Source organism: Streptomyces sp. NPDC079141, from assembly GCF_040686775.1.
In the GTDB taxonomy this organism is placed as follows: domain Bacteria; phylum Actinomycetota; class Actinomycetes; order Streptomycetales; family Streptomycetaceae; genus Streptomyces.
Map to the genome: position 1 here is coordinate 1 of NZ_JBFBLP010000015.1, position 115,343 is coordinate 115,343.

90 protein-coding genes, 1 rRNA gene, 1 other RNA gene and 3 pseudogenes (1 of these 95 running past the window's edge) are annotated in these 115,343 nt (G+C 70.5%); 52 read left to right on the top strand and 43 right to left on the bottom strand.

Features of this window, described 5'->3' with window-relative positions; translation table 11 throughout:
- Positions 1–87 (top strand): 5S ribosomal RNA (gene rrf, locus AB0Q90_RS31515); the annotation flags it as partial.
- A gap of 89 nt (positions 88–176) precedes the next feature.
- On the opposite strand, the gene AB0Q90_RS31520 is transcribed toward rrf, so the two are convergent.
- Genes AB0Q90_RS31520 through AB0Q90_RS31540 form a run of 5 tightly spaced genes read right to left on the bottom strand, consistent with a single transcriptional unit; the run spans position 177 to position 5,787 of the window.
- Positions 177–1,487, bottom strand: a complete 1,311-nt coding sequence (locus tag AB0Q90_RS31520) for a DUF58 domain-containing protein (RefSeq protein ID WP_363165657.1) — start codon at positions 1,485–1,487, stop codon at positions 177–179.
- The gene (locus AB0Q90_RS31525; RefSeq protein WP_363165658.1) at positions 1,487–2,479 is read right to left on the bottom strand and encodes a MoxR family ATPase; all 993 of its coding nucleotides are present in this window, start codon (positions 2,477–2,479) and stop codon (positions 1,487–1,489) included. The genes AB0Q90_RS31520 and AB0Q90_RS31525 overlap by 1 nt, the downstream gene beginning before the upstream one ends.
- A complete protein-coding gene (locus AB0Q90_RS31530) occupies positions 2,476–3,672 on the bottom strand; it encodes a DUF4350 domain-containing protein (protein WP_363165659.1) in 1,197 nt (398 codons plus the stop codon). The genes AB0Q90_RS31525 and AB0Q90_RS31530 overlap by 4 nt, the downstream gene beginning before the upstream one ends.
- Positions 3,669–4,433, bottom strand: coding sequence for a DUF4129 domain-containing protein (locus AB0Q90_RS31535; protein WP_363165660.1), 765 nt, complete (start codon positions 4,431–4,433; stop codon positions 3,669–3,671). The genes AB0Q90_RS31530 and AB0Q90_RS31535 overlap by 4 nt, the downstream gene beginning before the upstream one ends.
- Before the next feature lie 4 nt (positions 4,434–4,437).
- A complete protein-coding gene (locus AB0Q90_RS31540; protein ID WP_363165661.1) occupies positions 4,438–5,787 on the bottom strand; it encodes a glycerophosphoryl diester phosphodiesterase membrane domain-containing protein in 1,350 nt (449 codons plus the stop codon).
- Between the two features lie 140 nt (positions 5,788–5,927).
- Between AB0Q90_RS31540 and mtnA the strand changes: the two genes are divergently transcribed.
- The 8 genes from mtnA to AB0Q90_RS31580 all read left to right on the top strand — a co-directional run bounded on the left by mtnA (position 5,928) and on the right by AB0Q90_RS31580 (position 15,192).
- Positions 5,928–7,070: an S-methyl-5-thioribose-1-phosphate isomerase gene (mtnA, locus tag AB0Q90_RS31545; RefSeq protein WP_363165662.1), complete on the top strand. Its 1,143-nt coding sequence runs from the start codon at positions 5,928–5,930 to the stop codon at positions 7,068–7,070.
- Positions 7,071–7,176: 106 nt separating this feature from the next.
- Positions 7,177–7,350, top strand: a complete 174-nt coding sequence (locus AB0Q90_RS31550) for a hypothetical protein (RefSeq protein ID WP_363165663.1) — start codon at positions 7,177–7,179, stop codon at positions 7,348–7,350.
- Positions 7,351–7,468: 118 nt separating this feature from the next.
- Complete coding sequence (gene mtrA, locus AB0Q90_RS31555; RefSeq protein ID WP_015659998.1) at positions 7,469–8,158, top strand: two-component system response regulator MtrA; 690 nt, start codon at positions 7,469–7,471, stop codon at positions 8,156–8,158.
- 1 nt (position 8,159) lies between these two features.
- Positions 8,160–10,160 carry an MtrAB system histidine kinase MtrB gene (gene mtrB, locus AB0Q90_RS31560; RefSeq protein WP_363165664.1) on the top strand — a complete coding sequence of 667 codons (2,001 nt, stop codon included), beginning with the start codon at positions 8,160–8,162 and terminating at the stop codon, positions 10,158–10,160.
- A 47-nt stretch (positions 10,161–10,207) separates the two neighbouring features.
- On the top strand, positions 10,208–12,040 hold the full coding sequence (locus AB0Q90_RS31565) for an LpqB family beta-propeller domain-containing protein (protein WP_363165665.1): 1,833 nt from the start codon (positions 10,208–10,210) through the stop codon (positions 12,038–12,040).
- A 217-nt stretch (positions 12,041–12,257) separates the two neighbouring features.
- Entirely contained in the window at positions 12,258–13,235 is a 978-nt protein-coding gene (locus AB0Q90_RS31570) for a ComF family protein (RefSeq protein ID WP_363165666.1), read from the top strand.
- Positions 13,236–13,517: 282 nt separating this feature from the next.
- Positions 13,518–14,243, top strand: coding sequence for a ribosome-associated translation inhibitor RaiA (raiA, locus tag AB0Q90_RS31575; protein ID WP_363165689.1), 726 nt, complete (start codon positions 13,518–13,520; stop codon positions 14,241–14,243).
- 202 nt (positions 14,244–14,445) lie between these two features.
- Positions 14,446–15,192, top strand: coding sequence for a response regulator transcription factor (locus AB0Q90_RS31580; protein WP_363165667.1), 747 nt, complete (start codon positions 14,446–14,448; stop codon positions 15,190–15,192).
- Positions 15,193–15,195: 3 nt separating this feature from the next.
- On the opposite strand, the gene AB0Q90_RS31585 is transcribed toward AB0Q90_RS31580, so the two are convergent.
- Positions 15,196–16,395, bottom strand: coding sequence for a crosslink repair DNA glycosylase YcaQ family protein (locus tag AB0Q90_RS31585; protein ID WP_363165668.1), 1,200 nt, complete (start codon positions 16,393–16,395; stop codon positions 15,196–15,198).
- Between the two features lie 248 nt (positions 16,396–16,643).
- Positions 16,644–17,225, bottom strand: coding sequence for a GNAT family N-acetyltransferase (locus AB0Q90_RS31590; protein WP_363165669.1), 582 nt, complete (start codon positions 17,223–17,225; stop codon positions 16,644–16,646).
- A gap of 270 nt (positions 17,226–17,495) precedes the next feature.
- Between AB0Q90_RS31590 and secA the strand changes: the two genes are divergently transcribed.
- The gene (secA, locus tag AB0Q90_RS31595; protein WP_363165670.1) at positions 17,496–20,336 is read left to right on the top strand and encodes a preprotein translocase subunit SecA; all 2,841 of its coding nucleotides are present in this window, start codon (positions 17,496–17,498) and stop codon (positions 20,334–20,336) included.
- 123 nt (positions 20,337–20,459) lie between these two features.
- On the opposite strand, the gene AB0Q90_RS31600 is transcribed toward secA, so the two are convergent.
- Complete coding sequence (locus tag AB0Q90_RS31600) at positions 20,460–21,224, bottom strand: Rv3235 family protein (RefSeq protein ID WP_363165671.1); 765 nt, start codon at positions 21,222–21,224, stop codon at positions 20,460–20,462.
- 333 nt (positions 21,225–21,557) lie between these two features.
- On the opposite strand from AB0Q90_RS31600, the gene AB0Q90_RS31605 reads away from it, so the two are divergent.
- Both AB0Q90_RS31605 and AB0Q90_RS31610 read left to right on the top strand, forming a co-directional pair.
- Positions 21,558–22,073 (top strand): hypothetical protein, encoded by a 516-nt coding sequence (locus AB0Q90_RS31605; RefSeq protein WP_363165672.1) that lies wholly within the window; start codon positions 21,558–21,560, stop codon positions 22,071–22,073.
- Positions 22,074–22,165: 92 nt separating this feature from the next.
- Positions 22,166–22,831: an HAD family hydrolase gene (locus AB0Q90_RS31610; protein WP_363165674.1), complete on the top strand. Its 666-nt coding sequence runs from the start codon at positions 22,166–22,168 to the stop codon at positions 22,829–22,831.
- Between the two features lie 96 nt (positions 22,832–22,927).
- Here AB0Q90_RS31610 and AB0Q90_RS31615 read toward each other — a convergent pair whose 3' ends face one another.
- Entirely contained in the window at positions 22,928–23,494 is a 567-nt protein-coding gene (locus tag AB0Q90_RS31615; RefSeq protein WP_363165675.1) for a DJ-1/PfpI family protein, read from the bottom strand.
- A gap of 804 nt (positions 23,495–24,298) precedes the next feature.
- Here AB0Q90_RS31615 and AB0Q90_RS31620 point away from each other — a divergent pair.
- On the top strand, positions 24,299–29,227 hold the full coding sequence (locus tag AB0Q90_RS31620) for an NAD-glutamate dehydrogenase (RefSeq protein WP_363165676.1): 4,929 nt from the start codon (positions 24,299–24,301) through the stop codon (positions 29,225–29,227).
- Between the two features lie 64 nt (positions 29,228–29,291).
- Here AB0Q90_RS31620 and AB0Q90_RS31625 read toward each other — a convergent pair whose 3' ends face one another.
- Positions 29,292–30,122, bottom strand: coding sequence for an ABC transporter ATP-binding protein (locus AB0Q90_RS31625; protein ID WP_363165677.1), 831 nt, complete (start codon positions 30,120–30,122; stop codon positions 29,292–29,294).
- Entirely contained in the window at positions 30,115–31,035 is a 921-nt protein-coding gene (locus AB0Q90_RS31630; RefSeq protein WP_363165678.1) for an ABC transporter permease, read from the bottom strand. The genes AB0Q90_RS31625 and AB0Q90_RS31630 overlap by 8 nt, the downstream gene beginning before the upstream one ends.
- A gap of 173 nt (positions 31,036–31,208) precedes the next feature.
- On the opposite strand from AB0Q90_RS31630, the gene AB0Q90_RS31635 reads away from it, so the two are divergent.
- Positions 31,209–31,835, top strand: a complete 627-nt coding sequence (locus AB0Q90_RS31635; protein ID WP_363165679.1) for a TetR/AcrR family transcriptional regulator — start codon at positions 31,209–31,211, stop codon at positions 31,833–31,835.
- Between the two features lie 18 nt (positions 31,836–31,853).
- On the opposite strand, the gene galE is transcribed toward AB0Q90_RS31635, so the two are convergent.
- Positions 31,854–32,834 carry a UDP-glucose 4-epimerase GalE gene (gene galE, locus AB0Q90_RS31640; RefSeq protein WP_363165680.1) on the bottom strand — a complete coding sequence of 327 codons (981 nt, stop codon included), beginning with the start codon at positions 32,832–32,834 and terminating at the stop codon, positions 31,854–31,856.
- A 102-nt stretch (positions 32,835–32,936) separates the two neighbouring features.
- Here galE and AB0Q90_RS31645 point away from each other — a divergent pair, with 102 nt between their 5' ends.
- On the top strand, positions 32,937–34,451 hold the full coding sequence (locus AB0Q90_RS31645) for a glycosyltransferase family 39 protein (protein ID WP_363165681.1): 1,515 nt from the start codon (positions 32,937–32,939) through the stop codon (positions 34,449–34,451).
- Here AB0Q90_RS31645 and AB0Q90_RS31650 read toward each other — a convergent pair.
- Entirely contained in the window at positions 34,396–34,896 is a 501-nt protein-coding gene (locus tag AB0Q90_RS31650; protein ID WP_363165682.1) for a MarR family transcriptional regulator, read from the bottom strand. The two genes, AB0Q90_RS31645 and AB0Q90_RS31650, sit on opposite strands and share 56 nt — an antisense overlap.
- 109 nt (positions 34,897–35,005) lie before the next feature.
- On the opposite strand from AB0Q90_RS31650, the gene AB0Q90_RS31655 reads away from it, so the two are divergent.
- Positions 35,006–35,419 carry an organic hydroperoxide resistance protein gene (locus AB0Q90_RS31655; protein WP_363165683.1) on the top strand — a complete coding sequence of 138 codons (414 nt, stop codon included), beginning with the start codon at positions 35,006–35,008 and terminating at the stop codon, positions 35,417–35,419.
- Here the strand turns inward: AB0Q90_RS31655 and AB0Q90_RS31660 are convergent.
- The 9 genes from AB0Q90_RS31660 to AB0Q90_RS31700 all read right to left on the bottom strand — a co-directional run bounded on the left by AB0Q90_RS31660 (position 35,406) and on the right by AB0Q90_RS31700 (position 52,476).
- Positions 35,406–37,034: a hypothetical protein gene (locus AB0Q90_RS31660; RefSeq protein WP_363165684.1), complete on the bottom strand. Its 1,629-nt coding sequence runs from the start codon at positions 37,032–37,034 to the stop codon at positions 35,406–35,408. The genes AB0Q90_RS31655 and AB0Q90_RS31660 overlap by 14 nt on opposite strands.
- A gap of 41 nt (positions 37,035–37,075) precedes the next feature.
- Positions 37,076–38,344, bottom strand: coding sequence for a hypothetical protein (locus AB0Q90_RS31665; protein WP_363165685.1), 1,269 nt, complete (start codon positions 38,342–38,344; stop codon positions 37,076–37,078).
- A complete protein-coding gene (locus AB0Q90_RS31670; protein ID WP_363165686.1) occupies positions 38,341–40,545 on the bottom strand; it encodes a CDP-glycerol glycerophosphotransferase family protein in 2,205 nt (734 codons plus the stop codon). The genes AB0Q90_RS31665 and AB0Q90_RS31670 overlap by 4 nt, the downstream gene beginning before the upstream one ends.
- Position 40,546: 1 nt before the next feature.
- Positions 40,547–42,730 carry a bifunctional glycosyltransferase family 2 protein/CDP-glycerol:glycerophosphate glycerophosphotransferase gene (locus AB0Q90_RS31675; RefSeq protein ID WP_363165687.1) on the bottom strand — a complete coding sequence of 728 codons (2,184 nt, stop codon included), beginning with the start codon at positions 42,728–42,730 and terminating at the stop codon, positions 40,547–40,549.
- A gap of 147 nt (positions 42,731–42,877) precedes the next feature.
- Positions 42,878–45,145 (bottom strand): bifunctional glycosyltransferase family 2 protein/CDP-glycerol:glycerophosphate glycerophosphotransferase, encoded by a 2,268-nt coding sequence (locus AB0Q90_RS31680; protein WP_363165688.1) that lies wholly within the window; start codon positions 45,143–45,145, stop codon positions 42,878–42,880.
- Between the two features lie 154 nt (positions 45,146–45,299).
- Positions 45,300–46,181 (bottom strand): carbohydrate ABC transporter permease, encoded by an 882-nt coding sequence (locus tag AB0Q90_RS31685; RefSeq protein ID WP_363165918.1) that lies wholly within the window; start codon positions 46,179–46,181, stop codon positions 45,300–45,302.
- Positions 46,178–47,524: a sugar ABC transporter permease gene (locus tag AB0Q90_RS31690; RefSeq protein WP_363165917.1), complete on the bottom strand. Its 1,347-nt coding sequence runs from the start codon at positions 47,522–47,524 to the stop codon at positions 46,178–46,180. The genes AB0Q90_RS31685 and AB0Q90_RS31690 overlap by 4 nt, the downstream gene beginning before the upstream one ends.
- 3 nt (positions 47,525–47,527) lie before the next feature.
- Positions 47,528–48,940: an ABC transporter substrate-binding protein gene (locus AB0Q90_RS31695; RefSeq protein ID WP_363165916.1), complete on the bottom strand. Its 1,413-nt coding sequence runs from the start codon at positions 48,938–48,940 to the stop codon at positions 47,528–47,530.
- Positions 48,941–49,092: 152 nt separating this feature from the next.
- Positions 49,093–52,476 (bottom strand): FtsK/SpoIIIE domain-containing protein, encoded by a 3,384-nt coding sequence (locus AB0Q90_RS31700; protein WP_363165922.1) that lies wholly within the window; start codon positions 52,474–52,476, stop codon positions 49,093–49,095.
- 345 nt (positions 52,477–52,821) lie between these two features.
- Here AB0Q90_RS31700 and AB0Q90_RS31705 point away from each other — a divergent pair, with 345 nt between their 5' ends.
- The 4 genes from AB0Q90_RS31705 (at position 52,822) to AB0Q90_RS31720 (ending at position 58,280) form a co-directional block, all read left to right on the top strand.
- The gene (locus AB0Q90_RS31705; protein WP_363165915.1) at positions 52,822–54,480 is read left to right on the top strand and encodes a serine/threonine-protein kinase; all 1,659 of its coding nucleotides are present in this window, start codon (positions 52,822–52,824) and stop codon (positions 54,478–54,480) included.
- A 111-nt stretch (positions 54,481–54,591) separates the two neighbouring features.
- Entirely contained in the window at positions 54,592–55,827 is a 1,236-nt protein-coding gene (locus AB0Q90_RS31710; protein ID WP_363165914.1) for a serine/threonine-protein kinase, read from the top strand.
- Between the two features lie 455 nt (positions 55,828–56,282).
- The gene (gene prfB / locus AB0Q90_RS31715; RefSeq protein ID WP_363165913.1) at positions 56,283–57,386 is read left to right on the top strand and encodes a peptide chain release factor 2; all 1,104 of its coding nucleotides are present in this window, start codon (positions 56,283–56,285) and stop codon (positions 57,384–57,386) included.
- 297 nt (positions 57,387–57,683) lie between these two features.
- Positions 57,684–58,280 (top strand): LPXTG cell wall anchor domain-containing protein, encoded by a 597-nt coding sequence (locus tag AB0Q90_RS31720; RefSeq protein WP_363165912.1) that lies wholly within the window; start codon positions 57,684–57,686, stop codon positions 58,278–58,280.
- A 75-nt stretch (positions 58,281–58,355) separates the two neighbouring features.
- On the opposite strand, the gene AB0Q90_RS31725 is transcribed toward AB0Q90_RS31720, so the two are convergent.
- Complete coding sequence (locus AB0Q90_RS31725; protein WP_363165911.1) at positions 58,356–58,547, bottom strand: hypothetical protein; 192 nt, start codon at positions 58,545–58,547, stop codon at positions 58,356–58,358.
- 252 nt (positions 58,548–58,799) lie between these two features.
- Here AB0Q90_RS31725 and ftsE point away from each other — a divergent pair, with 252 nt between their 5' ends.
- The 5 genes from ftsE (at position 58,800) to ssrA (ending at position 62,766) form a co-directional block, all read left to right on the top strand.
- Positions 58,800–59,489, top strand: a complete 690-nt coding sequence (ftsE, locus tag AB0Q90_RS31730) for a cell division ATP-binding protein FtsE (RefSeq protein ID WP_126392634.1) — start codon at positions 58,800–58,802, stop codon at positions 59,487–59,489.
- Positions 59,490–59,523: 34 nt separating this feature from the next.
- Positions 59,524–60,441, top strand: coding sequence for a permease-like cell division protein FtsX (gene ftsX / locus AB0Q90_RS31735; RefSeq protein WP_363165910.1), 918 nt, complete (start codon positions 59,524–59,526; stop codon positions 60,439–60,441).
- A 68-nt stretch (positions 60,442–60,509) separates the two neighbouring features.
- The gene (locus AB0Q90_RS31740; RefSeq protein WP_363165909.1) at positions 60,510–61,673 is read left to right on the top strand and encodes a S41 family peptidase; all 1,164 of its coding nucleotides are present in this window, start codon (positions 60,510–60,512) and stop codon (positions 61,671–61,673) included.
- 70 nt (positions 61,674–61,743) lie between these two features.
- On the top strand, positions 61,744–62,283 hold the full coding sequence (gene smpB, locus AB0Q90_RS31745) for an SsrA-binding protein SmpB (protein WP_363165921.1): 540 nt from the start codon (positions 61,744–61,746) through the stop codon (positions 62,281–62,283).
- A 114-nt stretch (positions 62,284–62,397) separates the two neighbouring features.
- Positions 62,398–62,766, top strand: a transfer-messenger RNA (tmRNA) gene (ssrA, locus tag AB0Q90_RS31750).
- An 82-nt stretch (positions 62,767–62,848) separates the two neighbouring features.
- Here ssrA and AB0Q90_RS31755 read toward each other — a convergent pair.
- From AB0Q90_RS31755 to AB0Q90_RS31785, 7 genes are read right to left on the bottom strand one after another with little or no spacing between them, the layout of a single operon-like run.
- Positions 62,849–63,118 (bottom strand): glutaredoxin domain-containing protein, encoded by a 270-nt coding sequence (locus AB0Q90_RS31755; protein ID WP_363165920.1) that lies wholly within the window; start codon positions 63,116–63,118, stop codon positions 62,849–62,851.
- A 22-nt stretch (positions 63,119–63,140) separates the two neighbouring features.
- Positions 63,141–66,041, bottom strand: coding sequence for a glycoside hydrolase family 3 C-terminal domain-containing protein (locus AB0Q90_RS31760; RefSeq protein WP_363165908.1), 2,901 nt, complete (start codon positions 66,039–66,041; stop codon positions 63,141–63,143).
- Between the two features lie 40 nt (positions 66,042–66,081).
- Positions 66,082–67,092, bottom strand: coding sequence for a LacI family DNA-binding transcriptional regulator (locus AB0Q90_RS31765; protein ID WP_363165907.1), 1,011 nt, complete (start codon positions 67,090–67,092; stop codon positions 66,082–66,084).
- Positions 67,092–69,344 carry an alpha-xylosidase gene (gene yicI, locus AB0Q90_RS31770; protein WP_363165906.1) on the bottom strand — a complete coding sequence of 751 codons (2,253 nt, stop codon included), beginning with the start codon at positions 69,342–69,344 and terminating at the stop codon, positions 67,092–67,094. Before yicI ends, AB0Q90_RS31765 begins: the two co-directional genes overlap by 1 nt.
- An 11-nt stretch (positions 69,345–69,355) precedes the next feature.
- The gene (locus AB0Q90_RS31775; RefSeq protein ID WP_363165905.1) at positions 69,356–70,180 is read right to left on the bottom strand and encodes a carbohydrate ABC transporter permease; all 825 of its coding nucleotides are present in this window, start codon (positions 70,178–70,180) and stop codon (positions 69,356–69,358) included.
- The gene (locus tag AB0Q90_RS31780) at positions 70,177–71,130 is read right to left on the bottom strand and encodes a sugar ABC transporter permease (protein ID WP_365733937.1); all 954 of its coding nucleotides are present in this window, start codon (positions 71,128–71,130) and stop codon (positions 70,177–70,179) included. The genes AB0Q90_RS31775 and AB0Q90_RS31780 overlap by 4 nt, the downstream gene beginning before the upstream one ends.
- Complete coding sequence (locus tag AB0Q90_RS31785) at positions 71,127–72,422, bottom strand: extracellular solute-binding protein (RefSeq protein WP_363163761.1); 1,296 nt, start codon at positions 72,420–72,422, stop codon at positions 71,127–71,129. Before AB0Q90_RS31785 ends, AB0Q90_RS31780 begins: the two co-directional genes overlap by 4 nt.
- A 271-nt stretch (positions 72,423–72,693) precedes the next feature.
- On the opposite strand from AB0Q90_RS31785, the gene AB0Q90_RS31790 reads away from it, so the two are divergent.
- Positions 72,694–74,061 carry a cytochrome P450 gene (locus tag AB0Q90_RS31790; protein ID WP_363163760.1) on the top strand — a complete coding sequence of 456 codons (1,368 nt, stop codon included), beginning with the start codon at positions 72,694–72,696 and terminating at the stop codon, positions 74,059–74,061.
- Between the two features lie 229 nt (positions 74,062–74,290).
- Here AB0Q90_RS31790 and AB0Q90_RS31795 read toward each other — a convergent pair whose 3' ends face one another.
- Positions 74,291–75,502 carry an MFS transporter gene (locus AB0Q90_RS31795; protein ID WP_363163759.1) on the bottom strand — a complete coding sequence of 404 codons (1,212 nt, stop codon included), beginning with the start codon at positions 75,500–75,502 and terminating at the stop codon, positions 74,291–74,293.
- An 83-nt stretch (positions 75,503–75,585) separates the two neighbouring features.
- On the opposite strand from AB0Q90_RS31795, the gene AB0Q90_RS31800 reads away from it, so the two are divergent.
- From AB0Q90_RS31800 to AB0Q90_RS31815, 4 genes are all read left to right on the top strand, one after another.
- A complete protein-coding gene (locus AB0Q90_RS31800) occupies positions 75,586–76,551 on the top strand; it encodes a LysR family transcriptional regulator (protein WP_363163758.1) in 966 nt (321 codons plus the stop codon).
- 156 nt (positions 76,552–76,707) lie between these two features.
- Complete coding sequence (locus AB0Q90_RS31805) at positions 76,708–78,126, top strand: hypothetical protein (RefSeq protein ID WP_363163757.1); 1,419 nt, start codon at positions 76,708–76,710, stop codon at positions 78,124–78,126.
- Positions 78,126–80,324 (top strand): glycosyltransferase, encoded by a 2,199-nt coding sequence (locus AB0Q90_RS31810; protein WP_363163756.1) that lies wholly within the window; start codon positions 78,126–78,128, stop codon positions 80,322–80,324. The genes AB0Q90_RS31805 and AB0Q90_RS31810 overlap by 1 nt, the downstream gene beginning before the upstream one ends.
- The gene (locus AB0Q90_RS31815; protein ID WP_363163755.1) at positions 80,321–81,619 is read left to right on the top strand and encodes an acyltransferase; all 1,299 of its coding nucleotides are present in this window, start codon (positions 80,321–80,323) and stop codon (positions 81,617–81,619) included. The genes AB0Q90_RS31810 and AB0Q90_RS31815 overlap by 4 nt, the downstream gene beginning before the upstream one ends.
- Before the next feature lie 268 nt (positions 81,620–81,887).
- Here AB0Q90_RS31815 and AB0Q90_RS31820 read toward each other — a convergent pair whose 3' ends face one another.
- Both AB0Q90_RS31820 and AB0Q90_RS31825 read right to left on the bottom strand, forming a co-directional pair.
- Positions 81,888–83,063, bottom strand: a complete 1,176-nt coding sequence (locus AB0Q90_RS31820) for a methyltransferase domain-containing protein (protein WP_363163754.1) — start codon at positions 83,061–83,063, stop codon at positions 81,888–81,890.
- A gap of 344 nt (positions 83,064–83,407) precedes the next feature.
- Positions 83,408–83,977 (bottom strand): hypothetical protein, encoded by a 570-nt coding sequence (locus AB0Q90_RS31825; protein WP_363163753.1) that lies wholly within the window; start codon positions 83,975–83,977, stop codon positions 83,408–83,410.
- A 152-nt stretch (positions 83,978–84,129) separates the two neighbouring features.
- Here AB0Q90_RS31825 and AB0Q90_RS31830 point away from each other — a divergent pair, with 152 nt between their 5' ends.
- On the top strand, positions 84,130–85,248 hold the full coding sequence (locus tag AB0Q90_RS31830) for a helix-turn-helix transcriptional regulator (protein WP_363163752.1): 1,119 nt from the start codon (positions 84,130–84,132) through the stop codon (positions 85,246–85,248).
- A 12-nt stretch (positions 85,249–85,260) separates the two neighbouring features.
- On the top strand, positions 85,261–85,842 hold the full coding sequence (locus AB0Q90_RS31835; protein WP_363163751.1) for an HD domain-containing protein: 582 nt from the start codon (positions 85,261–85,263) through the stop codon (positions 85,840–85,842).
- A 64-nt stretch (positions 85,843–85,906) separates the two neighbouring features.
- Here AB0Q90_RS31835 and AB0Q90_RS31840 read toward each other — a convergent pair whose 3' ends face one another.
- The gene (locus AB0Q90_RS31840) at positions 85,907–86,194 is read right to left on the bottom strand and encodes a hypothetical protein (protein WP_363163750.1); all 288 of its coding nucleotides are present in this window, start codon (positions 86,192–86,194) and stop codon (positions 85,907–85,909) included.
- Between the two features lie 11 nt (positions 86,195–86,205).
- On the opposite strand from AB0Q90_RS31840, the pseudogene AB0Q90_RS31845 reads away from it, so the two are divergent.
- The 3 genes and pseudogenes from AB0Q90_RS31845 to AB0Q90_RS31855 form a co-directional block, all read left to right on the top strand.
- Positions 86,206–90,963: pseudogene (locus tag AB0Q90_RS31845) on the top strand (polymorphic toxin-type HINT domain-containing protein); the annotation flags it as partial.
- A gap of 33 nt (positions 90,964–90,996) precedes the next feature.
- A pseudogene (locus AB0Q90_RS31850) lies at positions 90,997–91,296 on the top strand (hypothetical protein); the annotation flags it as partial.
- Positions 91,297–91,308: 12 nt separating this feature from the next.
- Complete coding sequence (locus AB0Q90_RS31855) at positions 91,309–91,947, top strand: hypothetical protein (protein ID WP_363163749.1); 639 nt, start codon at positions 91,309–91,311, stop codon at positions 91,945–91,947.
- 283 nt (positions 91,948–92,230) lie between these two features.
- Here the strand turns inward: AB0Q90_RS31855 and AB0Q90_RS31860 are convergent, their stop codons facing one another.
- Positions 92,231–92,434, bottom strand: coding sequence for a DUF397 domain-containing protein (locus tag AB0Q90_RS31860; protein ID WP_363163748.1), 204 nt, complete (start codon positions 92,432–92,434; stop codon positions 92,231–92,233).
- Between the two features lie 10 nt (positions 92,435–92,444).
- Positions 92,445–93,296, bottom strand: coding sequence for a helix-turn-helix transcriptional regulator (locus tag AB0Q90_RS31865; RefSeq protein WP_363163747.1), 852 nt, complete (start codon positions 93,294–93,296; stop codon positions 92,445–92,447).
- A gap of 227 nt (positions 93,297–93,523) precedes the next feature.
- Here AB0Q90_RS31865 and AB0Q90_RS31870 point away from each other — a divergent pair, with 227 nt between their 5' ends.
- Positions 93,524–93,988 (top strand): ATP-binding protein, encoded by a 465-nt coding sequence (locus AB0Q90_RS31870; RefSeq protein ID WP_363163746.1) that lies wholly within the window; start codon positions 93,524–93,526, stop codon positions 93,986–93,988.
- Between the two features lie 38 nt (positions 93,989–94,026).
- On the opposite strand, the gene AB0Q90_RS31875 is transcribed toward AB0Q90_RS31870, so the two are convergent.
- The 3 genes and pseudogenes from AB0Q90_RS31875 to AB0Q90_RS31885 form a co-directional block, all read right to left on the bottom strand.
- The gene (locus AB0Q90_RS31875; protein ID WP_363163745.1) at positions 94,027–94,446 is read right to left on the bottom strand and encodes a PIN domain-containing protein; all 420 of its coding nucleotides are present in this window, start codon (positions 94,444–94,446) and stop codon (positions 94,027–94,029) included.
- A complete protein-coding gene (locus AB0Q90_RS31880) occupies positions 94,443–94,664 on the bottom strand; it encodes a type II toxin-antitoxin system VapB family antitoxin (RefSeq protein WP_363163744.1) in 222 nt (73 codons plus the stop codon). The genes AB0Q90_RS31875 and AB0Q90_RS31880 overlap by 4 nt, the downstream gene beginning before the upstream one ends.
- A gap of 324 nt (positions 94,665–94,988) precedes the next feature.
- Positions 94,989–95,117: pseudogene (locus tag AB0Q90_RS31885) on the bottom strand (IS630 family transposase); the annotation flags it as partial.
- A 285-nt stretch (positions 95,118–95,402) separates the two neighbouring features.
- On the opposite strand from AB0Q90_RS31885, the gene AB0Q90_RS31890 reads away from it, so the two are divergent.
- The 5 genes from AB0Q90_RS31890 to AB0Q90_RS31910 all read left to right on the top strand — a co-directional run bounded on the left by AB0Q90_RS31890 (position 95,403) and on the right by AB0Q90_RS31910 (position 99,882).
- The gene (locus AB0Q90_RS31890) at positions 95,403–96,899 is read left to right on the top strand and encodes an ATP-binding protein (RefSeq protein ID WP_363163743.1); all 1,497 of its coding nucleotides are present in this window, start codon (positions 95,403–95,405) and stop codon (positions 96,897–96,899) included.
- Positions 96,900–97,002: 103 nt separating this feature from the next.
- Positions 97,003–97,602 carry a hypothetical protein gene (locus AB0Q90_RS31895; RefSeq protein WP_363163742.1) on the top strand — a complete coding sequence of 200 codons (600 nt, stop codon included), beginning with the start codon at positions 97,003–97,005 and terminating at the stop codon, positions 97,600–97,602.
- Positions 97,599–97,907 (top strand): hypothetical protein, encoded by a 309-nt coding sequence (locus AB0Q90_RS31900; RefSeq protein WP_363163741.1) that lies wholly within the window; start codon positions 97,599–97,601, stop codon positions 97,905–97,907. The genes AB0Q90_RS31895 and AB0Q90_RS31900 overlap by 4 nt, the downstream gene beginning before the upstream one ends.
- Complete coding sequence (locus AB0Q90_RS31905; RefSeq protein WP_363163740.1) at positions 97,904–99,295, top strand: hypothetical protein; 1,392 nt, start codon at positions 97,904–97,906, stop codon at positions 99,293–99,295. The genes AB0Q90_RS31900 and AB0Q90_RS31905 overlap by 4 nt, the downstream gene beginning before the upstream one ends.
- 8 nt (positions 99,296–99,303) lie before the next feature.
- On the top strand, positions 99,304–99,882 hold the full coding sequence (locus AB0Q90_RS31910; protein WP_363163739.1) for a hypothetical protein: 579 nt from the start codon (positions 99,304–99,306) through the stop codon (positions 99,880–99,882).
- Here AB0Q90_RS31910 and AB0Q90_RS31915 read toward each other — a convergent pair.
- Entirely contained in the window at positions 99,865–100,374 is a 510-nt protein-coding gene (locus tag AB0Q90_RS31915) for a hypothetical protein (RefSeq protein ID WP_363163738.1), read from the bottom strand. The genes AB0Q90_RS31910 and AB0Q90_RS31915 overlap by 18 nt on opposite strands.
- Positions 100,375–100,454: 80 nt before the next feature.
- A complete protein-coding gene (locus AB0Q90_RS31920; RefSeq protein ID WP_363163737.1) occupies positions 100,455–101,105 on the bottom strand; it encodes a hypothetical protein in 651 nt (216 codons plus the stop codon).
- 67 nt (positions 101,106–101,172) lie between these two features.
- On the opposite strand from AB0Q90_RS31920, the gene AB0Q90_RS31925 reads away from it, so the two are divergent.
- The 3 genes from AB0Q90_RS31925 to AB0Q90_RS31935 all read left to right on the top strand — a co-directional run bounded on the left by AB0Q90_RS31925 (position 101,173) and on the right by AB0Q90_RS31935 (position 104,935).
- A complete protein-coding gene (locus tag AB0Q90_RS31925) occupies positions 101,173–102,096 on the top strand; it encodes a hypothetical protein (RefSeq protein ID WP_363163736.1) in 924 nt (307 codons plus the stop codon).
- A 178-nt stretch (positions 102,097–102,274) separates the two neighbouring features.
- Positions 102,275–103,657: a nitrate/nitrite transporter gene (locus AB0Q90_RS31930; protein WP_363163735.1), complete on the top strand. Its 1,383-nt coding sequence runs from the start codon at positions 102,275–102,277 to the stop codon at positions 103,655–103,657.
- A 120-nt stretch (positions 103,658–103,777) separates the two neighbouring features.
- On the top strand, positions 103,778–104,935 hold the full coding sequence (locus AB0Q90_RS31935; protein ID WP_363163734.1) for a uroporphyrinogen-III synthase: 1,158 nt from the start codon (positions 103,778–103,780) through the stop codon (positions 104,933–104,935).
- 34 nt (positions 104,936–104,969) lie between these two features.
- Here the strand turns inward: AB0Q90_RS31935 and AB0Q90_RS31940 are convergent, their stop codons facing one another.
- Positions 104,970–105,491, bottom strand: a complete 522-nt coding sequence (locus tag AB0Q90_RS31940; RefSeq protein ID WP_363163733.1) for an anthrone oxygenase family protein — start codon at positions 105,489–105,491, stop codon at positions 104,970–104,972.
- Positions 105,492–105,662: 171 nt separating this feature from the next.
- Between AB0Q90_RS31940 and AB0Q90_RS31945 the strand changes: the two genes are divergently transcribed.
- From AB0Q90_RS31945 to AB0Q90_RS31970, 6 genes are all read left to right on the top strand, one after another.
- Complete coding sequence (locus AB0Q90_RS31945; protein WP_363163732.1) at positions 105,663–106,289, top strand: CGNR zinc finger domain-containing protein; 627 nt, start codon at positions 105,663–105,665, stop codon at positions 106,287–106,289.
- A 279-nt stretch (positions 106,290–106,568) separates the two neighbouring features.
- Positions 106,569–107,153 carry a sigma-70 family RNA polymerase sigma factor gene (locus tag AB0Q90_RS31950; protein ID WP_186287205.1) on the top strand — a complete coding sequence of 195 codons (585 nt, stop codon included), beginning with the start codon at positions 106,569–106,571 and terminating at the stop codon, positions 107,151–107,153.
- Positions 107,154–107,203: 50 nt separating this feature from the next.
- Positions 107,204–107,977, top strand: coding sequence for a zf-HC2 domain-containing protein (locus AB0Q90_RS31955; RefSeq protein WP_363163731.1), 774 nt, complete (start codon positions 107,204–107,206; stop codon positions 107,975–107,977).
- A 106-nt stretch (positions 107,978–108,083) separates the two neighbouring features.
- The gene (locus tag AB0Q90_RS31960) at positions 108,084–110,381 is read left to right on the top strand and encodes a UvrD-helicase domain-containing protein (RefSeq protein ID WP_363163730.1); all 2,298 of its coding nucleotides are present in this window, start codon (positions 108,084–108,086) and stop codon (positions 110,379–110,381) included.
- Between the two features lie 349 nt (positions 110,382–110,730).
- Positions 110,731–112,146 (top strand): NAD-dependent malic enzyme, encoded by a 1,416-nt coding sequence (locus AB0Q90_RS31965; RefSeq protein WP_363163729.1) that lies wholly within the window; start codon positions 110,731–110,733, stop codon positions 112,144–112,146.
- A 308-nt stretch (positions 112,147–112,454) separates the two neighbouring features.
- Positions 112,455–112,736, top strand: a complete 282-nt coding sequence (locus AB0Q90_RS31970; protein ID WP_004000874.1) for an HU family DNA-binding protein — start codon at positions 112,455–112,457, stop codon at positions 112,734–112,736.
- Between the two features lie 164 nt (positions 112,737–112,900).
- On the opposite strand, the gene murA is transcribed toward AB0Q90_RS31970, so the two are convergent.
- Complete coding sequence (murA, locus tag AB0Q90_RS31975) at positions 112,901–114,241, bottom strand: UDP-N-acetylglucosamine 1-carboxyvinyltransferase (RefSeq protein WP_363163728.1); 1,341 nt, start codon at positions 114,239–114,241, stop codon at positions 112,901–112,903.
- 251 nt (positions 114,242–114,492) lie between these two features.
- Between murA and AB0Q90_RS31980 the strand changes: the two genes are divergently transcribed.
- Together AB0Q90_RS31980 and AB0Q90_RS31985 are read left to right on the top strand one after the other, a co-directional pair.
- Positions 114,493–115,065, top strand: a complete 573-nt coding sequence (locus AB0Q90_RS31980) for a YqgE/AlgH family protein (protein ID WP_363163727.1) — start codon at positions 114,493–114,495, stop codon at positions 115,063–115,065.
- Positions 115,066–115,094: 29 nt separating this feature from the next.
- A protein-coding gene (locus AB0Q90_RS31985; protein WP_053665779.1) for a DUF3039 domain-containing protein crosses the window boundary here: on the top strand, positions 115,095–115,343 show its 5' portion. 39 nt of this gene lie beyond the right edge of the window; the window shows 249 of its 288 coding nt (coding positions 1–249); the start codon lies at positions 115,095–115,097; its stop codon lies beyond the right edge, outside the window.

Consider the following 115,343-nt stretch of genomic DNA (forward strand, 5'->3'; position numbering starts at 1 on the left):
GGTTACATTCCGAACCCGGAAGCTAAGCCTCACAGCGCCGATGGTACTGCAGGGGGGACCCTGTGGGAGAGTAGGACGCCGCCGAACAAATTTTAAGAAAGGCCCACGCCATATGGCGTGGGCCTTTCTGCATTTCAGGGACTTTCAGGGGGCTCTGTGAATGAGCCCCCTGATTTTCAGAGGCGGCCTGCCGTCTTCAGTGCCAAGTAGGCATCCGCCAGAGCAGGTGCCAGTTCGTCCGGGGTCGCATCGACCACAGTGACTCCGTGGCGGCGTAGCTGTTCTGCCGTGCGGTGGCGTTCGCTCTGGGCCTGGGCGGCGGCTGCTGCCTCGTACACGGACTCGGTGTTTCCGCGTGCTTTTGCCATGCGGGCGACTCGAGGGTCGGCCACGGACGCCAGAAGGATTGTGTGGCGCTGGGTGAGCCTGGCGAGGACGGGGAGGAGGCCCTCCTCGATCGGGGCCGCGTCGAGGCTCGTGAAGAGGACGATCAGGGCGTGGCGGGGGGCCGTACGGAGTGCGGTGGCGGTCAGGCCCCGGGCGTCCGTTTCGACGAGTTCGGGTTCCAGTGTGGCCATGGCGTTGACCAGGGCCGGGAGGACGTCGCCGGCTGCGCGGCCCTGGACGAGGGCGCGTACCCGGCGGTCGTAGGCAAGTAGGTCGACGCGGTCGCCGGCTCGGGATGCGAGGGCTGCCAGGAGGAGGGCGGCGTCCATGGAGGCGTCGAGGCGTGGGGCGTCGTCGACACGGCCGGCAGAGGTGCGGCCCGTGTCCAGGACGAGGAGGATGTGGCGGTCGCGTTCGGGGCGCCAGGTGCGTACCGCGACTGTGGACTGTCGGGCTGTGGCGCGCCAGTCGATGGAGCGGGTGTCGTCGCCGGGGACGTACTCGCGCAGGCTGTCGAATTCTGTTCCCTCGCCGCGGGTGAGGACGCTGGTGCGGCCGTCGAGTTCGCGGAGGCGGGCGAGTTTCGACGGGAGGTGCTTGCGGCTGGTGAACGGCGGTAGGACGCGTACCGTCCAGGGGACCTTGTGGGTGCCCTGGCGAGAGAAGAGGCCCAGAGGGCCGTACGAGCGGATTGTCACGCGGTCGGCCTGGCGGTCGCCGCGACGGGTGGGGCGTAGACGGGTGGTGATGCGGCGGCGTTCGCCGGAGGGCACCGTCAGGCGGTGGCGGGAAGCTTCGATCTCCGTGCCGGGCTGCCAACTGCTCGGGGGCCAGGCGTCGCGGAGTTGGGCCCGCAGGGGGCGGCCGGACGGGTTGGTGACCGTGAGGGTGACGTCGGCTGTTTCGCCCAGGCGTGCGGAGGTGTCGCCCGAGCGGGTCAGGCCCAGTCTGCGTACGGGGGCGGCCAGGGCGTAGTCGCAGGCGCAGGCCACCGCGAGGGGGGCGTTGACGGCGAGGATGCCGGTCCAGCTCGGTTCCCAGATGCCGACGGGGAGGGAGCCCAGGGCTGCGAGGAGCGCGGCACGTCCGGTGAGTGCCATCAGCGGGGGACGGGGACGTGGGCGAGGATCGCGTTGATGACGGAGTCGGCCGTCACGCCTTCCATCTCGGCCTCGGGGCGGAGCTGTACGCGGTGTCTGAGGGTGGGCAGGGCCAGGGCTTTCACGTCGTCGGGGATGACGTAGTCGCGGCCCGTAAGCCAGGCCCACGCGCGGGCGGTGGCGAGGAGGGCGGTCGCGCCGCGCGGGGAGACGCCGAGGGTGAGGGACGGTGATTCGCGGGTGGCGCGGCAGATGTCGACGACGTAGGCCGTGATCTCGGGGGAGATCGCTGTTTTGGCCACGGCTGCGCGGGCGGCTTCGAGGTCGGCGGGGCCCGCTACGGGGCGTACGCCGGCGGCGCGCAGGTCGCGCGGGTTGAAACCCTCCGCGTGGCGGGTGAGGACGTTGATCTCGTCCTGGCGGGAGGGGAGGGGGATCGTGAGCTTGAGGAGGAAACGGTCGAGCTGGGCCTCGGGGAGCGGGTAGGTGCCCTCGTACTCGACCGGGTTCTGGGTGGCGGCGACGAGGAACGGCTCGGGGAGCGGGCGGGGGGTGCCGTCCACCGTGACCTGGCGTTCCTCCATGGCTTCGAGGAGGGACGACTGGGTCTTCGGGGGCGTGCGGTTGATCTCGTCCGCGAGGAGGAGGTTGGTGAAGACCGGGCCGGGCTGGAAGGAGAACTGTGCGGTGCGGGTGTCGTAGACCAGGGAGCCCGTCACGTCGCTCGGCATGAGGTCGGGGGTGAACTGGACGCGCTTGGTGTCGAGTTCGAGTGCGGATGCGAGGGCGCGGACGAGCAACGTTTTGGCGACCCCGGGGACTCCTTCTAGTAGAACGTGTCCGCGGCAGAGGAGGGCGACGACTAGGCCGGTCACGGCGGGGTCCTGGCCGACCACGGCTTTGGCGATCTCGGCTCGCAGGGCTTCCAGGGAGGCCCGGGAATTGGCCCGGTCCTCGGTCTGCCCGGCGTTGTCGGTGGTCGGGTCCGTCATGGACGGCGTACCTCACTTTCGAGGGCGTCGAGTTGGTCGGCGAGGGAGATGAGGGTGGCGTCGTCGCCGGGCGGCGGGCCGAAGAGGAGGGTGCGCAGGGACTGTCCGTCGCCGTGGAGGTGGGTGGACAGGGCGGGCAGCAGGGCCTCGGGCGCATGGGCCTGGGCGACGGGGACGCCTACGAGAGGGGCGAGTCGGGTGCGGGTGGTGGAGCGAAGAGCGGCGGCCGCGCGGTCGCGGGCGTCTGCCTTGCGGTAGAGGCGGGCGCGGCCTTCGACGGTTTCGGAGGCGCGGATCGCCACGGGGAGTTTTTCGGGCACGAGGGGGCCGAGTCGGCGTGCCCGCCAGAGGGCGGCCAGGGCGGCGGCGACGAAGAGTTGCAGCGTGCCCCAGAGCCAGCCCGAGGGGACCAGGTCGAAGAAGCCGCGGTCGTCGGAGGTGTCGGTGGCCGTGCCGTCGGAGAGCGAGGGGAGGTACCAGACCAGATGGGGGCGGGAGCCGAGGAGTTGGAGGGCGAGCGAGGCGTTGCCCTGCTCGTCGAGGCGGTCGTTGTAGAGGATGTCGGGCGCGCCGAGTACGACGGTGTCGCCGTCCCCGGATGCGGCCGGGATGCGCAGGAGGGTGGCCAGACGCTCGCTCGGGTAGCAGGAGTCGGCCCTGAGGTGGGTGGTGGTGTAGCGGAGGCCGCCCGTGTCGGCGGTGCCGGCGCGCTGGGCGGCGGGCAGGTCGCAGGCGGGCCGGAGTGTGGAGTTCAGGCTTTTGGCGGGGTCTGCGACGACGCCGGGGGCGAGTCGTTCGACGGACCAACTGCCGGGCGCGACGAGGATGGTGCGTCCCCCGGAGTCGGCGGTCGCGGAGTGCAGCCAGGTTTGCTGCTGCTCCGTCAGCAGGTCGGGGACGGCGACCAAGAGGGTGGTGTCCGGGCCGGCTGCGGCGCGCGCTGCGTCGAGAGTGGTGACCACGCGCGTGGACACGCCTCGATCGTCGAGGAGCTCGGCGACGGCGCGGCTGCCCAGCGGGTCGGGGGAGCGCGGGTCGAGGGTGCCGTGCCGGGCGTCGGAGCGGATGAGGGCGATCGCGACGGCGCCCACGAGGAGGAGTACGAGGGCGAGGGCGATGCCTCGCGCGCGGGTCCAGACCTGGCGTGCCGTGGGCGAGACCGAGGTGGGCGGGAGCGTGGCCTCGGTGGTCATTCGGCGGCTCCCTGGCGGGCGTTGTGGGCCGCGCTGTGGGCACTGGTGGTGGCGAGCTGGGGCTTGGTGCGGTCCAGGTCGCGATCGAGTTCGGAGATGCGGCGGTACGACGCCTCGGTCCCGGGCCGGCCGCCGTACGTCACGTCGTCGAAGTCCCGTGCGGCGGTGCGCAACCGGTCCGTGTGGGCCGGCAGGGCGCGGCCCGCCTCGGCGGCTGCCTCGTCGGCGGTGCGGCCGGGGCGGGGGTCGAGGAGGGCGCGTTCCTCCAGGGAGCGGACGATGGCCCGCATGCGCTCCTGGACGGCTTGGTTCCAGTGGCCCTGGGCGGCCTGCGCCTCGGCGGCCGCGCGGTGTTCGGCGGCGCTTCGGGGGCGGTCGTCGAACAGGGCGGCCGAGGAGGTGGGTTCGCGGCGCGGGTTGCCGAGGCGCCACCAGAGGGCGCCCAGGACGGCGAGTACGGCGAGGGCGACGACGACCAGGCCCAGCGGTCCACCGGGTGTCATGGCCGAGGCGCTGCTGAACAGGTCGTCGACCCAGCCCCAGAAGGCGTCCAGGGCGCGCTGGAACAGGCTGGGGTCGTTCTCGTGGTACATCCGCTTGGACAGCTCGCGTTGCGCGGCTTCCTGCGCGGGGTCGCGCGGGATCGTCACCGGCGGTTCGTCCGCCGACAGCACGGAGGTGCCGTCGGCGCGCAGCAGTGCTCGTACGGCCGCGCGCGGCAGTGTAGGCGTCGCTGTGAGAACTCCCCCCGCCAGGCTCACCGGTTCAGCTCCCCGGGGTGTCGGTTCCGTAGCCCTGGACACCGGCGGCGCGGCCGAGTTCGAGGTCGAGGGCCTCGCGGCGGATGCGCTGGTCGATGTAGAGGAGCACGGTGACGCCCGCCGAGATCGGGAAGGTGATCATGGAGCCGATCACCGCGCCGATGCCGACGACGATGAGGTACGTCCAGCTGTAGTCGCCGCTGCTGTTGATGAGGCCGGTGACGCCGTCGCTGCTCAGTGCGCCGGCCAGGAAGGCGAACGGGATGGCGATGATCGACGCGAGGATGCTCGCGATGATCATGGCCAGCAGCTGGATGCCGAAGACGCGCCACCAGGAGCCGCGGACCAGCTTTGCGGAGCGGCTCATCGACTTCACGATGCCCTGCTTCTCCAGCATCAGCGCGGGCGAGGCCAGGGAGAAGCGGATCACCAGCCACACCGCGACGACGACGGCGCAGAGGCTGCCCAGGGCGGCGAGGGCGGCGCCCGCCTCGCCCGCGCCGGCGGCGGCCACGAGGATGCCCGGCAGGGCGCCCACTGCGACGATGCCGAAGGTGATGAGCAGCAGCAGGAAGATCAGGCCGAACAGCCTTCCCACCTGCGGGCGGGCGGCGGTCCAGGCCTCGCCGATGGTCACCGGCCTGCCGAGCACCGCGCGGCTGGCGACCGTGGTGAGAAGGGCCGTCGCCAGGACCGTGCCGACCAGGGAGACCAGGGAGACAACGCCGTAGCTGAGCATGGCGTCGCCCAGGGCGCGGCCGAGCTCGCTGAGGGTGGCGCTGGGGTCGTTCAGGGCTTCGGTGTCGATGCGGTCGTTCAGGACGAGGCCCTGGAGCAGGACGACGACCACCTCGGTGATCACTGCGACGGTGAGGGAGATGCCCAGGACGGTGCGCCAGTAGGCGCGCATCGTGGAGACGGCGCCGTCGAGGATCTCGCCCACGCCGAGGGGGCGGAGCGGGATCACGCCGGGCTTGGCCGCGGGCGGGGGGCCGCCCCAACCGCCGCCCCAGGCACCGTGTCCGCCGGGGCCTCCGTAGCCACCGGGGCCACCGGGACCACCGGGGCCGCCCCAACCGTTGTTGGCGGGGGGCTGGTTGCCCCAGCCCGGGCCGGGTGGTGGGGGAGGCGGGGTCCGGTCCGGGGCTGCCGGACCGGAGGGCGCGGACCATTGGGCGGGTGGCGGCTGCTCCTTGGACCACTTCGAGCCGGGTTCCTGCGGCTGCGGGCCGGGCTGGTCGGCGGGCTGCTCGGGGCCGGGGCGGTCGGCGGGCTCGGCAGGGCCGGACGCTGCCGGTTCCTGTCCGTCGGACGGGGCGGATCCGGGCGAGGCCCAGCCCGGAGTGTCTTTCATCGTCGCTCCTTCACGGTGCCCGTCCGCGGTCGCGGCGGCAGGTTGGCAGCCATCGTGCCATGGGGTGGTCGTCCAGGGACCGGCCACGGTATGGGCTGCACACCTTCAATTGTCCGCCGGATAAGGGGCAGACTGACCGCATGGCTGATCAGTACGCGCAATCCGGCGAGGACAAACGGCCGACCGAGACACCGGCGATCCGCTGGGAAGAACCACCCGAGGGACCGGTGGTCGTCCTGCTCGACCAGACGAGGCTGCCGGCAGAGGAGGTCGAACTCGTCTGTACGGATGCGCCGGTGCTGGTGGAGGCGATCCGGTCGCTCGCCGTGCGCGGGGCGCCGCTGCTCGGCATCGCGGGGGCGTACGGGGTCGCGTTGGCCGCCGCGCGCGGCTTCGACGTGGACGACGCCGCGGACTCGCTCGCGGCCGCCCGTCCCACCGCGGTGAACCTCGCCGTGGGTGTGCGCAGGGCTCAGGCCGCGTATCGGGCCGAGTTCGCCAGGAGTGGCGAGCCCCAGCAGGCGGCGGGGGCAGCCTTGGCCGCGGCGCGCAGGCTGCACAAGGAGGATGCCGAGGCCAGTGCTCGGATGGCCGAGCGAGGGCTGGCGCTGCTGGACGAGTTGCTGCCCGGCGGCGGGTTCCGTGTCCTCACGCACTGCAACTCCGGCTCGCTGGTGTCCGGCGGGGAGGGCACCGCGTTCGCTGTGGCGCTTGCCGCGCATCGGGTGGGGCAGTTGCGGCGGCTGTGGGTGGACGAGACGCGTCCGCTGCTGCAGGGCGCCCGGCTGACGGCGTACGAGGCGGCCCGCAGTGGGATGGCGTACACCTTGCTCACCGACAACGCGGCGGGGTCGCTGTTCGCGGCCGGGGAGGTGGACGCCGTGCTGATCGGGGCGGACCGCATCGCGGCCGACGGGTCGGTGGCGAACAAGGTGGGGAGCTATCCGCTCGCGGTGCTGGCGCGGTACCACCATGTGCCGTTCATCGTGGTGGCGCCGGTGACGACGGTGGATCCGGACACGCCGGACGGGGCGTCGATCGAGGTCGAACAGCGCGCCGGGTTCGAGGTGACCGAGGTTTCCGCTCCGCAGGTGCCGGTGACGGGGCCGGGCGGGGGGATCCCGGTGGCGCCGCTGGGGACGCAGGCGTACAACCCGGCGTTCGATGTGACGCCTCCCGAGCTGGTGACGGCGATCGTCACCGAGGAGGGGGTGGTCTCGCCGGTCACGGCCGAGGCGCTGGCCGAGCTGTGCGCCAAGGCGCGGCAGGTGACGATCGGCTGATGACGTCGGGGGCGTCCGCGTCGGACACGGCTGGGCGGGCGCCGTTCGCCCCTCGACTCACCCTCAGTGACGTGCGAATGTTCGAGACACCTTCGGGGGAGAAGTTATGGCCGAGTACGCGGTGCACGCGAACCGGGCGCGCGAGCTGATGGAGAAGGTTGAGCAGGCGGCCAAGGGGCGGCTGTCTCAGGATCAGTGCATCAAGATGGCCCAGGTGGAAGCCTTGCTTGCACTTGCCGCCGCGCTCAGGGAGCGCCGGAGTGCCGCGGAGTCGGGCTGACAGCCGTGGCGGACATGAGCAGCGACGGACGAGGGCAGACAGTGACGACCCCATACGACTATCGTCACAGGCCAGTGACCTCGCTCACCAGCGCCCCGGTCACTGTTACGAGAATGGGATGATGTCGTTTATGAAGGGACGAGTCCTTGTCGTCGACGACGACACCGCACTGGCCGAGATGCTCGGCATCGTGCTGCGTGGTGAAGGTTTCGAGCCGTCTTTCGTAGCCGACGGCGACAAGGCGCTGGCCGCTTTTCGTGAGACCAAGCCCGATCTGGTGCTGCTCGACCTGATGCTTCCCGGACGGGACGGCATCGAGGTGTGCCGTCTGATCAGGGCGGAGTCGGGCGTGCCGATCGTGATGCTCACGGCGAAGAGCGACACCGTCGATGTCGTGGTGGGCCTGGAGTCGGGTGCCGACGACTACATCGTGAAGCCGTTCAAGCCGAAGGAGCTCGTCGCCCGTATCCGGGCGCGGCTGCGGAGGTCGGAGGAGCCGGCGCCCGAGCAGCTCGCCATCGGCGACCTGGTCATCGACGTGGCCGGTCACTCCGTGAAGCGGGACGGGCAGTCGATCGCGTTGACGCCGCTGGAGTTCGACCTGCTGGTCGCGCTGGCCCGCAAGCCGTGGCAGGTGTTCACGCGTGAGGTCCTGCTGGAGCAGGTGTGGGGCTACCGCCACGCGGCGGACACGCGGCTGGTCAATGTTCATGTGCAGCGGCTGCGCTCCAAGGTCGAGAAGGACCCTGAGCGGCCGGAGATCGTGGTGACCGTCCGTGGTGTCGGTTACAAGGCGGGACCGAGCTGACATGTCCGGGGACAGTGCCGCTTCGGCACCCGGCCGGTCCGGGGCCCGCGCGGGGCGGCCTGTCGGCCGGGGGACGGCAGGCTCCCGCTGGGGACGGTTTCTGGAGGGCGGGCTGCTGCAGGGCGGAATGCAGGGCAGCCCGGTCCTCCGTCTGATCCTGCGCTGGGTGCGTCGTCCGCTGCTGCCGGTCATGCGGCTGTGGCGGCGCAACATCCAGCTCAAGGTCGTGGTCACGACTCTGCTGATGTCGTTGGGCGTGGTCCTGCTGCTGGGCTTCGTCGTGATCGGGCAGGTGCGCAACGGCCTGCTCGACGCGAAGGTGAAGGCGTCGCAGAGCCAGGCCACGGGCGGGTTCGCGGTGGCCAAGCAGAAGGCCGACGAGGCGGCTGCCGGGACCGGCGACGACGGCAGCACGGTGGACGGCCGGCCCGAGCAGAACGTCATCCAGTGGATGAGTGACCTGGTGGAGTCGCTGTCCAGCGGCGGCCAGGGCGCCTTCGACGTGGTGACGCTCCCGGCGGGCGAGGACAGCGGCAACGGGCGCGGGCCGCGCGCCTCCGGAAACGTGATCGCCGCCAAGAGCGTGCCCGAGGCCCTGCGCGAGCGGGTCGACAGCAGCACGACGGCGGCCCAGAGCTACACCCGCATCATCTACGACGGCGGCAAGGAGTCCCAGCCGGCCCTGGTCATCGGCAAGCAGGTCAACGACCCCAACAGCGACCCCTACCAGCTGTACTACCTCTTCCCGCTCACCCAGGAGGAGAAGTCGCTGAGCCTGGTCAAGGGGACGCTGGCGACCGCCGGGCTCTTCGTGGTCGTACTCCTCGGGGCCATTGCCTGGCTCGTGGTGCGACAGGTGGTCACGCCGGTGCGGATGGCGGCCGGCATTGCCGAGCGGCTGTCCGCCGGGCGCCTTCAGGAACGTATGAAGGTCACCGGCGAGGACGACATCGCGCGTCTGGGCGAGGCGTTCAACAAGATGGCGCAGAGCCTGCAGCTGAAGATCCAGCAGCTGGAGGATCTGTCGCGGATGCAGCGGCGGTTCGTGTCGGACGTGTCGCACGAGTTGCGCACGCCGTTGACGACCGTACGGATGGCCGCGGACGTCATTCACGAGGCGCGGGTGGACTTCGACCCGGTGACCGCGCGGTCGGCGGAGCTGCTGGCCGACCAGCTGGACCGGTTCGAGTCGCTGCTGGCGGACCTGCTGGAGATCAGCCGCTTCGACGCGGGCGCCGCGGCGCTGGAGGCCGAGCCGATCGACCTCAGGGAAGTCGTGCGGCGGGTTGTCAGCGGGGCCGAGCCGCTCGCCGAGCGCAAGGGCACGCGGGTACGCGTCGTGGGCGATCAGCAGCCCGTCGTCGCCGAGGCCGACGCCCGGCGGGTGGAGCGGGTGCTGCGCAATCTCGTCGTCAACGCCGTGGAGCACGGCGAGGGCAAGGACGTCGTGGTCAAGCTCGCCGCTGCCGGCGGGGCGGTCGCGGTCGCGGTGCGCGACTACGGCGTCGGTCTCAAGCCGGGTGAGGCGACCCGGGTCTTCAGCCGTTTCTGGCGGGCCGACCCGGCACGCGCGCGTACCACCGGCGGTACGGGTCTGGGGCTGTCCATCGCCCTGGAGGACGCGCGGCTGCACGGCGGCTGGCTGCAGGCCTGGGGCGAGCCGGGCGGCGGCTCGCAGTTCCGGCTGACGCTGCCGCGGACCGCGGACGAGCCGCTGCGGGGCTCGCCGATACCGCTGGAGCCCAAGGACTCGCGCCGCAACCGTGGCCTCGACGACGCCGGTCTGCCGTGCGGCGAGAAGCGCGCCACCGTGCCGGCGCAGCAGACGGGCAGCCAGGCGCCCTCAAGGCCGTCACGGGACCCGATCGCACCGCGGCTGGCCGGAGTGGTCCCGGTGGCCGATCCGACGGCGCTGCCGGGCAATGGCGCGCGCGTGGTGCCCCGGCCCGCTTCGGGTGCGCGGCGGCAGGACGACGGGCCCGCCGAGGGGGGCACGGAGTGAGGACGTCGGGTCCCGCGAGGGCCCGGGCAGGCAAGGGGAGGCAGGTCGTGGGCGCTGGCCGTGAGGGGGGCGTCCGGCGCAGGCCCGGGCGCGCGGTGGCGTACGTCGTCTGTGGCGCCGTACTGCTGGCGGGGTGTGCCTCGATGCCGGACAGCGGGGATCTGCGCGGGGTGGAGTCCACACCGCGCCAGGACACCCAGGTGCGCGTCTTCGCCATGCCGCCGTCGGAGGACGCGACGCCCACGCAGCTTGTCCAGGGCTTTCTTGAGGCGCTGACCAGCGACGATCCGAATTACAAGACGGCGAGCCAGTATCTGACCAAGGACGCGGCCCGGAGCTGGCAGCCGGAGCTGGGCACGACGGTCCTGGCGGACGGTCCCAGCGCCGTGGAGGTCGCCCGTCCCAGGGGCCGGGAGGACACCGGCGCGACCACGTTCACGCTGAGCGGCACCAAGGTCGCCACGGTGGACGAGCAGCAGTCGTACGTGCCGGCCGGCGGGCTCTACGAACAGCTGCTGCACCTCACACAGGACCCGAAGTCCAAGCAGTGGCGCATCGACGGGCTTCCCAACGGCGTGGTGATGGGCAAGAGCGACTTCGAGCGCAACTACATGTCCGTCAACAAGTACTACTTCGCCTCCAACACGGACGCCAGGACGGGCGGGCAGACGGCGGTCGCCGATCCCGTCTATGTGCGTGAGCGGGTCGATCCCATGACGCAGATGGTGCGTTCCCTGCTCAACGGGCCGACCAGCTGGCTGAGGCACGTGGTCAGGACGAGCTTCCCCACCGGTACGGCGCTGGAGAAGGGGACCTCGCTGACGCCCGACGATCAGAACAAGCTCACCGTGCCGTTGAACGACCGGGCAGCCCGGGTCGGTCTGAGCAAGTGCACCGAGATGGCCGCTCAACTCCTGTTCACCCTGCGCAACCTCACTCCCGCGGTGGACGAGGTCGAGCTGGAGGCGGGCGACAGGCAGCTGTGCAGCCTCACCGAGGAGCAGGCCGCGACCGAGGCCGAGCGGGGCTCGACGGAGCACGTGGAGTACGTGTACTTCCTCGACGAGAAGCACCGGCTCGTACGGATGCCGGCCGACGACAGCGGCACGACACCGGAGCCCGTGCCGGGCGCGCTGGGCGAGGGCGGAACACCGCTGCGGTCCGTGGCGGTGTCGCGGGACGAGCGGACGGCCGCCGGGGTCGGCACGGACGGCCGGGAGCTGTACGTCGGGTCGCTGGCGCCGGGCGGAGTGCTTGAGGATCCGGTGCTGCGCAGTACGGGCAAGACGGAGCACGACCGGCTGACGGCGCCGAGTTGGGACACCCAGGGCGACCTGTGGGTCGCCGACCGGAACCCGGCCGATCCGCGGCTGCTTCTGCTGGAGAGCGGCGCGGGCGAGCCGCTGGTGGTGAAGACACCGCAGCTGGACGGGCGCATCGAGGCCGTGCGGGTCGCCGCTGACGGCGTGCGCATCGCGCTCGTCGTGGCGAAGGAAGGCAAGTCGTCCCTGCTCATGGGGCGGATCGAGCGCGAGACGAAGTCCGGCGACGAGCGGCCGAGCGTCTCGGTGCTCGACCTGCGTTCCGCGACCCCGGAATGGGAAGAGGTCACGGCCATGTCGTGGGCCGGCGACAGTCGGCTCGTGGTGGTCGGGCGCGAGCAGGACGGCGTGCAGACGATGCGGTACGTCGAGGTCGACGGGTCCACACCGGAAGGGCCGGGGCCGGCTGCCCTCACCGGGGTGAAGGAGATCGCGGCCACGGAGGACGAGCGGGTGCCCCTGGTGGCGTACTCGCAGGACGGCATCGTGCGGCTTCAGGCCGGGGCGCAGTGGCAGAAGGTGGTGACCGACGGGACGGGGCCGGTTTATCCGGGGTGAGTCGTGTCGGTTGCCAGGTACTGAAGGCGGCCGCTTCTGTTCGGGGCGAGGCTCCGGGCGGGGGCGGCCGTTTTCTGTTTCGGGGGGCGGTTTCTTGATGGAGGCGGCCGTTTCCTGATTGGGGGGTGGACTGTCCTTCGGCCAGGGCCGCGGAGTTGTCCACAGGGGGTTTTCCACAGGGGTGGCCGGTGGCCGCGGGCCTTGGCACAGTGGGGGCATGCGGGGGTGGTGGCAGGACCTCACCGACCTGGTGCTGCCGGCCGAGTGCGAAGGCTGCGGGAGGCCTCGTACGGTGCTCTGCGCGGAGTGCCGTACGGCCCTGAGCGGCGCCGCACCGGGCCGGGTGCGACCGGTGACGGAGCCGCCCGGGCTGCCGGTCGTGCACGCGGCGGCCCGGTACGCGGACGAGGTGCGGGCCGTGCTGCTGGCCCACAAGGAGCGGGGCGCCCTGGCCCTGGCGGCACCGCTTGGAGCGGCTCTGGCGGGGGCCGTGCGGGCAGGGCTGCGTGTGGGGCTTCCAGAGGGGCTGCAACCGGGCGGCGAGGCGGGGAGGGGGCTGAACGGGGCGTGGCAGGGAGCCGCAACAGGGGCGGCCGGTGGGCGGTCGGCCGGGAGTGCTGGGCCCGTGCTTCTGGTTCCTGTGCCGTCCGCGCGCAGGGCGGTGCGGGCGCGTGGGCATGATCCGGTGCGGCGGATCGCGCTCGCGGCGGCGGGTGAGCTGCGGCGGGCCGGGACGCCGGCGCGGGTGGTCGACGTTCTGAGGCAGCAGCGAGCGGTGGTCGACCAGTCGGTGCTCAACTCCCGGCAGCGGTTGGACAATCTCGCGGGCGCGCTGGCGGTCGCACCGGGTGGTGCAGGCCTCCTCCGCGGGGGTCCGGTCGTGCTCGTCGACGACCTGATGACGACGGGCGCCTCGCTCGCCGAGGCGGCGCGGGCGGTTGGGGCGGCGACGGTCCAGGAGAGGGGGCCGTACGACCGGGCAGCGCGGTCGGGTGCGTACGACGGGGTGACAACAGCCGTGTGCGGGACGGCGGCTCGGGAAGGAACAGGGGAACGGAGGGCAGGAGTCATGGCGGATGCCGGGAGAGGGACGCACGGGCCGCCCGGAATGGCGGGCGCCGTCCATGCAGGTGAGGTCATCTGCGCGGCCGTGGTCGCGGCATCGCCGGGCTCTTTCGAAATAAACCGGAACTGACTGCGAACTTGCATCGTTGCAGGTAATGAGAGCGCCAATTCACCTGAACGGAGGTACGCCGCTGTAGAGGGTGACGACATCCGTCCGGGCGAGATATGTTCGGTTGTGAGAGAAAGGCGCAGGCCATCCCTCTCCTATCCGAATGCCGTGCTGCGGGTTTTAGGCAATCACCCGTGGCGGTGGGGTGGAGATCTTGCCCATGGGGGAGGAGGAGGTGGAAGTCACCGAGTCCGAGGTTCCGGGGTTCGCCGGAGCCTGGTGCAAAAGGGAGATGCTCCGCAGCTGAGGCGGAGCGATCCGGGAACGGAGTTCTGCGTGGACATCGTCGTCAAGGGCCGCAAGACCGAGGTGCCCGAGCGGTTCCGCAAGCACGTGGCCGAGAAGCTGAAGCTGGAGAAGATCCAGAAGCTCGATGGCAAGGTGATCAGCCTCGACGTCGAGGTGTCCAAGGAGCCCAACCCCCGGCAGGCCGACCGTTGCGACCGAGTGGAGATCACGCTCCGCTCCCGCGGTCCGGTGATCCGGGCAGAGGCAGCGGCCAGCGATCCGTACGCGGCGCTCGATCTGGCGGCGGAGAAGCTGGACGCCCGGCTGCGCAAGCAGCACGACAAGCGTTTCTCGCGTCGGGGCGCGCGCCGGCTCACGGCAGCCGAGGTCCCTGACCACGTTCCGGGCGCAGCGACGCTCAACGGGAACGGCCACACCTTCCAGGAGGAAGAGGCGGACGGAGTTCCCACCAAGAAGATCGGCTCGCTGGAAGTGAAGGGTGAAGGCCCCCTCATCGTCCGCGAGAAGACGCACGTAGCCTCCCCGATGACCCTCGACCAGGCCCTCTACGAGATGGAACTGGTCGGGCACGACTTCTACCTGTTCGTCGACTCCGAGACGAAGGAACCGAGTGTCGTCTACCGGCGACACGCCTACGACTACGGCGTCATCCACCTCAACACGGACCCGATGGTCACCCAGGGGCAGACCCCCGCGGCGGGTGGCACGCTGGGCGGCTGAGGCCCCCGGCCGATGGCTGAGCCGGTGCCCCTGGAGCGCGTGTGCGCCCCCAGGGGCACCGGTGTGCGACCACTTCGCGCCCCGCTCTGTCACCGCAGTGTCGGCTGGGCATGAAATCATGGCCGCACCGGCCCAACCGGTGGGCCGCGGCCTTGGGTTGGCGATGGCACATGACCAGCCACAGCCTTCAGGGGGAGGAACGATGGCGGACAGCTTCGGACCGATGCAGGACGAGGATGCCGACGGCGGCGTCGTCGGCCTGGGCCCGGACGTGGGCTCCTCACGCAAGGAGCCGATCAGAGTCCTCGTCGTGGACGACCATGCCCTCTTCCGTCGGGGACTGGAGATCGTGCTCGCGGCCGAGGAGGACATCCAGGTCGTGGGGGAGGCGGGCGACGGCGCCGAGGCCGTCGACAAGGCTGCCGACCTGCTGCCCGACATCGTCCTGATGGATGTGCGGATGCCGAAGCGCGGCGGGATCGAGGCCTGCACCTCCATCAAGGAAGTGGCCCCCAGCGCCAAGATCATCATGCTGACGATCAGCGACGAGGAGGCGGACCTCTACGACGCGATCAAGGCGGGCGCGACCGGCTATCTCCTCAAGGAGATCTCCACGGACGAGGTGGCGACCGCCATTCGCGCGGTGGCCGACGGGCAGTCCCAGATCAGCCCGTCCATGGCCTCGAAGCTGCTCACCGAGTTCAAGTCGATGATCCAGCGGACGGACGAGCGTCGGCTCGTGCCCGCGCCGCGGCTGACGGACCGTGAGCTGGAGGTCCTCAAGCTCGTCGCCACAGGCATGAACAACCGCGATATCGCCAAGGAACTGTTCATCTCCGAGAACACGGTGAAGAACCACGTGCGCAACATCCTGGAGAAGCTTCAGCTGCATTCCAGGATGGAGGCGGTGGTGTACGCGATGCGGGAGAAGATCCTCGAAATCCGGTAGGCGTCAGGCCAGGGCGCGGGCGAGCTCGGCCGTGAGGGGCTCGCGCAGTTCCGGTGCCTCGACCTGCTCCACCCGTACGTTCGTGCAGGCCACCCAGCTCGCCGCCTCTACCAGTGCCTGGGCGATGGCCGGGACCGCCTTCGGGCCGTCCAGGGTGACCTGCTTCGCCACCAGGGTGCGGCCCTCGCGGGCCGGGTCCACCCGGCCGACGAGACGGCCGCCGGCCAGCACCGGCATCGCGAAGTAGCCGTAGATCCTCTTCTGCTTGGGGACGTAGGCCTCCAGGCGGTGGGTGAAGCCGAAGATCCGTTCTGTTCGGGCCCGTTCCCAGATGAGGGAGTCGAAGGGGGACAGAAGGGTGGTGCGGTGGCGGCCGCGCGGGGGCGTCTCCAGGGCCGCCGGGTCGGCCCAGGCCGGCTTGCTCCAGCCCGCCACCGTGACCGGGACCAGGCCGGAGTCGGCGATCACCGCGTCGACCTGCTCGCCCTTGAGGCGGTGGTAGTCGGCGATGTCCGCGCGGGTGCCGACGCCGAGGGACTGACCCGCCAGGCGGACCAGGCGGCGCAGGCATTCGGTGTCGTCCAGTTCGTCGTGCAGCAAGGAGGCCGGGACGGCGCGCTCGGCGAGGTCGTAGACGCGCTTCCAGCCGCGGCGCTCGACGCAGACCACCTCGCCGTACATGAGTGCGCGCTCGACGGCGACCTTCGAGCCGGACCAGTCCCACCAGTCGCTGGTCTTCTTCGCGCCGCCCAATTCGGTGGCCGTGAGCGGGCCTTCGGCCTTCAGCTGCTTGATCACCTGGTCGTAGGAGCCGTCGGGGAGCTGGTGGTTCCAGTGCGGGCGGTTGCGGTAGGCGCGGCGGCGGAAGGCGAAGTGGGGCCACTCCTCGACCGGGAGAATGCAGGCCGCGTGCGACCAGTACTCGAAGGCGTGGGGCTGTGCCGTGGGAGTGCCGACGGAAGCGGTGTTCCAGTAGGCGTGCTCGACGGTGGTGCGGCCCACGGCTCCCAGGCGGGCGTACGGGATGAGTTCGTGGGAGCGGGCGAGGACCGAGATGGTGTCGAGCTGGACCGCGCCGAGGTGACGGAGGATGCCGCGGACGCCGGACCTGCGGTCGGGGGTGCCGAGGAAGCCCTGGGCGCGCAGGGCGATGCGGCGGGCCTCGTCGGCCGAGAGGTCGGTGATGGGGCGCGGGGTCGTCATGGTCGGCACGATAGGGGGTGGCACTGACAGTGGGGGGTGAGCTGGGGGTTCGGGGTCGACGGGGTGGGGCGGGGGTGGGTTTCGATCGCCTGCGCTGGTGGGGTGCCGTCGGCTGGGGCCGGCGTGGGGGTGGGTGCGCTCGCCCGCGCTTGCGGGGTGCCGCTGCGCCCACCCGTGCGCCCCAGCGGCACGACTGCCCGCAGCTGCGGCGGTGAGAAGGTGTTGCCTGACGGCGTGATGGCTCGCAGCTACGCCGGCTGGGCTCTTGCCGGCAGGTACGGGGCCGTCGACGGCAGGCCCAGGTCCGAGGGGAGCAAGGAACCCACCCAGCAGTCCCGGCGTACGCCTTGGTTGAGGAGGGCGGAGCGGAGGGTGCCTTCGAGGGTGAAGCCGGTGTGTTCGGCGACCGCGCGGGAGGGGGCGTTGCCCACCTCCGCGCGCCATTCCACCCGGTCGATCGCGAGGTGGACGAAGGCCCAGCGGGACGCGGTGAGAACGGCCTCGGTGACGTAGCCGTTGCCGCGGTGCTCCTTCGCGGCCCAGAAGCCGATCTCGGCCTCGCTCATGGAACGCATGGTCAGGCCGAGCATGCCCACCAGGTCCTCCCCTTCGGGGAGGAAGAGCCCCCAGGTGAACATCGAACCGTTTCTCCAGCCCTCCGGGACCAGTTGGTCCGTGAAGCTGCGGGCGTGCTCGTGGAGATAGGGCGAGGGCATCGTGGTCCAGCGCTGGATGTCGGGGTCCTGGACGGCCTCGTAAATGGTGTCGGTGTCCTGCGGGCCGACCGTGCGCATGATGAGGCGGCCCGTGGTGAGCGTGACGGGTTCCATCGGCCGATTCTGCTCGGGGGGTCACCGAACGCGCCATCCATTTCGCGTTGAGTGAGCGCCTGGTCGCATTCCGCACAATTCATGAGAGGAACGCGGCACCATCCGCGACCCCCGGCCGTTGTCCCCTTTGACGGAGATTTGAAGCAGCGAAGGGTCGGCGTCCCCGGCAGGCTCCCGGCGTGGTGGGGTCCTCGCATACGATGGCCGTTGCTCAGTCACGTCAAATGGAACCGACCGTCCCAGGCCCGACCGGCAAGGAGACCAACCCCCGTGTCCGTCCTCTCGAAGATCATGCGTGCAGGCGAAGGCAAGATCCTGCGCAAGCTGCACCGCATCGCGGACCAGGTCAACTCCATCGAAGAGGACTTCGTCGACCTCTCCGACGCCGAGCTGCGGGCTCTCACCGAGGAGTACAAGCAGCGCTACGCCGATGGTGAGAGCCTGGACGACCTGCTCCCCGAGGCGTTTGCCACAGTCCGCGAGGCCGCCAAGCGCGTCCTCGGCCAGCGTCACTACGACGTGCAGATCATGGGCGGCGCCGCCCTCCACCTCGGCTACGTGGCCGAGATGAAGACCGGTGAGGGCAAGACCCTCGTGGGCACCCTCCCCGCGTATCTGAACGCGCTGGCCGGCAAGGGCGTCCACCTGATCACGGTCAACGACTACCTGGCCGAGCGCGACTCCGAGATGATGGGCCGCGTCCACAAGTTCCTGGGCCTGAACGTCGGTTGCATTCTCGCCAACATGACGCCGGCCCAGCGCCGCGAGCAGTACGCGTGCGACATCACGTACGGCACGAACAACGAGTTCGGCTTCGACTACCTGCGCGACAACATGGCGTGGTCCAAGGACGAGCTCGTCCAGCGCGGCCACAACTTCGCCATCGTCGACGAGGTCGACTCCATCCTCGTCGACGAGGCCCGTACGCCGCTGATCATCTCCGGCCCGGCCGACCAGGCCACCAAGTGGTACGGCGACTTCGCCAAGCTGGTCATCCGCCTGAAGAAGGGCGAGCCCGGCAACCCCCTCAAGGGCATCGAGGAGACCGGCGACTACGAGGTCGACGAGAAGAAGCGCACGGTCGCCATCCACGAGTCCGGCGTCAGCAAGGTCGAGGACTGGCTGGGCATCGACAACCTCTACGAGTCGGTGAACACGCCTCTGGTGGGCTACCTGAACAACGCCATCAAGGCCAAGGAGCTCTTCAAGAAGGACAAGGACTACGTCGTCATCGACGGCGAAGTCATGATCGTCGACGAGCACACCGGCCGTATCCTCGCCGGCCGCCGCTACAACGAGGGCATGCACCAGGCGATCGAGGCGAAGGAAGGGGTGGCGATCAAGGACGAGAACCAGACGCTCGCCACGATCACCCTGCAGAACTTCTTCCGCCTCTACAAGCGCCACGACCAGGACGGCAAGGAACAGCCCGGCCTGTCCGGCATGACCGGTACGGCGATGACCGAGGCCGCCGAGTTCCACCAGATCTACAAGCTCGGCGTCGTCCCGATCCCGACCAACAAGCCGATGATCCGCAACGACCAGTCGGACCTGATCTACCGCACCGAGGTCGCGAAGTTCGAGGCGGTCGTCGACGACATCGTCGAGAAGCACGAGAAGGGCCAGCCGATCCTCGTCGGTACGACGTCGGTCGAGAAGTCCGAGTACCTGTCGCAGCAGCTGAGCAAGCGCGGCGTCCAGCACGAAGTGCTGAACGCCAAGCAGCACGACCGTGAGGCGATCATCGTCGCCCAGGCCGGCCGCAAGGGCGCCGTGACCGTGGCCACCAACATGGCCGGCCGTGGTACGGACATCAAGCTCGGCGGCAACCCCGAGGACCTCGCCGAGGCGGAGCTGCGCCAGCGCGGCCTCGACCCCGAGGAGCACATCGAGGAGTGGGCGCACGCCCTGCCCGCCGCCCTGGAGAAGGCCGAGCACGCGGTCAAGGCCGAGAAGGACGAGGTCGAGAGCCTCGGCGGTCTCTACGTCCTGGGCACCGAGCGCCACGAGTCGCGGCGTATCGACAACCAGCTGCGCGGTCGTTCCGGCCGTCAGGGCGACCCGGGCGAGTCCCGCTTCTACCTGTCCCTGGGCGACGACCTCATGCGTCTGTTCAAGGCGCAGATGGTCGAGCGCGTGATGTCGATGGCGAACGTCCCGGACGACGTGCCGATCGAGAACAAGATGGTCACGCGCGCGATCGCGTCCGCGCAGTCGCAGGTCGAGCAGCAGAACTTCGAGACGCGCAAGAACGTCCTGAAGTACGACGAGGTCCTCAACCGCCAGCGCGAGGTCATCTACGGCGAGCGTCGCCGCGTCCTGGAGGGCGAGGACCTGCACGAGCAGGTGCAGCACTTCATGGACGACACGATCGACGCGTACATCACGGCGGAGACCGCCGAGGGCTTCGCCGAGGAGTGGGACCTGGACCGGCTGTGGGGCGCCTTCAAGCAGCTCTACCCGGTGGCGGTCACCATCGACGAGCTGGAGGAGACGGCCGGTGACCGTGCGGGTCTGACCGCCGAGTTCGTCTCCGACTCCATCAAGGACGACATCCACTCCCAGTACGAGGCGCGTGAGGCGCAGCTGGGCTCCGAGATCATGCGTGAGCTGGAGCGCCGGGTCGTGCTGTCGGTCCTGGACCGCAAGTGGCGCGAGCACCTCTACGAGATGGACTACCTCCAGGAGGGCATCGGCCTGCGCGCGATGGCGCAGAAGGACCCGCTGGTCGAGTACCAGCGCGAGGGCTTCGACATGTTCACCGCGATGATGGAGGGCATCAAGGAGGAGTCCGTCGGCTACCTGTTCAACCTGGAGGTCCAGGTCGAGCAGCAGGTCGAGGAGGTCCCGGTCGAGGACGCCAAGCCGTCGCTCGACAAGCAGGACGCGGTGCCGGCCCAGGCGGGTGCCCGTCCGGAGATCCGCGCCAAGGGTCTCGACGCCCCGCAGCGGCGGAACCTGCACTTCTCCGCGCCGACGGTCGACGGCGAGGGCGGCACCGTCGAGGGCGACTGGGACGACGACGGCGAGCCGGTGCGTTCGGAGGCCGACGGTCTCACGCGCGCGGAGCGGCGCAAGCAGTCCCGTGGCGGGCGTCGCCGCAAGAAGTAGCCGGGCGCGGTGCCCGAGAGGGCGCCGTACAGGCTGAGAGGGCCGGGTCACCTTGGGGTGCCCGGCCCTTTGGCGTGCGTACAGCGCGTGCGTATGGCGCGTGCGTACGGCGCCGGCGCGGCCTCAGTCGTCGTCCGTGCGCGGCCTGCGTGGGCCGCCCAGTTCGACCGCGGTGCAGCGCCAGCGCAGATCCCGGCCCTGTTCCAGGCGGAACGCCATCGCGCGCAGCCGGTCGCCGGCGCCGATGCGGGCGAAGACCTCGATGGCGCCGGGGGAGGGGACGTAGTAGCCGATGTCCCGGACGACGGGGCGGGTGCCGCGGGTGGTGCGCAGGGGGCCGCGTTCGGCGAGCCAGGCCAGGTCGTCGTAGGCGCGGCCCGCGGTGTGCCGGAGCATGAAGTGGACGGGGCGCTGTCCGCTCAGGACCGCGAGGAGGCGGTCGGCGAAGACGTCGGTGGGGCGGGGCTGCGGGACGGCCGCGGGGACGGCGGAGACGGGGCGGCGAGGCGTCTGGGGCGGTACGGCGGGGGAAGGGGCGGTGAGGCCGCCCTGGAGGGCCGGGAAGGGGGTGCTCCGGGTTGGGGCTGGGGCCGTGTCCGTGAGGGTGGCTGTGGCCGTGGGGGTGGAGCGGTTGTCCGGTGCCGTGCCGCGGCGCTTCGACGTCGTGTCGCTCGGGGCCGGGGTTGGGCGGGTGTCGCGGGGCCTGGTGCGGGTGGAGAGCCTGCCGGAGGGCGGGGAGCCCGGGGGGCGGCCGTCGGGGGTTGCTGTGCGGGTGGCGCCCGAGCCCGGGATGCGGGGTGGGGTGCCGCCGGGGCGGCGCGTGTCGCGGCGGCCCGGCGGGCGGGCGCCCGGGTGGTGGCCCTGTGCCCTCGTCATGACCTTGTTCATGGGTGCCCCTCGCATCGACGGGCCCGGGCGATACCGGGCAGTAACTTCGCGGTTGGGGATCTTGTACGGGGATGGCGAGGGCGACGGCAAGCGTGGGTGGGGGTCGGGTGCAGGGGCCGGAAAGTTCACTTATCCGGGTGAGACGGGGTGGGCGGAGCCCGGGTCGGCGGGGGTGTGGGGGGTGAGTTTCGGGACGGGGGTGGACGGTGTCGGGGGCATGGGTGGGGACTCGAAAGGGGACGCCCGCACGTATCCTGAAGGCCCTTCGGGAAGTGCGGGAACGCCTTCTCCGGAGACCTCTGCGGAGCCCTCCGACCACGAAAGCGGCCAGCCATGCGCGTCTACGTCCCTCTGACCCTTCTCGGTCTCGCCGAGGCGTACGAGACGGGTGAACTGGGGGCCGGGTCGCTCGTCGCCTACGCCGTCACGCCCGGGCTGCGCGAGTGGTACCTCTCCGACGACATCGAGGAGCTGGAGTACGCCGCGCTGAACCGTGCCGCGCTGGCCTCCCTGCGGCTGCTGGCGGCGGAACCGGGGGCGTTGCGGCGTCGGGTCGTGGTCGCCGTCGACGTGCCCGACGGGGCGGCGACGGCCGACCCCGACCGGGGGCTCGACCCGGCGGCGCTCGGTGAGGTGCGCGTGTCGGGGCCCGTACCGCTGGCGAAGGCCGCGTCGGTGCATGTCGATGCCGATGACGCGGAGGCGGACGTGACCGCCGCGGCCGCCGCGCTGGAGGCGGCGGACGGCGGGGACGACGACGCGCAGTTCGTCGTGGACGGGGCCGAGGACCACGAGCTGCTGTGGTACGCGACGCAGGAGATCCCGAACCTGGTGGGGCTCGGCGGCTGAGTGTGCCGGTGGTGCCTGCTGTGCCTGCTACGGCTCTGTGGCTGTGACCTGCGGTTCTCTTGATTGTCAGTGGCGGCGGGTACGTTTTTGGCATGGGGAAGCAGACAGGAGCGCACATTGTCTGGGACTGGAACGGGACGCTGTTCCATGACAATGACGCGATCATCGGGGCGACGAACGCGGCGTTCGCCGAGCTGGGGCTGGCGCCGATCACGATGGAGCAGTACCGGGCGCTGTACTGCGTGCCGGTGCCGAAGTTCTACGAGCGGCTGCTCGGGCGGCTGCCGACGGACGCCGAGTGGGAGGTCATGGATGAGACCTTCCACCGGTACTACGCCGAGCACCGGGTGCGGTGCGGGCTGACCGCGGGTGTGACCGAGCTGCTGGCGGACTGGCGGTCGTCGGGGCGCAGCCAGTCGATTCTCAGCATGTACGTCCATGACGAACTGGTTCCGCTGGTGCGGGGGTTCGGGATCGAGGGGCACTTCATACGGGTCGACGGGCGGACCGGGCCGTCCGGAGGCAGCAAGGCCGAGCACATGGTGCGGCACCTCGGGGCGCTGGCCGGGGTTGATCCCGCGCGGACGGTGGTGATCGGGGACGCTGCCGATGACGCGGTGGCGGCGCGGCATGTGGGGGCGCGGGCCGTGCTGTACACCGGGGGGTCGCACGGGCGGGCCAGCCTTGAGGAAGCGGGGGTGCCGGTGGTGGACACCTTGGACGAGGCGGTTGCGGAGGCGGAGCGGCTGGCGGCGTAGGGGGAGCGGGGGTGGGGCGTGCGGCCGGCCCTCGCAAGGAGCCCGTCGCACGACCCACCTGGGGTCCTTTGAGGTCAGACCCGTCCGGGGTTCCGGTCAGGTCACCGGTGCCTTCGCGCGCAGGACCGTGAGGAACTCTCGCATCCAGGCGGAGTGGTCCGGCCAGGCGCGGGAGGAGACCAGGGTGCCGTCGACGACCGCCTCGGCGTCCTGGAAAGTGGCGCCGGCGGCCTGCATGTCGATTTCCAGGGCGGGGTACGCCGTGACGCGGCGGCCGCGGAGGCCGTCGATCGCGGCGGTGAGCAGGGGGCCGTGGCAGATCTGGGCGATCGGCTTGTCGGCATCGAAGAACGACTTGATGATCTTGCGGAGTTCGGGGTCGTTGCGGAGGTATTCGGGGGCGCGGCCGCCCGGGATGACGACGGCGGCGTACTGACCGGGCTCGACCTCGGAGAAGGCGAGGTCGGCGGGCCAGGTGTAGCCGGGCTTTTCGGTGTAGGTGTCGAAGCCGGGTTCGAAGTCGTGGACGACGAACTGGAGCTTCTTGCGGGTGGGGGCGGCGATGTGGACGTCGTAGCCTTCCTCGCGGAGGCGTTGGTAGGGGTACAGGACCTCCAGTGACTCTGCTGCGTCGCCGGTGACGATGAGGATTTTCGCTGTCATGTCGGTGCGCTCCCCTTGTGCCGGTGGTTGGCGTCGCCGTCGGGCGTCTCTTGGAACCGTGCCTCGGGCTGGTGGGGTTGCCAAGGGGGCCTGCGTGTGGCGTTGGGTGGCGGTTGGGGTGAGTGCACTTGCCCGGCGCCGTCGGTTCTTGCCGGCCGGGGGTGGGTCGCGCGGCCCGGCGCTTACGGGGTGCCGCGGGTTGGGGCCGGCGTGGGGGTGGGTCGCGCAGCCCGGCGCTAACGGGGCGCCGCCTGCGCCCACCCGTGCCGCCCCAGGCGGCACGCATGCCCGCAGGTTGGGCGGCTTCATCGGCACCGTCTGCTCGGGCAGCCGCCACCCCCCTGCCGCGCAGCTACGTCACCCCCACCCCCACCGCCCCTGTGCAGAACGTCAAAGTTCCACCCCTAGTTTTGTACACATACGGCTCATGACGGGCCCCCCGTCAGGAGCGATAGCCTTGTGGCGTGATCAGCGCGATAGCTCGCGGGGGCACCGTCGCCCCTGCCCTGCGCCCGGTGAGTACGGATGACATCCGTGACCGGGCGGCAGTCGCTGGTCTTCGCGGGCGGGGACGGGGCGTGAGAGTTCCCCGGATGTCGCACAACCCCACGGTGCAGATACTGCCGAGAGCAGTGTCACACCCGTCGGGTGCGGCGAAAATGGCTGATATCCCCCCGCTCATCTCACCTCGCGGCATAGCGTCGAAGCAGACCGGACACCCCGCGTCACGACGTAACGCCGGAGGAGACGAGACCGTACTTCCTTCAACGTCACGCAACGGCGCGCGACAGGAGCCAGAGGACAATGCAGACCAAGCTGGACGAAGCCAAGGCCGAGCTGCTCGAACGGGCCGCCCGGGTAGCTGAGAACAGCCCGGTCGGGGGGCACCTACCGACTGGGACACCGGGCGAGAGCACCCCGGACCGGGACACCGTGCTCTCGTTCCTCCAGCGTTACTACCTGCACACCGCCCCGGAGGACCTCAGCGACCGTGACCCGGTCGACGTCTTCGGAGCCGCTTTCTCGCACTACCGGCTGGCCGAGACGCGCCCGCAGGGCACGGCCAACGTGCGGGTCCACACGCCCACGGTGGAAGAGAACGGGTGGACCTGCAGCCACTCCGTGGTCGAGGTCGTCACCGACGACATGCCCTTCCTGGTCGACTCCGTCACCAACGAGCTGACCCGGCAGGGGCGTGGGATTCACGTCGTCATCCATCCCCAGGTCATCGTCCGCCGCGATGTCACCGGCAAGCTCGTCGAGGTGCTCACCGCGCCCCCGGCCGCCGGTGAGCGTCCGCACGACGCGCACACCGAGTCCTGGATCCACGTCGAGATCGACCGCGAGACCGACCGCGCCGATCTGAAGCAGATCACCAACGATCTGCTGCGTGTCCTGTCCGACGCCCGTGAGGCCGTCGAGGACTGGGAGAAGATGCGCGACGCGGCGATGCGCATCGGCGAGAGCCTCGGCGAGGAGGACGTGCCCGGCGACCTGGCCCGGCCCGAGGTCGAGGAGGCCCGCGAGCTGCTGCGCTGGCTGGCCGCCGATCACTTCACCTTCCTGGGCTACCGGGAGTACCAGCTGCGGGACGACGACTCCCTCGCGGCCGTCCCCGGCACCGGGCTCGGCATCCTCCGCTCCGACCCGCACCACGCCGGCGCGGACTCCCACCCCGTCAGCCCCTCCTTCGAGCGGCTGCCCGCGGACGCCCGCGCCAAGGCCCGTGAGCACAAGCTGCTGGTGCTCACCAAGGCCAACAGCCGCGCCACCGTGCACCGGCCGTCGTACCTGGACTACATCGGCGTCAAGAAGTTCGACGCGCAGGGGAACGTCGTCGGTGAGCGGCGCTTCCTCGGACTGTTCTCCTCGGCCGCGTACACCGAGTCCGTCCGCCGTGTGCCCGTCATCCGGCGCAAGGTCGACGAGGTCCTCAAGCGCGCCGGGTTCTCGCCTAACAGCCACGACGGGCGCGACCTGCTCCAGATCCTGGAGACCTACCCGCGCGACGAGCTCTTCCAGACGCCCGTCGACGAGCTCCAGTCGATCGTCACCAGCGTCCTGTACCTCCAGGAGCGCCGGCGCCTGCGGCTCTACCTGCGCCAGGACGAGTACGGGCGCTACTACTCCGCCCTCGTCTACCTGCCCCGCGACCGCTACACCACCGGCGTGCGCCTGCGGATCATCGACATCCTGAAGGAGGAGCTCGGCGGCACCAGCGTCGACTTCACCGCCTGGAACACCGAGTCGATCCTCTCCCGGCTGCACTTCGTGGTCCGTGTCCCGCAGGGCACCGAGCTGCCGGAGCTCAGCGACACCGACAAGGACCGCATCGAGGCACGGCTGGTCGAGGCGGCCCGTTCCTGGGCCGACGGCTTCGCCGAGGCGCTCAACGCCGAGCTCGGCGAGGAGCGGGCGGCGGAGCTGCTGCGCCGCTACAACAACGCCTTCCCCGAGGGCTACAAGGCCGACCACATCCCGCGCGCGGCGGTCGCCGACCTCGTCCACCTCGAACAGCTCACCGAGGAGCACAACTTCGCGCTGAGCCTGTACGAGCCCGTCGGCGCCGCTCCCGAGGAGCGCCGCTTCAAGATCTACCGCAAGGGTGCGGCGATCTCCCTCTCCGCCGTCCTGCCGGTCCTCAACCGGCTCGGCGTCGAGGTCGTCGACGAGCGGCCGTACGAACTGCGCTGCACCGACCGCAGTGTCGCCTGGATCTACGACTTCGGTCTGCGTATGCCGGCCGCGAAGAACGGCGACTACAGCGGCGACGACGCCCGCGAGCGCTTCCAGGAGGCCTTCGCCGCCACCTGGACCGGGCAGGCCGAGAACGACGGCTTCAACGCGCTGGTGCTGAGCGCCGGGCTGAGCTGGCGCCAGGCCATGGTGCTGCGGGCCTATGCGAAGTACCTGCGGCAGGCCGGTTCCACGTTCTCGCAGGACTACATGGAGGACACCCTCCGCAACAACGTCCACACCACGCGGCTGCTCGTCTCCCTGTTCGAGGCGCGGATGTCCCCGGACCGGCAGCGTGCCGGGCACGAGATCGTGGACGCGCTGCTCGAAGAGGTCGACGCGGCCCTGGAGCAGGTGGCCTCGCTCGACGAGGACCGGATCCTCAGGTCCTTCCTCACCGTCATCAAGGCGACCCTGCGGACGAACTTCTTCCAGGAGGCGCTGGGCGGCAAGCCGCACGACTACGTCTCCATGAAGTTCGACCCGCAGGCCATCCCGGACCTGCCGGCGCCGCGCCCCGAGTTCGAGATCTGGGTGTACTCGCCGCGCGTCGAGGGTGTGCACCTGCGCTTCGGCAAGGTCGCGCGCGGTGGTCTGCGCTGGTCCGACCGGCGTGAGGACTTCCGGACCGAGATCCTCGGCCTGGTCAAGGCGCAGATGGTGAAGAACACCGTCATCGTGCCGGTCGGCGCCAAGGGCGGCTTCGTCGCCAAGCAGCTGCCCGACCCGGGCGTGGACCGGGACGCGTGGCTGGCCGAGGGCATCGCCAGCTACAAGACCTTCATCTCGGCGCTGCTCGACATCACCGACAACATGGTGGCCGGAGAGGTCGTCCCGCCCGCCGACGTCGTCCGGCACGACGAGGACGACACCTACCTCGTGGTCGCCGCCGACAAGGGCACCGCGACCTTCTCCGACATCGCCAACGGGGTCGCCGAGAACTACAACTTCTGGCTCGGCGACGCCTTCGCCTCCGGCGGCTCGGCCGGTTACGACCACAAGGGCATGGGCATCACCGCCCGCGGCGCCTGGGAGTCCGTCAAGCGGCACTTCCGGGAGCTGGGCGTGGACACCCAGAGCGAGGACTTCACGGTCGTCGGCATCGGTGACATGTCCGGTGACGTGTTCGGCAACGGCATGCTGCTCAGCGAGCACATCCGGCTGGTGGCCGCCTTCGACCACCGGCACATCTTCATCGACCCGAACCCGGACGCGGCCACCTCCTACGCCGAGCGCCGCCGCGTCTTCGAGCTGCCCCGCTCCAGCTGGGCCGACTACAGCACCGAGCTGATCTCGGCGGGCGGCGGCGTCTTCCCGCGTACCGCCAAGGCGATCCAGGTCAACGCCCACATCCGCGAGGCCCTCGGCATCGAGGGCAAGGTGTCCAAGATGACGCCGGCCGAGCTGATGAAGGCGATCCTGAAGGCGCCGGTGGACCTGCTGTGGAACGGCGGCATCGGTACGTACGTCAAGGCCTCCGTCGAGACCCACGCGGACGTCGGCGACAAGGCCAACGACGCCATCCGGGTCGACGGCGCCGATCTGCGCGTCAAGGTCGTCGGCGAGGGCGGCAACCTGGGCCTGACCCAGCTCGGCCGGATCGAGTTCGCCACGCACGGCGGCCGGGTCAACACCGACGCCATCGACAACAGCGCGGGCGTGGACACCTCCGACCACGAGGTGAACATCAAGATCCTGCTCAACGGCCTGGTGACCGAGGGCGACATGACCGTCAAGCAGCGCAACAAGCTGCTCGCGGAAATGACCGACGAGGTCGGCCGGCTGGTCCTGCGCAACAACTACGCGCAGAACACGGCGATCGCCAACGCCCTGACCCAGTCCAAGGACATGCTCCACGCCCAGCAGCGCTTCATGCGCCACCTGGTGCGCGAGGGCCGGCTGGACCGGGGGCTGGAGTTCCTGCCCACCGACCGCCAGATCCGCGAACGCCTCAACCAGGGCCACGGTCTGACCGGCCCGGAGACGGCCGTCCTGCTGGCGTACACGAAGATCACGGTCGCCGAGGAGCTGCTGCACACCTCGCTGCCGGACGACCCGTATCTGCACCGGCTGCTGCACGCGTACTTCCCGTCCGCGCTGCGCGAGAACTTCTCCGAGCACATCGACAACCACCCGCTGCGCCGTGAGATCACCACGACCGTGCTGGTCAACGACACGGTCAACACGGGCGGTACGACCTACCTGCACCGGCTGCGCGAGGAGACCGGTGCCTCGCTGGAGGAGATCGTCCGGGCGCAGACCGTGGCCCGCGCGATCTTCCGCGCGGCGGCGGTGTGGGACGCGGTGGAGGCCCTGGACAACCAGGCCGAGGCCGACGTGCTCACCCGGATCCGGCTGCACTCGCGCCGGCTGGTGGAGCGCGGCACGCGCTGGCTGCTCAACAACCGGCCGCAGCCGCTCCAGCTCACCGAGACCGTCGAGTTCTTCGGCGAGCGGGTCGAGCAGGTGTGGCAGCAGCTGCCGAAGCTGCTGCGCGGCGCGGACCTGGAGTGGTACCAGCAGATCTTCGACGAGCTGTCCGGCGCCGGCGTCCCGGACGAACTCGCCACGCGCGTGGCCGGGTTCTCCTCCGCCTTCCCGGCGCTCGACATCGTCTCGGTGGCCGACCGCATGGGCAGGGAGCCGCTGGATGTCGCCGAGGTCTACTACGACCTCGCCGACCGGCTGCGGATCACCCAGCTCATGGACCGCATCATCGAGCTGCCCCGCAGCGACCGCTGGCAGTCCATGGCCCGCGCCTCCATCCGCGAGGACCTGTACGCGGCGCACTCCGCGCTGACCTCGGACGTTCTCGCGGTCGGCAACGGCACCTCCACGCCGGAGCAGCGCTTCAAGGCGTGGGAGCAGAAGAACGCGGCGATCCTCGGCCGGGCGCGCACCACCCTGGAGGAGATCCAGGGCTCGGACGCGTTCGACCTCGCCAACCTGTCGGTGGCGATGCGGACGATGCGGTCGCTGCTGCGCACGCATTCGTAGGCGGTACGACGACCAGGGCGCCCCGAGCCTTTCCCGGCTCGGGGCGCCCTGGTCTGCGTAGGGGCTAGGCGGCCACCTTGGGCTTGGGCTTCGGCTTGGCCTTGGGCTTCTTGTCGCCGGTGAAGGCCTCGTACTCCTTCAGGACGTCCTCGGTGGGGCCGTCCATGCGCAGTTCGCCGCGTTCCAGCCACAGCACGCGGTCGCAGGTGTCGCGGATCGACTTGTTGTTGTGGCTGACCAGGAAGACCGTGCCGGCGTGCTGGCGCAGTTCGCGGATGCGGGCCTCGGAGCGCTTCTGGAAGGAGCGGTCGCCGGTGGCGAGGGCCTCGTCGATGAGGAGGACGTCGTGGTCCTTGGCGGCGGCGATGGAGAAGCGGAGGCGGGCGCCCATGCCGGAGGAGTAGGTGCGCATGGGCAGGGTGATGAAGTCGCCCTTCTCGTTGATGCCGGAGAAGTCGACGATCTCCTGGTAGCGCTCCTTGATCTGCTCGCGGAACATGCCCATGGCGAGGCCGCCGAGATAGACGTTGCGCTCGCCGGTCAGGTCGCCCATCAGGGCGGCGTTGACGCCGAGGAGGGAGGGCTGGCCGTCGGTGTAGATGGCGCCGTTCTCCACGGGCAGCAGGCCGGCGACCGCCTTGAGCAGGGTGGACTTGCCGGAGCCGTTGGTGCCGATGAGCCCGATGGCCTCGCCGCGGTACGCGACGAAGGACACGTTCTTCACCGCGTGGACCTTGCGCACGCCGGCCGCCTTCTCGGTCTGCTTGCGGCGCAGGATGCGGTTGAGGGCGGCGGTGGCGGAGCCGCGTCCGGCGCCGGTGCCGTTGACCCGGTAGACGATGTCGACGCGGTCGGCGACGACGGTGGGGGTCTGCTCGTTGGTGTTCTCAGCCACGGCCGTACGTCTCCTCAGCCTTCCAGAAGTAGATGAAGCCGCCGACTCCGGCGAGCAGGGCCCAGCCGGTCGCGAGGGCCCACACATGCGGGGGCAGCTGGCTCGCGTGGAAACTGTCGATCAGCGCGAAGCGCATCAGGTCGATGTAGACGGCGGCCGGGTTCGCCTGGAGGACGGGGCCGACCCAGCCCGGCAGGTCGTTGTGCTTGCTGAGCAGGTGGTCGATGCTCCACATCACGCCGGACACATACATCCAGGTGCGCAGGACGAAGGGCATGAGCTGGGCGATGTCCGGGGTCTTGGCCCCGATCCGCGCCATGATCATCGAGACGCCGGCGTTGAAGGTGAACTGGAGCACCAGGACCGGGACCGCCAGCACCCAGGAGGCGGCGACGGGGACGCCGAAGGCGAGCAGGATGACCACCAGGGCGGCCATCGAGAACAGCAGCTGCTGGAGCTGCTGGAGGCAGAAGGAGACCGGGAGCGCGGCCCGCGGGAAGTGCAGGGCGCGGACGAGGCCGAGGTTGCCGGAGATCGCGCGGGTGCCGGCGAGGATCGAGCTCTGGGAGAAGGTCCAGATGAACACGCCCGTGACCAGGAACGGGACGTAGTCCGGCACGCCCTTCTTGGTGCCCAGCAGCACACCGAAGATCAGGAAGTAGACGGCCGCGTTCAGCAGCGGGTTCATCACCTGCCAGACCTGGCCGAGCTTTGCCTGGCTGTACTGGGCGGTGAGTTTGGCGGTGGAGAACGCGGTGATGAAGTGGCGCCGGTCCCACAGCTGTCGGACGTACTCGGGCAGGGTCGGGCGGGCGCCGCTGACCGCGAGGCCGTGGCGGGCGGCGAGAGCCGCGAGGTCGACGTCGGGTGGGGCCGTCGTCGTCGGGGGCGGTGTGTCGAGGACCTGGCTCACATCCGCTGCTTTCGCTCGGGGGGTGGGATGCGCGGTCCCGTCGCCGGGAGTTTCCTCACCGGACTCCTTACGTTTTCTTACGTCGGGACGGGACCGTATCGTCGCAACGCGAGCGTAGGCCGATCGGACGTCGGAACGCAACCGTTTCGTCGTCACGCCCTATGCTGGTCCGCATGACGACGAACGCCGACGGACCCCAGCAGCGTCCGCGCCGCCGGGCACCCGCGGGGGCGGCCGTGCTGCGGGCGGACGTGACGGAAGCCATCCGCGCGGCCGTCTTCGAGGAGCTCGCGGCCGTCGGCTACGCGCGGATGTCCATCGAGGGGATCGCGCGCCGCGCGGGCGTCGGCAAGACGGCGGTGTACCGGCGCTGGCGCTCCAAGCTGCACCTGGTCCTGGACGTCGTCTCGGCGCTGGCCGTACAGGGCCTTCCCGCACCGGACACGGGATCCCTGGAAACCGACCTTCGACTGCTCTACGAGGTGACCTCCCGCGCCCTGCGCCACCCCGTCGCCTCGCAGATCATCCCCGACCTCCAGGCCGAGGCGGCCCGCAACCCCGAGATCGCCGAGGCCCTGCAGAAGGCGCTGAGGGAAGGCCAGGACGGGGTCGCGAGCGGCATCGTGGCGGCGGCGAAACGACGCGGCGAGATGCGTCCGGACGCCGACGAGGACCTGGCCCTCGACCTGATCTCGGGCCCCCTGTACTGGCGCTCGGTGGTGATCCGCACCCCGAAACTGCCCAAGGGCTACCTGGGGTCGCTGGCCCGGGGGACGGAGGCGGCGCTCAAGGCGCTCTAGCCGGCCGGCCGGAGGCGTTCAGGCGCGTGCCGCCTCCGGGTGCAGGCGTACCCAGCCCTCCCAGGCCGAGGTGATCATGTCCTGGACGTCGTGCTTGGCCTTCCAGCCGAGTTCGGTGGCGATGCGGTCGGCGGAGGCGACCACCCGGGCCGGGTCGCCGGGGCGGCGGGGCGTGGTCGTGGGCGGACGGTCGTAGCCGGTGAGGGCGTTGATCAGGTCGATCATTCCGCGGACCGATACGCCCTCGCCGCGGCCGATGTTGAGGGTGAGGTCGCGGCCCGGGGCCGAGCGCAGGGCGTGGGCCGCGGCGACGTGGGCCTCGGCCAGGTCGACGACGTGGATGTAGTCGCGGATGCAGGTGCCGTCCGGGGTCGGGTAGTCGTCGCCGAAGATGCGCGGGGGCTCGTTCTCGGTGAGCTTCTCGAAGACCATGGGGATGAGGTTGAAGACGCCGGTGTCGGCGAGTTCCGGGGTGGCCGCGCCCGCCACGTTGAAGTAGCGGAGCGACGCCGTGGACAGGCCGGTCGCGCGGCCCGTCGCCCGCACCAGCCACTCGCCCGCCAGCTTCGTCTCGCCGTACGGCGACATCGGCAGGCAGGGCGTCTCCTCCGTCACCAGCTCCACGTCCGGCATGCCGTAGACCGCCGCCGAGGACGAGAACACGAACGAGGGAACGCCGGCCGCCGTCACCTCCTCCAGCAGGACGCGCAGGCCCTCGACGTTCTCCCGGTAGTAGTGCAGGGGCCGGTCGACCGACTCGCCGACCTGCTTCTTGGCCGCGAGATGCACGACGCCGGTGATCTCGTGGTCCGCGAGGGCGCGCGCGATGTGCTCGCCGTCCAGCGTGGAGCCCACGACCAGCGGGACCCCGTCGGGCACGCGCTCGGCGATGCCGGCGGACAGATCGTCGTAGACCACGGTCCGCTCGCCCGCCTCGGTCATCGCGCGGACGACGTGCGCCCCGATGTAGCCGGCGCCGCCGGTGATCAGCCAGGTCATGTGCGGCCGTCCCCTCGTCAGTTGGCCCGTGCGTGGAGCATATCCACTCGGATTGGCCGTCAATGAACGGTAAGTGTCGGCCGGTCGCACAGGATCTGGGCTGTGGTGAGGAGACGCGGCTGGGTGGCGGTGGGCGTGCCCGCGGGCTCGATGTCCGTGGTCGGGCTGTGGGGGATCGACCGCGGGGGCATATGGCGCGACGAGGCGGTCACCTTCCAGGTCGCGCGCCGGTCCGTCCCGCAGATCTGGCGGTTGCTGCACGGCGTGGACGCGGTGCACGGCCTGTACTACCTCCTCATGCACGCCGTCGTCGCCGTCCGCCCCGGCGAGGTGGCCCTGCGGCTCCCGTCGGTCTGCGGGGCGGCCGCGACGGCGGCTCTCGTGGCGGCGCTCGGTGTACGGCTGGGCCGCCCGCGGGTCGGGCTGTGGGCCGGACTGATGTACGCGATGACGCCGCTGGCCGGTCACTACGCCCAGGAGGGACGGTCGTACGCGCTGGTCGCGGCGGGCGTGGCGGGCGCGACGCTGCTGTTGGTGCGCGGGGTGTGGGGGCCGGAGGGCGGCTGGACGTGGTGGGGGTACGGCGGTGTCGTCGCCGTGACCTGTCTGCTGCACGAACTGGCGGTGCTGGTGCTGTGCGCGCATGCGGTGACGTTGGCCGCGGCGCGGGCGGGGCGGAGGGTGTGGACGGCCTGGGCAGGGTCGGCGGCGGGGGTCTGCGCCCTGCTGGTGCCGCTGGTCGTGGTGTCGCGGGAACAGGCGGGGCAGGTCGGGTGGCTGCCGGAGCCGGGGTGGGGGAGCGCGGTGCGGCTGCTGCGGAGCTTTGTGGTGGCGCCGGCGGGGGCGGTGTTCGAGGTGGGGGTGGTGCTGATGCTGGTGGGCGTGGTGGCGGTGGGGGGCCGGGCCGTGGCGGTGGCGCTGCCGCTGATGGTGGTGCCACCGGGGTTGCTGATGCTGGTGTCGCAGGTGCGGCCGATGTACGACGACCGGTACGTGCTGTACGCCATGGCGGGGGCGCCGCTGCTGGTGGCCGTGGGGGCGGATCGGGTGGCGGGGGCCGTGGCCGGCCTGCGGATCGGTGGCCGGGTGCAGGGCGCCGCCGGTGCCCTCGCCCTTCTCCTCGTCTTCCTGCACCACCTCCCCCTCCATCGCGAGGACCGCACCCCCGACCGCCGTCCCGACAATCTCGCGGCCGTCTCCTCCCTGGCCGGCCGGCAGATCGGGCCCGGGGAGCCGGTGCTGTTCGTGCCCTCCATCGGGCGACGGGCGGCGGTGGCGTACCCGGCGGGGTTCCGGGCGGCGTGGGACATCGCGCTGCGGGAGTCCGGGGCATGGTCGGGGACGCTGTACGGGCGGGAGGTCGGGGCCGGGGAGATGCGGCGCAGGCTGGCCGGGGTGGCACGGGTGTGGGTCGTCGCCGAGCCGTACGCGCTGGGCTCACGCTGGTCTCCGCGCAACCCCGGCGAGCGGGCCAAGCTCGCCGTCGTGGGGGAGCAGTTCGTGCCGCGTGCCGAGCACGCCCGGGGCGGTGTGACCCTGCGTCTCTACGAGCGCCGTCCCGCTACTGCGCGCACCCCGGCGTCTCCGACAGCGCCGCCTCGTCCAGGGTCCGGGTGAGCTCGTCCAGGCGGGTCCGCAGCGCACGGATCTCCTCGACGTCGAACCCGGTGGCCGCCGCGATCCGGCGCGGCACCTGAAGCGCCTGCTCGCGCAGGGCCGTGCCCTGCTCGGTCAGCCGCACCTCCACGGACCGCTCGTCGCGCGCGCTGCGCTCCCGGCGGACGAGACCGGCCGCCTCCAGCCGCTTCAGCAGCGGCGAGAGCGTGCCGGAGTCGAGCCGCAGCCGCTCGCCCAGCTTCTTGACCGGCAGATCCCCGTCCTCCCACAGGACCAGCATCGCGAGGTACTGGGGGTAGGTGAGGCCGAGGTCCTTGAGGACCACGCGGTAGACGCCGTTGAAGGCGCGCGAGGCGGCGTGCAGGGAGAAGCAGATCTGGCTGTCCAGGCGGAGCCAGTTCTCCTGGGACGCGGTGGCGGCGGGGGTCTCGGCGGTGCGGGTCATGCTTCCAGGGTAGCCCCTGCGTCCAATTTAGTTGTGCACAACTTAGTTGTGTGCTCTACTTGTCTCCGTAAGCGCCGCACCGACTTCTCGAACAGGGATGGGTCTTTCCATGGACGCGATCTACACCGCAGTCGCCACCGCCACTCACGGCCGCGAGGGCCGCGCTGTCAGCTCCGACGGCAAGCTCGACCTCCAGCTGGCCCCGCCGGTGGAGCTCGGTGGCAACGGCCAGGGCACCAACCCCGAGCAGCTCTTCGCCGCCGGTTACGCCGCCTGCTTCGCCAGCGCCCTCGGCCTGGTCGGCCGCCAGGCCAAGGTGGACGTGAGCGACGCCGCCGTCACCGGTGAGGTCGGCATAGGCAAGCAGGGCGCGGGCTTCGGCCTGGCGGTGACCCTCCGCATCGAGCTGCCGGAGAGCGTCGACGAGGCCACCGGCCGCAAGCTGGTCGAGCAGGCCCACCAGGTCTGCCCCTACTCCAACGCCACCCGCGGCAACATCGAGGTCGACCTCATCGTCGAGTAACCCCCGAGGGCACCCGCGCCAGCACCTCCCCCGTCCGTGGGCTCCACGCCACGACCACCGCCTCCTCGGGCACCGTGCGCCAGCGCGTCAGCAGCAGCCAGCGCACGTGATAGCGGCGGACGACGGCGGAGCGCTCGGCGCGGGTCGAGCCGGGCGACAGATAGGCGCGGACGTCGGCCAGCCGCCGACGCCGCTCGCCCTCGTCCAGTGCCGCGTCCGGCCAGGCGGGCGCGGCGAGGTTCGGGCCGTGGCCCGCGATCGCGTGGACGGCGTGGTAGCCGTCGGCGATCACCACCTCGCCGGGCCCGATGTGCTGCGCGGCCCAGGCGTACGTCGGCCAGCGCGGCGGCTGTTCGAAGCCGACGGGGTCCAGGGTGCGCGGGACCACGGCTCCGGCCTGGACCGTGAGGAAGCCGACGCAGGCCCCGACCGCCGCAACCGTGCCCAGCGCCTTGCGCCACGACGGCCACGGGCGCGGTGCCGCGAGCTCCACGGCCAGCGCGAACTGGAGGGGGACGAGGGTGAGTCCGAGGATCCTGCCGTAGGTGTAGTGGCCGCTGAACCAGCCGTAGGCCAGGGCCAGGCAGTCGAGGGCGAACAGCAGGACCAGGGGGTCGCGCCAGGAGGTTCGGTACGCCCGGAGCCAGAGGGCCGGGAGGCCGAGCAGCGCCAGCCAGAACTGGTCGTCGAGGTTCAGGTAGAGGCGGTGGTGCATGGCGTCCACGCGGGCGTCTCCGACGAGGGTGAAGATGTCGAAGTAGGGCCAGGTCGCGGAGATCAGTAGCGCGGTTGCTGCCAGCAGGGTCCAGCGGGTCAGCATGTATCTGCGGGGCAGTGGGGGCTGGTCGCGCCCACGCGGCGGTAGCCGCATATCCAACACAGCCCCGCGCCCCTTCGGGGGCGCGATGAGTGCCGCCGCTCCCAAAGCCGCCCCCAACGCCGTGATCGGGTGGATCAGCAGGATCAGGCCGTACAGCACGCCCAGCCCCATGTACCCGCCGAGCCCAGGCAGTCCGCTCGGTCCCACGAACCGCACCGCCCCCGCATTCCTTGCCCGCGCCCCCGTCAGCCCCCACGCCCAGAACGTCAGGCCGATCGCGAACGCCGACGGGTAGCCGAGATTGCCCGTCATCGACATCAGGCCCAGATAGCCGCTCCACCAGGCCCGCTCGGTGCCCCACAGCAGGGTCATCGCGGCCAGGGCGAGCACCGGGGCCCACGGCCGGGGTGTCAGCATCCGGGTGAAGCGGCCGATGCCGGTCAGCAGGACGAGCAGGTTCAGGGGGCCGGCGAGCTTCACCACCGCCCAGCCGCCCAGCCCGGTCAGGCGGGCGAACGCGCCCTGGGCGACCGCGTACGGCGAGTAGTAGGGGCTGCCCCGGCCCGGCAGGTCGGCCATGGGGTGGCGGGGGTCGAGCAGGTTCGCCTTCAGGCGTTCGACGACCGCGGCGTGCTGGCCGGCGTCGCAGCACAGCGGCAGCCGCCAGTAGGCCAGTGACATCAGCAGCCAGAACAGGAAGCCGAACACCTGGTACGGGGTGGGGCGCCAGGACCGGCCGCCGCGCAGTGCCGTGGCGCCCTGCGCGGCCCGTTGGGCGACGAGCGTCTGGGACATTTGCCGTATGTTCCCGTCGGGGTCAACGGCTTGACCTCGTCTCACCTCATCGAGTGAGCCCGATCGGTGTGCCCCTGCACCGGCAGCGACACCCGCCCGCGCAGCAGATGCTCCAGCAGCAGCGGCACCCCCACCACCGGCAGCAGCCATGCCAGCACGATCAGCCGGCCGCCCCAGATGGCGATGTCCGGGTGGCCGGCCTGCGTGAGGATCCCGGTGAACGCGGCCGCGACCAGGAAGAGCCCGAACACCGGGCGCCGCAGCGCCCCCCACACCCCGGCGGCCAGCGCCGTCACGAACAGCGGCTCCAGCGCCTGGCGGCGCAGCCACTCCAGCCAGAAGTTCAGCTGGAGGTGCAGGAACTCCGGCCAGGGGCGGGTCCGGTCGGGGCGGGTGAAGTGGTCGGCGAGCAGGTCCTGGACGCTCTCGGACGCCGACGGGTACCCGAGCAGCTTCGACAGCAGCACCGTCCCGAGCGCGGCGGACAGGCCGATGCCCACGATCGCCACGATGCCCCGCCCCGGCGCCCGGCCCCGCCGCCACCGCGCCACGGCGACCACGGCTCCCGCGCCCGCCAGGCACACGCCGAGGAACAGCGCCTGCGAGTGCTTCACGGTGAACAGCGCGGCCAGGCAGCCGCCGATCAGCGCGAGCCCGGCCCGCCGCCCCCGCAGCACCAGCGCACAGCCCCACAGCGCGGCCAGCGTCAGCGCCAGCAGCAGGCCCTCGGCCATCGGCCGCATGGCGGTCGTGCCGCACGGCAGGACGTAGTACAGCGCCTGCCCGGTCAGCGCGAGCGGCACCGGGACGGACAGCGTGCGCAGGATCAGGAAGGCCAGCACCCCGCCCGCCACCGTGATCGCGACGCCCGCCGCCCACAGGCCCCAGGTCGCGCCGAACACCGTGACGAACGGGATGAGGAGGACCGGATATCCGGGCCGGACCGAGAAGATCCGCATGAACCGTTCCGAGGCGAACGGCACGGTGTGCCCGACCGTCCGCCCGCCGCTCAGCCGCGCCTCGACCTCCGGCCACTCCTGGGCCCGGCACTCCGCCATGACCCGCGCGGTGGGGTCCGGCCGGTGGAAGCGGAGCACGTGCACGTCCTGGTTGCGGTGCACGGTCGACGCCCGGGACGCGCAGTAGTGCTCGATCGTCGCGGCCGCCGCCTCCGTCTTCGTGTCACCGCGCAGGGTGAGCGCGGACGACAGGTAGTTCCTGGTGTCGGGGGTGTCCCGGCCGGTGACGTTGGCCAGTTGCAGGACCGCGAAGACGGCGGCCAGGACCAGCACCCAGGTGCGCGGCCTCACGACGACGTGAGGACGTCGGGACCCTGCGCGGGGGCGGGCACCGAGGCCACCGGCCCCGGCATCCGCTCGCCCAGCATCAGCGTCCGTACGACCCGCTCCGCGGCCCGCCCGTCGTCGAACTCGCAGAACCGGTCCCGGAACCCCGCCCGCAGCCGTGCCGCGTCACCGTCCCGCCAGGTGCCGGAGGCCAGCAGCCAGGCCAGCTCCCGGTAGGAGCGCGACACATGGCCGGGCGGATCGGCGGTGATGTCGAAGTAGGTGCCCCGGCTCGCCCGGTACGCGCCCCAGTCGTCGGCGTGGACCACGATCGGCCGGTCGAGGTTGGCGTAGTCGAACATCAGGGCCGAGTAGTCGGTGACCAGCAGGTCGGAGGCGAGCATCACGTCCTCGACGTGCGGCTCGTCCGTCGCGTCGACCAGGACGCCCCGGCGGTGCAGCTCGGCCAGGCCGAGGCCGCGCGCCGGACCGGCGGCCAGGGACGGGTGCAGACGGACGACGAGGGTGTGGCCCGCGCCGAGGTCCTCGGCGAACCGGGCCAGGTCCACGCGGTCGACATGGCCGCCCCGGCGGTAGTCGCGGCGGGTCGGCGCGTAGAGGACGACGGTGTGGTCGGCCGGGATGCCCAGCCGGGCGCGGACCGCGAGGCCGTGTTCGGGACCGGCGTTGACCAGGACGTCGTTGCGGGGACTGCCGGTGCGCAGCGAGGTGAAGTGGCACGGGTAGGCGCGTTCCCACACCAGCTCGGAGTGCCGGTTGGCGACCAGGCTGTAGTCCCAGCGGTCGGCGCGGCGCAGCATCCGTGGCACGTCGAGGCCGTGCCGGGCGCCGGGCCGGTCCAGCAGGTCGGCGGCCATGTACTTGAGCGGGGTGCCCTGGTGGGTGTGGAGATGGACGGTGCCGGAGCGCTTGGCCAGGGCGCCGGGCCAGTTGACGTTGTTGACGAAGTACGTGGCCCGCGCGGCGACCCGGCGGTACTCCGGCGAGTTGAGCAGCACATGCTCGGTGTCCGGCGGCAGCAGCGCGGCCGTCTCCTCGTCGCGGACCACCCACACCCCGCGGATGTGCGGGGCGAGTTCACGGGCCTTGCGGTGGATCGCCGCCGGGTCGCCGAGCACGCCCCGGTGCGAGAACGCCGAGTAGAGGGCGAGGTGCGGGTCCGGTGCGCGGCGGGCGCTCAGCGCCGAGCGCCTGCGGGCGACCGTACGGCCCGCCGAGCGCCGGACCTTCCGCACCCGCCGCTCGACCTCCCGCCCGGCACGCGCCGCGGCCCGCCTTGCCCGGTAGGCGGCGTAACCGCCCTCCAGCGCCTGGATCCCAGTGGCGCCCTCGGGCTTGTACCTGCGGTACATCTCGGCCGTACGGTCGAAGAACTCGCCCTTGTCGGACGGCGGCAGCCGGTCCGGCTTGGCGAGGATGTCCAGGCAGTGCTCGCCCATCTTGGCGTGCAGATACGGCCGCCAACTCGCCAGCGCCGGGCGGGAGTCGAGAAACGCGAAGACACGCTCGTACTGGTCGTGGATGTCGAAGTGCTTGCGGCTGGTGGTGGACAGGATGTTGCCCTGGCGGCGCTGGCGGTAGTTCACGCAGATCCGGTCCAGCGCGGCGATCCGCTCGGCGCCGAGCAGCACCGGGAACGTCCACGGCGTGTCCTCGTAGTAGCCGGGCGGGAAGACGAAGCCCTCCCGCTCGACGAAGTCACGCCGGTACACCTTGTTCCACACCACCATCAACAGGTCGAGGATCTCGGGGTGTTCGGCGACGGTGAAGGTGTCCTCGCCGACCTCGGACAGCACCCGGGCGAGGATGTTGCGGCGCGTGCCGCCCCACCAGTAGGTGCGCACATAGTCGAAGACCAGCACGTCCGGGTCGGAGGTCTCGTCGAGCCGGTCGGCCATCGCGCGCAGCGCGCCCGGGGTGAGGGTGTCGTCGCTGTCGAGGAAGAACAGGAAGTCGCCGGTGGCGTGCGGGAGTCCGGCGTTGCGGGCGCGGCCGAGGCCGACGTTCTCCGGCAGGTGCAGTACGCGCATCCGCTCGTCGCGGGCCGCGTAATCGTCGAGGATCGCGCTGCAGCGGTCCGGCGAGCAGTCGTCGACGGCGATCACCTCGATGTCCCGGTAGGACTGCTCCAGGACCGAGTCGAGGCACTCGCGCAGAAAGCCCTGCACCTTGAAGACGGGCACGATGATGCTGAAGCGGGGCACGTCAGCTCCTTACGAGGGTCGTCGCGGCGGGGGCGGGGGTGCGCTCGGCGAGCGGCACGACCGGCGGCAGCGCTTCCGGCGGCTCGCCCAGGAACACCCGGCGTACGACCCGCTCGGCGGCCCGGCCGTCGTCGAACGGGCAGAACCGCTCCCGGAACCGGGCCCGCAGCGCGGCCGACTCGGCGGACGCGTACGAGCCGTCGCGGAAGACGGCGGCCAGCTCCTCCGGGGTGCGCGTCACCGGGCCCGGCGGTGCCTCCATGAGGTCGAAGCAGACGCCCCGCGTCTCCCGGTAGACATCCCAGTCGTCGGCGTGCACGACGATCGGCCGGTCCAGGTTGGCGTAGTCGAACATGATCGACGAGTAGTCGGTGACCAGCGCGTCGGCGGCCAGGCAGACGTCCTCGGAGGAGCGGTGCGAGGTGACGTCGACGACCCGGCCGGAGGCCCGGGACCCGCCGCGGTCGTAGAAGTAGTGGGCGCGCAGCAGCACGACCACGTTCTTGCCGGCCGCCTCGCAGAAGGCCTCCAGGTCCAGGCCGGTGTCGAAGCCGGAGCGGTGGTCGCGGTGGGTGGGCGCGTACAGGACCGCCGTGCTGCCCTCCGGGACACCGAGCTGCCTGCGGATGCGGGCCACGTCCTGCGCGGTCGCCGTGCAGTACACGTCGTTGCGCGGATAGCCGTACTCCAGCTGCTCGTACGAGCCGGGGAACGCGCGCTCCCACATCTCGGTGGAGTGGGGGTTGGACGAGAGGTTGTGGTCCCAGCGGTCCACCCGGCGCAGCAGCTTGGTGAAGCTGCCGGTCGCCGCGGCCACCACGGGGTACGTCGACTGGTCGACGCCCATCTTCTTCAGCGGTGTGCCGTGCTGCGTCTGGACGTGGACGCTGCCGGGCCGCTTGACGACGCCGTCGGCGAAGTTGGCGTTGTTGACGAGGTACTTGGCGCGGGCCAGCAGCTCCCAGGAGCGGCGGCTGCCGATGACGGCGTGGTCGACGCCCTCCGGCATCGTGTGCGCCTGGCCGGCCTCCACCAGGAACACCGAGCGGATGTGCGGGGCCAGTTCGCGCGCCTTGGCGTGGATCGCGGCCGGGTTGCAGGCGTAGCCGCGGCCCCAATAGGCGCAGTACACCGCCAGGTTGGGGTCCAGGGGGCGGCGCAGATGGAGGCGGTAGAGGAGCCGGGTGCGCAGCCCGCGCGGGCGGGGCAGGCGTGCGGCCGCCCCGGCCGCCGCCCGGTTGGCCGCGCGCAGTGCCCGGAACGCCGTGTACGAGCCGGCCGCCAGCAGCCGGTGCTGTACGCCGAGGCTGCCGCCCGGGGTTTGGAAGCCGGCGGGGCGGTGGCGCCGGTAGAGGCGGCTCGCCCGGCGGAAGAAGGCGCGGCGCCGCCGGGCGGGCAGCCGCCTGGGGTGGGCGGCCGTCTTCAGCACGGCGGCGAAGAGCTGCTCGAACAGCTCGACGGATCCGGCGGATTGCGTGAGCACCAGTTCCGCCTGGTCGAGGAGTTCGAAGTGGTGCTCGCCGGGCCGGGCCGGCCGGCTGCCCTGCCGGCGCACCAGGTGCCGTACGACGACCGCGCGCAGCACGGCGACCCGGGCGGCCTTGAGCGCCACCAGTCCGCCGAAGCCGACATCGGTGAAGTGGCCGTCGGGGAAGGTGAGTTGCCGCTCGACGAGAAAGGCGCGGCGGTAGGCCGCGCTCCAGGCCGGAAGCTGTACGCCGGTCAGGTGCGGGGCCCGGTCGGGGGAGAAGGCACCCTGCGGCGCCCGCGCCAGCAGGGCAGCGGCCGGGTTGCTCGGCGCGCCCTCCCACCAGGGGGTCCGCTCGTGCTCGAAGTGCAGTACGTCGACGTCGCCGGTCTCCGCCAGCCGGGCGTCCAGCGCCGCCAGCGCGCCCGGTACGAGCCGGTCGTCGCCGTCGAGGAACAGCACGTACGTGCCGGTCGCCGCCCGCATCCCGGTGTTGCGCGCCCCCGCCGGGCCGTCCGACGGGGGTGAGTGCACCGGGGACACCCGGGAGTCCCGCTCGGCGTACCCGGCGACGACGTCCGCGGCAGGGGCGTCCGGTGCGTCGCAGACCGGGATCAGCTCGAAGTCGCCGAAGGACTGGGCGAGGACCGAGTCCAGCGCCAGGGACAGCCGCCCCGCGACCCCATGGGACGGGACGATGATGCTGAAGCGGGGCATTCTGCTCTTTCTGTCGGTGTTCCCACGGGGTCCTCAGCCGGCCTGCCGGCCGCCCGGCCGCCCCGCCGGCCGCCAGGTGGACGGCCTGCTCGGAGTGGGCCGCGACGGGCTGGAAGGCATAGGAACTCCCCGGGGCGAGAACGGTGTTCAGAGACTGTCGGTGACCGTCAGCGGCCCGGTGGGCTGCTGCACACTGGCCAGCGGCGAACGCGCCAGGGACGCCGCCGCCGACGGCACCGGATGCCGCTCCTCCAACGGCACGACCGGCGGCACCCGCCGCTCGCCGAGCACGACATGCCGTACGACGCGCTCGGCGGCGCGGCCGTCGTCGTACGGGCAAAAACGCGTCCGGAACGCGGTGCGCAGCTGGGCCGAGCGCGAGCCGCGCCAGTGGCCTGTGGCGAAGATGTCGATGAGCTCGTCCTCGCTGCGCGCCACCGCGCCCGGCGGGCAGTCACGCAGGTCGAAGTAGGTGCCGCGGGACGCCTCGTAGGCCTCGCGGTCCTCGGCGTGGACGACGATCGGGCGGTCCAGGTTGGCGTAGTCGAACATGATCGACGAGTAGTCGGTGACCAGGGCGTCCGAGGCGAGACAGAGGGCCTCCACGCTCGGGTGGTCCGTGACGTCGATGACCCGGGCCGAGGCCGTACCGGCGGCGAGCGGGCCGCCGTGCCGGGCGTGGGCGCGGGCCAGGACGACGAAGCGCGGGCCGAGACGGCCGACGACACGGTCCAGGTCGAGCGCGGAGCGCTGGGTGCGGCGGTGGTCGCGGTGGGTGGGCGCGTACAGGATCGCCACCGTGCCCTCGGGGATGCCGAGCGTCTCGCGCAGCCGGGCCACGTCCGCCGAGGTCGCCTGCTGGAACACGTCGTTGCGCGGATAGCCGTAGGGGAGCGTGGTGTAGTCGCCCGGGTAGACGCGCTCCCAGGTCAGTGTGGTGTGTCGGTTGGCGGACAGGACGTAGTCCCAGGTGTCGACGCCCCTGAGGAGCGCGTCGAAGTCCATGTCCCGGGCGGCCGCCGGGCGTTCGCGCAGGTCCAGGCCCATGTGCTTGAGGGGGGTGCCGTGCTGGGTCTGGACGAGGACCTGGCCGGGGCGCTTGACCAGACGGCGGTCGAAGTTGACGTTGTTGACGAGGTACTTGGAGCGGGCGAGTGCCGTCCAGTAGGCGGCCGTGCCGGGGCTCAGCCTGCGGGTCGCGGCCGGGATCGTGTGGTGGTGCTCCGGGCGCGCGATCCACGCCGTGCGGATGTGCGGGGCGTGCGCGCGGAACGCCTGCTCCAGCGCGCCCGGGTTGCAGCCGTGGCCGCGGCCCCAGTACGCGGCGAACACGGCCCGGTCCGCGCGCAGGGGGAGGCGGAGCTGGACCCGGTAGTGCAGTTGCAGGGCGGCGGAGTGCAGGGCGTCCAGCAGAGCGTTCGTGAGCCCGAGGGCACCGCGGTGCAGGGCGGAGGCCAACTGCAGGGCCCGGTAGGTGCGGTGCAGGCCGAGGCGGACCAGGGTGTGGCGGAGGCGGGCGCGCAGGGGGACGGGGGCGCCCGGGGTGCGGTAGCGGCGGTAGTGGGCGGCGGCGGTGCGCAGGAACTCGGCGCGGGTGCCGCGCGGCAGCCGCTCCGGGCGGGCGAACACCGTCGCCAGGTGGTCGACCATGCGGCGGAACAACACCGGCCGCCACTGGGCGAGTTCGGGGCGCGCCTCGACGAACGCGAAGACCCGGTCGTACTGCTCGAAGACATCGAAGTGGCGGCGGCTGGGCGTGCGCAGGATGCTGCCCCGGCGGCGCTGGCGGTAGTGCACGCACACCCGGTCCAGCGTCGCGATCGAGCCCGCCGTCATCAGGACCGGGTAGGTCCAGGGTGTGTCCTCGTAGTAGCCGGTGGGGAAGGTGAAGCCCGCCTCCTCGACGAACTCCCGCCGGTACGCCTTGTTCCAGGCGACCATCAGCAGCCGCAGCAGACCGGGGCGGTCCTCCAGGCGGAACGGCGCCGGGCCCTGCTCGGTGAGCTGGACGGCGGCCTGGTTGCGGATCGTCTCCCCCGTGCAGTACGTGCGCGCGTAGTCGTGGACGAGGACGTCCGGCTCGCCGGTCTCCTTCAGCCGGTCGGCGATCGCGGCCAGGGCGCCAGGGGTCAGGGTGTCGTCGCCGTCGAGGAACAGCAGGTAGTCGCCGGCCGCCCGCGCCATCCCGGCGTTGCGGGCCGGACCGAGGCCCTGGTTCTGAGGCAGATGCACCGCCTTGACCCGCGGATCGCGGGCCGCGAACTCGTCGCCGATCGCGCCACAGGCATCCGGCGAGCAGTCGTCGACCACGATCAGTTCCAGATCCGGATACGACTGCGAGAGCACCGATTCCAGGCACTCGTGCAGGTACGCCTGAACCTGGTACGCGGGGACAATGACACTGAACCTGGGCAAGGGACATCCATCGGTCGGCGCGGGCGTTCGGCCCGGGAACGTCCGATGGAGTGACTTGGTTACGCTCCGTACGGCATATGGGGGATGCCCAGATGAACGGCAGGGGGCGGGCCGGTGTCCACCGGCCCGCCCCGCAATGCGCTTGTCCTACCAGCTACTTCACCGCGCCGGCCATGACTCCGGACACGAACTGCCGCTGGAACGCGAAGAACACGGCCAGCGGGATCACCATCGAGATGAAGGCGCCGGGCGCCAGGATCTCGATATTGCTGCCGAACTGCCGTACCTGCTGCTGCAGGGCGACCGTCAGCGGCTGCGAGTCGGCGTTGGAGAACACCAGCGCCACCAGCATGTCGTTCCACACCCACAGGAACTGGAAGATCCCCAGCGAGGCGATCGCCGGCGCGCCCAGCGGCAGCACCACCGTCGCGAACAGCCGTGCCTCGCCCGCGCCGTCGAGCCGTGCCGCCTCCAGCAGCTCACGCGGGATCTCCGCGAAGAAGTTGCGCAGCAGGAAGATCGCGAACGGCAGCCCGAACGCCACGTGGAACAGCACCACACCGGTGATGGAGCCGAAGATCCCCAGCTCGCCGAAGAGTTCGGACAGCGGGATCAGCGCCACCTGCACCGGCACCACCAGCAGCGCGATCACCACCATGAACCACCAGTCGCGGCCCTTGAAGTCCATCCACGCGAAGGCGTATCCGGCCATCGCGCCGATGATCACCACGAGCAGGGTCGCCGGGACGGTGATCCACACGGTGTTGAACAGCGCGCTGGTGATGTCGTCGTTCTCCAGCAGCGTGCGGTAGCTCTCGGTGGTGAGCTGGGCGGGCGCGGAGAACACCTTCCACCAGCCCTCGGCGGCGATGTCTGTCGGCTCACGGAACGAGGACACCAGCAGCCCGAAGGTCGGCACCAGCCAGAACAGCGCGACCAGCAGCAGGAAGACGCGCAGTGCCCCGCCCGCCGCCCCGCTCGCCATCCGGGACGCCCAGGACCGCTTGCCGCGCACGGAGGTGTCGAGTGCGCTCACCGCTCACGCTCCTTCCTGAGCCGGCGGATGTTGACGATCATCACCGGCACCACGAGCAGCAGGAGGATGATGCCGATCGCGCTGCCCAGCCCGTAGTTGCCCCCGCCGCCGAAGGAGGACAGGAACAGTTGCAGGGCCAGCACGTTGGCCTCGTCCTGGGTGGGTTGCGGCGCGATGATGTAGACCAGGTCGAAGACCTTCATCACATTGATCATCAGCGTGATCAGGACGACGATCAGGACCGGCGCCAGCATCGGCACCGTGACTCTGCGGAACACCTGCCACTCGTTGGCGCCGTCCACCCGCGCGGCCTCCAGCAGATTGCGGTCCACCCCGGCCAGACCGGCCGCGATGAGCACCATCGCGAAGCCCGCCCACATCCAGACGTACGCCCCGATGATCGACGGGGTCACCAGGGTCGGGCCGAGCCAGTCGATGCCGTTGTAGGGGGCCGAGAAGTTCGAGCCCGGCAACCGCAGTTGGGCCCCGTCGGCGGAATCGGGCAGCGTGAACGTGCCGTCCGCGCCACTGGTCGCCGAGGCCACCACCTTGCCGTCCTTGACCGCCTCGACCTTGATGCCCTCCAGCGCCTTCTCGCCCGCGTCGACCGCGCCCTTCTCGCCGCCCCCGCCCAGCTTGAAGTCCAGCCAGACGGTGCCGGTGACACCGTTGCCGGTGGCCGCCTTCGCGTCCTCGGGGGAGCCCGGCAGCCGGTTCGGCGCGATGCCGACCAGGGGCAGCAGCGCCGGGGTGCCCGCCCGCACCGTGCCCGTCGAGGTGAACGAGCCGCCGCCGGACGCCTTCAGATCACTGACCTGGGCGTTCGGCCGGGCCTTGGGATAGACCGAGGAGTCGGCGAACGTGTCGTGCACGGACGTGACGATCGCGTTCGCCACCCCCTGGTCCGGGTCCGCCTGGTAGACCAGCCGGAAGATGATGCCGGCCGCGAGCATCGAGATCGCCATCGGCATGAAGACGATCAGCTTGAACGCCGTGCCCCAGCGCACCCGTTCGGTGAGCACGGCGAAGATCAGGCCCAGCGCGGTGACCACCGCCGGCGCCACCGCGACCCAGATCGCCGTGTTGCGCACCGCCGTCAGCGTCGAGTCGTCGGTGAAGACGTCGACGTAGTTGTCCAGACCGACGAAGCCGTCACCGCCGGCGTCGTACAGGCTGCGCCAGACCGAGTACCCGATCGGGTAGACCACGAGCGCGCCGAGCAGCACCAGCGCGGGCAGCAGGAACAGCACCGCCACCCACACCCGGGTGCCCGTCACGCTCTTGCGCGACTTGACGGGGGGTGCCGGCAGCGCGCCGGCACCCTCCTTTCCCAGGGCCGACATCCGTCAGCCGGTGCCGTACGCCTTCGCGGCGTCCGCCTCCAGCTTGCGCTGGGCGCCCGCCACGTCGCTCGGGTTCTTCAGGAAGTCCTGGAGGTCCTTCCACTCACCGACACCCTGCGTGCCGCCGAAGGCCGCCGGGGCCTGGTCGGACATGTCGAACCGGAAGTCGTCGCCCGCCTCGATCAGCGCCTTGGCGATGTCCCGGGTGACGTCGTCCTTGTAGGACTCCTGGTCCATCTCCTTGTTCGGGGAGATGATGCCGCCCTGCGCCGCCCAGATCTCGGCCGCGTCGGTCGAGGCCAGGAACGTCATCAGGGCCTGCGCGCCCTCGCCGTCCTTCAGTACGACGGCCACGTCGCCGGCGCTCACCACCGGCGGCTCGTCGCCGACCGCCGGGAACGGGAACACCTTGGCGTCCGTGCCGATCGTCGCGTCGGTGTCGGCGTTGATGTTCGCGGCGACGAAGTCGCCCTCGTAGACCATTGCGGCCGGGGTGTCACCGGAGAACGTCTGGGTGACCGACTTCGGGAACTCCGTCTGCAGCGCGCCCGAACGGCCGCCCGCGATCAGGTCGTCCTTGCCCCACAGCTCGGCCAGCGTGGTCAGGGCCTCCTTGACGGAGGGGTCCGTCCACTTGATCTCGTGCTGGGCCAGCTGGTCGTACTTCTCCGGGCCCGCCTGCGAGAGGTAGATGTTCTCGAACCAGTCGGTCAGGGTCCAGCCGTCCGCACCGCCGATGGAGACCGCCGGGGAACCGGCGTCCGACAGCGTCTGTGCGGTGGTGATGAAGTCGTCCCAGGTCGTCGGCGTCTCGGTGATGCCGGCGGCCTCGAAGGCGGCGCTGTTGTACCAGACGAGGGACTTGTTGGCGGCCTTGCCGTACACGCCGTACTGCTTGCCCTCGTACGCGCCGAGCTCCTTCCAGCCCGCGGAGAAGTTCTTGTCGAGCTGGGCCTGGGCCTCGGTGCCGAGCGGCTTGAGCCAGCCCTTGTCGGCGAATTGGTGCAGCACACCGACCTGCGGCAGGAACGCCACGTCCGGCGGCTGGCCGCCCTGGATCTTGGTACCGAGGAACGTGGAGGTGTTGTTGCCGGTCGGCACGAAGCTCACCTTGGCTCCGGTGCGCTTCTCGAACTCGTCCAGAACCTTGGTGAAGTTCTCCTGCTCGGGGCCCGTCCAGACGGCCGCGACCTCCAGCGACTGTCCGTCGAGCTTGGGGAGTTGGACGGAGGTCCCGGCGCCGGTCTCGGTGCCGCCGCCACCTCCGCCGCCGTTGTCGTCGTCGTCACCGCCGCAGCCGGTGAGCGCCACTGCCAGTGCGCCGGCCACGATGGCGGCCGCGGTCTTCGCGGCCCTGCGGGGGGTTGGGTGCGTGGGTGACCTGTGGATACGGATGGTGCTGCTCGTGCTGCGCATCACTGCCCCGTTCTTCGTGCCTCGTTGCCTCGTCGAACGTTGGAGTGCAGTTCCGTGCGATCTGGTCTACGCCGGGTCGTGGGGGTCGGCAAGAGCGCCTGCGCTGTCAAGCGGACGATCGTGACCCCGTCGTGACTAGTTCTCCACCGCCACTACAGCAGCGAGGGCACCTCGGCGGCCGCGACCTCCTTCGCCGCCCGCTCCAACGCGCTGGCCAGCAGGGCCAGATCCGTCGGTCCGTTGCCCAGCTCACGCACCGGGCGGCGGGCCGGCGGGTCGCCCATGCGGTGCCACTCCAGGGGCACGACCGTGGGGCGCAGGGTCGCGGTGCGCGGGATACGGCCGGTGACCCGGCCGCCCTGGAACGCGGTCGTCCGACCGTCTGCCCAGGTCAACCGGCCCCGCCCGGCCGCCGGTTCGTCCGCGCCGGTCGCGGGCGCGTCGAGCGTGACCCGCAGGGTCGCCAGGCGGGCCGGCTCCGACTGCGCCGTACGGCCGTCCGCGCCCGCCGCGGCCACCAGGTGTACGCCGAGCCGCTCGCCCTCCCGGGCCACCGCCTCCAGCGCGCGTATGACCGAGCCGGCCGCGGGCCGGCCGGGCGAGCCCAACGCGGGGGAGACCAGCGCGTCCAGGTCGTCCACGACCACCACCAGCCGGGGCAGCGGCGGTGCCGCCTCCGTCCGCCGCCGGGCCGCCGCCGGCCGCAGCCGCAGTGTGGAGCTGGGCGGTGCGTCGAGATCCCCGTGCGCACCGGTATCGGTGGCCGTGCGCTGGCTGACCATCCGGCCCGACACCGCGCGCCCCGCGTGCCACTCGGTGAAGTGGGACCGGCCGAGCAGTTCGGCCCGCCGCTTCAGCTCGGCGCTCAGCGACTGGGCGAACTCCCGCATACGGACCGGGTCGTCGGCGGTGAGGTGGGTGGTGACGTGCGGCACGTCCGTGCACACGCGCAGGCCGTCGCCGCCCCCGCCCGTCCGGTCCCGGCCGTCCATCAGGACGATGCTCAGCCGGTCCGGCCGCTCGGCGGCGGCGAGCGAGGCGACCAGCGCCCGCAGCAGTTCCGTACGTCCGCTGCCCGCCGGCCCCTCGATCAGCAGGTGCGGTCCCTCGGCCGAGAGGTCCGCGCACACCGGGCCGCGCGGTCCGGCGCCGAGCACGGCCGAGGCCCGTCCGCCGAGCGCCTCGGTGTCGTCGGCCGCGTCCGCCCAACGGGCCATCAGTGAGGCCGGGGTGGCCCGCGCGAGCCCCAACTCGTCCAGCAGCCGGGCCGCCTGGGGCAGCGGCGCGGACACCCGCGCCTGCCGCCCGGCGCCGGGGGTGTCCGGCCGCAGTGGTGCCAGGGCCCGCGCGAACCGCTCGGCCCAGGCGAGGGAGACGGCGTCCACGGTGGCCACGGTGCCGGGGCCGACCGGGGCGGCCTCCGCGCCCCCGGTGCGGGCGACCCGCATCAGCCGCAGCGCCGTTGCCACGTCACCGCTGAGCAGCGCGACCGCGCCGCAGTCCCGGAACGTCGGTGAGGCCGCGCACGCCGCCTCGTACGTCTCCGACACGGGCGAGGCCGGGGAGGCCGGGGCCGTCTCGGCCAGGCACACCACATGGATCCCGGCCCGCGGCCCGTCCAACGCCAGCCGCGCCACGGCCTCACGCACATCCGCGCCGCCGGGATCACCGTCCACGACGAGCACGGAGTACGGCCCCTGGAAGCCGTCAGTGGGGTCGTCGTCGCGGGCCCAGGAAGGGCGGCGGGGGGTGGGGGTGCGGGGGGTGCCGTCGGGGGTGGGGGCGGTGGAGGCGGCCTGGGTGTGGCGTGCGGCGGCCGGGGGCTCGGGGGCGGGTGAGCCGGGGCGTCCGTGTCCGGTGGGTGCGGGTGAGTCTGGTCGTCCCCGCCCGGCCGGAGCCGTCCGCAGCGCTGCGCCGCCCCGGTGCGGAGTGTGGTCCTCCAGCCGCCGCAGCAGTTCCTCCACGCGTGCCGTCGCCTGCTCGCGGTCGTAGGCCAGCAGCAGGCGGCAGTCCTGGCCGTGGGCGGGGTGCAGGTGCGGGAGCCGGCCCAGCCAGGACCACTCGGCGGTGCGCTCCTGAACGGGGCGCGAGCGGTCCGCGCTGATCAGGACGATCTCCAGGTTGTCCGGGGAGTGCAGCGCCGCGAGCTGGGCGAGCACCGCGCGGGCCAGCCCGGACAGCCGCGCGCGCGGGCCGGCCAGGCCCAGCGCCCCCGCCTCGCGCAGGTCGGCGGTCATCGGCACCGCGGGCAACAGGGCGGAGCCGTCGGACGCCACACGGTCGGCCGTGCCCAGCCGGACGGTGAGCGCCTCCGGGTGCCCCGGCCCGCGCTCCCACAGCCGGGGGCCGGGACCGAGCGCCGTCAGCAGCAGCGCGGCCGGGTCCGGCCAGGTCTCCGGCGCCCGGGGCGCGGCGCCGGCCGGGGGAGCCGCGTCCGCCGCGCCGCCGCCCTCGTCGTACGAGGAGGGCCCGGCCGCCTGCTCGCCGCGCCCGCCCGCCAGCCGCCGGGCCCACGCGGTCAGGCCGCCGCGCCTGCGCGCCGGCTGCGGTACGTCGGTGTCGTGCGGCGGGGAGTCGTGGCGGCCGGCCTCGGTGTCGCGCGGGTGCGCCCCGAAACCGGCGCCGTGGGTGTCGCCCCCGCGCGGTGCCGGGATCGGCCGGGCGGCCGACGGGCCGTGGCTCTCGATCCGGGGGGCGCCGCCCTGGCCCGGTACGACGGGCGGTTCGACGGGGCCGTGCTCCTGGGCGCCCTGGCCGGCCGAGGCGGCGCCCCAGCCTGCCGAGCCGTAGGCGTGCCGGGTCTCCCCGGCGGGTCCGGCGGGGCCGGCGGTGTCCTGTGTCTGTTCCGCCGTCTGCTCTGCTGTCTGTTCCGCGCGCGCGTGGCCGGACAGCCGGAGGTGCCCCTCCCCGTCCGGGACCGTCGGCACACGGCCCCCGGGGCCGCCCGCCGGGGCGAGCCGCAGGGCCGACTCGCCGATCCGCAGCAGCGCGCCGGGCGCGAACCGCACCGGACGGCCGCCCACGCGCGTGCCGTCCAGGGTGGTGCCGTTGGTGGAGCCGAGGTCGGCGACGGAGACGCGGCCGTCGGCGGCGACGGTCACCGCGCAGTGCAGCCGGGAGACATCGGGGTCGTCGAGCGGGACGTCGGCGTCGCCGGAGCGGCCGACGTCGATCCGGCCGCCGTGCAGGAGGTGGACGCCGCCCGCGTCCGGGCCCGCCACCACGTGCAGCCGGGTGGGGGCGTCGTCGACCTCGGGGTGCGCCTCGGGCTCGGCGGGGGCGCCCAGGGACAGCACGGCGCCGTCGACCAGCGGGGGCTCGCCCAGGGTGCAGCGCGCGGCGTCGAGCCGCTCGGCGCCGGCGAACAGGACCACAGGCGTGTCGCCTGCGGAGACCGCCGACGCGAGCTGGGACAGCACCGCGGCAAGAGCCGTGCCGGCGGGGGCCGTGACCAGCACCTCTGAGCTCGCGGCGCGGCCCCGCGCGGCGGCGGGGTGCGGGCCCAGTGGGTCTACGACGGTCAGCCGGATCTGCATCGCCGTCAGCGGTCCCTTCTGCGCGGGCGCGGACGGACTTCCCCCCACCCACCCCACACGAGCACATCGGCCAGTACGAAAGGCATCCTCGCACCTGTCACTGACAACGCGCCCGCCGCCCGGTGACAAGTGATCTTGATTGGTCGGCTCTGCCCGTAAAAATGCCTGATCTCTGTCGCGCCGACGATCACTTGAGATCGGTCACGCACGGCCCGGGCAACCAAAGAGAACGAGGCGAGCGTCTTTTCTTCGAACCTTTGCTTCGATGCGCCCGGCACTACAGTGGGTCGGAACATCGGAACACCTGTAGGCAAGTGATCAGGCAAGTAACAGGGAGCGCGAGACGTGCGGCCAGTCGGCAGCAAGTACCTGCTTGAGGAACCGCTGGGGCGCGGGGCCACAGGCACCGTCTGGCGAGCCCGCCAGCGTGAGACCGCGGGCGCCGAGGCGGCCGTGCCCGGTCAGCCCGGTGAGACGGTCGCGATCAAGGTCCTGAAGGAGGAGCTCGCCAGCGACGCCGACATCGTGATGCGGTTCCTGCGGGAGCGTTCCGTGCTGCTCCGCCTGACCCATCCGAACATCGTCCGGGTCCGCGACCTGGTCGTCGAGGGCGATCTGCTGGCCCTGGTCATGGACCTCGTCGAAGGCCCCGACCTGCACCGCTACCTGCGGGAGAACGGCCCCTTCACGCCCGTCGCCGCCGCCCTGCTCACCGCGCAGATCGCCGACGCGCTCGCCGCGAGCCACGCCGACGGCGTGGTGCACCGCGACCTGAAGCCCGCGAACGTCCTGCTCAGGCAGGACGGCGGCCAGATGCACCCGATGCTCACCGACTTCGGCATCGCCCGCCTCGCCGACTCCCCGGGCCTGACCCGCACGCACGAGTTCGTCGGCACGCCCGCGTACGTCGCGCCGGAGTCCGCCGAGGGCCGCCCGCAGACCTCCGCCGTCGACGTCTACGGCGCCGGCATCCTGCTGTACGAACTGGTCACCGGCCGCCCGCCGTTCGCCGGCGGCTCGGCCCTCGAAGTCCTGCACCAGCACCTGAGCGCGGAGCCGCGCCGCCCCTCCACCGTCCCCGACCCGCTGTGGACGGTCATCGAGCGCTGCCTGAGCAAGAACCCGGACCGGCGGCCCAGCGCCGAGAACCTCGCGCGCGGCCTGCGGGTCGTCGCCGAGGGCATCGGCGTGCACGCCAACTCCGCGCAGATCGCCGCCGCCGAGAACGTAGGCGCCCTGCTCGCGCCCGACCCGGCGCCCGCGGCCGTGCCGGGCTCGGCCGACCCCACGCAGGTGCTGCCGCAGGGCGCCGGTGCCTACGACCCGAACGCCGCGACCAGCGTCATGCCGCACACCGGCGCCGCCGACCCCACCGCCGTACTGCCCAACCGCGGTGCGGCCGACCCGACGGCCGTCATGCCGCCGGTGCCGCAGGGGCAGCCCGGCGGGCCCTCCGGCGGGCCCGAGGAGCCGCACCCCTGGCAGAACCAGCTGCGGGCCGCGCGCGACCGCAACGAACAGACGCAGGTCCAGTACCTCGACCCCAGCCAGGACCCGCTGCGCCGCCGCCCCCAGCGGCAGGTGGCCCGGCCGCAGCAGCAGCCGCGCCCCCAGCAGCGGCCGCAGCAGCAGGGCTACGGCTATCCGCAGCAGGCGCCTCAGCCTCAGCAGCAGCCGCAGCGGTACGCGCCGCCGCCGCAGCCCCAGCCGCAGCCGCAGCGGTACGCACCGCCCCCGCAGCAGCCCCAGCCGCAGCAGCCCCAGCGCGAGCCGCGTCAGCCGCGGCAGCGCGGCGCCAACCCGATGAAGATCCCCGGGCTGGGCTGCCTCAAGGGCTGTCTGTTCACGATCGTCATCCTGTTCGTGGCCGGCTGGCTGGTGTGGGAGCTGAGCCCGCTCCAGGAGTGGATCGGCACGGGCAAGGGCTACTGGGAACAGCTCACGGACATGTTCTCCACGGTGACCGGATGGATCGGTGATCTGGGCGGCGGCTCGTCGAGTTAGCTGCGAGTCTGTGGATTTGTCGACACCTGGCGGGTGATTTCCGTCTCCGCGGTGAAGGTTGGCTCATCGGACGCGTAGTTTTAGCGACAACACGCGTCTGTAGGAGCAGTCTTGGCACGGAAGATCGGCAGCCGGTACACCGCCCACCAGATCCTGGGGCGGGGCAGCGCCGGCACGGTGTGGCTGGGCGAGGGACCCGAGGGGCCCGTCGCCGTCAAGCTGCTGCGCGAGGATCTCGCAGCCGACCAGGAGCTCGTCGGACGCTTCGTGCAGGAGCGCACGGCTCTGCTGGGCCTGGAGCACCCCCACATCGTGTCGGTGCGCGACCTGGTCGTGGACGGCAACGACCTCGCGCTGGTCATGGACCTGGTCCGCGGCACCGACCTGCGGACCCGGCTCGACCGGGACAAGCGGCTCGCGCCGGAGGCGGCGGTGGCCATCGTGGCGGACGTGGCGGACGGGCTGGCGGCCGCGCATGCCGCCGGGGTCGTGCACCGTGACGTCAAGCCGGAGAACGTCCTGCTGGACATGCAGGGCCCGCTGGGGCCCGGGGGTGCGCACCCGGCGCTGCTGACCGACTTCGGAGTCGCCAAGCTCATCGACTCCCCGAAGCGGACCCGCGCCACGAAGATCATCGGTACGCCGGACTATCTGGCGCCGGAGATCGTGGAGGGGCTGCCCCCGCGGGCGGCGGTGGACATCTACGCGCTGGCCACGGTGCTGTACGAGCTGCTGGCGGGCTTCACGCCGTTCGGCGGCGGGCACCCGGGGGCGGTGCTGCGCCGCCATGTCACGGAGACCGTGGCACCGCTGCCCGGCATCCCCGACGAACTGTGGCAGCTGATCGTGCAGTGCCTGGCCAAGGCGCCGGCCTCCCGGCTGCGCGCCTCCGAGCTGGGGGCGCGGCTGCGGGAGCTGCTGCCGATGCTTGCCGGGATGCCGCCGCTGGACGTCGACGAGCCGGACGTGGAGCCCGAGCAGGAGGATCCCGAACCGGAGACGCCGGTGTCCTCCGGGGCGGTACGGCGCGGTGCGGTGCCGCTGGTGCCGGGGGCGAAGCCGGCCGACTCCAACCGTGACACGCATACGTCGATGAGGGTGCCGGGGCCCGACGAGCTGGCCGGGGGTGCCCGGGGCACGGCACGCGTGCCGCGGGCGTCCGGAGCCCCCCGACCCGGCTCCGCCCGCCACCGGGCAGCCACGCGCCGCCGCCGGGTCGCCCTGAGCGCGGCCGCGGTGGCCCTGGTGGCCGCCGCCGGACTGGGCACGTGGCTGGCCACATCCGGAGACGACGCGGACGCGACTCCACGCGACGACCAGAAAAACTCGGCCCCGCCGTCCCCGTGACCCCGCGGGCTGCGCGTGGGACGTTTCCTCGCCCCCGCCGCCCCTACCCGTCCCATCCCCAGGGGCTGCCGCCCCTTCAACCCCACCCAGGGGGCTCCGCCCCCTGAACCCCTGCGGGGCTGCGCCCCTGGACCCCCGCGGGGCTGCGCCCCTGGACCCCCGCGGGGCTGCGCCCCTGAATCCCCGGCGGGGCTGCGGCCCTGCACCCCGGCGGGCTGCCGCTCCTTCGACCCCGTCCAGGGCGGGGCTGCGCCCCTGCACCCCGCCAGTGTGCTGCCCCTCGACCCCGGCGGGGCTGGCTCTATCCGTGGACTCCTGCGGGGCTGCGCCCCTGCACCCCCGCGGGGCTCCGCCCCCGCACCCACCAGGGCTGCCGCCCCCTCGACCCCGCAGGGATTTACCCCCGCCCACCCAGCCCGGCCGAGGTCGCTTGCCGTAGCCGTTACGCTGGAGGCGTGGCAGTCGTCGATGTTTCCGAAGAGCTCAAGTCCCTCTCCTCGACCATGGAGTCGATCGAGGCCGTTCTGGACCTCGACAAGATGAGGGCAGATATCGCCGTGCTTGAGGAGCAGGCGGCCGCGCCGTCCCTGTGGGACAACCCGGACGAGGCGCAGAAGATCACCAGCAAGCTGTCCCACCTCCAGGCGGAGGTGAGGAAGGCCGAGGCCCTGCGCTCGCGGATCGACGATCTCGTCGTGCTCTTCGAGATGGCCGAGGAGGAGGACGACCCGGACACCCGTGCCGAGGCCGAGTCCGAGCTCGTCGCCGTCAAGAAGGCCCTCGACGAGATGGAGGTGCGGACCCTCCTCTCCGGCGAGTACGACTCCCGTGAGGCGCTCGTGAACATCCGCGCCGAGGCCGGCGGTGTCGACGCAGCCGACTTCGCCGAGCAGCTCCAGCGCATGTACTTGCGCTGGGCGGAGCGCCACGGCTACAAGACCGAGCTCATCGAGACCTCGTACGCCGAAGAGGCCGGCATCAAGTCGACCACCTTCTCCGTGCAGGTGCCGTACGCCTACGGGACTCTCTCCGTGGAGCAGGGCACCCACCGGCTCGTCCGGATCTCGCCCTTCGACAACCAGGGGCGCCGCCAGACCTCCTTCGCGGGTGTCGAGGTCCTTCCCGTCGTCGAGCAGTCCGATCACGTCGATATCGACGAGAGCGATCTGCGCATCGACGTCTACCGGTCCTCCGGGCCCGGTGGGCAGGGCGTCAACACCACCGACTCCGCCGTGCGCATCACGCACCTGCCGACCGGCATCGTCGTCTCCTGCCAGAACGAGCGCTCGCAGATCCAGAACAAGGCCACGGCCATGAACGTTCTGCAGGCGAAGCTGCTTGAGCGGCAGCGCCAGGAGGAGCGGGCCAAGATGGACGCCCTCAAGGACGGTGGCAGCTCCTGGGGCAACCAGATGCGTTCGTACGTCCTGCACCCGTACCAGATGGTCAAGGACCTGCGGACGGAATTCGAGGTCGGCAACCCGCAGTCCGTGCTCGACGGCGAGATCGACGGTTTCCTTGAGGCCGGAATTCGCTGGCGCAAGCAGCAGGAGAAGTAACACCCAGAGATTTGTCGACAAGGCAACTGCCGCTCACGGAGCGGCAGTTGCCTTTTCTGTGCCCGATGTCTGGGTTTTACATCACACTCACACGCTTGCGTCCTAGGCAAAGAACCCGTACCAGGACATCGCGTACGCAACGGCCTTGACGTTGCTTTGAAAAATGGGAAGGGTGAAGCGTGGCATGCGTATCTCTGGGGCGCATGTGAACCGGGGGGCTCACGTTCAGCTGTCCCCGTCGATCACTGCCCCCGAGCGCCGCCTCACTGACGATCAGCTACTGGGGGTAGCAACCACATGACCAAGAAGACGCGGATCCGTGTCGCGCGGATCGCGGCCGGTGCCGTGATCGCGGCCGGTGCCACTCTCTCCGCCGCCGGCGTCGCATCCGCCGACGTCTGCGAGGACCTGGGTGTCTGCGTGACGCCCGAGCCGGAGCCCAGCGAGACGGAGCCGGAGCCGGAGCCGACCGAGCCCACCGTCATCCCGACGGATCCCACCGAGGAGCCCACCGAGCCCACGGAGGAGCCGACGGAGCCCACGGAGGAGCCCACCGAGCCCACCGAGGAGCCCTCGGAGGACGACCCGACCACCGCGCCGACCAACCCGGGTGACGGGAACGGCGGCGGCAACGGGAACGGTGGCGGCAACAACACCGACCCCGACGGCGGCTCCGGCGACTCCGCCCAGCAGGAGGGCTCCTCCTCCCTCACCGACACCGGTGAGGAGGCCTCCTCCGACACCTCCGCCCAGGGCAGTGGTGAGGAGCTCGCCGACACCGGTGCCCAGCAGACCACGTTCCTGCTGATCGGCGCCGCCACGATGATCGCCGGCGGCATCGGCTTCCGCGTGCTGCCGCGCCTCGTCGGCGGCCGTGGCGGTGCGGCTGCCTGACGGTAGCCGCCCGTAACCCTCGGTTACAGCGAAGAGCCCGGAGCCTGATGGCTCCGGGCTCTTGTGTGTCTCAGGTCACGCAGTCTGGTGCGCCAGCAGTGCGACGGCGGTGATGAGCACCGCGAGCAGTGCGATCAGCGTCATGGGGTTCAGGCCCGCGAGGGGGTTCCCCTGCTGGAGCCGCTCCCGGTTCGCCCGGCAGACCGGGCAACGGCCCTCGTTCACGGGCGCCGCGCAGTTTGCGCACACCAGCCGGTCGTACGTCATGCGCCTCGCCCTCCTTGCGTGTGGTTCCACCAGGAGAACGCCTCTGGGTCGGAGAACGTTCCCTTCCCTACTGTGCCAGGTTCCTCCGGAGGGTGCGCGGTTCGCTCCGGAGCCGCACATCGATACAGGCCCGAGCCCCTGGAGAGGGACAAAAACGCACATCACTAGCGCAACCCCTATCGGTGCCTGCGCTTGCGCACCCGACTCGCGTATGGTCACGCTCATCTACCCCCGGCGACCCGTGGTGCATCCGTGATCCGATTCGACAACGTATCCAAGGTCTACCCCAAGCAGACCCGCCCCGCACTCAGGGATGTGTCCCTGGAAGTGGAGAAGGGCGAGTTCGTGTTCCTGGTGGGGTCCTCCGGCTCCGGAAAGTCCACCTTCCTGCGGCTGATCCTCCGCGAGGAGCGGTGCAGCCACGGTCAGGTGCACGTTCTGGGCAAGGACCTCGCGCGCCTGTCCAACTGGAAGGTGCCGCAGATGCGGCGCCAGCTGGGGACGGTGTTCCAGGACTTCCGGCTGCTGCCGAACAAGACCGTCGCCGAGAACGTCGCCTTCGCGCAGGAGGTCATCGGCAAGTCGCGCGGCGAGATCCGCAAGTCCGTGCCGCAGGTGCTCGACCTCGTCGGGCTCGGCGGCAAGGAGGACCGGATGCCCGGTGAGCTCTCGGGCGGTGAGCAGCAGCGTGTCGCCATCGCACGGGCCTTCGTCAACCGGCCCAAGCTGCTGATCGCCGACGAGCCCACCGGCAACCTCGACCCGCAGACCTCCGTCGGCATCATGAAGCTGCTGGACCGGATCAACCGGACCGGCACGACCGTGGTGATGGCCACGCACGACCAGAACATCGTGGACCAGATGCGCAAGCGCGTCATCGAGCTGGAGCAGGGCCGCCTCGTCCGCGACCAGGCACGCGGCGTCTACGGCTACCAGCACTGACGACCGGCTCCACGGAAAGGCTTAACCAGACGCCATGCGCGCCCAGTTCGTACTGTCCGAGATCGGTGTCGGTCTCCGCCGCAATCTGACGATGACCTTCGCCGTCATCGTCTCCGTCGCCCTGTCGCTCGCCCTGTTCGGCGGGTCGCTCCTGATGAGCGACCAGGTCAACACGATGAAGGGCTACTGGTACGACAAGGTCAACGTCTCCGTCTTCCTCTGCAACAAGAGCGACGCCGAGTCCGACCCCAACTGCGCCAAGGGCGCGGTGACCGCGGACCAGAAGAAGGAGATCGTCGCCGACCTGAAGAAGATGCCGTCCGTCGACACGGTCACGTACGAGTCGCAGGACCAGGCGTACAAGCACTACAAGGAGCAGTTCGGCGACTCCCCGCTGGCCAGCTCCCTCACGCCGGACCAGATGCAGGAGTCGTACCGGATCAAGCTCACCGACCCGGAGAAGTACCAGGTCATCGCCACCGCCTTCGACGGGCGGGACGGCGTGCAGTCCGTGCAGGACCAGAAGGGGATCCTCGACAACCTCTTCGGACTGCTCAACGGCATGAACTGGGCGGCCCGGGCGATCATGGCGCTGATGCTGGTCGTCGCGCTGATGCTGATCGTCAACACCGTGCGCGTCTCGGCGTTCAGCCGGCGGCGCGAGACCGGGATCATGCGCCTGGTCGGTGCCTCGGGCTTCTACATCCAGGCGCCGTTCATCATGGAGGCGGCGGTCGCCGGACTGATCGGCGGTGGTGTCGCCTGCGGATTCCTGGTGATCGCGCGGTACTTCATCATCGACCACGGCCTGGCCCTGTCCGAGAAGCTGAATCTGATCAACTTCATCGGCTGGGACGCCGTACTGACGAAGCTGCCGCTCATCCTCGCGACGAGCCTGCTGATGCCGGCGTTGGCCGCGTTCTTCGCGCTGCGCAAGTACCTGAAGGTGTGACACTCGCCAAGAGGGGCCGTCCGGTCAACCGGCCGTACGGCCCCTTGCGTTGTCCTAGACTCACCGGCATGTCAGGTCGTGACCTGTTCTGTCAGCCCCGCCGCTTCGGCCGCGGGGCCGCCCTGACATTGGTGTTCGCGAGCGTGCTCGTCGCCGGTGCCGCGACCGGCTCGCTGCCGGGACCCGACCGGAAAGCGGCGCCCGGAGCGCCCCGTTCGACCACCGCCGCCCGCCACGAGCAGGTCGCGGAGGCCGCCGCCGAGGCGATGGCCGACGGCAAGTCCCCCATGGAGGCCGCCGAACGGGCCGTCAGCCGCAGCGGAGACCGCTGGGGAGCCGTCTACTCCGAGGGCGAGTACGAGGAGTTCGAGGAGGCCCTCGACGGCCGTTACACCGGCGTCGGCCTGTGGGCGCGGCGCGAGCGGGACGGCCGGATCCGGGTGACCAAGGTGCGCGCCGGGTCGCCGGCCGCGGACGCCGGGATCCGGGCGGGCGACCGGCTGCGCAGTGTCGACGGCAAGAACGTCGACGGGCGGCCCGTCACCGAGGTCGTCTCCTTACTGCGCGGCGACGCCACGGACGCGCCCGCCGGTACGGCCGTCAGGCTCGGCCTGGAACGCGGCACACGCGCGTGGAGCCGCACCCTGCGCCGGGCCACGCTCTCCACCGACTCCGTCACCGTCCACAAGCTCGCCGGTGATGTCACCGTCATCCGCGTCGACTCCTTCACCAAGGGCTCCGGCGACACGGTCCGCGGCGCCCTGCAGCAGGCCCCGGCCGGCGGCGGGATCATCCTCGACCTGCGCGGCAACTCCGGCGGACTGGTCACCGAGGCCGTCACCGCCGCCTCCGCCTTCCTCGACGGCGGCCTCGTCGCCACCTACGACGTCGACGGCGATCAGCGCGCCCTGCACGCCGAGCCGGGCGGTGACACCGCCAGACCCCTGGTCGCGCTCGTCGACGGCGGGACGATGAGCGCGGCCGAGCTGGTCACCGGCGCACTCCAGGACCGCGGCCGCGCGGTCGTCGTGGGCTCCCGCACCTTCGGCAAGGGCTCGGTCCAGATGCCGAGCCGGCTGCCCGACGGCTCCGTCGCCGAGCTGACCGTCGGCCACTACCGCACCCCCTCCGGCCGCGGTGTCGACGGCCGGGGCATCACTCCCGACCTGGACGCGGACGCGGAGGCGATGGAGCGGGCCGAGACCGTGCTCAGCGGGCTGGGGCAGCAGTAACCCGGTCGTTAATCGGCTTTCCGTCCACCCCCTCCGTAGTGCGAAAATGGACGGCACTATGAGCAAGGGAATGTACGTACCCAAGGAGTCCCAGCCCAAGCAGGGCGGGACGGCCGCCAAGGCCAAGGACGGCGAGAAGGGCGGCAAGCGCAAGATCGTCGCGCAGAACAAGAAGGCCCGGCACGACTACGCGATCATCGACACCTACGAGGCCGGGCTCGTGCTCAGCGGCACCGAGGTGAAGTCGCTGCGCCAGGGGCGTGCCTCGCTGGTCGACGGGTTCGTCCAGATCGACGGCGGCGAGGCGTGGCTGCACAACGCCCACATCCCGGAGTACAGCCAGGGCAGCTGGACCAACCACTCCGCGCGCCGCAAGCGCAAGCTGCTGCTGCACCGCGAGGAGATCGACAAGCTGGCGGCCAAGTCGGGGGAGACGGGTCACACGATCGTGCCCCTCGCCCTGTACTTCAAGGACGGCCGCGCGAAGGCCGAGATCGCGCTCGCGCGAGGCAAGAAGGAGTACGACAAGCGTCAGACCCTGCGGGAGCAGCAGGACCGGCGGGAGTCGGACCGGGCGATCGCGGCGGCGAAGCGGAAGCAGCGGGCGTAACCTCCTGGTCGCCGGGAATACGCTGGCACGTCGGTGCGTTGGTCACGTACGATGGCACTGCACCTCACAGAAGGTGCGCAGTTTGAGCTGTTTCTAAATTAAACACAGCAACATGGGGATGATCGGTTTCGACAGCGGCTGTCGAAGCAGGGGAAGCGTGTCGAGGAAGCGGCAATGATCTCGTTAACCATATGTCGCAACCAATAATCGCCAACACCAAGCGCGATTCCTTCGCCCTCGCTGCCTAAGTAGCGACTTGCGAAGTGTCAGCCCGGGGCTGTTCCCGACCCGGATCCTGGCATCAGCTAGGGAACTAAACCTTGATCCCGGTCACGGGGTGAAGAGGGAAATCTAACAGTGACTGAGCCCGTTCCGGACTTGTCTGGGTGATCCGGAGGGCTGAGAAACTCGTACCAGACTGCACACGGAGAAGCCCTGATTCTGCACCGTTGGACGCGGGTTCGATTCCCGCCATCTCCACGAACCCCTCCGGGGGTACCCCATGTGGGCAAAGGCCCCGTCGCTTGCGAGCGGCGGGGCCTTTGTCTTGTCCTCTCAGGTCCTTTCAGGGCAGCAGATGCGGCGCGTGCGTACGCACCGCATCCATCAGCCGGCCCCGGGACGGGTTCACCATCGCGTGCCCCGCCACCGTCACCGTCGGTACCGTCTCGTTACCGTCCGCCACCGAGCGGACGTAGGCCGCCGCCTCCGGGTCCTGCCAGATGTTCACTTCCGTGTACCGCAGGCGCGAGAAACGCAGTCCGAGGCGCAGCTTCATGCAGTACGGGCATCCCGGCCGCCAGTAGACGACCACGCCCTCCCCATCGCCGGTCATCCGCATGCCCTCATCGTAGGAGCTAACGCAAGTTGAACGTTGACAGGCGCTGGTTCTTGGCTAGGACCAGATACACGTCCGTACGGCCCTTCGCGGCGTCCGACAGCTTCGCCGTCACCGTCTCGTAGGTGTAAGGCGACGAGGTTCCGGCGAAGTGCGCCGTGCCGGCGAGGGGGCCGGTCGGGGAGCCGAGCCGGACCTCGACCGGGCCGGAGGCCCCGGCCAGCCGGGCGGTGAACTCCGCCGCGCCGGAGCCGAGTTGGGTGTCCGCGAACTTCAGCCACGCGCCGTCCTGCGCCGCCGACACCGCCGTACCGCTCGCCTTCGACTCGTCGGCCAGGCGGATGCCGTCGTAGTCGTCGAAGTTCTCGGCGCGGGTCGGGCGGGACAGGTCGCGGGCGGGGATGGTCTCGCCGGTGACCTGCCAGGTCGTCCGGGCGCGGAGATCCGTGGAGGACGCGCCGGCCATGACGTCGTAGGTGCCGCTCTCCACCACCCACTTCGAGCGGGTGACGTCCCAGTGCGCCAGGTCCTTCTTCGCGAGGTTCAGCCGTACCGTCTTCGTCTCGCCCGGCTTCAGCGACACCCGCTCGAAGGCCTTCAGCTGCTTCAGCGGCTGCTTGTCGCGGGAGACGCGCTGGTGTGTGTAGAGCTGGACGACCTCGTCGCCGGCCCGGCTGCCGGTGTTGGTGACCTTCACCTCGTAGCCGCCGCCGACCTGCCGCAGCGGGCCGTAGCGGAACGTCGTGTACGACAGGCCGTGGCCGAAGGGGTAGAGCGGGGTGCCCTTGAAGTACTGGTAGGTGCGGTCGGACTTGATGATGTCGTAGTCGAGGATGGACGGGAGGTCGGACTCGGAGCGGTACCAGGTCTGGGTCAGCCGGCCCGCCGGGTTCACATCGCCGAAGAGGACGTCGGCGAGCGCGTTGCCGGTCTCCTGGCCCGCGTGGGACGTCCACAGCAGGGCCGGCACGTCCTTCTGGAGGGCGCCGAGCGTGGTCGGGTAGCTGTTCTCGACGATCACGACCGTGTGCGGGTTGGCCGCGCGCACCGCCTTGACCAGCGCCTCCTGCGCCGGGGCAAGGCTCATGTCCTCACGGTCGTCGTTCTCGCGGCCGTTGATCGCGGGCATCGAACCGACCACCACCACGGCCGCGTCCTTGCCCTTGACCGCGGCGACCGCCTCCTCGACGCCGCTGCGGACGATTTCCTTGGCGTACGTCGCGGCCTCGGCCTTCGCCACCAGGCCGAGCGTGCCGTCGGCGCCGGTCGGACCCAGGTAGACGGGGTTCGTCCACCAGGGCTCGCGGGTCTCGTAGCCCGCGTACCGCAGCAGATAGGTGCCGTCGTCCTGGAGTTCCGGCACGAACTGCTGCTGGGCGAACCAACCGCCCGGCTGGATCTGGTCGTTGACGAACTTCGTCCAGTCGTAGCCGACGTACTTGCCGTTCGCGGCGGAGCGGAGCGTGACGACGCCCGCGCCCCAGTCGAAGACGTCGAACTGCGTGGCCGCGCCCGAGCCCGCGGTCTCCTTCAGCGGCTCGCCGTCCGCGTCCGTGCCCGCGGTCACGTACTGGCCGGTCTCGGTGTTGCGCAGCGCGATGCGGTCCACGCCCTCGCTGCTCGCCACCTCGGTGCCGAGCTTGGCGGCGATGCCCTCGGCCGGGGTGACCGCGTACGGCAGGGTGCCCGAGTACCAGTCGGTGTACAGGGTGTCGGCGAGCGGGCCGACCACGGCGACGTCCTTCTCCGACTTCTTGAGGGGCAGCGCCCTGTCCTGGTTCCTCAGCAGGACCGCGCCCTCGGCCGCCGCCTCACGCGCCAGTTTCCGGTGGGCGGGGCTGTTGATCACCGACTTGTCGATCGAGCCGTACTTGCCGCCGCCCGGGTCGAACTCACCGAGGCGGACGCGGACGGACAGCACATGGGACGCGGCCTCGTCGACGTCCGACTCCGCCAACAGGCCTTGGTCCAAGGCCGAGTTGATCGCCGCGATCGTCACGCCGGAGTCCGCGTTGTTGTCCGTGAAGCTGTCGATGCCGGCCTTCATGGCCGCCGCGTCGCCCTCGGCGAGGGTGGGGTAGTACTTCTGGTCGCCGGGGAGATTGCCGGGCGCGAAGGCGTCGGTGACGTTCAGCAGGTCGTACGAGGTCCACTTCCGCACGACCTCGTCCAGGTCCGGATTGACCGTCGAGGGGCGGCCGTTGACCAGGTTGTACGAGGTCATCACGCCCGTCGCCGCGTTCGCCTCGATCGCCGGCCGGAAGGCCGCCTCGTCGTACTCCTTCAGCACCCGTGGGCGCAGGTCGGAGGAGGTGGTCGTGCGGTTCGCCTCGTTGTTGTTGGCCAGGTAGTGCTTGATCGTCGGGGCCGTTTTCAGATGGTCCGGGTCGCCGCCGGTCAGGCCCTCGCCGTAGGCCGTGGACAGGGCGCCGGTCAGTTGCGGGTCCTCGCTGTAGCCCTCCTCGTTGCGGCCCCAGCGCGGATCGCGCAGCAGGTTGACCACGGGCGCCCACAGGTTCAGGCCCCAGCCGGCCGGGCGTTCCTGCTGGAAGCCGCGCGCCTCGTCGCCGACGGCCGAGCCGACCCGCTCCATCAGCTCCGGGTCCCAGGTCGAGGCGAGCCCGATCGCCTGCGGGAACACGGTGGCCTCGCCGAGCCAGGCCACACCGTGCAGGGCCTCGGAGCCGGTGCGGAAGGACTGGATGCCGAGCCGCGGGATCGCGGGCTGGTACTGGTGGAGCAGGGAGATCTTCTCGTCGAGGGTGAGCCGGCCGAGGAGGTCCTCGACCCGCTCCGACACGGGCAGGGACGGGTCGCGGAAGGCCGGTTCGGGCTCGGCCGCCGCGGGAACGGCGGCGACCGTGCCGGCGATCAGCGCGAGGGCGACGATCAGCGTGGATCTGTGTCTGAGACCTTTCACTTTTCACGGCTCCTTCAAGTAGGGCCTTGCATACGGGTGTTCAGGGCGCGTGGCGTGGTGCGGTGCTCGCGCGTTCCGTGATCCGGGGCGGCAGCAGCGTGGCCTCCGGAACGGCCTTGCCGCCCAGCTTCCCCATCAGCAGCTCCACCGCCCGCTCGCCCACCTCGGCGGTCGGCAGGGCGACGGAGGTGATCGGGACGCGGACGGCGGCGGCGGTCTCGTCGGGGCAGATCGCGGTGACCGACAGATCGCCGGGGACACGCAGACCGAGCTGTTCGAAGGCGTCGACGAGGGGCTCCAGAAGCGGCTCGTTGTGGACGACGACGCCGGTCAGGGCGGGCTGTTCGCGCAGCAGGCGTTCGGCGACCGCGCGGGCGGCGCCGGGCTGTGCCTCGCACGGGTGCACGGTGGAGGCGAGGCCGCTCCGGTCGGCGGCAGCCGTGAACCCCTCGACCACCCGCTGGGCGAACGCGGTCTGCCGCACGTACACCTCCGGCGGCGACCCGACCAGGGCCACCACCCGGTGCCCGAGCCGCGCCAGATGCTCCACGCACGCCTCGCCGGCCGCCTTGAAGTCCAGGTCGATGCAGGTCACCCCGGTGGGGGCGGCCGGGAACCCGATCATCACGGAGGGCCGGTCCAGGGCCCGCAGCAGCGGCAGCCGGGGGTCGTGCAGCTGGACGTCCATGACGATCAGCGCGTCGACGAGCGCGGTGTCCGCGACCCGGCGCAGCCCCTCCTCACCCTCCTCCTGCGTCAGCAGCAGCACATCGTGGTCGTGGCGCCGTGCCGTCGTCACCACCGACACCGCGAACTGCATCACCACCGGCACATGGATCCCGGTCCGCAGCGGTACGACCAGGGCCAGCACGTTGGACCGGCTGCTGGCCAGGGCGCGGGCGCCGGCGTGCGGCCGGTAGCCCAGCTCGCGGATGGCCGCCTCCACCCGCTGCCGGGTCTCCTCGGAGATCGGCCGCTTGCCGCTGAGCGCGTACGACACGGTGCTGGGGGAGACCCCGGCGTGCCGCGCCACATCAGTGATCTTCACCATCAGCCCAGCTCCACCGTGAGAAACCCGGTCCCGGCCCGCGCCCGCACTTCACGCCCACCGGCCGCGAGCCCCCACGGCGCCGAGGGGTCGGCGCACGACGCCCGCAGCGTGTCCCCCTCCCGTACGACGGTGAAGGCCACGTCCCCGACCCGCACCGCCACCTGCTCGCCCCGCCCCAGGCCGTACGCCCTGAGCGTGACCCCGTCGGCGTGGTCGTAGTCGGGCCGGTCGTCCACCGCGCCCACCGGGATCACCGCGCCCGGCCGCACCAGCAGCGGCACGCTGGAGAAGCCGTGCTGCTCGCGCACCCAGCGCGGCCCGGTCACCGTCTCCCCGGTCACGAAGTGGGTCCAGGTGCCCTCGGGGACGTAGTACGTGACCTCGCCGGAGTCGCTGAACACGGGCGCGACCAGCAGATCCGGGCCGAGCATGTACTGCCGCTCCAGATGCGCGCACCCGGGGTCGTCCGGGAACTCCAGCACCATCGCCCGCATCATCGGCAGGCCCTCGGCGTGGGCGGTGCGCGCGGCCTCGTAGAGGTAGGGCATGAGCCGCAGCTTCAGCCGGGTGAAGTGCCGGGCCACGTCCACGGCTTCGTCGTCGAAGAGCCAGGGGACCCGGTACGAGGACGACCCGTGCAGGCGGCTGTGCGAGGAGAGCAGCCCGAACGCCAGCCACCGTTTGAACAGGGCGGGCGTCGGGGTTCCCTCGAAGCCGCCTATGTCATGGCTCCAGAACCCGAAGCCGGACAGTCCGAGCGACAGCCCGCCCCTGAGCGACTCCGCCATCGACTCGTACGTCGCCTCGCAGTCGCCGCCCCAGTGCACCGGGAACCGCTGGCTGCCCGCCGTCGCCGAGCGGGCGAAGACCACCGCCTCCTCCTCGCCCCGGTGCTTGCGCAGCACGTCGAAGACCGTGCGGTTGTACAGGTACGTGTAGTAGTTGTGCATCCGCTCGGGGTCGGAGCCGTCGGACCACTCCACGTCGAGCGGCACCCGCTCGCCGAAGTCGGTCTTGAAGCAGTCCACGCCCTGCGCGAGCAGCGCCGCCAGCTTCGAGGCGTACCAGTCACGGGCCGCGGGGCTGGTGAAGTCGACCAGGGCCATGCCCGGTTGCCACATGTCCCACTGCCACACACTGCCGTCCGGCCGCTTCAGCAGATGCCCGAGCGCCTTGCCCTCCGCGAACAGCGGCGACCGCTGCGCGATGTACGGGTTGATCCACACGCTGACCCGCAGCCCCCGCGCCTTCAGCCGGGACAGCATCCCCTCGGGGTCCGGGAACACCCGTGGATCCCAGCGGAAGTCGCACCAGTTGAACTCGCGCATCCAGAAGCAGTCGAAGTGGAAGACGGACAACGGCAGTTCACGCTCCCGCATGCCCTCCACGAAGGAGGTGACGGTCTCCTCGTCGTACGAGGTGGTGAACGACGTCGACAGCCACAGCCCGAACGACCACGCGGGCGGCAGCGCCGGACGGCCGGTGAGCGCCGTGTACTTGCGCAGGATGTCCTTCGGGGTCGGGCCGTGAATGACGTAGTACGTCAGCTCCTGTGTCTCCGCGCTGAACTGCACCCGGGACACGACCTCGGAGGCGACCTCGAAGGACACCTTGCCCGGATGGTCGACGAAGACGCCGTAGCCCGCGTCCGTCAGATAGAAGGGCACGTTCTTGTACGCCTGCTCGCTGCAGGTGCCGCCGTCGGCCTGCCAGATGTCGACGACCTGACCGTTGCGGACCAGCGGCCCGAACCGCTCGCCGAGGCCGTAGACGCTCGTCCCCACCCCGAGGTTGAGCTGTTCGCGCAGGTAGTGCGTCCCGTCCGCGTCCCGCATGATGCCCATGCTCTTGTGGCCGCTGGAGGTCAGGACCCGCCCGCCGGCCAGGAACTCCACGTGCCAGGAGCCGCCGCGGGCGACCCGGACCGACAGCTCGCCGGAGGTCAGCGTCGCATGCTCGTCGTCGTACGACACCTGCGCGCCGGCCGCTTCGGACTCGGCGAGCTCGAACTCGGGCCCGCGCGGCTCGTCGCCGGTCAGATGCGTCAGCGTGAGCCCGATGACGCCGGGCAGGGGGGAGTGGGCCTTGATCGTCATGACCGGTCCCGTCATCAGATCGCCGCGCGAGCGGATGGGCCGGGTCGGCGCGTGGATCTCCAGCGCGCCGTCCTGCTCGATGACATCGAGCACTTCGACCGGGTGGGCCGCGGTGACGCCCTCGCGCAGCAGCCAGTAGCCGTCGGTGAACTTCACGTGGGGGGTCCTTACTTGACGGCACCCACGGCGATACCGCGGGTGAGAGTCCGCTGGAAAAGGAGGAAGAAGACGATCGCCGGAAGGACGCCGAGCAGGGCTGCCGCGTTGGTCATCGTGGCGTCCATCAGGCGCTGACCCTGGAGGACGCCGAGGGCCACCGACACCGTCTGGTTGTCGTTGGAGATCAGCATGACCAGGGGGAGCAGGAACTCGTTCCAGGTCCAGATGAAGAAGAAGACCAGCAGGACGCCGAGGGTGGGGCGGCTGACCGGGACGACGATCCGCCACAGCACCTGCCACTTGTTGGCGCCGTCGATCCGGGCCGCCTCGATGATCTCGCGGGGGAACTGGCCGAGCACGGAGGCGAGCAGATACGTGCCGAAGGCCGCCTGGATCACCGTGAAGACGATGATGACGCTCAACCGGGTGTCGTACAGGCCGACTTCCTTGCTCAGGTAGTACACCGGGTAGACCAGCGCCTCCTGCGGCAGCATGTTGGCGAGGACGAAGAAGGCGAGCACCCAGGTGCGGCCCTTGACCCGCCCGACGCCGATCGCATAGGCGTTCAGCACCGACAGCACGACCGCGAGGACCGCCACCGCGCTGCTGATCAGTACGGAGTTGATCAGCTTCTGGGTGTAGTCGACGCGCTCCCAGAAGTCCTTCAGGCCGTCCAGGTAGAGGCCTTCGGGGAGGCTGAGCGGGCCGTTCTGCGAGTACTCGGCCGGTGACTTGACCGCGTTGACCGCCACGATCAGAAACGGGACGATCATGAAGAGGGCGGCGACGCACAGGGCGATCAGCACGGGGTAGCGGCGTAGCGCGTTGCTCACGAGGCCTCTTCTGCGCGCGTCTGGAGCTTCAGCCCGATCAGGGACAGCGCCAGGATGATCACGGTCAGTACGGTGGAGATCGCGGCGCCGTAGCCGACCTGCGTCTTCTCGAAGAACGTGGTGAAGGAGAAGTACGAGGGGACGTTGGTCTCCCCGCCCGGGCCGCCCTTGGTCAGCACGTACACCGCGCCGAACACCTTGAGCGCGGCGATCGAGCACCAGGTCAGCACGACATACGTCTCGGGCCGGATCTGCGGCAGCGTGATGTGCCAGAAGCGGCGCCACCAGCCGGCCCCGTCCAGCTCGGCCGCCTCGTGCAACTGCGGGTCCACGCGCTGGAGTCCGGCCATGAAGACGACCAGCGGGAAGCCGAGCTGCACCCACACCATCACGCCCATGACGCTGTAGAGCGCGAGGTCGGGGTCGCCCAGCCAGTCCTGCTGCCAGCTCGACAGGCCCACGGCCTTCAGGAGTTCGTTGAGGGAGCCGTTGTCGGGGGCGAGGATCCAGCTCCAGACGATCCCCGCGACCGCGATCGGCAGCACCTGCGGGAGATAGAAGCAGGCCCGCAGCACGGCCACGGTCCGGCTGCCGAAGTGCTTGCCGACGTAGTCGAACAGGGCCGCGGCCAGCACCAGCCCGACGGCGGTCGGTACGACGGCCATGGCGACGACCATGAACAGGCTGTGCCGGAAGGACGCCCAGAACTCCGAGTCGTCCATCAGCTCGCGGTAGTTGGCGAGCCCCGACCACTCCGGGCTGCCCACCCCCTGCCAGTCGGTGAAGCTGACGTAGGTGTTCATCCCGAACGGCAGGACGACGATCGCGAGGAAGGCGAGCACCCCGGGCAGCAGGAACAGCGCGTAGGAGTCACGGGGGCGGCGGCGCGGGCGGCCGGCAAGGGGGAGCTTGCCGGCCGCCCGGCCGCGCCGTTCGACGGTGACCGTCATTGTTCCGGTACGCCCTTGTCGTACGCCTCCTGCAAGGCGTCCAGATAGGCGTCCGGCTTCGCGCTGCCGGTGATCAGCTTCTGGGTCTCGGAGACGAGGACGTCGTAGAAGCCGGTGACCGGCCAGTCGGGGTAGAAGGCGAGGCCGTCCCGCTCGGAGAGGGTGTTGAAGTTCTCGATGAGCGTCTTGGACTTGGGGTCGGTGATGGCGCTCGCGTCGGCCGCGACGGGGACGCCGCCGTTGTTGCCGAGCAGGTTCTGGATCTTCTCCGACATGGTGATGTCGATGAAGTCGTAGGCCAGATCCTTGTTCTCGGCGTTCTTGGGGACCACCCACAGGTTTCCGCCGGAGCCCAGGGTCAGGTCCGAGTCGGGCCACAGCATGCTGTCCCAGTCGAACTTCGCCTCCGTCTGGAAGCGGCCGTACCACCAGCTGCCGGAGAACAGGATCGGCGCCTTGCCCTGGATGAAGGAGACACCCGCGTCCTCGGACTTGGTGCTGGTGGAGGTCTTGCTGATGTAGCCCTTCTGCACCCAGTCGGCGAACGTGGTCGCGCCGTACGTCCAGGCCGCGTCGTGCAGATCGGCCTTGCCCTTGTACAGCTCGTAGGAGTCGACCCAGGAGCGGTCGGCCTTGGACAGGGCGAGCTGGTAGAGGTACTGCTGGGCCATGTACTCGGCGCCCGCGTTGGCGAGCGGGGTGACGCCCGCCTCGACGAACTCGTCCATGGCGGCGGTGAGTTCGTCGAACGTCTTCGGCTCGGCGATCTTGTGCTTGGCGAACAGGTCCTTGTTGTAGAAGACCATCGTGTACTCGGCGTAGTTGGGCACGCCGTACCACTTGCCGGAGCCCATGACCCCGTTGGTGTCGTACATGCTGGTCGTGCGGACGCCGGCGCTGAGCTTCTTGTCCCAGCCGCGCTTCGTGGCCTCGGCGGTCAGGTCGGTGAGCAGTCCCTGCTTGGAGAGCTGGCCGGCCGTCGCGTTGCCCTTGTTGTACTCCATGAGATCGGGCGCGTCCGAGGAGTTCAGCACCATCGGCGCGGTCTTCTGGATCTGTTCGAAGCCCTTCTCCTCGTACTCCACCTTCACGCCCGGATGCGTCTTCTCGAACTCCTTGATCGCCGCCTTCCAGGCCACGCCCATCGCGCTGTTGGGGCCCTCGTAGTGCCAGAGCCGCAGGGTCTTGCCGTCGCCGGACCCGCCCTCGTCCGAGTCCCCGCAGGCCGCCAGGAGCAGTGATCCCGCAAGGACCGCGGCGGTGGCCGCCACACGCCTTCGTGCCGTCAACATCCTGTGCCTCCAGGGGAGTCGGATGGTCTCGGAGCGTCACACTGCGTTCATCGAATCGGTTCGATGAGTGACGTCGAAGCGCTTCGACGGGGGAAGGTATGTGTGCGGAGCGGGCGCGTCAATGGATTTAGCGGGAATCGGGACCGAATGCTCGTCGGGTCCGTCCGAGGACGGGGCCGCCGAGGGGCTGCTGGACGGCCAATCTCCGGTTACTGTGCGGTAGTTGTGGGTGACCGGTTCTAGGCCTGGGGGAAGCGGCGGAATGACGGCAATGGCGACTACGACGGCCGAGGCGCCGGTCGTGGCGGCGAGCCCGGTGCTCGGCTCGATGAGGGACCTGCTGACCGATCCGCTCGGCGCGTATCTGCGCGCCCGGCGCGACCACGGCGACGTGGTGCGATTCCGGGCCGGGCCCCCCGGGCTGCGCTCGGAGCTCTACGCGGTGTTCTCGGCCGAGGGCGCCCAGCAGGTGCTGGCGGCGCAGTCCGCCAACTTCCGCAAGGACAACGTCTTCTACGAGGAACTGCGCCTGACGGTCGGCAACGGCCTGCTCACCAGCCAGGACGAGGCCTACCTGCGGCAGCGCCGGCTCATGCAGCCGCTGTTCACCAGGCGCCGGGTGGACGGCTATGCGCGGGAGGTCACCGACGAGGCCGCCGCGCTGACCGACAGGTGGCGGCGGGCGCCCGGCGGGGTCGTCGAACTGGTCGGCGAGATGCACCGGTTGGCGCTGTACACCGTCGGCCGGATCCTGTTCGGGACGGACGTGCACAAGGCGTACGAGGTGGTCGGGCGGACCCTGCCCGCGCTCCAGGAGTACTCCCTCAAGCGCGGCTTCTCCCCGGTCAAGGCGCCGCGCACCTGGCCCACCCCCGCCAACCGCCGTGCCGTGCGCCTTCAGACGGAGCTGTACGCGCTGTGCGACGAGATCATCGACAGCCGCCGGGGCCGGGACGACCGGGAGGACCTGGTCACCCTCCTCGTGCACGCCGAGAACGCCGAGGACGGCAGCCTCGACGCGGCCGAGCTGCGCGAACAGGTGCTGATCTTCCTGCTGGCCGGCCACGAGACCACCGCCACCGCGCTGGCCTTCACACTGCACCTCCTTGCCCGGCACCCGCAGGAGCAGCGCCGGGTCCGCGAGGAGGTGGACGCCGTGCTCGGCGGCCCCGGCGGACGCGTGCCGACGGCGGCCGACATGGAGTCGCTGCGGTATCTGACGATGGTGGTGAAGGAGGCCATGCGGCTGTACCCGTCCGCACCCGCGATCGGCCGCCGCTCGGTGGCCGACGCGGAGATCGACGGCGTACGGATTCCGGCCGGCGCCGATGTCGTGATCTGCCCCTGGGTCACCCATCGCCACCCCGACTACTGGACGGACCCCGAACGCTTCGACCCCACGCGCTTCACGCCTCAGGCGGAGGCCGGGCGCCCGCGCTACGCCTGGTACCCGTTCGGCGGCGGCCCGCGTGCCTGCATCGGGCAGCACCTGTCCATGCTGGAGTCGGTGCTGGGACTGGCCGTGCTGCTGCGGGAGTACGAGTTCGAGGACGCGGAGCCCGGGGAGGTGCCGCTCGGCGCGGGGATCACACTGGTGGCCAAGGGGCCGGCCCGAGTCCGGATCAGGACTCGGGCCTGACGGCTGGGGTGGTGGCTGTGGGCGTCGGGGCTCGGCCTTGATGGCTGGGGTGGTGGCTGTGGGTGTCAGGCCTTGGCCTTGATGGCTGGGGTGGTGGCTGTGGACGTCGGGGCTCGGCCTTGATGGCTGGGGTGGTGGCTGCGGGTGTCGGGCCTTGGCCTTGATGGCTGGGGTGGTGGCTGTGAGCGTCGGGCCTCGGCCTTGACGGCTGGAGTGGCGGTTGTGCCCGTCAGGCCTCGGCTTGGACGGGCGTCGTCCTGGTCGCCGTCGTGAGGGCGGCGAGCAGGGCTACGGCCGCCGCCGTGACCGGTACGCCGTAGCCCGCCGTTGCCGACACGTGCTCCGCGACCCAGCCGCCCACCGCGCTGCCTAGTGCGATACCGCCGAGCAGGCCGGTCACCGCCAGGGTCATGCCCTCGTTGAGACGGCCCTCGGGGGTGCGCTGCTGGACCAGGGTCATGTTGGTGATCATCGTCGGGGCGGTGGCCATGCCGGCCAGCAGCAGCGCGCCCGCCAGCAGGACGAGCGAGCCGGTGGCGGAGGCCGCGAGCAGGGGCAGCGCCAGCAGCGCGGTCATCGCCGCGATGCACCACGCGTAGCGGCCCTCGGCGGGGCCGGCCGGCTTCAGCGCGCCGTACAGCAGCCCGGCCGCGCAGGAGCCGGCCGCCTGGAGACCGAGGATCACACCGGCCGCCGTACCGTGTCCCTGCGCGTCCGCGAACGCGATCGTGACGACCTCCATCGAGCCGAAGACGGCACCCATGGCGAGGCAGACGGCGAGCAGCGGGGGCATGCCGGGGGCGCGGAGCGGGGACTCGGCGGAGGCCGTCGGGGCCTTGGCCGGCGGCTCGGTCGAGCGCTGGGCGGTGAACAGCAGCATGCCGGTGACCAGGAGCAGGACGCCGACGAGCGTGCCCGCCTCGGGGAACAGGGAGCCGCACAGGACGGCCGCGAGGACCGGGCCCAGCATGAAGCACAGCTCGTCCGCGGACTGCTCCAGCGAGTTCGCGGTGTGCAGTGCCGCCTCGTCGCCCTTCAGCAGGTGGGCCCACCTGGCGCGGGCCATGCCGCCGATGTTGGGGGTGGTGGCGGTGGCCGCGTAGGCGGCGAACAGGGTCCAGTCGGGGGCGCCGTAGCGCGTGCAGAGAAGCAGGGCGAGGCTGCCCAGGGCGGCCAGGAGCGTGGAGGGCAGGGCGACCCGCGCCTGCCCGTACCGGTCGACGAGCCGCGCGGTCCAGGGGGCGACCAGGGCGGTCGCGGCCAGCCCGACCGCGACGACGGAGCCGGCGAGGGCGTACGACCCGCGGGTGCCGGCGATCATCACGACCGCGCTCACACTGAACATGCCCATCGGGAGACGGGCCAGGAGGTTGCCGGCCGTGAACGCGCGGGTGCCGGGCAGGGCGAACAGGGAGCGGTAGCGGGAGAGCAGTTGCGGCATGGAGCAACCCTCGCCCGGAGTGGATCAAGGGGTCCAACACCAGTTCGGGCCCGATTGACGCATCCGCGTTGTAAATTCGCCGGATGCCGTCCCCGCTCGACCCCCGCCTCCTGCGCGCCTTCCTCGCCGTCGCCGAGGAACTGCACTTCACCCGCGCCGCCGCCCGCCTCTACGTCGCCCAGCAGGCGCTGAGCCGGGACGTACGGCGGCTGGAGCGGGAGCTGGGCGCCGAACTGTTCGTCCGCACCACCCGGCAGGTGACGCTGACGCCGGACGGCGAGCGGCTCGTGCCCCACGCGCGCCGCGTGCTGACCGCGCACGACGACCTGCTCGCCGCCTTCGGACAGGCCCGCCCGCTGCTGGTCGACCTGAACTCCCCGGGCCTGGTCACCCCGGGCCGGGTCCTGCACCGGGCCCGTGATCTGGCCCCCGACCACGAGCTGATGGCCCGCTACGAGAGCGGCCTGACCGGCGCCGCCGCCGAACTCCTCGCGGGCCGCCTGGACGCCTCGTTCGGCCGCTTCGCCGGACTGGACCCGGCGCTGCGGGCGGGCCTGGACCACCAGCCCGTGCGCTACGAACCGATGGCGGTGATCCTGCCCGAGGACCATCCGCTGGCCGGGCTGGAGGCGGTACCGCTCGGCGCGCTGGCGGGCTCGACCGTATACGCGGGCGCCGGGAACCCGCGCACCCCGGAGTGGACCGACCTCGCGCACCGGCTGTTCGAGGGGCGGGGGATCGAGGTCGCGCCGCCCGCTCCCCTGGCCGTCGGTCACGAGGAGTTCCGGCGGATCATGGCGAAGACACGGACACCGGTGCTGGCCGTGGTGGACTTTCCGGCCATGCCCGCCACGGTGCTGCGGCCCTTGATCGATCCCGTCCCGCTGGCACCGGTGTCACTGGTGTGGCGAAAGGGGCTGGTGCACCCTGCGTTCGACGCCCTTCGGCGGGCCGCGGCCGAACTGGCGGAGGCGGAGGGCTGGCTTCGGCCACCCGCCGGGGGATGGATTCCGGCCAGTGACAATGTCACGATGCGGCCCCACAAGTGACACGCGGCAAACACACAACTCACTCGTGCGCTACATTCATGGCCTGAGCACAGTGTGATAAAGGGGGCGCTCGGACCGGGTGGGGGCTCGGTGCGATCGACGGGTGCTCAGTGTCGTACGCGCACCCGGAACTGTCCCGTGGGGGGATGTGTGCGCGTGAAGAACTGGCGGGAAGACGGCCAACCGGAGTGGCCCGAGGCGGCATCCGGGACCCAGGCCGTTCCGTCTTCGCAGGGTGACACCCAGGCGTTCGCGGCGACCGGCGAGACGGCGATGCCCGACATCGACGGCCCCGCGGAGTCCGAGGTGCCCCAGGAGTCCGGCGAGGCCTCCGAACGGACCGACCTGAACGAGCTCCTCTCGGCGTTCGACAGATTCGACCGGCCCGAGACCCGGAAGCCGAGCCGTACCGAGCCGGTGTTCGACGAGACGGCGGTGCTGCCGAAGTCCGGGGATGCCGGTCGTCCGCAGGCGTCCGCGGCGGCCGAGGGCCGTGGCGCGGTGCCGCGGAAGCCGGGGTGGCCGGAGACCCGGAAGCCGGGCCGTGCCGAGCCGGTGTTCGACGAGACGGCGGTGCTGCCGAAGTCCGGGGATGCCGGTCGTCCGCAGGCGGCTCCGGCGGCCGAGGGCCGTGGCGCGGTGCCGCGGAAGTCGGGCTGGCCCGAGACCCGGAAGCCGAGCCGTGCCGAGGCGTTCCCGGCGACCGCCCCCACCCCGGCCCCGGCCCCGGCCCCGGCCCCGGCCCCGGTCCCGGCCCCGGCCCCCGCCTCCGTCCGCGACCCCTGGCAGGACCCGGAAGCGGAACGGGAGCCCGTCGGGTCCGCCGCCACGCACGACCCGCACGAGGTCACCATCCAGCTCGACGGCATCGGACTTCAGCTCGACGGCGCGATCCGGGCGGCCAAGGGAGGCCCGGGCGGTGGCTCGGACAGCTCCGACGGGCCGGTCTTCGTCGACGAGTCGGGCCGGCGCAGCCGCCGCTTCCGCCGGCTGGGCATCGCCGTCGGCATCGCCTGCGCGGTCTACGCCGTCGTCATCGTCACCACCCTGCTGTCCGGCAACTCCAACGCGCCCTGGCTCCCCGTGAAGAGCCCGAAGGACGAGCAGCCGGCCGGTCAGGTGGACACCCCGCCGCTGCCCGCGGAGTCGGCACCCTCGACCGGCACCGGCGAAGTCAGCCCCGGCGCGAGCCCCTCGGCGAGCGACGGAGTGACCCCGTCGCCCGGCGCCAGCGCCACCGCCCCGGACGCCTCCGGCACCGCCGAGGAGCCGGGGGTCACGACCGATCCGGAGCCGACGGCGACCAAGACGACGACGGACCCGGGGACCGACCCGACCTGGGATCCGGATCCCACGGACGCGCCGACCACGCCCACGACCGACCCCACCCCCACGGACGAGCCCACGACGCCCGATCCGACCGAGACGGAGGGCGAGGGCGGCTCGGGCGGCACCGGCACCGACAACGTCGCCGACGGCCCGTCCGACCCGACGCCGATCACCGACGAGAGGCCGGCCGAGGAGCCGGGCTCCACCGCCAGCCCGTACGACCCGTCCCCGGAGTACATCCTCTGATGGCATCCCGCACCCGCCGTCGGGGCGCCGCGCCCCAAGCCCCCGACGGCCCCCGGCGCCGCCGCCTGCCCATGCGCCTGCTGCTGCCCCTGCTCGTCCTCGCCGCGCTGATGGCGATGCTGATGCTGCGCGGGTATGTGCACAGCGAGATCCTGGCCGACCACCGTGTCCAGCCGGCCGCCGCCTCCGACAAGGTCCCCGAGGAGATCCTCAAGGGCGGCCCGGTCATCGACACCCGCAGCGGCCGCACCGAGAGCCTGGACATGCCGGACCACCGGCTCGTCCTCACCTTCGACGACGGCCCCGACCCCAAGTGGACGCCCAAGGTCCTGGACGTGCTGAAGAAGCACGACGCGCACGCCGTCTTCTTCGTCACCGGCACCATGACCTCGCGCCACCCGGACCTCGTGCGGCGCATGGTCGACGAGGGCCACGAGATCGGGCTGCACACCTTCAACCACCCCGACCTCTCGTACCAGACGAAGAAGCGCATCGACTGGGAGCTGTCGCAGAACCAGCTCGCGATCAGCGGCGCGGCCGGCATCCGGACCTCCCTCTTCCGGCCGCCGTACTCCTCCTTCGCCGACGCCATGGACAACAAGTCCTGGCCGGTGACCGAGTACATCGGCACCCGCGGCTACATCACGGTCGTCAACAACACCGACAGCGAGGACTGGCGCAAGCCCGGTGTCGAGCGGATCATCCGCAACGCCACCCCCAAGGGCGGCAAGGGCGCGATCGTCCTGATGCACGACTCCGGCGGCGACCGGCACCAGACCGTCGAGGCGCTCGACCGGTTCCTGCCGCAGATGCAGGCCAAGGGCTACGAGTTCGACAACCTCACCGAGGCCCTCGACGCGCCCAGCGCGCACAGCCAGGTCAGCGGCATCGACCACTGGAAGGGCAAGGCGTGGATCTTCCTGGTCCAGGCCTCCGACAACATCACCGCGGTCCTGGTGGTCGGGCTCGCGATCATCGGCTTCCTCGTCATCAGCCGCTTCGTGCTGATGCTCGTCCTGTCCGCCGTGCACGCCCGCCGGGTGCGCCGGCGCGGCTTCCGCTGGGGACCGCCGGTCACCGAGCCGGTGTCGGTGCTGGTGCCGGCGTACAACGAGGCCAAGTGCATCGAGAACACCGTCCGTTCCCTGATGGCGAGCGAGCACCCGATCGAGATCCTCGTCATCGACGACGGCTCGACCGACGGCACCGCGCGGATCGTTGAGGCGATGGGCCTGCCGAACGTGCGGGTCATCCGCCAGCTCAACGCGGGCAAGCCGGCCGCGCTCAACCGGGGTCTGGCGAACGCCCGTTACGACATCATCGTGATGATGGACGGCGACACGGTCTTCGAACCGGCCACCGTCCGCGAACTCGTCCAGCCCTTCGGTGACCCGCGCGTCGGAGCCGTCGCGGGCAATGCCAAGGTCGGCAACCGCGACTCCCTCATCGGCGCCTGGCAGCACATCGAATATGTGATGGGCTTCAACCTCGACCGCCGGATGTACGACGTCCTGCGCTGCATGCCGACGATTCCCGGCGCGGTGGGAGCCTTCCGCCGTACGGCGCTGGAGCGGGTCGGCGGCATGAGCGACGACACGCTCGCCGAGGACACCGACATCACGATGGCGATGCACCGCGACGGCTGGCGCGTCGTCTACGCGGAGAAGGCCCGCGCCTGGACCGAGGCACCGGAGACGGTGCAGCAGCTGTGGTCCCAGCGCTACCGCTGGTCGTACGGCACCATGCAGGCGATCTGGAAGCACCGCAGGGCGCTGGTGGAGAGCGGTCCGTCGGGCCGCTTCGGCCGGGTCGGCCTGCCACTCGTATCGCTCTTCATGGTGCTGGCCCCCCTCCTGGCCCCCCTCATCGACGTCTTCCTGCTCTACGGCCTTGTCTTCGGCCCGACGCAGAAGACGATCGTGGCGTGGCTGGGCGTCCTGGCGATCCAGGCCGTCTGCGCCGCGTACGCCTTCCGTCTGGACGGGGAACGCATGACCCACCTCATCTCGCTCCCGCTCCAGCAGATTCTCTACCGCCAGCTCATGTACGTCGTGCTGCTCCAGTCCTGGATCACGGCGCTCACCGGCGGCCGTCTGCGCTGGCAGAAGCTTCGCCGCACCGGCGTGGTCGAGGCGCCGGGCGGCCCGGTACCGCGCCAGCGGGCGGACAGCGGCAACGATCGGAGGCCGGTGGGATGACACACGGATACCCGACGGGGACGGCCGGTACCGGCCCCGAGCAGCAGCCGTACGGCACGCCGTACCAGGCGTACGAGGCGTACGGCGTCCCGGAGCAGCCGCAGCCCACTGCCGCCCCGGCCGCTCCCCCCGCGCCGGCGAAGAAGCCGGGCCGCGACCGCTACCTCGACCTCCTGCGCTCGATCGCGCTGGTCCGAGTCGTCGTCTACCACCTCTTCGGCTGGGCGTGGCTGACGGTCCTGTTCCCCTCCATGGGCGTGATGTTCGCGCTGGCCGGCTCGCTGATGGCCCGCTCGCTGAACCGCCCGGCGTGGGGCGTGATCAAGGGCCGTGTACGTCGACTTCTGCCTCCGCTGTGGGCGTTCAGCGCGGTGGCGCTGGCGCTGATGTTCGCGGGCGGCTGGAACCCGACGAAGAACACGGAGGACAGCCCGACCTGGGCGCTCCTGGAACTCATCAATTACATCGTCCCGATCGGCGCCCCGCCCTTCCCCTGGCTCATCGGCTCCAAGTCGGGCCTGCTGGAGGACACCTGGGCGGTACAGGCGGCGGGCCCGCTGTGGTACCTGCGCGCCTACCTGTGGTTCGTGGTGGCGTCCCCGCTCCTGCTGTGGGCGTTCCGGAGAGCCCCCTGGCCGACCCTGCTGGCACCCCTGGCCCTGACGGCGATCGTGGGCACGGGAATCGTGACCATCCCCGGCGAAACGGGCAACGCCGTCACCGACTTCGCCGTCTACGGCGGCTGCTGGGTCCTCGGCTTCGCCCACCACGAGGGCCTGCTGGCGAAGATCCCGCGCTATGTCGCCGTGTCCTGCTCGGCTCTGCTGATGGCCTTCGGCCTGTGGTGGGCCTCCGGCCACCTGGGCCCGGACGGCTGGGACCTGAACGACATCCCGCTGGCCCAGGCGACCTGGTCCTTCGGCTTCGTCGTCATCCTGCTGATCTACTCGCCCTCCTGGCAGGAACTGCCGGGCCGCCTGGCCAAGTGGGACAAGCTCGTCACTCTCTCCAACAACCGCGCGGTCACGATCTACCTGTGGCACAACATGCTCATCATGGCCACGGTCCCCATCCTCGACCGCCTCTACGAACTCCCCTTCATGCAGAGCGACCGCGCCGTCGCCGCCCTCGACTCCACCTACCTCATCTGGATGTTCTTCCTGGTCTGGCCCCTGATCGGCCTGACCATCCTGGCGGTGGGCTGGATCGAGGACATCGCGGCGAAGCGACGCCCACGGCTGTGGCCGAACGGGTCGGGCGGCGGGCGCGGCGGGGGGCGCAGACGCCGGGCTTGACGGGACTGCGGGGCCCGTCTCCTGTGGGGCTGCAGACCATGGGCGAGCAGGTCCGTGCTGAGCGACTCCGCCAGAACCTCACCCAGGAGCGCGTCTACCTGGCGGCCGGCATCACCGGCTGCCCCTTCAAAACCTCGAAGCTGGGCGCGGCAATCCGACGTTCCGGGTCCTGCTGCGCATCGCCCACGTGTCGGACGTGCCTCTCGCCGATCTTGTGGGCTGATCTCGGTCTGGTCACCACCGGTCGTGGTGACCAGACCGAGGCGGCTCAGACTTCCCAGCTGTCTGCGGGGTCGTCCAGCCATGCGCGCTGCGCGCCCTCGGCCGTGACCGTCAGTCCGAACCGTTCGTGACCGGGCTGGCCCACTGCCCGCCACCAGTCCAGCGCGGCGGTCACTTCGTCCCACAGGCGGCGTGGACCGGCCTGCCAGACCTGTGCCTCGTCCTGTCCGTCACGGAACATGACGCAAGCCCAGGAGGTGTCGGCCAGACCGTAGAACCAGACCGGCCGGGAGCCGTCCCGCTTGTCGGCGGCGCGGTGGTAGCAGTCCCGGACGCGCAGGCCGGCGGCGAACGTGCTCGCGGCGAACTGGCCATCGCTGCCGAGGAGGTCCTCCGCGGTGACGGCCGTCGTGCCACGCTCGGCCGCGCCCACGCCGCGGGGCGCGTACGCGTGGTGGCCGGCGAAGGGCAGGCGTTGGTCGCGCAGTTTCATGAACTCGACGGGGCCGGTGAACATCCCGCTCGCGCTTGCTCCGTCCTCGGCGACCTTCAGGCGCACGATCGCGTCCTGGTGACTGTAGTGAGTGCCCCAGGGGGCGATGATGATGCCGCCCAGCCGTGTCTGGTCGATCCAGGCGGGTGGGATCCTGCGCACTCCCACGGTGGCGATGATCCTGTGGTACGGCGCTCCTTGCACGTCCCCGTCCGCTCCGTCCCGGGTCAGCACCAGGACCGGCAGTCCTGCCCGGGCGAGGCGTGTTCGCGCCTCGTCCGCGACGACGGGGTCGATCTCGATGCTCACGACGTTGGCGGGGCTAAGGCGGTGGGCGAGCAGTGCGGCGTTCCAGCCGGTACCGGTGCCGACCTCCAGCACGCGGTGCCCATCCTGCACGTCGAGATCGCGCAGCATGCGGAAGACAACGGACGGCATGGACGCCGACGAGGTCGGCGCCTTTCCGGGCTCGTCGCTGGTGCCGTCGTCCCACTGGGTGACGATGGGCACGTCGGCGTTGGCGTACGAGTACCACAGGCCAGGATCGTCCCGCAGGTCCACCGTGACGGTGGTGCCCGTATCCATGTCGTGCGGCCACATCACCTCGGGCAGAAAGTCTCGCCGCGGTACGGCGGCGAACGGCGGCGCCCAATCGGACGTCATGGCCTTGCGTTCGAGGAGGGAGCGGCCCAGGTCGGACCACCCCTCCTCCAGGTCGGTGAACGTCATCTCAGGCGCAGACCTTCGGCCCGCCATCGGGCGACGGGGGCTCTTCCGGGCCGGGCCACGGCTCACCGGGCAGGCCGTCGCCGCCTTCTCCTCCGCCGGTCATTCGGTAGATCGCGGTTCCGCTCACGGTGTACTCCCTGTGTTGTGGGCCTATCGTGCCGGTCTGGGTCTCAGCAGGTCACTGGTTGAGGCTGGAGCTTGGGCTCCCTTCAGCAGTAGCGGGGTCGGCGGAAGCGCCGGGCTTGTTGGGTGACCCGCCGTCGGCGTGAGGCCCTGGCGCCGACGGCGGGTTTGCGGCCGCAGAGCAACGAGGGGCGTGCGGCCGCGTCCCGTTACCGGTGCGCTCAGGGGCGCGGGCCGATAACGAGAGTCGGAGTGGCCTCGGCCAGTCGCCGCGCGCCCTCGGCAATCAGTCGTGCGAGGGCCAGCGGCGGGCATAGCACGCCGGCGGACGGCATGGGCACGGACCAGTACGAGGCCCAATTGGGGTTGTGCTCAACCGCAGTAACCCGAGGCACCCCCATGTAAGCACCATGTCCCAGGCATTCGACGCCGAGCGGCTCCCAGTCGTCCGCGGCCGCGCGCCATTTACGGGGCATGCCAGCGGGGACGAGGGCGTAGTAGCGGGGGCCGTGCGGGTCGCAGATGACCGGGCCGCCGTCGAGAGCGTCCTCAAGGAAGGGGTCGACGTCGTCGGGGCGGGCGGATGCGGCGGCGGCGTAGACGAGGCGGCCGGGCAAGCGGACGGCGGAGAACACGCCGCCTAGGCGCAGCATCGTGATGCCGTGCTGCTGCCATTCCATGCGGGCCCGGTCGGCTGACGAGCACGCTGAGAGTAGCCAGTGTTCGATTGCTAGGCGCCGGTCGCAGGCCGTGACGATGCCGCTGGGGGCGATGGTGCTCGGGTTGGCCATCGGTTCCTTCTTCCCATGGGCGGTCATGGCGGCCTCACTCCCACTACGCTGAGTTGCCCGGTTATCACCCACGACGGTACGTAGGCGTGATCACCGCTTGTAGTGACCGTGAGTACGGGTAAGGGCCCGCTGCGGGCGGGCAAGGGGACGCCATGAGGCAGCAGGCGAACGGAACCCTGACCAGTGGTCAGGGAACGCCCGGGCGAGGGCGTGCGGGCATCATCTCCGGCTACGTTTTCCGTGTCCTTCGGGAACAGTCGGGGCACACGCAGGACAGCCTTGCCGAGTTCTTCGGAGTAGCGCCGGACACGGTCGCAGGCTGGGAGACGGGGCGGCGCCCGCTGACCTCCCTGCCCGTGGGCCAGATGCTGATGCATCGCCACCGACTCATGCAGATGGGCACCGCGCCCGCCCTGCTGTCCGCCCTGGAACGCGCGATGGAAGCTGACATGCTGCTGGCCAGCGCACTGGAGGACGAGCCTCCCGCCGGTCCCAACCCTCTCGGGGCCTGGGTTATGCAGCGCGACCTCGTAGAGGTCCTCACCTGGCCCCTCAACGGTGTCCCGCCCAGCCCCGTACGGGACCTCCCGACGCCGCCTCGTCCGCGCCGCGGCCCGGTGCCGACAGCGCCAGAGCTTGCCCCGGTTGACCGGGGCAAGTTCTTCAGCCGCATGCGGGAGACAGCCGAGCAGGCCCGAGGTGGCCGGGATTTCCTGCTGCGCCGACAAGCCCTGTACCTCGCCGGGTTCGACCAGGACGCCGATACCTCCGATTGGCTGGCCTACCAGCAGCGGACCGAGCGGCCGGATGACTGGCTGACGCAGTGGCTCAACTCGCGTTCCGTCGCTGCCGTAGCCGCGCGCCACGGAGACCGGGACCGCATGGCCCACTTCATCGGCCGCACCCTGGGCGACAACGACCGAGCCGAGGCGGCGAACTTGAACTACTGGGCTTACTGGGTCGGAGAGTCACCGCACGTCCAGCTGTCGGACGACTTCATTGGCGAGATGGCGCCTGGGCCCTGGCAAGGCGACCGACTGATGACCCACCTGGTCCGCGGCCTCACACCGCGGCATGGCTTCTTTGACCTCAACGTTCACACGCTTTGGGCGCTGCTTGCCGTCCGCCCGAATCTGCTGCGCGCACGGTCGGCCGCCGGTCAGGACCTGCGCGAACGCCTGCCGGTGATGTTGGATGACTCCGAGCTATTGCCGCAGGCTCGGCGAGAGCTGGAGGGCATCCGATACGCAATCCGCCTCGCCGAGGCGTGAGAGGGGACACCAGTGGGTGACCAGGACCTGGCGGACGTGGCGCACTTCCTGTGGGAGGCGGGCATGTTGAAGGCGGCCCGGCGAACGGGCTGGTGGATGGCGGGCGTTCGCGACCCCGAGAGCGTTGCCGAGCACGCATGGCGCACGTCCGTCATCGCCTCGGTCATCGCCACCCTGGAGGGCGCCGATGCCGCACGGGCCGCGCACATGGCGGTGTGGCACGACTCGCAGGAGACGCGGACGGGTGACGTGAACCACCTGGGGAAGAAGTACGCCGCCCCAGGCGATCCCGTGGCGGTGACGGCGGACCAGACAGCCGGCATGCCCGAGGTCCTGCGGTCCGCGGTCCGGGCGGTCGTCGCCGAGTACGAGGCGCGCGAGACGCCCGAGGCCATCTGCGCACGCGATGCGGACAAGCTGGAGTGCATGTTGCAGGGCCTGGAGTACAAGAGCCAGGGGTACGAGGCGGCGCAGCGGTGGGTCGACAACAGTCGGGCCCGGATCGTCACCAAGTCCGGCCAGCTACTTGCCGACCAGCTGCTGGCCCAGGCCCCGCTCGACTGGCTGCGCGCGGCCATGGGCGAGCGCAGCTGACCCGAGGCACGACAAAGCGCCCCCTGCACGGCCCGTAGTGGGCTGTGCAGGGGGTTTGATGCTGTTATTGGCTGAGGAATCGCAGGAGGTATCCGGCGCCGGCGCCGAGGACGGCAGCCGCGCCCGAGAACACCGCCACACGGCGTTCCGTCGTCGCAAGCCGAGCCGAGTCCCGTCTCTGCGCCTCGGTCTCGCCGAGCTCAAGCGCACGGGGCCGCGTCTCATGGTCGTGGATGTCCCCGCGGATGTCCTTGACCTTCCGCAGGAACGCATCGAGCTTGACGTCGAGTTTCCCGGTGGCCTTCGCCGGATTCTGCACCTCCTGATACGTCTGCGCCGGGCTGATGTACACGCCATCGGGCCCTCCAGTCGGCGCACGGCGTCAGCTTCTCCGCGTACACGGTCGGTTCCACCTCACCGCTGAGCAACCGCCTCATGGACCGCCAACTGCCCAACCTCGTCCCCAGAAGCTTGGGCGATCAACGCCCCGGCTTCACCCGTCCCCGTATCGGCACCGTTTCCACGGAGTACGGCGGCGACATCGAGGTCGAGTACAAGGGCGGCTGCGCGATCGAACCGGCGGAGGACAAGGGCAAGAGCAACGGCACCTGCTATCCGGTCCGCTGGTCGCCCGACGGGGAGGAGAGAACGCCCAAGAAGGCCTGGTTCAACAAGTACGTCGTCGACTCCGTGACCGAGACCGACAAGGTCACGTCGCACGGGGTTCCTGTCATCAGCAAGTACAAGTACGAAGGCCCGGCCTGGTCGAAGAGCGACGACGAGTTCACCCGCCCGGTACTGCGTACTTACAGCGACTGGAGAGGATACCGGCAGGTCTCGGTCCGCAAGGGTGCAAAGACAGTCCCCCAACCGGGCGAGGCAAACGGACAGTCCCTCACCGTCACCCGCTACTTCCAGGGCGTGGGCGGCGAGGTGAAGGACTCCACCGACGCGTACACCCTCCTCGCTGACGACGCACCGCAGTTCGCGGGCATGACCGCGGAAACCATCACCTACGCCGACTCCTTGGGCAAGGTTCAGAAGCGCAACCTGACCTTCCCCTACTCCAAGCAAATCGCCTCCCGCGCCCGGGAGAACGAGGACGGGACGGCCGGCGAGCCGCTGCTCGCCCACCGCGTCGGAGTCAAGCGCACGGACGAGATCCAGACGGTGGACACGAGTTGGCGCGCCGTACGCACCACCACGACGGTCGACGACACGTTCGGCCTGCCGCTCCAGGTGGAGACGGCCGTAGTCAAGCCCAACGGCACAAGCGAGACGCTCTCCGACCGGATGTGCACCACCACGTCGTACGTGCACAACACCTCATTCCCACGGCTGATCGGCATGATCCAGCAGGAGCGCACCACCGGCACCAGCTGCGCCACCGAGGCCACCGCCGACCCGGCCACGCAGCTCAAGTCGTCGGTGAAGAACACCTACGACGACCTGGCCCACGGCGCGACCCCGACCAAGGGCCTCGTCACTTCGCGCGCCGAGATCGACGGCACCGGCACCGCGCACTCCCATGTCATCGGCACCACCTACGACCCGCTCGGCCGGGTGCGCACTGTCACGGCCCCCGGGGCAGGCACCACCGAGACGCAGTACACCCCCGGTGATGCGGGCGGCCCGGTCACCGAGGTCAAGTCGATCAATGCCAAGGGCCACACCACCAAGACGACGTTCGATCCCGGCCGCGGCCTGCCGCTGACCGTCACCGACCCCAACAGCCGGCTCACGCGCAACGAGTACGACGCGCTCGGCCGCCTGGTGAAGGGCTGGACCCCGTCACGCGCGTCCTCCTTCAGGTCGCCGACCGTGCAGATCTCCTACCAGCCGGCAGTGGCCACGCCCACGAAGAACAGCCCCGCCTCGGTCACGGTCCAGACACTCAAGGACGACGGCACCTACTCCAGCGCGGTGACCCTCTACGACGGCCTCCAGCGCGAGGTCCAGAGCCAGACCGAGGCGCACGGCCCCGGCCGGATCATCGTCGACACCAAGTACAACGACCACGGCATGGTCGACGAGAAGACCGGCGGCTACCTGGCCAAGGGCGACCCGGACACCGACCTGTTCACACCCAGGTCGGAGTCCCTGATACCCACCAACACCAAGTACCGCTACGACGGCATGGAGCGCGAGTACCGCGCCTCGGTCTACCACAGCGGCAACTACAAGTACGCCTCGTACACGTCCTACAGCGACACCAGCACGTACGTGGACCCACCCGGTTCCACGGCCCCCCGGACGCGCACGTACCACGACGCCCTGGGCCGCGTCACCTCCGTCAAGCACTACAGCAGGATGAGCGGAGACGTCGGCCGCACCACGTCCTACGAGTACGACGCCCGCGGCTACCGCACCAAGGTCACCGACCCCGCGGGCAACGCCTGGACCTACGTCTACGACGCCCGCGGCCGCGTGACCTCCTCCACGGACCCCGACACCGGCACGACGACCACCGGATACGACGCGGCCGACCGCCCCAACCACACCAAGGACGCGCTCCAGCAGGAGACGTTCACCGAGTACGACGTGCTCGGCCGGGCCCGGTTCGTGCGGCAGGGTTCGGCGAGCGCGTCCCCGGTCAAGGAGTACACCTACGACGAGGTGTCGGGCGGCCTCGGCCAGCCGACCGCCTCGATCCGCCACACAGCGGACGGCGACTACACCAACCGCGTCACCGGTTACGACGCCGAATACCACGTCACCGGCAGCGAGATCAGCATCCCGGAGAACTCGAAGACGACGGGCCTGTCCGGCACGTACGCCTACAGCTACAGGTACACGCCCACCGGCAACCCGCAGTCGGTCACGCTGCCCGCAAAGGGCGGCCTGGCCACCGAGAAGGTCGTGACCCGCTACAACAGCGACGGCCTCCCGGAGTCGACCTCGGGGCTGACCTGGTACACGTCGGACGCGACGTACTCGCCCTACGGCGAGGCCCTGCGCACGGTGTCCGGCGCACAGCCGTACCGCGTATGGACGACGAACTTCGTTGACCCCCACACCGGCCGACTCCAGCGCACGCTGACCGACCGGGAGACCGCGGGCCCGCACCGCATCGCGGACGGCTACTACTCCTACGACGCATCCGGCACGATCACGTCGAACGCCCGCGAGTTGACGGACGCGGCCGGGACGACGTGGGACACCCAGTGCTTCACCTACGACGTGATGGGCGAGCTGACCCACGCCTGGACGTCGAACATCACGCCGGCCGGTGGTGGCACGGGCTGCAAGTCGGCGAACGGCACGACGTGGGGCTACCGCACCGACTACGCGAATTCGACGGGCCCGGTGGCCGACGCCCCGGACGAGTCCACGGACGGGACGAGCCCCGACACCTCCCTGGCTGCGTCGCTCTCGGCGGCTGCGCCGGACACCGCCACCGTGTCGACAGGCGCCACCGCCTACCGCCAGTCGTTCACCTTCGACTGGATCGGCAACCGAGCCACGATGACCGAGCACGACACGGCGGACGCGACGAAGAACGTCACGTACACGTACGGCTACGGCAAGACGGTCGCGGGCAACGGCACGACCCCGTCGTACAAGACCCAGCCGCACACGATGACATGGATCAGCTCCTCGCCGTCCGGCAAGGGCAGCGCCTACACGTACGACGCGACGGGCAACACGACGGCCCGGGATCTGTACAACACAACGCAGGACCTGGCCTGGACCCCCGAGAACAAGCTCGACTCGATCACCAACGACGGCACAAAGACGACATACGTCTACGACGCCGACGGCAACCGCATCCTGGAGAACTCCCCGTCCGGCTCGACCCTCTACCTGGGCGAGACGGAACTGACGACAAACGCGTCGGGCAGCATCACCAAGGCCTCCCGCACCTACACCCAGGCCGGCGCCCCCGCGGTCACCCGCACGACAACCAACGCCTCAACGACAGGCCACAAACTCAACGTCCTGCTCGCCGACCACCTGGGCACGGCGAACACGACGGTGGAACTGTCCTCAGGCCAGCCGGTAACCCGCCGAGCCTTCAAGCCGTACGGCGAGACCCGCGGCACGAAGCCGACGAGTTGGCCGAACAAGCGGAGCTATCTGGGTGCGGGCATCGACGATGCGAGCACTGGCCTGACGCACATTGGCGCCCGCGAGTACGACCAGAGTTCCGGCCGTTTCCTCTCCGCCGACCCGATCATCGATGTCGCCGACCCGCTCCAGATGAACGGGTACAGCTACGCGAGGAACAGCCCGATCAGCACCAGCGATCCGGACGGCCTGAGGCCGATCACGCTGTGCGAAATGGGCTGTTCCAGCAACGAGGGCGACGACAGCTACCAGGACCATTTGACCTCGAACGGTGACGGCACCTGGTCGTACCACTACGAGAACACCCACTACGTCTACAACAGCGAAGGCGACGTACACAGCGCCGTCAAGACGGGCAGCGACCTGCCTCTCGGCAAGAAGATCGTGTACAAGCCCTACAACCTGACGGCTCAGAAGACGGTCATCAAGATCACCGTCTCCCTCATCTTCCCCGACCCCTCGGACTGGATGAGCTGCCTTTCCGGCGACAGCGCAAAGAGCTGCGGCGTTGCGGCAACGGACCTTCCTCTCCTGAAAGCCCTGAAGCTGGTTCCCGATTCGGTGATCAAGAAGGGGACCAAGGCAGTCGAGGACTGGCTGGCGAAGGGCAAGACATGCACCAAGTGCTTCCTCGCCGGCACCGACGTGCTGATGGCCGACGGCAAGACCAAGGACATCGAGGACATCAAGGTCGGCGACGAAGTCCTCGCCACAGACCCGGTAACAGGTGAGACGGGTCCTCGAAAGGTCACTCATCTCATCGTCACCGAGGACGACAAGCACTTCAACGAGCTGTCCATCGCTACTGAGGACGGCATCGAGAAGCTCACGGCGACACATGACCACCCGTTCTGGTCACCGTCGGAGCGGGACTGGATCCCGGCGCGGAATCTCGAACCGGGCATGAGCCTCCTGACCGACGAGGGCGACACAGTCATCGTCACCGGGAACCGGGCCTTCGGGAGGCATGCAGTTACGTACAACCTCACGGTTGACGACCTGCATACGTACTATGTGCTTGCGGGCGAGACGCCGGTACTCGTTCATAATGCGCGTTCGTGTACGAGTGGAAATAACTCCGCAGCTGCGCTGGGGCGTAAGGCGCACCAGGATTTCAGTGACGTGATGGATAGTCGATCTCAGCTCGGCTATGAGGGCGAGTTCACTCTGCCTAGCGGCCTCCGGCCGGACGGCGGCTACACTAACCCCGCCACAGGTGTTCGAGTGCCCATTGAGCTGAAGCCAGATAGCCGCCGTCAGATTGCGCGCGGGCGCAAGGAGCTTGGAGTGTATGAGCGGGAGATGGGGGTTCGGGCTGGATCTGGCCAGCTATGGGTTTATCGTGTCGGAAAGAGCGGCACGATTTCGTACCAGAGAATTCAGTAGGATGGCCGTTCGATGAATGAAGAGTTCAAACAGCTCGTCTCGCAAGTTTCTGATCCCTTGAAGCGCGACCACGGATTTAGCGGCAAGGGCAGAACAGTGATCCGCGAAGATCATCTTCTTCGGGCGGTGGCATTCCATCCCGAGAAGACTGCAGCTAGAGGGAAGTATCGATTCGATGTCACGCTGAGCCTGGGGCTGCCAGGGCTAAGTTCAGTGGCGGCGGCACGCAGAGAATGGGTCGTTTCAGCATCTCTCGGCAAGCTGTATCGCCTCAGATATCCCGGAAAGGGGCGATTCGAATTGGCGGGAGATGAATCCGACATTGAGGTTGAGCGTGCCGTGACCTCACTTCTTTCTGATGTCTGCTCAGAATTTTTGTTGTCAGTCCCAGGTCCGGAAGAACTCCTCGAACTTCTACGGGATAAGGGCGAATTTAAGCGATTGGACCTTTGGCCCTGGAATGAATTGCCGAGGTTGGAGTTGGCGAGCGTCTATTGCGCCTATTTGGGGCGCGAAGAGCAGGCGAATCAGCTGATGGAAGAGGCGATTCAATGTGCCCTTGACGGGGGTATGGACTATGCCGTGGGGCGAGTGCGCGCCAACGTGGAACACGCGTTGACTGCTCGCCGGGCCAGCGGGGGCACCCAATAGATTCGCTGAAGAGGTCTTGCTGACGCTCCCGTCAAGCGTCCCGGATGCATCACCTGACGGCAGTTTCACGCGTCCAAGATCCCAGATTCCGTTGTGGGTGGTTCGGAGGACGCAAGCCTTGCGGGGGCCATGGTGAAAGTGGGGATGAGGTTGGTCGGGTTGATCGTCCGTACTGTGCGAGGGTGAACGTGTGTCGCTGTGCTGCCGCATAGTGCTATCAGTCCGTCTGTGCCGTTCGTGCGAGCGGCCTGCGTACGTCCAGCTTGGTGGGCGACCGCTGTTTCTACGGGGAGGTACAGGAAGGCTGAGAGGCAAGAGAGGTCATGTGTGAAATGAAGTGCATCCAGGCGGATGGTGGGAATGCGAGACGGGGACCGTCGTCAGTCTTTGAGTCGCGGATTCGGATAGCGGTGGGGGCAGCGGCTATCTCAACGCAGTTGGAGGCATCGGAGCTGTAGCTTGACTTCTTCCACTGCTGGTTAGGCATGCGCGTCCTCTCAGGTGTTCCGGGCGATTTGGCGGATCAGGTCGCGGGATGCTGCGGACTTGAGGGCGTTCGACTCCATGCGATCCAGTACCGAGCGGTACTTGGTCAACTGGGCCTCAGAATCGAGAAATTCGCAGCCATGATGGGTGTCCAGCTGAACAGTGTCGAGCTGAGGGACCGGCCCCACCAGGTAGTCGATGGATTGTCCCGTGCCGGGAAACGACCCCTTGCCGAAGGGGATGATCCGCACGGTGATGTGGTCCAGATCGCTCATGTCCAGCAGGTACTGGAGTTGGGCTCGGGCGATCGCCGAGCCGCCGTATCCCATGTGGAGGGCGGACTCATGGATCACGGCCGTGTACGGGGGCGGATCCGCTCGATGGAGGATGGCCTGTCGTTTCATGCGGTGAGTCACGCGGTGTTCGATCTCGTACTGCCTTAGCGGTGGTACCGCCTCGCAGAAGAGGGCGCGTGCGTGGGCCGTGGTCTGTAGCAGAGCAGGGATGTGGACGACCAGCGCCACCCGCACGGCGGCCGCGTGGTGCTCCAATTCGGCGAGGTCGATGAGGCCCACGGGCAGGTGCTCGCTGTACTCCTCCCACCAGCCGCGCGAGCGTCGACCGGTCATCGCTGCCAGGGCATCGACGAGTTGTTCGTCCGGGCAAGCGTACGCGTGTGCCATGGAGCGGATCCGCTCGGCGCTGATGGGGGTGCGACCGGTCTCGATCATGCTGATCCGCGCCTGGTTGACGCCGAGCAGCTCGCCGGCGCCCGTGGCCGTGAGTCCTGCCCGCTCGCGAAGTTTGCGCAGCTCGGCGCCCAACCTCCGCCGCCGCAGCGTCGGACTGTTGGTGGGCGGCACTGTGTGTCCTTCCCGGCCGCGATGCGGCGCCTCTGTCCCTCACACGAGCGAAGCCTTGATGTATTTGGCTCGTTTAGTTGGATGTATATAACCAGTCGGCCTGCGGTAGTTGTGAACGGCCCAACTGTCCGCGCCGATAAGCCGGAAGCGCACCGACCCAGGCACTGCCACCGCCCGGCGCAGCTGTGAGCGATTCGTTCAAGTCTCCTTCTCTCCGGAGGTGTTCGATGGTCACCGTAGCCCTGCCCGACACCTGGGTGTACGCCCTCCGCCTGCCCCATGACCCGCGCGCCGCACGTGTCGCACGTATGACCGTGCGGGCCGCGCTCTACGGGCACGGAATGCATGAAGTCGTCGATGCCGTCGAGCTGTTGACGTCCGAGTTGGTCACCAACGCCTATCTGCACACCCGAGGGCCTGCCTCGCTGCGGCTGACCGCGTTGGGTGACGGGCGGTTGCGGGTGGGGGTGTGGGACAGCCATCCCCACGTTCCCCCTCCCTTCGAGCACGCGCCCGAGAGTTGGGTCTCGCCCGCTCCTCCCGGTGCCGGCCACGGGCGTGGCCTGTACCTGGTGCAGGAGTGCGCGGACTCCTGGGGCGGGTGGCCCCTTGGTGACGACATCCTTGGTCGAGGTGCAGGGAAGCTGCTGTGGTTCGAGGTGAGGGGTGGGGCAGGGTCAGTGGCCGCGTGATTCAGGAAAGCCGCATGTGTGCGCGACGGTCCAAGCTTCTAGAGGCCCGGGACGTTGCGCACGTTCCGCTCGTTGACGTCGGGCAGGAAGCGGGCCGCGGTGGCGAAATCTGCGTCGTCGTGGAGGACGATCAACCCATGGTGCGCGGCAGTGGCACAGATCATCAGGTCGAGTGGTCCGGCGGCGCCAAGGGCTCCCTTCTGGGAGAGCGTGTACTGGGCTGCGTCGACCCAGTCCCACAACCTCTTCGGCAGTGGCACGTCGGGGTAGAGGTCGGTGAACATCTCACCCATGGCCTCGTACTCGGCCGTGTTGCGTGCTGAGCGCCGGAACTCAGCTCGCTGGGGCGCGCATGACCCGATCGCCCGGAGGGTGGTGGTCTCCAGCCACGCATCCCTCAGCTGCTCCTCGCGCAGGAGGCGCCACAGACCCGAGGAGTCGAGGAGATAGTGGATCACGCGCCACCTTGCTTGTCCTCGGCACGGCGTCGCTGCCAGCCCTCGTAGTCCCACTGCTGGGCGGTACGGAAGTGCTTGGCCACGAGCGCGGCCCGTTCATGGCGTTCGGCGTACTCGCGGAGGGCGGCATTGACCACGTCTTTCTTGGTGCCGCCGCCGGCGACGCGCATGGCCTTCTCCAGGGCGTCGTCATCTAGATCGATCGTCGTTACGCTCATACTGGACTCCTTTATTCAAGGGCAATGTTTAGTGTATATACACGGCGGGTGGGGGGCAGGCCGTTGTGACCCAAGATCCCCCCAACCCCGGCGTGAGCATCCTCCGGACTCCTGTCGGGAACCCCCTGGTCCGTGAGCGCACCGAAAGCGAGCGGGCACGGGAACGCTGAGGGTGCTGAGCCTGCATGGACTCTCCCTTTTCAGTGGGGTCCGAGAGGGTAACGGCGCCCACCGCCTCACGGATCCAGCAGCTCCTCCAGCGCCCGCTCATACGCGCGGAACCCCGCCCTCCCACGCTCCGGCGCCCCGGAATCCGGCCGCAGACCGGGAGCGTTCACCGCTCTTGTAGCAGGCCAGCGCGGCGATCGAGATCCGGCGCCGGGAGCGGCCGCGGACCCGGATCACCGGGGTGTGTCCGCGGCGGGCCCAGGTGCGTGCCACAGGCGGCGTCATCGAGAAAGCCGGACTCGTCTTCGAAGACGATCCACGCCCCGAGCGCCGCCGCGGTGCTTCCACCTGCGGCCAGGTCTCCAGCGCCTATCTGCACACCCGAGGACCTGCCTCGCTGTGCCTGACCACGTTGGGTGACGGGCGGTTGCGGGTGGTGGTGTGGGACAGCCATCCGCAGCGATCACGGAGAGGAGTGGATCGACCGCGATTGAATAGATAGCCGAGTGCGAATTAGGCTAAGTGTGGTCCGGCTAGGTTCCCCGCCCGCAGGTCAGGAGACCACACCTCATGCCCCTCCCCACCCCCCTCCCCAAACCCCCCGCCGTCTTCGGCCGCGCCCACGAGTGGGACGATCTCGCCGGGTTCTGTACCGATTCCGCGCCCGGTCTGCGTATTGGTGTCGTGCGAGGGCGCCGGCGGCATGGCAAGTCCTTTCTGCTGGAGCATCTCTGCCGTGCTGTCGACGGTGTGTACACGCTCGCCCTGCAGCAGAGCCGCGCCATGGCGCTGGACCGCTTCTCGGACGGCCTGGCTCGGGCGACCGGGATCAGAGTCGGACACTTCACCTCGTGGGTGGAGGCGCTCGACGCCGCTGCGGATGTCCTTACAAGCCGCCAGGGCCAGATGCCGCCCCCGCTCCTCGTCCTCGACGAGTTTCCCTACCTCGTGACCCACTCCCCGGAGCTGCCGTCAGTCCTCCAGGCCCTCTACGACCAGCGGGGTCCGTCCTCCGGCGGGCCGCCCCTGCGGATCGTCCTCTGCGGCTCCGCGCTGTCGACCATGTCGACCCTTCTCGCGGGCGACCAGGCGCTGCGCGGACGCGCTGTGATCGACATGCGGATCGGGCCCTTCGGGTTCCGCGACGCGGCCGAGTACTGGGGCGCGGCCGATGCCGACACGGCCTTCCTCGTGGATGCGGTTCTCGGCGGGGCGCCCGGTTACCGGGACGTCGTGGGGGCTTCGCCCGAGCCCGGCGAGGAGGGCTTCTACGCCTGGCTGGCGCGCAGCGTCTTCAACCCGTCCCACATTCTGTTCACCGAACCCGAGTACTTGCTGGCGGAGGATCCGCGGATCAGCGACCGAGCCACCTACCACGCCATCTGGGAGGCTGTCGCGTCCGGAGCGGCCACGCCCACGCAGATCGGCGGGCTGGTGGGGATGGACGCCAAGTCGCTGACGTATCACCTCAACATCATGAAGGCCGCCGGCTTCATCCGGTACGAGCAGGATCTGCTGCTCCAGCGCAAGCCCGTCATCACTGTGGCCGACCCCGTCGTGCGCTTCCACGACCTGATCGTGCGGCCGAACCTCGTCGACTTCGAGCTCCGTGAGGGGCGCGCCGCGTGGGAGAGGTCCCGGGAGACCTTCTCCTCCAAGGTCCTCGGGCCGCACTTCGAGTACCTGGCTCGCCAGTGGACACTCCGGCACGGGCGGGAGCGTGGCCTCGGTGACATCGGGCAGGTCGGGACCACCACCGTCGCCTGCCGCGAGCACCGCGGGCACGAGATCGACGTCGTCGCGCTCAGCCGTACCTCCCGTCCGCGCGACAAGAGCGCCCGTATCGCCCTCCTCGGCGAGGCCAAGGCGACCAACAAGCCCAGAACGGCTGCCGACCTGCGCCGGCTTGAGCATGTTCGGGACCTGCTGTGCGCCCAGGGCTGGGATGCCGAGAGTGCCGTACTCGCGGTGTATGCGCGCAGCGAATCCGCTGCTGACCTCGTGGCGGCGGATGCGGCGGGGCGGGCGCTGCTTGTGGGGATGCGGGACCTGTACGGCCGCGAATGACGGGTGCCTGGTGCAGGCGGGGTCCGCTTCCTGAGCGGCCGGGCACCCGCTACCGTAACGCTGCCTCCCCCCGACCGATGCAATCGCGCCACCAGGAGCCCCCATGAACGACAGGCGTGCGCCCGTCTTCGGGCTGATCACGCCCGAGGACTGGTACCGGATTCCGCTTCAGCCGCGGGAGCGGCTTGAGGCGTCCGTCGGGGCGCTGATCAAGCGGCAGTTCGCGGGGGTCGACGATCAGCCCGTGCTGCGGCGGAAGGCTGAGGAGCAGTTGCTCGGGGCCGCCGAGGCGGGCGTCGAGCAGGGCGGCGTAGTGCTCTATCTGTCCTTCCTGGAGGCCGGGGGGATTCCGCTCTCCGCCTCTCTGCTCGTCTGCCGGCTGTTCGAGAAGTTCGACAGTCTTGACGCTGTCGCGGCGCTTGCCGGGTCCGGGGATGTCGAGCCCGTGAAGCTGCCCGCCGCCGGGCCCGCCGCCCGTCTGGTCCGGCGCGAGCGCGGCAAGCAGTCCCGGAAGTTGGGAACCGAGTTCGACGACACGATCGTGGAGTACTTCGTGCCGGTTCCGGATCGGGACGAGGTGCTGCTGCTCACGTTCAGTACCCCACTGGAGCCCATCGCCGACGCCATGGTCGGGCTCTTCGACGCCGTGGCCGGAACCCTTCGCTGGCATCAGCCCGAGGAACCAGAGGAGATACAGGCGTGAGCAAGAAGCTCAAGGTCTCCACCGACGATCTGCACACCGCCGGCACCGGCCTGCGCACCGTGGCCACCGAGCTCGAAGGGCTCGACAAACTCATGGACGACTACGACCGCCGTACCGTCGGCCATCAGCTGCTGCACGAGCGGCTCCAGGAGTTCTCCGACGGCTGGGACGACAACCGCAAGAAGATGATCGAGGAGATCAAGGGCCTCGGCACGCTCGCCCAGGAGGCGGGCAAGGCGTACACCGAGCTCGACACCGCCCTGTACGACGCCCTCACCGGAAAGAACAAGGGGAAGAAGTCGTGACTCGGCCTGCCGATCACCGGTGGGAGGTCCTCGGGGAGAGCGGCGACCCCGTTCCCGGTGACGTCCACGACATGAAGGCGCTCTCGCGCCGGTTCGCCGCGACGGCGAAGACCATCACCGACACCGCTGACGCACTGCGGCGGATCGGGAACCTGGAGAGCTGGGACTCCGAGGCGGGCCGCGCCTTCGCCGAGAAGGCGAACGAGACCGCGAAGACGGTGAGCAAGGCCCATGGCCGGTACGCCGATTCCGGCGCCGCACTCAAGGAGTACTGCACCGAGCTGGAGTCCGTGCAGGGCGAGGCCGACAAGCTCCTCACCCAGGCCGAGACGAAGGCGGGCGACCTCGGCACGGCCAAGTCCCGTGCGCAGAACCCGCCCAAGGGCACCGACGACGCCGGGCAGAAGAAGCTCGACAAGGCGGCCTCCGACATCCAGGACGACCTCGACGGCCTGCGCGAACAGCTCTCCAAGCTCAAGACCCGGCACAAGGAGGCGGGCGACAAGGCCGCCAAGAAGATCCACGACACGACCGAGGGCGACGGGCTCAACGACTCGTGGCTGGACGATCTACGGGACACCCTCAAGATCGTCAGCGATATCGCGGGGGCCATCGCGGCCGTCTGCGGACTGCTCGCCCTGGTCGTCGGCTGGATTCCCATCATCGGCCAGGCCCTCGCCGGTGTGCTCGGCACCATCGCCCTCGTCATGACGGCGATCTCGCTCGTCTGCCACGTACTGCTCGCCATCAACGGCGACGGCTCCTGGGGCGACGTGGCGATGGACGTCCTCGGCCTCGCCACCTTCGGCATCGGGCGGGTCTTCTCGGCCGGCGCCAAGATGGCCGCCACCGTCGGGCGCAGCCGGGTCTGGACCGCGGCCACGCAGTACGTCCGTGGCTGGAATCCGAACATGGCCTCCAACGCGCGGCGCGCACTCGTGGAGTCCATGGTCGGCGCGCGCGCCGGCGCGACCCCCGGAGCCGCCCTGCCCGACGTCTCCCTCGCGGCCGCCTTCCGCGGACTGCCTCGTTCCTTCGCCGACGACCTCGGCACCATCCGCGGCAACTGGCGGGACCTGTTCAAGGTCGGCGACAACTTCTCCGCGGCCCGCGACGCCTACAACACCGCCGGTGTGCGCGGCCTGGCCAGCATGTACGCGGGGCCGGGCATGGTCGACGAGCTCTCCCGCATCAAGAACATCGACCCCGCCGACCTGGCCTTCATCGGCACGCCGGACGCCTTCAAGCAGGCCATCGCCTACAACTCGCTGGGCCTCGGCGGCACCGCGACCGGCGCCGGCTCCGACACCAAGAGCTTCGTCGGTCTCTTCGGCGGCGATCCCGAGATCGACGTCACCGGGTCCGACGCCTCGCTGGCTGGAGTGTGAGCACGAACATGACGTCCACGACGGACTGGCGCGAGTGCCGCGTCGAGCTGCCCGCCGCGCACAACTGGCTGGTGCTGGACCTGCGGAACGAGGACCCCGAGGCGTGGGCACTGGCCGTCGCCGAACAGCACACCGGGGACGAGCTGCGTACGGCCTTCGCGACCGACCTCCTCTGGTACTGGGGCGCTGCCGTACGCCAGGGCGCGCTGTGCGCCGCGGTCCTGGCCCCGTGGAGCGGCCCGATCGTCGCCAGTTACACGGTCCGCGAGCTGAGGGTTCCGCCGGAGTCCCGGAACCTGGCCGCGTTCCGCGCCGAGGCGGAGCGGGCGGAGGGGCCTTACTTCGGCGGCGGCCAGGGCCTGTCGGAGGTCGAGCTGCCTCTCGGCCCGGCGCTGCGCGTCCACCGCCAGGAGCCCACGGCCCCGGACAGCGACAGCGGCGTGGTGGTGGAGGGCGTCGCCCACTACGTACTGCCGACCCTGTACCCCACGGCACTGGAGTGCCGCCTGCTGTGGACCTCGCTCGGTCTCGGCGAGGAGCTGGTGAGGATGGCCGACGAGCTGGCGGACTCAGTCCGTCTTGCGTGAGCCGGGCACGACACCGGCCAGCCCGAGCTTCTCCCAGGGCACCATCGCCAGCGGCGCCCAGCTGAAGCCGACGGCGAAGACGGCGACGGTGGTGGTGAGGTCCCGAGGGAGGAACAGGCCCAGCTGGGCCACGACGACGGCCACGGCCAGCATCCAGACGCCGAAGACCAGCACGGCGAGGAGCTTGCGCAGGCCCTCGGCGGGCCCGACCCGCGGGGTGTCCTCGCTGCCCCGCACCATCCCGAAGAGCACGATCGGCACCATCAGCCCGGTGATCCCGCCGAGCCCGATGCACCCCACTGCCACGGCGTGCTCTCCGTCGTCCGGGACGACGGCGGACAGCGGTGACATGAGGAGGGCCGCGGCGCCGAACGCGCCGAGCACCGTCGTCGCCAGCACGACGATCGCGCCCGCCCCGAAGGCGATGTTTCCGGCCAGGGAACGCGGAGGGCGCTGCGCCTTCGTACGTTCGGGCGTGGACTCGGCGGACATGGACTCTCCCCTTCCTATGGGGTCCGCTAGAGGATAACGGCGCCCGCAGCCCACGCGGGAAGCCCCGTGCCCCCGCCGCTTCACGGATCGAGCAGTTCCTCCAGAGCCCGCTCGTACGCCCGGAACCCCGCCTTCCCCTGCTCCGGCGCGCCTGAGTCCGGCCGCAGATGGGGGACCAGGCAGCGCACCCGCCAGCCGCGGAAGGCGGTCGCCGGGGTGCAGCGGCCCGTGCCGTCCGCCAGGGCCGCGGCCAGGGCCAGGATCTCGGAGATCGTCCGCGCGCCCGACCGTGCCTCCGTCCCCGCCACCAGCGCCGCCGCGATCAGCGCGTCCAGGAATTCCGCGAGCTGGAGATCCGCACCCGTACGGCACATGCGCCGCACCGCGGCCGGTTCCTCCAGGTGGGGCGACACCCCCTCCACCCCGCCCGACCAGAGGAGCAGGAAGATCGCCGTCAGTTCGTGCTCGCGCAGATAGCCCAGCTCGTCCGCGACCTCCAGAAACGCCGGCCCGAAGCCGCACACCTCGTGGATGCCGGCCAGCAGGCGGTCCAGTTCGCTGCGGTGATGGGAGAGGAAGGTGCCGAGCGAGGCGTCGGGCAGCCGCCAGGTTCCGGTGGCCGTCACCGCGCCGATCTCCAGCAGCCCGCCGAGCGGGGCGATGACGGAACGTGCGACCACGTGTTCCGGTACGGGGTACCGCTCCCCGCCCACCGAGGTTCCCTCTGTCATGTCCCCATGGAACACTGACGGGCGTTGCGCAAGTGAACGGGGTTGCCCGGATGGGGAGTAGGTGCTGATGAGCAAGCGGCAGGTGCAGAAGATGCTGGGGCTGATGGCGAGTGGTGAGCCCGTTGAGCTCACGAGCGCCATGGCCTCTGTGAAGAAGCTCGCCCGGCTCGCCTTCATCGCCCAGCAGTTCGGGTACGAGTACATGGACGTACGGCAGAGCGGCAGCCGCAACAACGCGCTCGTCATGCTGATCGTGCCCGACCCGAGCCCGCAGGCGCGCGCCCGTGCCGCCCAGAACTGGGCGCAGTACCCGAACGCCGGTGACGGGGTCTCCGTACCGCCGCTCGTCCCCGACGCCTTCGAGCTCCTCAAGGCCCGCATCAACTTCGACCTCACCGGCAAGCAGGCCGAGAAGCGGATGTGGTGGGGCGCGGGCGGTATCACCCTCGGGTTCGTGATCGCCGTCGCGCAGGCCGGCGGGGACGCCGACGCGGTCTTCTACGGCGGTCTCGGCTGGGCCGGGCTCCTCGCCCTGCTTGCGATCGGGCTCGTCGTGACGCGGAAGAGGAACGCCAAGTTCGCGGCTCGGCTCCAGGCCGCCGGGTTCCACCCGGTCACGGACGAGAGCGGACGGCTGCGGTATCTGCCGCCGGGGGCTCAGATGCTGGGGCAGGCGAATCCGTTCGCGGCGGCGGGTCCGTACGGCAACGTTCCGGCCGCGGGTCCGTACGGCACCCCCAGCCCCTACGGCGCTCCCCAGCAGCCGTACGCGCCGCAACAACAGCAGCCGTACGCACCGCAACAGCAGCAGCCGTACGCGGCACCGCAACAGCAGCAGCCGTACGCGGCGCCGCAACAGCAGCAGCCGTACCCCCCGCAGCAGCAGCCGTACCCCCCGCAGCAGCAGCCCTACCCGCCGCAGTCCTACCCCCAGCAGAACCCGCAGCCGAACCCCCAGCAGAACCCCCACTGGCAGCCCCCGCAGCACTGACCCACGCCCTGCCCCGCCCGCCTGCGTCTCGGGAACCTCTCATCCCACCTCCTCACGAGGTGAGAGCAAAGTTCCTTTCCGGTCACTCGCTGCCACAGGGCGGAAACGCGCTCTCCCTACCTTCGGGACTCATACCGCTCACCGAACCACCCGAGCCCCGGAGCACCGTGGAGGCGTCATGACAGCCCCTAGCACAGCCCCCGCCGCGAGCAGGGGAGGCCGTTGGATCGATCACTGGGATCCTGAGGACGAGACCTTCTGGAACGAGAAGGGCGAGAAGATCGCCCGGCGGAACCTGTTCTTCTCCGTCCTCTCCGAGCACATCGGCTTCTCGATCTGGACGCTGTGGTCCGTGATGGTGCTCTTCATGGGGCCGGAGTACGGGCTCACCCCCGCGGACAAGTTCTTCCTCGTCTCGATGGCGACGCTGGTCGGCGCCGTCGTCCGGGTGCCGTACACCTTCGCCGTCGCGATCTTCGGCGGGCGGAACTGGACGATCGTCTCGGCGGCCATGCTGCTCCTGCCGACGATCGCCGCGTTCATCGTGATGGAGCCGGGCACGTCCTACACGACGTTCCTGCTGTGCGCGATGCTCGCCGGTGTCGGTGGCGGAAACTTCGCCTCCAGCATGACCAACATCAACGCCTTCTTCCCCCTCCGTAAGAAGGGGTGGGCCCTTGGTCTGAACGCCGGCGGCGGCAACATCGGTGTGCCCGTGGTCCAGCTCGTCGGCCTCGCGGTCATCGGCGCCAGCGGCGGCCCGCGCGTGCTGCTCGGCATCTACATCCCGCTGATCCTGGTCGCCGCCGTCCTCGCCGCGATCTACATGGACAACATCTCGTCCGTGAAGAACGACACCGGCGCCGCCTGGGACGCGGTCAAGGAGGGGCACACCTGGATCATGTCCTTCCTCTACATCGGGACGTTCGGGTCGTTCATCGGCTACAGCTTCGCCTTCGGTCTCGTGCTCCAGACGCAGTTCGGCCGTACGCCGCTCCAGGCCGCCTACGTCACCTTCATCGGCCCGCTGCTCGGCTCGCTGATCCGTCCCGTGGGCGGCTGGCTCGCCGACAAGTACGGCGGCGCGAAGATCACGCTGTGGAACTTCGTGGGCATGGCGGCCGCGACCGCGGTGATCGTCGTCGCGTCGATGCAGGAGTCGCTGCCGATGTTCACCACGGCCTTCATCGCCCTGTTCGTGCTGACCGGCCTGGGCAACGGCTCCACGTACAAGATGATCCCGGGCATCTTCCAGGCCAAGGCCCTCGCCAAGGGGCTCGTCGGTGAGGAGGCCGCCGCGTACGGCCGCCGGCTCTCCGGCGCCTCCATGGGCCTGATCGGTGCGGTGGGCGCGCTCGGCGGACTCGGCATCAACCTCGCCTTCCGCCAGTCCTTCCTCTCGGTGGGCTCCGGCACCGGCGCCTTCGTCGGCTTCCTCGCCTTCTACGGCGTGTGCTTCGTGGTCACCTGGGCCGTATACCTTCGCCGCCCGGCCGCCGCGAAGGCGCAGGCCGCGGCGACCACCGAGGCGAAGCCGCAGCTCAGCTACGCCGAGGTGTGACGTAACACCAGCGACATGAAGCCGAACCGAGCCTGTCACGCAGCGTTGACAGGCTCGTTCGGCATGCGGGTCACACGACCTTCATATGGTGCAAACGACTCGAAGTGCGGGACGAGAGTTATGTACGACGAACAGCAGAAACCCGACCACGCGCACGGCCGCCTCGCCGGATTCACGGTGGGCGTGACCGCCGCCCGCCGGGCCGACGAGCTGGGGGCGCTGCTCCAGCGGCGCGGTGCCGCCGTCCTGCACGCGCCTGCCCTGCGCATCGTGCCGCTCGCCGACGACGGCGAGCTGCTCGCCGCCACCAAGGAGATCGTCGACCAGGTGCCGGACGTGGTGGTCGCGACGACCGCGATCGGCTTCCGGGGCTGGGTCGAGGCCGCCGACGGCTGGGGGCTCGGCGAGGACCTGCTCGACCGGCTGCGGGGCGTCGAGCTGCTGGCGCGCGGGCCCAAGGTCAAGGGCGCGATCCGGGCCGCCGGGCTGACGGAGGAGTGGTCGCCGTCGTCCGAGTCCATGGCCGAGGTGCTCGACCGGCTGCTGGAGGAGGGCGTCGACGGCCGTCGTATCGCCGTCCAGTTGCACGGCGAGCCGCTGCCGGGCTTTGTGGAGGCACTGCGGGCGGGTGGCGCCGAGGTCGTCGGGGTGCCGGTCTACCGGTGGATGCCGCCGGAGGACATCAGCCCGGTCGACCGGCTGCTGGACGCCACCGTCTCGCGCGGACTGGACGCTCTTACGTTCACCAGCGCGCCGGCCGCGGCGTCGCTGCTGTCGCGGGCCGAGGAGCGGGGGCTGCTGCCGGAGCTGCTCGACGCGCTCAACCACGATGTGCTGCCGGCGTGCGTCGGTCCCGTGACGGCGCTGCCGCTCCAGGCGCGGGGCGTGGACACGGTGCAGCCCGAACGCTTCCGGCTCGGCCCGCTCGTCCAGCTCCTCTGCCAGGAACTGCCCGGTCGGGCACGGTCGTTGCCGATCGCGGGGCACCGGGTGGAGATACGGGGGCACGCGGTCCTGGTGGACGGGGCGCTACGGCCGGTTCCGCCGGCCGGGATGTCCCTGCTGCGGGCGCTGTCCCGGCGGCCGGGGTGGGTGGTTGCGCGGGCGGAGCTGTTGCGGGCGTTGCCTGGCGCCGGCCGCGACGAGCATGCGGTGGAGACGGCGATGGCCCGTCTGCGTACGGCTCTGGGGACGCCGAAGTTGATCCAGACCGTGGTCAAGCGGGGGTACCGGCTGGCGTTGGACCCTGCGGCGGATGCGAAGTACGCGGACGCGTAGGGGTTGCCGTGGGGGTGGGTCGCGCGGCCCGGCGCTATCGGGTGCCGTCCGCGCCCACCCGTGCCGCCCCAGCGGGACTGCCCGCGGACCAACGGGAAGAGCGGCTGCCCACCGCTAGACACCCCAGCCCCACCGTCACCAGCACCCCCCTCACCACATTCCAAGCCACCCAAACCCCCTCGAACTCCTCCCGCAGTACCGCCGGATCGCCCGCGCGCATCAGGTCGTCGTTGAGCGGGATGTTCACCACCACCGTCACCAGCAACGCCAGTACGTTCGCGGCCGCGGCCGCCCACAACCAGCGCCGCCCGGAAGCCCCCCGCAACTGCCACGCCGCCACCCCCGTCAGCACCGGCGCCCCGAGGAAGCTCGCGAGGAAGACCGGGTTCTGGATCACGTCGTTGATGTTGCGCATGACCTCGACGTACGTGGCGTCGTCGCTGCGGGCCAGCCCCGGCATCACCGCGCACGCGAAGACGTAGAAGGAGCCGGCGAGCAGGCCGGTCGTCACCGTGGCCGCCGTGAGAAGCGTGGTCTTCGTCGTTGTCCGTGTCATGTGTCCAGTCAAGGTCCCGGCGGGCCGCCGGAACATGGCCCACGCGCGCGTCCGCATACGCGCGCGTCCACGGCGGTACGAGGGGTTCCGGGCGGGAAAGCGGGCAGGCACTGTTAGAGGGAACGGTTCGTCCGGGACGACCCGGGGTGACCCCTAGGCGGTGACAGGCACATGGCACTGGGTACGGCCACGGTCTCGTACGAGCTGCGCTTCGACGCCGGACGGATCTGTCTGGACCTCCTCGCGACGACCCACCCCATGGAACGGCTGGACTCGGTCGAGGTGCTGTGCGCCTGGATCACCGGGTCCGGTCTCGTCCCGCCGGGGACCGTGCTCACGCACGCCGACGCCTCCTGGCTGGTGGACTTCCGGGAACTGCGCGGCCGGGTGGGCCAGTTGGTGCGCGGCTCGCTCCTCGCCGAGGCCCGCTCCCGTTCGTCGTACGACCCGTCATACGGCCCCTCGTACGACCTCGCCCTCGCCGGTGTCAACGACACCGCCCGCGCCGCACCGCCCGCCCCGCGCGCGGTCCGTGCCCAGGACGGCGCGCTGGTCAGGGAGTTGGAGCGGCCGCCGGAGCGGGCGGCGCTGCTCGGGGCGGTCGCCCGGGACACCGTGGAGCTGCTCACCGATCCCGTCGCGCGGGCCGGGCTGCGGCAGTGCGAGGGCGACAACTGCCCGATCGTGTACCTGGACACCTCGCGGGGGCGCAGAAGGCGTTGGTGCTCCAGTGAGGTCTGCGGGAATCGGGAGAGAGTGGCCCGGCACCGCCGTCGCGCGGCGCTGGCGCGTGCCTGAGAGAGATCGCCGCGGACCTGAGGGTCCGTTATGTGCCTTCTGTGACACGGCTGTCGAAGTGATTTCGATTACACGACGTTTACCTTGCCCGCGGCCGGGACCGCCGACTCAATCCCGTCGCTGTGGCGGAAATGTAAAGACAAAGAGGGGGGAATGTGTGCCCATGTCCCCCTCGTCATGTCACCCCGGAGAAAACTGTCACCTCACTTTGAACACGCAACGGACGCCTTGCGTACCGGTGGTTGAGCGACCGACTGGGGGAACCCCCGGACACCGGAGGTGGGCGTGCGCAAGGATGCGGCCGTGGCCAAGGAACGTGGATCGAGGGCCCGACATCGCATGTCCCAGCCCTCGGTGGAACCTGACGAGGAGCTGATGCGTGCTCTGTACAGAGAGCACGCCGGACCCCTGCTCGCGTACGTACTGCGGCTGGTCGCCGGTGACCGGCAGCGCGCCGAGGACGTCGTGCAGGAGACGCTCATCCGTGCCTGGAAGAACGCCGGTCAGCTCAATCGAGCGACCGGTTCGGTACGCCCCTGGCTGGTGACGGTCGCGCGCCGCATCGTCATCGACGGCCACCGCAGCCGGCAGGCCCGGCCGCAGGAGGTCGATCCGTCGCCGCTGGAGGTCATCCCCGCGGAGGACGAGATCGACAAGGCGCTGTGGTTGATGACGCTGTCGGACGCGCTCGACGACCTGACCCCCGCCCACCGGGAGGTGCTCGTCGAGACGTACTTCAAGGGGCGTACCGTCAATGAGGCTGCTGAGACGCTGGGCATACCCAGTGGCACCGTGCGCTCGCGGGTGTTCTACGCCCTGCGGTCGATGAAGCTGGCCCTGGAGGAGCGGGGGGTGACGGCGTGATGAACACATACGGGGGATACGGAGCAGGGGGTCCGGGTATGTCTGGCCCCATGCAGGGATCTTCGGGCGGCTCCGGCGCGAACGAGCACGAGACCGTCGGCGCCTACGCCCTCGGGATTCTCGACGACGCCGAGGCAACCGCTTTCGAGGCGCACCTCGCGACCTGCGAGTGGTGCGCCCAGCAGCTCGACGAACTCGCCGGGATGGAGCCGATGCTGGCCGCCCTCGCGGACCTGCCGGGCTCCGGCACGCCCGCCATCGGCGAGTCGCTGTCGGCGAAGCCGAGCCCGCGCCTGGTGAACAACCTCGTCGACGAGATCGCCGAGCGCCGCGCGGTCACCCGCCGCCGCAGCTTCTACATGGTGGCCGCCGCGGCCGCACTGATCATCGGCGGCCCGGTCGCGGCGATCGCGACCACCGGCGACGACGGGGGTACGTCGAACGAGGCGTCCCACGAGACCAGCCCGGCCAAGGCCGCCTTCGACGTCATGACGGACCGGGTCTCCGGCCGGGACGCCAGCACCAAGGTCTCCGCGACGGTGGCCATGGAACCGAAGGCCTGGGGCACCCACGCGGTGCTGGAGCTGAAGAACGTCACCGGCCCGGAGAAGTGCTCCCTGATCGCCGTAGGGAAGAACGGCGAGCGCGAGACGATCACCTCCTGGTCCGTGCCGAACTGGGGCTACGGCATCCCGAACGCCAAGACGGAACAGGCCCGGAATCCGCTGTACGTGCACGGCGGAGCCGCCTTCACGCCCGACGAGATCGACCACTTCGAGGTCATGACCTTCGAGGGCGAGCGGCTCGTGGAGGTGGACGCGTGACGACCGCCACCCGGGACGCGTGAATCCGCTCATGGCGGACGCATAGCTTCCCGGGGCCCCCTTCGCGTACGGTTGACGGCTGCCCAGCACGTCAGAAGGGGGCCCGGTGGCCGCTCAGGCTCAGCAGGAAACCGCGGTCGGCTCGGTCCCGGACTCGGTCCGGGACCGTGAGATCAGCGTCGAACAGGAACACCTGGACCGGGTGTACCACCGCCTTGAGGAGAAGATCCACGAGGCGGAGTTCCTCATGCACGACGCGGCCAAGCGCGGCCAGGTCGGCACGCCCGGCGCGCTCGCCGAGCGGGACGCGCAGGTCTTCCGGGCGGGCGTCCACCTGAACCGGCTGAACAACGAGTACGAGGACTTCCTCTTCGGCCGGATCGACCTCCTCCTCGGCAAGGACGGCAAGAAGGGCCCCGACGGCGCCTACACCGCCGTAGAGCCTGCCGAGGGCGCCGTGCGGTCCGACAACACCGCCGACATCGCCGAGACCCTGCACATCGGGCGGATCGGGGTCCTCGACCACGACTACGCGCCGCTGGTCATCGACTGGCGGGCGCCGGCCGCCGCCCCCTTCTACCGCTCCACCCCCGTCGACCCCGGCCGGGTCGTGCGGCGCCGCGTCATCCGCTCCAAGGGCCGCCGCGTCCTCGGCGTCGAGGACGACCTGATGCGCCCCGAGCTCAAGGCCTCCCTCGACGGCCGGGAGCTGCCCGTCATCGGCGACGGCGCCCTGATGGCCGCCCTCGGCCAGGCGCGCACGCACACCATGCGGGACATCGTCGCCTCCATCCAGGCCGAGCAGGACCTCGTCATCCGCGCCCCCGCCGCCTCCGTGACCTACGTCGAGGGCGGCCCCGGCACCGGCAAGACGGCTGTCGCCCTGCACCGCGCCGCCTACCTCCTCTACCAGGACCGGCGCCGGTACGCGGGCGGCATCCTGATCGTCTCGCCGACCCCGCTGCTGGTGGCCTACACCGAGGGCGTGCTGCCCTCGCTCGGCGAGGAGGGCCAGGTCGCCATCCGCGCGATCGGCTCGCTCGTCGACGGCGCCGAGGCCACGCTGTACGACTCCCCGTCCACGGCCCGCGCCAAGGGCTCGTACCGCATGCTCAAGGTGTTGCGGAAGGCCGCCCGCGGAGCCCTGGAGCTGAACGATTCGCCGACCCGCCTCAGGGTGGTCGCCTTCGGCCGCAGGCTGGAGCTGGAGGCCGACCGGCTGGCGGGGATCCGGCGCAACGCCCTCGGCGGCACCGCGCCCGTCAACCTGCTGCGCCCGCGCGCCCGCAAGCTGCTCCTGGACGCCCTGTGGGCGCAGTCCGGGGCCGCAGCCCGGCACACCGACCCCGAGCTCGCCGCCGAGCTGCGCTCCTCCTTCGACGAGGACGTCACCAGCGAGGACTCCTTCATCGAGTTCCTCGACGCCTGGTGGCCGGAGCTGACCCCGAAGGCCGTGCTGGCGGCCATGGCCGACGAGAGGCGGCTCGGCCGCTGGGCCCGGCGCATCCTCAACCCCGGCGAGGTCCGGCGCGTGGCCCGGTCCCTGCGGCGCGAGGGCCTGTCCGTGCACGACATCGCCGTGCTCGACGAGCTCCAGGCGATCCTCGGTGTCCCGGCCCGCCCGAAGAAGCGGCGCGAGCTGGACCCGCTCGACCAGCTCACCGGCCTGGAGGAGCTGATGCCGGTGCGTGAGGAGACCCAGCGCGAACGCGCCGAGCGCCTCGCGCAGGAGCGCGTTGAGTACGCCCATGTCATCGTCGACGAGGCCCAGGACCTCACGCCCATGCAGTGGCGCATGGTCGGCCGCCGCGGCCGGCACGCCACCTGGACGGTCGTCGGCGACCCGGCCCAGTCCTCCTGGTCCGACCCGGACGAGGCCGCCGAGGCCCGCGACGAGGCCCTCGGCACCCGCCCGCGCCGCCGCTTCGAGCTCACCGTGAACTACCGCAACCCCGCCGAGATCGCCGAGCTGGCCGCGAAGGTGCTCGCGCTCGCCATGCCGGGCTCCGCGTCACCCTCCGCGGTCCGCTCCACGGGCGTCCGGCCGCGGTTCGCCGTCGTCCGGGACTCCCTGGCCCACACCGTCCGCGAGGAGGCAGCCCGGCTGCTCGACCGGGTCGACGGCACGGTCGGCGTGGTCGTCGCCATGCAGCGCCGCGAGGAGGCGGCCCGCTGGCTCGCCGGACTCGGCGACCGGGTGGTGGCCCTCGGCAGCCTGGAGGCCAAGGGCCTGGAGTACGACGCGACGGTCGTCGTGTCGCCCGCGGAGATCGCCGACGAGTCACCGGCCGGCCTGCGCGTGCTCTACGTCGCCCTCACCCGCGCCACCCAGCAGCTCACCGTCGTGTCGGGGGAGCGGGACGAGCCGGACGCGACCGGGGTTCCGGACCTTCTCAGGGACTGACTCCCGGGACGGGAATGGGCTTGCGGGATCCGTTTGTTAGCCTGGGTGTGACACCGGCCCGATCCAAGCCCCCGGGCCCAACCTTCGTCGCTACGAGCGACCACTTGCCGCGAGGCGAGCATGGCGGGTCGGTGTCACTGAACGAAGAAGAGGCCCACGTCACCCAGTGTGACGTGGGCCTCTTTCTTTGCCCGATCAACTCTCGTATGGTGGAAGTCGGTTTCCGAAAATCGCGCCGACCCGTGAACAAAAAGAGCGCAATCCAGGGCGGCTACCACGTACTCAGTGGTAGGTGCGACGATCGGACGGCATACCTGGTGTCACACGGTGAAAGCAGAGGAAGTCGGCCATGGCAACGGCGCCCAGCGTCTCCTACTCGATGACGGTCCGGCTGGAGGTGCCCGCGAGCGGAACCGCGGTCTCGCAGCTCACCGGGGCCGTCGAGTCCCACGGAGGCTCGGTGACCGGCCTCGACGTGACCGCCTCCGGCCACGAGAAGCTCCGCATCGACGTCACCATCGCCGCGACCTCCACGGCCCACGCCGACGAGATCGTCGAGCAGCTGCGCGGCATCGAGGGCGTCACGCTCGGCAAGGTCTCCGACCGTACGTTCCTGATGCACCTCGGCGGCAAGATCGAGATGGCGTCGAAGCACCCCATCCGCAACCGTGACGACCTCTCCATGATCTATACGCCGGGTGTGGCCCGCGTCTGCATGGCGATCGCCGAGAACCCCGAGGACGCCCGCCGCCTCACCATCAAGCGCAACTCCGTTGCGGTCGTGACCGACGGCTCCGCCGTGCTCGGCCTCGGCAACATCGGCCCCAAGGCCGCGCTGCCGGTGATGGAGGGCAAGGCCGCGCTGTTCAAGCGGTTCGCCGGGATCGACGCCTGGCCGATCTGCCTGGACACCCAGGACACCGACGCGATCGTCGAGATCGTCAAGGCGATCGCCCCGGGCTTCGCCGGCATCAACCTGGAGGACATCTCCGCCCCCCGCTGCTTCGAGATCGAGGCCCGGCTGCGCGAGGCCCTCGACATCCCCGTCTTCCACGACGACCAGCACGGCACCGCCATCGTTGTCCTCGCCGCCCTCACCAACGCCCTGCGTGTGGCCGGCAAGGCCATCGAGAACATCCGCGTCGTCATGTCCGGCGCCGGCGCGGCCGGTACGGCCATTCTCAAGCTGCTGATCGCCGCCGGTGTGAAGAACGCCGTCGTCGCCGACATCCACGGCGTCGTGCACGCCGGCCGCGAGGACCTGGTCAACGCCGCCGCCGACTCGCCGCTGCGCTGGATCGCCGACAACACCAACCCCGAGGGCCTGACGGGCACGCTGAAGGAGGCCGTGCGCGGCGCGGACGTCTTCATCGGCGTCTCCGCCCCGAACGTGCTGGACGGCGACGACGTGGCCGCCATGGCCGAGGACGCGATCGTCTTCGCGCTCGCGAACCCGGACCCCGAGGTGGACCCGGCAATCGCCCGCCAGACGGCGGCGGTTGTGGCCACCGGCCGCTCCGACTTCCCCAACCAGATCAACAACGTGCTGGTCTTCCCGGGTGTCTTCCGCGGTCTGCTGGACGCGCAGTCCCGCACGGTCAACACCGAGATGATGCTCGCGGCCGCGAAGGCGCTGGCGGACGTGGTGACCGAGGACGAGCTGAACCCGAACTACATCATCCCGAGCGTCTTCAACGACAAGGTCGCGGGCGCGGTCGCCGGGGCGGTGCGGGAGGCGGCCAAGGCCGCGGGCGCCTCGGCCTGACGTCGGGACCATGTCGTACTGTGCGAGGGCTGTGAGGATCGCCTCATGGCCCGCGCACCGGCGCGTCGTGGAACCACAGGCCTGTGGCCGCCCGTTAGGTTGGCGGGACGCCCTGCGGGCACGCGCGGGCCTTTCGTGTGACTCCCTAGGGTGTTCTCACGACTCCGACGGGTGCCGGATTGGCTTTCCCGCCGCAGGTAGGGGCAGGATGCGTCCCTGGGCGCGAGCGCATCGGCTTCACAGCGCCTAACATGCGGCTCCGCCGCGTGGCACGCCTCAACGGCAAGTTAGAACACGGGAGTAAGAACATGAACCGCAGTGAGCTGGTGGCCGCGCTGGCCGACCGCGCCGAGGTGACCCGCAAGGACGCCGACGCTGTGCTGGCCGCGTTCGCCGAGGTCGTCGGCGACATCGTCTCCAAGGGCGACGAGAAGGTCACCATCCCCGGCTTCCTGACCTTCGAGCGCACCCACCGCGCCGCGCGCACCGCGCGCAACCCGCAGACCGGCGACCCGATCCAGATCCCGGCCGGCTACAGCGTGAAGGTCTCCGCGGGCTCCAAGCTCAAGGAAGCCGCCAAGGGCAAGTAAGCGCTCCGCTTTGAGCGCCGGGTAACTGCGGGCCGCCTTTCGGCCGACGGGACCGCCGTGGCTGGTCGCGCAGTTCCCCGCGCCCCTTTGGGGCGCATCAGCACAACGCCGATGGGGCGGTTACCCGAGTCCGGGTAACCGCCCCATCGGCGTATGCGCGCTTGTTAACCGAGCGCCTTGCCCGGCAGTTCCACCTTCGCGCCGAGCTCCACGAGCTTCTCCATGAAGTTCTCGTAGCCGCGGTTGATGAGGTCGATGCCGTGGACGCGGGACGTGCCCTGGGCCGCGAGGGCGGCGATGAGGTACGAGAAGCCGCCGCGCAGGTCGGGGATGACCAGGTCGGCGCCCTGGAGCTTGGTCGGGCCGGAGACGACCGCCGAGTGCAGGAAGTTGCGCTGGCCGAAGCGGCAGTCGGAGCCGCCGAGGCACTCGCGGTAGAGCTGGATGTGGGCGCCCATCTGGTTGAGCGCGGAGGTGAAGCCCAGGCGGGACTCGTAGACCGTCTCGTGGATGATGGACAGGCCCGTGGCCTGCGTCAGGGCGACCACCAGCGGCTGCTGCCAGTCCGTCTGGAAGCCCGGGTGGACGTCCGTTTCGAGCGCGATGGACTTCAACTGGCCACCGGGGTGCCAGAAGCGGATGCCCTCGTCGTCGATCTCGAAGGCGCCGCCCACCTTCCGGTAGGTGTTCAGGAACGTCATCATCGAGCGCTGCTGGGCGCCGCGGACGTAGATGTTGCCCTCGGTCGCCAGCGCCGCGGACGCCCAGGAAGCGGCCTCCAGGCGGTCCGGCAGGGCGCGGTGGTTGTAGCCGCCGAGCCGGTCCACACCGGTGATGCGGATGGTCCGGTCGGTGTCCATCGCGATGATGGCGCCCATCTTCTGCAGGACGCAGATGAGGTCCTCGATCTCCGGCTCCACGGCCGCGTTCGAGAGCTCGGTGACACCCTCGGCGAGCACCGCCGTCAGCAGCACCTGCTCGGTCGCGCCCACGGACGGGTACGGCAGCAGGATCTTCGTGCCGCGCAGCCGCTGCGGAGCCTCCAGGTACTGACCGTCGGCCCGCTTCTCGATCGTCGCGCCGAACTGGCGCAGCACCTCGAAGTGGAAGTCGATCGGCCGGCCGCCGATGTCGCAGCCGCCGAGGCCCGGGATGAAGGCGTGCCCGAGGCGGTGGAGCAGCGGACCGCACAGCAGGATCGGGATACGGCTCGAACCCGCGTGGGCATCGATGTCAGCGACGTTCGCGCTCTCGACGTGCGAGGGGTCCATCACCAACTCGCCCGGCTCCTCACCGGGACGGACCGTCACACCGTGCAGCTGCAGCAGGCCGCGTACGACACGGACGTCACGGATGTCCGGAACGTTGCGCAGTCGACTTGGCTCACTGCCCAGCAGGGCGGCGACCATGGCCTTCGGCACGAGGTTCTTCGCGCCGCGGACACGGATCTCGCCCTCCAGCGGGGTTCCGCCGTGGACAAGCAGGACATCGTCGTTGACGGTCATGTATCTCGCGTTCCGATGAGTGGGGCAGGGGCCGAAGAGACAGGGTAATCGCCGCCCACCCCCCTTCTGTAAGCCCAAGTACGGCCCAGGTACGTCATAGCTGTGTCACAACACGAACCGTTCGCTGCCGGGTACGTCGGGTCACCGCGCGCGGTGTGCGCCGGGGGCGCTGGATTCGTCGCTGAGCTGCGTTCACTCCCTTACCGTGATTGCCTCCCCACACGAGGGGAAGATGCGGGATCATGTCTGGCATGACCGAGGTGTCCTCGCTCACAGGGCGGTTGCTCGTGGCAACACCCGCCCTGGCGGACCCGAACTTCGACCGCGCGGTGGTGCTCCTTCTCGACCACGACGAGGAGGGCTCGCTCGGTGTCGTCCTCAACCGTCCGACCCCGGTGGACGTGGGCGACATCCTGGAGGGCTGGGGAGATCTCGCCGGCGAACCCGGCGTCGTCTTCCAGGGCGGCCCGGTGTCCCTCGACTCGGCCCTCGGTGTCGCCGTCATCCCGGGCGGTGCGTCCGGTGAGCGGGCCCCGCTCGGCTGGCGCCGGGTGCACGGGGCGATCGGGCTGGTCGACCTGGAGGCCCCGCCGGAGCTGCTCGCCTCGGCCCTCGGCTCCCTGCGGATCTTCGCCGGATACGCCGGCTGGGGGCCGGGCCAGCTGGAGGACGAGCTGGTGGAGGGCGCCTGGTACGTCGTGGAGTCCGAACCGGGAGACGTCTCCTCGCCGTCGCCGGAAAGACTCTGGCGCGAGGTCCTGCGCCGCCAGCGCAACGAACTGGCGATGGTGGCCACGTACCCGGACGACCCTTCGCTCAACTGATGCGTGTGAGCTTCAGTACCCTTGGCGATATGAGCACTCTTGAGCCCGAGCGCGGGACTGGTACGGGGACCCTCGTAGAGCCGACGCCACAGGTGTCCCACGGCGACGGCGACCACGAGCGCTTCGCCCACTATGTCCAGAAGGACAAGATCATGGCGAGCGCCCTCGACGGCACCCCCGTCGTGGCGCTGTGCGGCAAGGTCTGGGTGCCCGGCCGCGACCCGAAGAAGTACCCCGTGTGTCCCATGTGCAAGGAGATCTACGAGTCCATGGGCTCC

What these genes read in the sequence shown, in the direction of transcription:
- AB0Q90_RS31520 (WP_363165657.1), bottom strand. Translation starts at nt 1,487, where the DNA reads ATGGCACTCACCGGACGTGCCGCGCTCCTCGCAGCCCTGGGCTCCCTC.
- AB0Q90_RS31525 (WP_363165658.1), bottom strand. Translation starts at nt 2,479, where the DNA reads ATGACGGACCCGACCACCGACAACGCCGGGCAGACCGAGGACCGGGCC.
- AB0Q90_RS31530 (WP_363165659.1), bottom strand. Translation starts at nt 3,672, where the DNA reads ATGACCACCGAGGCCACGCTCCCGCCCACCTCGGTCTCGCCCACGGCA.
- AB0Q90_RS31540 (WP_363165661.1), bottom strand. Translation starts at nt 5,787, where the DNA reads ATGAAAGACACTCCGGGCTGGGCCTCGCCCGGATCCGCCCCGTCCGAC.
- mtnA (WP_363165662.1), top strand. Translation starts at nt 5,928, where the DNA reads ATGGCTGATCAGTACGCGCAATCCGGCGAGGACAAACGGCCGACCGAG.
- AB0Q90_RS31550 (WP_363165663.1), top strand. Translation starts at nt 7,177, where the DNA reads ATGGCCGAGTACGCGGTGCACGCGAACCGGGCGCGCGAGCTGATGGAG.
- mtrA (WP_015659998.1), top strand. Translation starts at nt 7,469, where the DNA reads ATGATGTCGTTTATGAAGGGACGAGTCCTTGTCGTCGACGACGACACC.
- mtrB (WP_363165664.1), top strand. Translation starts at nt 8,160, where the DNA reads ATGTCCGGGGACAGTGCCGCTTCGGCACCCGGCCGGTCCGGGGCCCGC.
- AB0Q90_RS31570 (WP_363165666.1), top strand. Translation starts at nt 12,258, where the DNA reads ATGCGGGGGTGGTGGCAGGACCTCACCGACCTGGTGCTGCCGGCCGAG.
- AB0Q90_RS31580 (WP_363165667.1), top strand. Translation starts at nt 14,446, where the DNA reads ATGGCGGACAGCTTCGGACCGATGCAGGACGAGGATGCCGACGGCGGC.
- AB0Q90_RS31585 (WP_363165668.1), bottom strand. Translation starts at nt 16,395, where the DNA reads ATGACGACCCCGCGCCCCATCACCGACCTCTCGGCCGACGAGGCCCGC.
- AB0Q90_RS31590 (WP_363165669.1), bottom strand. Translation starts at nt 17,225, where the DNA reads ATGGAACCCGTCACGCTCACCACGGGCCGCCTCATCATGCGCACGGTC.
- AB0Q90_RS31600 (WP_363165671.1), bottom strand. Translation starts at nt 21,224, where the DNA reads ATGAACAAGGTCATGACGAGGGCACAGGGCCACCACCCGGGCGCCCGC.
- AB0Q90_RS31605 (WP_363165672.1), top strand. Translation starts at nt 21,558, where the DNA reads ATGCGCGTCTACGTCCCTCTGACCCTTCTCGGTCTCGCCGAGGCGTAC.
- AB0Q90_RS31610 (WP_363165674.1), top strand. Translation starts at nt 22,166, where the DNA reads ATGGGGAAGCAGACAGGAGCGCACATTGTCTGGGACTGGAACGGGACG.
- AB0Q90_RS31615 (WP_363165675.1), bottom strand. Translation starts at nt 23,494, where the DNA reads ATGACAGCGAAAATCCTCATCGTCACCGGCGACGCAGCAGAGTCACTG.
- AB0Q90_RS31620 (WP_363165676.1), top strand. Translation starts at nt 24,299, where the DNA reads ATGCAGACCAAGCTGGACGAAGCCAAGGCCGAGCTGCTCGAACGGGCC.
- AB0Q90_RS31635 (WP_363165679.1), top strand. Translation starts at nt 31,209, where the DNA reads ATGACGACGAACGCCGACGGACCCCAGCAGCGTCCGCGCCGCCGGGCA.
- galE (WP_363165680.1), bottom strand. Translation starts at nt 32,834, where the DNA reads ATGACCTGGCTGATCACCGGCGGCGCCGGCTACATCGGGGCGCACGTC.
- AB0Q90_RS31650 (WP_363165682.1), bottom strand. Translation starts at nt 34,896, where the DNA reads ATGACCCGCACCGCCGAGACCCCCGCCGCCACCGCGTCCCAGGAGAAC.
- AB0Q90_RS31655 (WP_363165683.1), top strand. Translation starts at nt 35,006, where the DNA reads ATGGACGCGATCTACACCGCAGTCGCCACCGCCACTCACGGCCGCGAG.
- AB0Q90_RS31660 (WP_363165684.1), bottom strand. Translation starts at nt 37,034, where the DNA reads ATGTCCCAGACGCTCGTCGCCCAACGGGCCGCGCAGGGCGCCACGGCA.
- AB0Q90_RS31675 (WP_363165687.1), bottom strand. Translation starts at nt 42,730, where the DNA reads ATGCCCCGCTTCAGCATCATCGTCCCGTCCCATGGGGTCGCGGGGCGG.
- AB0Q90_RS31690 (WP_363165917.1), bottom strand. Translation starts at nt 47,524, where the DNA reads ATGTCGGCCCTGGGAAAGGAGGGTGCCGGCGCGCTGCCGGCACCCCCC.
- AB0Q90_RS31695 (WP_363165916.1), bottom strand. Translation starts at nt 48,940, where the DNA reads ATGCGCAGCACGAGCAGCACCATCCGTATCCACAGGTCACCCACGCAC.
- AB0Q90_RS31700 (WP_363165922.1), bottom strand. Translation starts at nt 52,476, where the DNA reads ATGCAGATCCGGCTGACCGTCGTAGACCCACTGGGCCCGCACCCCGCC.
- AB0Q90_RS31720 (WP_363165912.1), top strand. Translation starts at nt 57,684, where the DNA reads ATGACCAAGAAGACGCGGATCCGTGTCGCGCGGATCGCGGCCGGTGCC.
- AB0Q90_RS31725 (WP_363165911.1), bottom strand. Translation starts at nt 58,547, where the DNA reads ATGACGTACGACCGGCTGGTGTGCGCAAACTGCGCGGCGCCCGTGAAC.
- ftsX (WP_363165910.1), top strand. Translation starts at nt 59,524, where the DNA reads ATGCGCGCCCAGTTCGTACTGTCCGAGATCGGTGTCGGTCTCCGCCGC.
- AB0Q90_RS31740 (WP_363165909.1), top strand. Translation starts at nt 60,510, where the DNA reads ATGTCAGGTCGTGACCTGTTCTGTCAGCCCCGCCGCTTCGGCCGCGGG.
- smpB (WP_363165921.1), top strand. Translation starts at nt 61,744, where the DNA reads ATGTACGTACCCAAGGAGTCCCAGCCCAAGCAGGGCGGGACGGCCGCC.
- AB0Q90_RS31755 (WP_363165920.1), bottom strand. Translation starts at nt 63,118, where the DNA reads ATGACCGGCGATGGGGAGGGCGTGGTCGTCTACTGGCGGCCGGGATGC.
- AB0Q90_RS31765 (WP_363165907.1), bottom strand. Translation starts at nt 67,092, where the DNA reads ATGGTGAAGATCACTGATGTGGCGCGGCACGCCGGGGTCTCCCCCAGC.
- AB0Q90_RS31780 (WP_365733937.1), bottom strand. Translation starts at nt 71,130, where the DNA reads ATGACGGTCACCGTCGAACGGCGCGGCCGGGCGGCCGGCAAGCTCCCC.
- AB0Q90_RS31785 (WP_363163761.1), bottom strand. Translation starts at nt 72,422, where the DNA reads ATGTTGACGGCACGAAGGCGTGTGGCGGCCACCGCCGCGGTCCTTGCG.
- AB0Q90_RS31790 (WP_363163760.1), top strand. Translation starts at nt 72,694, where the DNA reads ATGGCGACTACGACGGCCGAGGCGCCGGTCGTGGCGGCGAGCCCGGTG.
- AB0Q90_RS31795 (WP_363163759.1), bottom strand. Translation starts at nt 75,502, where the DNA reads ATGCCGCAACTGCTCTCCCGCTACCGCTCCCTGTTCGCCCTGCCCGGC.
- AB0Q90_RS31800 (WP_363163758.1), top strand. Translation starts at nt 75,586, where the DNA reads ATGCCGTCCCCGCTCGACCCCCGCCTCCTGCGCGCCTTCCTCGCCGTC.
- AB0Q90_RS31810 (WP_363163756.1), top strand. Translation starts at nt 78,126, where the DNA reads ATGGCATCCCGCACCCGCCGTCGGGGCGCCGCGCCCCAAGCCCCCGAC.
- AB0Q90_RS31815 (WP_363163755.1), top strand. Translation starts at nt 80,321, where the DNA reads ATGACACACGGATACCCGACGGGGACGGCCGGTACCGGCCCCGAGCAG.
- AB0Q90_RS31820 (WP_363163754.1), bottom strand. Translation starts at nt 83,063, where the DNA reads ATGACGTTCACCGACCTGGAGGAGGGGTGGTCCGACCTGGGCCGCTCC.
- AB0Q90_RS31825 (WP_363163753.1), bottom strand. Translation starts at nt 83,977, where the DNA reads ATGGCCAACCCGAGCACCATCGCCCCCAGCGGCATCGTCACGGCCTGC.
- AB0Q90_RS31830 (WP_363163752.1), top strand. Translation starts at nt 84,130, where the DNA reads ATGAGGCAGCAGGCGAACGGAACCCTGACCAGTGGTCAGGGAACGCCC.
- AB0Q90_RS31855 (WP_363163749.1), top strand. Translation starts at nt 91,309, where the DNA reads ATGAATGAAGAGTTCAAACAGCTCGTCTCGCAAGTTTCTGATCCCTTG.
- AB0Q90_RS31860 (WP_363163748.1), bottom strand. Translation starts at nt 92,434, where the DNA reads ATGCCTAACCAGCAGTGGAAGAAGTCAAGCTACAGCTCCGATGCCTCC.
- AB0Q90_RS31870 (WP_363163746.1), top strand. Translation starts at nt 93,524, where the DNA reads ATGGTCACCGTAGCCCTGCCCGACACCTGGGTGTACGCCCTCCGCCTG.
- AB0Q90_RS31880 (WP_363163744.1), bottom strand. Translation starts at nt 94,664, where the DNA reads ATGAGCGTAACGACGATCGATCTAGATGACGACGCCCTGGAGAAGGCC.
- AB0Q90_RS31890 (WP_363163743.1), top strand. Translation starts at nt 95,403, where the DNA reads ATGCCCCTCCCCACCCCCCTCCCCAAACCCCCCGCCGTCTTCGGCCGC.
- AB0Q90_RS31895 (WP_363163742.1), top strand. Translation starts at nt 97,003, where the DNA reads ATGAACGACAGGCGTGCGCCCGTCTTCGGGCTGATCACGCCCGAGGAC.
- AB0Q90_RS31910 (WP_363163739.1), top strand. Translation starts at nt 99,304, where the DNA reads ATGACGTCCACGACGGACTGGCGCGAGTGCCGCGTCGAGCTGCCCGCC.
- AB0Q90_RS31915 (WP_363163738.1), bottom strand. Translation starts at nt 100,374, where the DNA reads ATGTCCGCCGAGTCCACGCCCGAACGTACGAAGGCGCAGCGCCCTCCG.
- AB0Q90_RS31920 (WP_363163737.1), bottom strand. Translation starts at nt 101,105, where the DNA reads ATGACAGAGGGAACCTCGGTGGGCGGGGAGCGGTACCCCGTACCGGAA.
- AB0Q90_RS31925 (WP_363163736.1), top strand. Translation starts at nt 101,173, where the DNA reads ATGAGCAAGCGGCAGGTGCAGAAGATGCTGGGGCTGATGGCGAGTGGT.
- AB0Q90_RS31930 (WP_363163735.1), top strand. Translation starts at nt 102,275, where the DNA reads ATGACAGCCCCTAGCACAGCCCCCGCCGCGAGCAGGGGAGGCCGTTGG.
- AB0Q90_RS31935 (WP_363163734.1), top strand. Translation starts at nt 103,778, where the DNA reads ATGTACGACGAACAGCAGAAACCCGACCACGCGCACGGCCGCCTCGCC.
- AB0Q90_RS31940 (WP_363163733.1), bottom strand. Translation starts at nt 105,491, where the DNA reads ATGACACGGACAACGACGAAGACCACGCTTCTCACGGCGGCCACGGTG.
- AB0Q90_RS31945 (WP_363163732.1), top strand. Translation starts at nt 105,663, where the DNA reads ATGGCACTGGGTACGGCCACGGTCTCGTACGAGCTGCGCTTCGACGCC.
- AB0Q90_RS31955 (WP_363163731.1), top strand. Translation starts at nt 107,204, where the DNA reads ATGCAGGGATCTTCGGGCGGCTCCGGCGCGAACGAGCACGAGACCGTC.
- AB0Q90_RS31965 (WP_363163729.1), top strand. Translation starts at nt 110,731, where the DNA reads ATGGCAACGGCGCCCAGCGTCTCCTACTCGATGACGGTCCGGCTGGAG.
- AB0Q90_RS31970 (WP_004000874.1), top strand. Translation starts at nt 112,455, where the DNA reads ATGAACCGCAGTGAGCTGGTGGCCGCGCTGGCCGACCGCGCCGAGGTG.
- murA (WP_363163728.1), bottom strand. Translation starts at nt 114,241, where the DNA reads ATGACCGTCAACGACGATGTCCTGCTTGTCCACGGCGGAACCCCGCTG.
- AB0Q90_RS31980 (WP_363163727.1), top strand. Translation starts at nt 114,493, where the DNA reads ATGACCGAGGTGTCCTCGCTCACAGGGCGGTTGCTCGTGGCAACACCC.